The organism is Haloferax sp. AB510 (assembly GCF_024136985.1).
Classification (GTDB): Archaea; Halobacteriota; Halobacteria; order Halobacteriales; family Haloferacaceae; genus Haloferax.
Map to the genome: position 1 here is coordinate 1 of NZ_JAMYJY010000002.1, position 93,297 is coordinate 93,297.

At 62.5% G+C, this 93,297-nt stretch carries 83 protein-coding genes and 1 pseudogene; 32 read left to right on the forward strand and 52 right to left on the reverse strand.

Annotated features, from left to right (window positions below):
• Positions 1–2,026 (reverse strand): hypothetical protein (locus tag NKF06_RS00430; RefSeq protein ID WP_253244219.1); only part of this gene is annotated, 2,026 nt, incomplete at its 3' end.
• A gap of 258 nt (positions 2,027–2,284) precedes the next feature.
• Between NKF06_RS00430 and NKF06_RS21110 the strand changes: the two are divergent.
• The 3 genes and pseudogenes from NKF06_RS21110 (at position 2,285) to NKF06_RS00445 (ending at position 5,278) form a co-directional block, all read left to right on the forward strand.
• A pseudogene (locus tag NKF06_RS21110) lies at positions 2,285–3,707 on the forward strand (DUF58 domain-containing protein).
• Positions 3,708–3,725: 18 nt separating this feature from the next.
• Positions 3,726–4,226 carry a hypothetical protein gene (locus tag NKF06_RS00440; protein ID WP_058826092.1) on the forward strand — a complete coding sequence of 167 codons (501 nt, stop codon included), beginning with the start codon at positions 3,726–3,728 and terminating at the stop codon, positions 4,224–4,226.
• On the forward strand, positions 4,223–5,278 hold the full coding sequence (locus NKF06_RS00445; protein ID WP_253244154.1) for a hypothetical protein: 1,056 nt from the start codon (positions 4,223–4,225) through the stop codon (positions 5,276–5,278). The genes NKF06_RS00440 and NKF06_RS00445 overlap by 4 nt, the downstream gene beginning before the upstream one ends.
• A 9-nt stretch (positions 5,279–5,287) precedes the next feature.
• Here the strand turns inward: NKF06_RS00445 and NKF06_RS00450 are convergent, their stop codons facing one another.
• The 4 genes from NKF06_RS00450 to NKF06_RS00465 all read right to left on the reverse strand — a co-directional run bounded on the left by NKF06_RS00450 (position 5,288) and on the right by NKF06_RS00465 (position 8,527).
• A complete protein-coding gene (locus NKF06_RS00450) occupies positions 5,288–6,277 on the reverse strand; it encodes a MoxR family ATPase (protein WP_253244155.1) in 990 nt (329 codons plus the stop codon).
• A 108-nt stretch (positions 6,278–6,385) separates the two neighbouring features.
• Positions 6,386–7,291 (reverse strand): DUF4350 domain-containing protein, encoded by a 906-nt coding sequence (locus NKF06_RS00455; RefSeq protein ID WP_253244156.1) that lies wholly within the window; start codon positions 7,289–7,291, stop codon positions 6,386–6,388.
• The gene (locus tag NKF06_RS00460; RefSeq protein ID WP_004042058.1) at positions 7,292–7,567 is read right to left on the reverse strand and encodes a hypothetical protein; all 276 of its coding nucleotides are present in this window, start codon (positions 7,565–7,567) and stop codon (positions 7,292–7,294) included.
• A 117-nt stretch (positions 7,568–7,684) separates the two neighbouring features.
• Positions 7,685–8,527, reverse strand: coding sequence for a hypothetical protein (locus tag NKF06_RS00465; protein WP_253244157.1), 843 nt, complete (start codon positions 8,525–8,527; stop codon positions 7,685–7,687).
• Between the two features lie 239 nt (positions 8,528–8,766).
• Between NKF06_RS00465 and NKF06_RS00470 the strand changes: the two genes are divergently transcribed.
• Positions 8,767–10,983: a S8 family serine peptidase gene (locus tag NKF06_RS00470; RefSeq protein WP_253244158.1), complete on the forward strand. Its 2,217-nt coding sequence runs from the start codon at positions 8,767–8,769 to the stop codon at positions 10,981–10,983.
• A gap of 9 nt (positions 10,984–10,992) precedes the next feature.
• Here NKF06_RS00470 and NKF06_RS00475 read toward each other — a convergent pair whose 3' ends face one another.
• Both NKF06_RS00475 and NKF06_RS00480 read right to left on the reverse strand, forming a co-directional pair.
• Complete coding sequence (locus tag NKF06_RS00475; protein WP_253244159.1) at positions 10,993–12,015, reverse strand: DUF1616 domain-containing protein; 1,023 nt, start codon at positions 12,013–12,015, stop codon at positions 10,993–10,995.
• A gap of 41 nt (positions 12,016–12,056) precedes the next feature.
• Positions 12,057–12,542, reverse strand: coding sequence for a hypothetical protein (locus NKF06_RS00480; RefSeq protein WP_253244160.1), 486 nt, complete (start codon positions 12,540–12,542; stop codon positions 12,057–12,059).
• Between the two features lie 351 nt (positions 12,543–12,893).
• On the opposite strand from NKF06_RS00480, the gene NKF06_RS21115 reads away from it, so the two are divergent.
• Genes NKF06_RS21115 through NKF06_RS00500 form a run of 4 tightly spaced genes read left to right on the forward strand, consistent with a single transcriptional unit; the run spans position 12,894 to position 20,749 of the window.
• A complete protein-coding gene (locus NKF06_RS21115) occupies positions 12,894–17,444 on the forward strand; it encodes a CARDB domain-containing protein (RefSeq protein WP_253244161.1) in 4,551 nt (1,516 codons plus the stop codon).
• Positions 17,420–18,328, forward strand: coding sequence for a prenyltransferase/squalene oxidase repeat-containing protein (locus NKF06_RS00490; protein WP_253244162.1), 909 nt, complete (start codon positions 17,420–17,422; stop codon positions 18,326–18,328). The genes NKF06_RS21115 and NKF06_RS00490 overlap by 25 nt, the downstream gene beginning before the upstream one ends.
• Positions 18,329–18,379: 51 nt before the next feature.
• Positions 18,380–19,537, forward strand: coding sequence for a dockerin type I domain-containing protein (locus NKF06_RS00495; protein WP_253244163.1), 1,158 nt, complete (start codon positions 18,380–18,382; stop codon positions 19,535–19,537).
• A 3-nt stretch (positions 19,538–19,540) separates the two neighbouring features.
• Entirely contained in the window at positions 19,541–20,749 is a 1,209-nt protein-coding gene (locus NKF06_RS00500; RefSeq protein WP_253244164.1) for a PGF-pre-PGF domain-containing protein, read from the forward strand.
• A 372-nt stretch (positions 20,750–21,121) separates the two neighbouring features.
• Here the strand turns inward: NKF06_RS00500 and NKF06_RS00505 are convergent, their stop codons facing one another.
• From NKF06_RS00505 to NKF06_RS00565, 13 genes are all read right to left on the reverse strand, one after another.
• The gene (locus NKF06_RS00505) at positions 21,122–22,219 is read right to left on the reverse strand and encodes a hypothetical protein (RefSeq protein ID WP_253244165.1); all 1,098 of its coding nucleotides are present in this window, start codon (positions 22,217–22,219) and stop codon (positions 21,122–21,124) included.
• A gap of 55 nt (positions 22,220–22,274) precedes the next feature.
• Positions 22,275–25,268 carry an FtsX-like permease family protein gene (locus NKF06_RS00510; protein WP_253244166.1) on the reverse strand — a complete coding sequence of 998 codons (2,994 nt, stop codon included), beginning with the start codon at positions 25,266–25,268 and terminating at the stop codon, positions 22,275–22,277.
• Positions 25,269–25,283: 15 nt separating this feature from the next.
• A complete protein-coding gene (locus NKF06_RS00515; RefSeq protein ID WP_042666319.1) occupies positions 25,284–25,964 on the reverse strand; it encodes an ABC transporter ATP-binding protein in 681 nt (226 codons plus the stop codon).
• Positions 25,965–26,013: 49 nt separating this feature from the next.
• Positions 26,014–27,678 carry a hypothetical protein gene (locus tag NKF06_RS00520; RefSeq protein ID WP_253244167.1) on the reverse strand — a complete coding sequence of 555 codons (1,665 nt, stop codon included), beginning with the start codon at positions 27,676–27,678 and terminating at the stop codon, positions 26,014–26,016.
• A complete protein-coding gene (locus NKF06_RS00525; RefSeq protein ID WP_253244168.1) occupies positions 27,671–30,637 on the reverse strand; it encodes an FtsX-like permease family protein in 2,967 nt (988 codons plus the stop codon). Before NKF06_RS00525 ends, NKF06_RS00520 begins: the two co-directional genes overlap by 8 nt.
• Positions 30,638–30,829: 192 nt before the next feature.
• Positions 30,830–31,813 carry a CARDB domain-containing protein gene (locus NKF06_RS00530; RefSeq protein WP_058826108.1) on the reverse strand — a complete coding sequence of 328 codons (984 nt, stop codon included), beginning with the start codon at positions 31,811–31,813 and terminating at the stop codon, positions 30,830–30,832.
• A 330-nt stretch (positions 31,814–32,143) separates the two neighbouring features.
• Positions 32,144–32,437: a hypothetical protein gene (locus NKF06_RS00535; RefSeq protein ID WP_058826125.1), complete on the reverse strand. Its 294-nt coding sequence runs from the start codon at positions 32,435–32,437 to the stop codon at positions 32,144–32,146.
• A 202-nt stretch (positions 32,438–32,639) separates the two neighbouring features.
• Positions 32,640–33,443, reverse strand: a complete 804-nt coding sequence (locus NKF06_RS00540; RefSeq protein ID WP_253244220.1) for a DUF502 domain-containing protein — start codon at positions 33,441–33,443, stop codon at positions 32,640–32,642.
• Between the two features lie 258 nt (positions 33,444–33,701).
• A complete protein-coding gene (locus NKF06_RS00545; protein ID WP_004975735.1) occupies positions 33,702–33,902 on the reverse strand; it encodes a hypothetical protein in 201 nt (66 codons plus the stop codon).
• Positions 33,903–34,184: 282 nt separating this feature from the next.
• Positions 34,185–34,790, reverse strand: a complete 606-nt coding sequence (locus tag NKF06_RS00550; RefSeq protein WP_253244169.1) for an acetyltransferase — start codon at positions 34,788–34,790, stop codon at positions 34,185–34,187.
• 64 nt (positions 34,791–34,854) lie between these two features.
• Positions 34,855–35,409, reverse strand: a complete 555-nt coding sequence (locus NKF06_RS00555) for a hypothetical protein (protein WP_253244170.1) — start codon at positions 35,407–35,409, stop codon at positions 34,855–34,857.
• Between the two features lie 281 nt (positions 35,410–35,690).
• Positions 35,691–38,954: a 5'-nucleotidase C-terminal domain-containing protein gene (locus NKF06_RS00560; RefSeq protein WP_253244171.1), complete on the reverse strand. Its 3,264-nt coding sequence runs from the start codon at positions 38,952–38,954 to the stop codon at positions 35,691–35,693.
• 588 nt (positions 38,955–39,542) lie between these two features.
• Positions 39,543–40,880 carry a hypothetical protein gene (locus tag NKF06_RS00565; protein WP_253244172.1) on the reverse strand — a complete coding sequence of 446 codons (1,338 nt, stop codon included), beginning with the start codon at positions 40,878–40,880 and terminating at the stop codon, positions 39,543–39,545.
• A gap of 191 nt (positions 40,881–41,071) precedes the next feature.
• Here NKF06_RS00565 and NKF06_RS00570 point away from each other — a divergent pair, with 191 nt between their 5' ends.
• Positions 41,072–42,247 carry a PAS domain-containing protein gene (locus tag NKF06_RS00570; RefSeq protein ID WP_253244173.1) on the forward strand — a complete coding sequence of 392 codons (1,176 nt, stop codon included), beginning with the start codon at positions 41,072–41,074 and terminating at the stop codon, positions 42,245–42,247.
• 175 nt (positions 42,248–42,422) lie between these two features.
• Positions 42,423–43,694 (forward strand): transposase, encoded by a 1,272-nt coding sequence (locus NKF06_RS00575; protein WP_253244174.1) that lies wholly within the window; start codon positions 42,423–42,425, stop codon positions 43,692–43,694.
• A 55-nt stretch (positions 43,695–43,749) separates the two neighbouring features.
• On the opposite strand, the gene NKF06_RS00580 is transcribed toward NKF06_RS00575, so the two are convergent.
• Entirely contained in the window at positions 43,750–44,142 is a 393-nt protein-coding gene (locus NKF06_RS00580; RefSeq protein ID WP_253244175.1) for a DoxX family membrane protein, read from the reverse strand.
• Positions 44,143–44,307: 165 nt separating this feature from the next.
• Between NKF06_RS00580 and NKF06_RS00585 the strand changes: the two genes are divergently transcribed.
• From NKF06_RS00585 to NKF06_RS00595, 3 genes are all read left to right on the forward strand, one after another.
• Positions 44,308–44,487 (forward strand): hypothetical protein, encoded by a 180-nt coding sequence (locus tag NKF06_RS00585; RefSeq protein ID WP_253244176.1) that lies wholly within the window; start codon positions 44,308–44,310, stop codon positions 44,485–44,487.
• 291 nt (positions 44,488–44,778) lie between these two features.
• Positions 44,779–45,453, forward strand: coding sequence for a hypothetical protein (locus NKF06_RS00590; protein WP_253244177.1), 675 nt, complete (start codon positions 44,779–44,781; stop codon positions 45,451–45,453).
• Between the two features lie 75 nt (positions 45,454–45,528).
• Complete coding sequence (locus NKF06_RS00595) at positions 45,529–47,682, forward strand: PAS domain S-box protein (RefSeq protein ID WP_253244178.1); 2,154 nt, start codon at positions 45,529–45,531, stop codon at positions 47,680–47,682.
• 2 nt (positions 47,683–47,684) lie between these two features.
• Here the strand turns inward: NKF06_RS00595 and lrp are convergent, their stop codons facing one another.
• Complete coding sequence (lrp, locus tag NKF06_RS00600; protein ID WP_042664639.1) at positions 47,685–48,146, reverse strand: HTH-type transcriptional regulator Lrp; 462 nt, start codon at positions 48,144–48,146, stop codon at positions 47,685–47,687.
• 98 nt (positions 48,147–48,244) lie between these two features.
• Positions 48,245–48,523 (reverse strand): hypothetical protein, encoded by a 279-nt coding sequence (locus NKF06_RS00605; RefSeq protein ID WP_253244179.1) that lies wholly within the window; start codon positions 48,521–48,523, stop codon positions 48,245–48,247.
• 404 nt (positions 48,524–48,927) lie between these two features.
• On the opposite strand from NKF06_RS00605, the gene NKF06_RS00610 reads away from it, so the two are divergent.
• Entirely contained in the window at positions 48,928–49,251 is a 324-nt protein-coding gene (locus tag NKF06_RS00610; protein WP_253244180.1) for a hypothetical protein, read from the forward strand.
• 27 nt (positions 49,252–49,278) lie between these two features.
• Here NKF06_RS00610 and NKF06_RS00615 read toward each other — a convergent pair whose 3' ends face one another.
• The 7 genes from NKF06_RS00615 to NKF06_RS00645 all read right to left on the reverse strand — a co-directional run bounded on the left by NKF06_RS00615 (position 49,279) and on the right by NKF06_RS00645 (position 55,039).
• Complete coding sequence (locus NKF06_RS00615; protein ID WP_253244181.1) at positions 49,279–49,656, reverse strand: hypothetical protein; 378 nt, start codon at positions 49,654–49,656, stop codon at positions 49,279–49,281.
• Between the two features lie 211 nt (positions 49,657–49,867).
• Positions 49,868–51,577, reverse strand: coding sequence for a tryptophan 7-halogenase (locus tag NKF06_RS00620; RefSeq protein WP_253244182.1), 1,710 nt, complete (start codon positions 51,575–51,577; stop codon positions 49,868–49,870).
• Between the two features lie 111 nt (positions 51,578–51,688).
• Positions 51,689–52,474, reverse strand: coding sequence for a transcriptional regulator FilR1 domain-containing protein (locus tag NKF06_RS00625; RefSeq protein WP_253244183.1), 786 nt, complete (start codon positions 52,472–52,474; stop codon positions 51,689–51,691).
• Positions 52,475–52,595: 121 nt separating this feature from the next.
• Positions 52,596–52,976 carry a hypothetical protein gene (locus NKF06_RS00630; RefSeq protein ID WP_253244184.1) on the reverse strand — a complete coding sequence of 127 codons (381 nt, stop codon included), beginning with the start codon at positions 52,974–52,976 and terminating at the stop codon, positions 52,596–52,598.
• Positions 52,977–53,035: 59 nt separating this feature from the next.
• Positions 53,036–53,176 (reverse strand): hypothetical protein, encoded by a 141-nt coding sequence (locus NKF06_RS00635; protein WP_157837750.1) that lies wholly within the window; start codon positions 53,174–53,176, stop codon positions 53,036–53,038.
• 1,002 nt (positions 53,177–54,178) lie between these two features.
• The gene (locus NKF06_RS00640) at positions 54,179–54,604 is read right to left on the reverse strand and encodes a DUF86 domain-containing protein (protein ID WP_253244185.1); all 426 of its coding nucleotides are present in this window, start codon (positions 54,602–54,604) and stop codon (positions 54,179–54,181) included.
• Complete coding sequence (locus NKF06_RS00645) at positions 54,605–55,039, reverse strand: nucleotidyltransferase domain-containing protein (RefSeq protein ID WP_253244186.1); 435 nt, start codon at positions 55,037–55,039, stop codon at positions 54,605–54,607. It abuts the gene before it with no gap.
• Between the two features lie 411 nt (positions 55,040–55,450).
• Between NKF06_RS00645 and NKF06_RS00650 the strand changes: the two genes are divergently transcribed.
• The 3 genes from NKF06_RS00650 (at position 55,451) to NKF06_RS00660 (ending at position 59,761) form a co-directional block, all read left to right on the forward strand.
• Positions 55,451–57,295: a choice-of-anchor I family protein gene (locus NKF06_RS00650; RefSeq protein ID WP_253244187.1), complete on the forward strand. Its 1,845-nt coding sequence runs from the start codon at positions 55,451–55,453 to the stop codon at positions 57,293–57,295.
• Positions 57,296–58,123: 828 nt separating this feature from the next.
• Complete coding sequence (locus tag NKF06_RS00655; protein ID WP_253244221.1) at positions 58,124–59,353, forward strand: orc1/cdc6 family replication initiation protein; 1,230 nt, start codon at positions 58,124–58,126, stop codon at positions 59,351–59,353.
• Between the two features lie 219 nt (positions 59,354–59,572).
• Positions 59,573–59,761, forward strand: a complete 189-nt coding sequence (locus NKF06_RS00660) for a hypothetical protein (RefSeq protein WP_253244188.1) — start codon at positions 59,573–59,575, stop codon at positions 59,759–59,761.
• 38 nt (positions 59,762–59,799) lie between these two features.
• On the opposite strand, the gene NKF06_RS00665 is transcribed toward NKF06_RS00660, so the two are convergent.
• The 3 genes from NKF06_RS00665 to NKF06_RS00675 form a co-directional block, all read right to left on the reverse strand.
• Positions 59,800–59,982, reverse strand: coding sequence for a hypothetical protein (locus tag NKF06_RS00665; protein WP_253244189.1), 183 nt, complete (start codon positions 59,980–59,982; stop codon positions 59,800–59,802).
• A 77-nt stretch (positions 59,983–60,059) separates the two neighbouring features.
• Entirely contained in the window at positions 60,060–60,251 is a 192-nt protein-coding gene (locus NKF06_RS00670) for a hypothetical protein (protein WP_042665900.1), read from the reverse strand.
• A 264-nt stretch (positions 60,252–60,515) separates the two neighbouring features.
• A complete protein-coding gene (locus tag NKF06_RS00675) occupies positions 60,516–60,860 on the reverse strand; it encodes a hypothetical protein (RefSeq protein ID WP_253244190.1) in 345 nt (114 codons plus the stop codon).
• Positions 60,861–60,962: 102 nt separating this feature from the next.
• Between NKF06_RS00675 and NKF06_RS00680 the strand changes: the two genes are divergently transcribed.
• Entirely contained in the window at positions 60,963–61,622 is a 660-nt protein-coding gene (locus NKF06_RS00680) for a bacterio-opsin activator domain-containing protein (protein WP_253244191.1), read from the forward strand.
• A gap of 47 nt (positions 61,623–61,669) precedes the next feature.
• Here NKF06_RS00680 and NKF06_RS00685 read toward each other — a convergent pair whose 3' ends face one another.
• The 3 genes from NKF06_RS00685 to NKF06_RS00695 all read right to left on the reverse strand — a co-directional run bounded on the left by NKF06_RS00685 (position 61,670) and on the right by NKF06_RS00695 (position 63,674).
• A complete protein-coding gene (locus tag NKF06_RS00685; RefSeq protein ID WP_198526139.1) occupies positions 61,670–61,846 on the reverse strand; it encodes a hypothetical protein in 177 nt (58 codons plus the stop codon).
• 137 nt (positions 61,847–61,983) lie between these two features.
• Positions 61,984–62,427, reverse strand: a complete 444-nt coding sequence (locus NKF06_RS00690; protein WP_253244192.1) for a hypothetical protein — start codon at positions 62,425–62,427, stop codon at positions 61,984–61,986.
• The gene (locus tag NKF06_RS00695) at positions 62,424–63,674 is read right to left on the reverse strand and encodes a PQQ-binding-like beta-propeller repeat protein (protein ID WP_253244193.1); all 1,251 of its coding nucleotides are present in this window, start codon (positions 63,672–63,674) and stop codon (positions 62,424–62,426) included. The genes NKF06_RS00690 and NKF06_RS00695 overlap by 4 nt, the downstream gene beginning before the upstream one ends.
• Positions 63,675–64,062: 388 nt before the next feature.
• Between NKF06_RS00695 and NKF06_RS20955 the strand changes: the two genes are divergently transcribed.
• The 3 genes from NKF06_RS20955 to NKF06_RS00705 are packed head-to-tail and all read left to right on the forward strand — an operon-like array spanning position 64,063 to position 65,625.
• Positions 64,063–64,185, forward strand: coding sequence for a hypothetical protein (locus tag NKF06_RS20955; protein WP_256477161.1), 123 nt, complete (start codon positions 64,063–64,065; stop codon positions 64,183–64,185).
• Entirely contained in the window at positions 64,186–65,409 is a 1,224-nt protein-coding gene (locus tag NKF06_RS00700) for a transposase (protein ID WP_253244194.1), read from the forward strand.
• A gap of 42 nt (positions 65,410–65,451) precedes the next feature.
• Entirely contained in the window at positions 65,452–65,625 is a 174-nt protein-coding gene (locus NKF06_RS00705) for a hypothetical protein (RefSeq protein ID WP_157575490.1), read from the forward strand.
• Positions 65,626–65,968: 343 nt separating this feature from the next.
• Here NKF06_RS00705 and NKF06_RS00710 read toward each other — a convergent pair whose 3' ends face one another.
• Together NKF06_RS00710 and NKF06_RS00715 are read right to left on the reverse strand one after the other, a co-directional pair.
• The gene (locus tag NKF06_RS00710; RefSeq protein ID WP_253244195.1) at positions 65,969–66,487 is read right to left on the reverse strand and encodes a DUF21 domain-containing protein; all 519 of its coding nucleotides are present in this window, start codon (positions 66,485–66,487) and stop codon (positions 65,969–65,971) included.
• A gap of 294 nt (positions 66,488–66,781) precedes the next feature.
• Complete coding sequence (locus NKF06_RS00715) at positions 66,782–68,098, reverse strand: hemolysin family protein (RefSeq protein WP_253244196.1); 1,317 nt, start codon at positions 68,096–68,098, stop codon at positions 66,782–66,784.
• Positions 68,099–68,795: 697 nt separating this feature from the next.
• Between NKF06_RS00715 and tnpA the strand changes: the two genes are divergently transcribed.
• On the forward strand, positions 68,796–69,200 hold the full coding sequence (gene tnpA / locus NKF06_RS00720; RefSeq protein ID WP_253244197.1) for an IS200/IS605 family transposase: 405 nt from the start codon (positions 68,796–68,798) through the stop codon (positions 69,198–69,200).
• A 1-nt stretch (position 69,201) separates the two neighbouring features.
• The gene (locus tag NKF06_RS00725) at positions 69,202–70,500 is read left to right on the forward strand and encodes a transposase (protein WP_253244198.1); all 1,299 of its coding nucleotides are present in this window, start codon (positions 69,202–69,204) and stop codon (positions 70,498–70,500) included.
• Between the two features lie 190 nt (positions 70,501–70,690).
• Here the strand turns inward: NKF06_RS00725 and NKF06_RS00730 are convergent, their stop codons facing one another.
• Both NKF06_RS00730 and NKF06_RS00735 read right to left on the reverse strand, forming a co-directional pair.
• Positions 70,691–72,106 (reverse strand): ATP-binding protein, encoded by a 1,416-nt coding sequence (locus NKF06_RS00730; RefSeq protein WP_253244199.1) that lies wholly within the window; start codon positions 72,104–72,106, stop codon positions 70,691–70,693.
• 396 nt (positions 72,107–72,502) lie between these two features.
• Positions 72,503–73,111, reverse strand: coding sequence for an isoprenylcysteine carboxylmethyltransferase family protein (locus tag NKF06_RS00735; RefSeq protein WP_253244200.1), 609 nt, complete (start codon positions 73,109–73,111; stop codon positions 72,503–72,505).
• A 137-nt stretch (positions 73,112–73,248) separates the two neighbouring features.
• On the opposite strand from NKF06_RS00735, the gene NKF06_RS00740 reads away from it, so the two are divergent.
• A complete protein-coding gene (locus NKF06_RS00740) occupies positions 73,249–73,869 on the forward strand; it encodes a helix-turn-helix domain-containing protein (RefSeq protein WP_082677777.1) in 621 nt (206 codons plus the stop codon).
• Positions 73,870–73,988: 119 nt separating this feature from the next.
• Here the strand turns inward: NKF06_RS00740 and NKF06_RS00745 are convergent, their stop codons facing one another.
• Entirely contained in the window at positions 73,989–75,011 is a 1,023-nt protein-coding gene (locus tag NKF06_RS00745) for a phosphotransferase (protein WP_253244201.1), read from the reverse strand.
• 413 nt (positions 75,012–75,424) lie between these two features.
• On the opposite strand from NKF06_RS00745, the gene NKF06_RS00750 reads away from it, so the two are divergent.
• Both NKF06_RS00750 and NKF06_RS00755 read left to right on the forward strand, forming a co-directional pair.
• On the forward strand, positions 75,425–76,399 hold the full coding sequence (locus NKF06_RS00750; protein ID WP_253244202.1) for an ArsR family transcriptional regulator: 975 nt from the start codon (positions 75,425–75,427) through the stop codon (positions 76,397–76,399).
• A gap of 99 nt (positions 76,400–76,498) precedes the next feature.
• Complete coding sequence (locus NKF06_RS00755) at positions 76,499–77,098, forward strand: cupin domain-containing protein (protein WP_253244203.1); 600 nt, start codon at positions 76,499–76,501, stop codon at positions 77,096–77,098.
• Between the two features lie 203 nt (positions 77,099–77,301).
• On the opposite strand, the gene NKF06_RS00760 is transcribed toward NKF06_RS00755, so the two are convergent.
• From NKF06_RS00760 to NKF06_RS00770, 3 genes are all read right to left on the reverse strand, one after another.
• A complete protein-coding gene (locus NKF06_RS00760) occupies positions 77,302–77,910 on the reverse strand; it encodes a hypothetical protein (RefSeq protein WP_253244204.1) in 609 nt (202 codons plus the stop codon).
• Positions 77,911–77,913: 3 nt separating this feature from the next.
• Complete coding sequence (locus tag NKF06_RS00765) at positions 77,914–78,225, reverse strand: hypothetical protein (RefSeq protein WP_253244205.1); 312 nt, start codon at positions 78,223–78,225, stop codon at positions 77,914–77,916.
• A gap of 382 nt (positions 78,226–78,607) precedes the next feature.
• Entirely contained in the window at positions 78,608–80,218 is a 1,611-nt protein-coding gene (locus NKF06_RS00770) for a BCCT family transporter (RefSeq protein ID WP_253244206.1), read from the reverse strand.
• Positions 80,219–80,530: 312 nt separating this feature from the next.
• Here NKF06_RS00770 and NKF06_RS00775 point away from each other — a divergent pair, with 312 nt between their 5' ends.
• The gene (locus NKF06_RS00775; RefSeq protein WP_253244207.1) at positions 80,531–80,980 is read left to right on the forward strand and encodes a hypothetical protein; all 450 of its coding nucleotides are present in this window, start codon (positions 80,531–80,533) and stop codon (positions 80,978–80,980) included.
• Positions 80,981–81,035: 55 nt separating this feature from the next.
• Here NKF06_RS00775 and NKF06_RS00780 read toward each other — a convergent pair whose 3' ends face one another.
• Positions 81,036–81,572: a hypothetical protein gene (locus NKF06_RS00780; RefSeq protein WP_253244208.1), complete on the reverse strand. Its 537-nt coding sequence runs from the start codon at positions 81,570–81,572 to the stop codon at positions 81,036–81,038.
• Between the two features lie 141 nt (positions 81,573–81,713).
• Here NKF06_RS00780 and NKF06_RS00785 point away from each other — a divergent pair, with 141 nt between their 5' ends.
• Positions 81,714–82,631, forward strand: a complete 918-nt coding sequence (locus tag NKF06_RS00785) for an NAD-dependent epimerase/dehydratase family protein (protein WP_253244209.1) — start codon at positions 81,714–81,716, stop codon at positions 82,629–82,631.
• Between the two features lie 650 nt (positions 82,632–83,281).
• Here NKF06_RS00785 and NKF06_RS00790 read toward each other — a convergent pair.
• The gene (locus NKF06_RS00790) at positions 83,282–83,686 is read right to left on the reverse strand and encodes a MarR family transcriptional regulator (protein ID WP_253244210.1); all 405 of its coding nucleotides are present in this window, start codon (positions 83,684–83,686) and stop codon (positions 83,282–83,284) included.
• A 137-nt stretch (positions 83,687–83,823) separates the two neighbouring features.
• Between NKF06_RS00790 and NKF06_RS00795 the strand changes: the two genes are divergently transcribed.
• Entirely contained in the window at positions 83,824–84,405 is a 582-nt protein-coding gene (locus tag NKF06_RS00795; RefSeq protein ID WP_081909164.1) for a hypothetical protein, read from the forward strand.
• Positions 84,406–84,481: 76 nt separating this feature from the next.
• Here the strand turns inward: NKF06_RS00795 and NKF06_RS00800 are convergent, their stop codons facing one another.
• Both NKF06_RS00800 and NKF06_RS00805 read right to left on the reverse strand, forming a co-directional pair.
• Positions 84,482–84,892, reverse strand: coding sequence for a hypothetical protein (locus NKF06_RS00800; protein WP_253244211.1), 411 nt, complete (start codon positions 84,890–84,892; stop codon positions 84,482–84,484).
• 318 nt (positions 84,893–85,210) lie between these two features.
• Positions 85,211–85,855: a hypothetical protein gene (locus NKF06_RS00805; RefSeq protein ID WP_253244212.1), complete on the reverse strand. Its 645-nt coding sequence runs from the start codon at positions 85,853–85,855 to the stop codon at positions 85,211–85,213.
• Between the two features lie 296 nt (positions 85,856–86,151).
• Here NKF06_RS00805 and NKF06_RS00810 point away from each other — a divergent pair, with 296 nt between their 5' ends.
• Positions 86,152–86,403: a winged-helix domain-containing protein gene (locus NKF06_RS00810; RefSeq protein ID WP_253244213.1), complete on the forward strand. Its 252-nt coding sequence runs from the start codon at positions 86,152–86,154 to the stop codon at positions 86,401–86,403.
• Between the two features lie 1,745 nt (positions 86,404–88,148).
• On the opposite strand, the gene NKF06_RS00815 is transcribed toward NKF06_RS00810, so the two are convergent.
• From NKF06_RS00815 to NKF06_RS00830, 4 genes are all read right to left on the reverse strand, one after another.
• Positions 88,149–89,342 carry an orc1/cdc6 family replication initiation protein gene (locus NKF06_RS00815; RefSeq protein WP_253244222.1) on the reverse strand — a complete coding sequence of 398 codons (1,194 nt, stop codon included), beginning with the start codon at positions 89,340–89,342 and terminating at the stop codon, positions 88,149–88,151.
• Positions 89,343–89,744: 402 nt separating this feature from the next.
• Complete coding sequence (locus NKF06_RS00820; protein WP_253244214.1) at positions 89,745–90,245, reverse strand: metal-dependent hydrolase; 501 nt, start codon at positions 90,243–90,245, stop codon at positions 89,745–89,747.
• On the reverse strand, positions 90,238–90,768 hold the full coding sequence (locus NKF06_RS00825) for a hypothetical protein (protein ID WP_253244215.1): 531 nt from the start codon (positions 90,766–90,768) through the stop codon (positions 90,238–90,240). Before NKF06_RS00825 ends, NKF06_RS00820 begins: the two co-directional genes overlap by 8 nt.
• A 261-nt stretch (positions 90,769–91,029) precedes the next feature.
• A complete protein-coding gene (locus tag NKF06_RS00830) occupies positions 91,030–91,995 on the reverse strand; it encodes an endonuclease I (RefSeq protein WP_253244216.1) in 966 nt (321 codons plus the stop codon).
• 278 nt (positions 91,996–92,273) lie between these two features.
• On the opposite strand from NKF06_RS00830, the gene NKF06_RS00835 reads away from it, so the two are divergent.
• Both NKF06_RS00835 and NKF06_RS00840 read left to right on the forward strand, forming a co-directional pair.
• Positions 92,274–92,516: a MarR family transcriptional regulator gene (locus NKF06_RS00835; RefSeq protein ID WP_253244217.1), complete on the forward strand. Its 243-nt coding sequence runs from the start codon at positions 92,274–92,276 to the stop codon at positions 92,514–92,516.
• Between the two features lie 159 nt (positions 92,517–92,675).
• A partial coding sequence (locus NKF06_RS00840; RefSeq protein WP_253244218.1) for a sulfatase-like hydrolase/transferase occupies positions 92,676–93,297 on the forward strand: 622 nt, incomplete at its 3' end.

Sequence of the window (93,297 nt, forward strand, 5' to 3'; positions counted from 1 at the left end):
GCCGTGTCGAGGTCGGCGGCCTGTTCGGCCTGCTCGGAGACGCTCTCGGAGATACCGGTCTATCTCGGCGGTCACCTCGTCCGACCTGCGTCGCGGCGTCGTCGACGTCGGCGGCGGCCCCGAGCGATTGTCGAACGCCCGCGTAGGCCACGACCACCGCGTCGTTCGGCCGCCCCGCGTCAAGTGCGTCGGCCGCCGAATCCAGCGCCGAAGCCTCGGTCGTCGCCTGCTCTGGCTCGGCCGGTTCGTCGCTCTCCGTCGCGGCCGATTCGGCGACGGTCGCCGCTCCAGCGTCGTCGGCGCCGTTCCGCCGGAGGAGCACGGCGGCGACAAGACCGACAACTGCGGTCCCGGCGACGACCCACGCGAGGTCGAGCGGGTCGAACGGGAGCCCGCCGGAAGCGCCGTTTCCGGCCTCGTCCCCGGTGGCACCGTTCGAGAGCCGGATGCTCGCCATCGCGTCGGACGATTCGAGGTTCGTCCCCTCGCCGTCGAAGGCGACCGAGACGGTCGCGTTCTCGGCGGTCACACCGCTCGGAAGGTCGATAGTCGTCCGGTACGCGCCCGATTCGCCGGTCGTCGTCACGGCGACCTCGCGCTCGTTGACGCTGACGGCGACCGACTGGCCGCTCACGGCCTCGCCCTCGTCGGTTTCGAGGCGACCTTCGACGACCGTTCGGTCGGCGGTCTCGCGGGCGCGCACGTCGAGCGTCGTCCCTTCGGTTTCGAGCGGGACCGCAATCGTCGCCGGGGCGAACGCGACCGCCCTGCCGTCGCCGTCGGGTGCGATGCGAATCGACGCCGTGTCTGTCGCGGTCGCGGGGACGGTCGCCGAGACGGCCGATGCGCCGCTTTCGTTCGTCGCCGGCGCGGTCGCCGATGACCCGGCGAAGCTCGCCGAGACCGGGTAGTTCGACACCGGCGTCCCGTTCACGCTGACCGTCGCGCGAACCGAGACGGCGTCGGCGTAGCCGTAGGCCGGCGCAGACGGCTCCGACAGCCTCGCGGTCGCGTTCACCCGCGAGACGGCGACGGGAACGACCCGCTCTGTCGCCTGATACATCGACGCGTCGTCCGGGAGGTACCGGACCGTCAGCGACTCGGTGCTGACCGGAATCCGCGTCGGCCGGTAGGTCAGTTCGAACGAGCCGTCGGGGGCGACCGCCGACTGGACCGTCTGCCCGCCGACCGCGAAGCGGGCGGTCGCCGTTTCGACCGGCGTGCCGTTGTCGGCGACGAGCGACCCGGAGAGCACGAGCGGGTCGGTAAAGGAGATGTTCCGGTCGTAGTCGGCGACGGTGAGGCTGGTGGCGACGAACTCGCGTGAGACGATTTCGTCGCGCTGCTCGGAGACGTTCGCCTGTACGTCCGCGATTTGGGCGCTACTCTCCGCGAGGTCGCCGTCGGTCCGGTTCGAGATGACGTCGAACGCCTCCAACAGCCGGTCTGACTGCGTCTCGCCGTCCTCGGCGAGCCGCGTCAGTTCGCGGGCGAGTTCGCGGGCGCGTTCGTCGTTACCGGTCCGCCTCGCCGCCTCGTACTCGCGGCGCGTCTCGCGGAACTCGCTGACCGTGTCGACGTACTCCCGCTGGGTCTCGCTGACGGTCTGGTACTCCCCGCCGGCGCCGTCGCCGCCGACCTCGCCCTCGACGTCGATGTACTTGCCGAGCGAGTCGTCGTAGTCGTCGCCGAGCGCCGCCTTCGCGGCGGCGTACTCCCCCTGACTGAGCTGCAGGGTGCTCGCCCCGATGTCGCCGTTGAGTTCGCCCGAGAGGTACGACAGCAATCGGTCGAGTTCGTTCTCGTCGTCGACCTCGTCGGGGTTCTCGTGGAGGACACCAGTGCTGTTGTTCGTCGCGTTCGCGGTCTGCTGCAGCGGACCTGGGGTCGGTCCAAACGCCGATACTCGGTCAACCGTCCCGAGAGACGCCGGCGCGTCCGCGCTCGGGGCGGGCGCGTCGGCGGCCGCTCCCGCAGAGACCGCCGCTACCGGCGCTGTCGCGACGAGACAGCCGACGACCAACATCGTCCAGAGCAACCGCACCGGGCCGCCCGATTCACCACGCACTACCCGTAGCCAGACGGGGGGACCTAATGGGTTTTGGCATTCGCCGACTCGCCCCGGCGCCCCCGGGCGCGTGATTCGCAGACTGCGATGCGTTAACGCCGGGTTTAACGACCCGATCTGACCCGGGAACGCGCGGCAAATCCTCGGGTCCGCGCGGCCGGCTGCGGCCCGCTCCAACACAAACATTCAACTTGGGCGGCACGAATCGAATCCACGATGCTTCCGACCCGCCGGTGGGCCGCGCTCGCAGGCGTCGCCTGCTTCCTCGCCGTCTACGCGGTCGTCCTCGACGAGCCGACGCCGCTTTTCGCAGCCTGCGGTCTCGCCGCGTGCTCGTCGTCGCGCAGGTCGACGCCGTCGGGACGATGCGCGCGGTCGACCGCGACCTCTCGGCGAGCGTCTCGGTCGAGCCACGTCGGTGTACGTCGACGACCGCGCCGCGGTGACGCTGACGGCGTCGCTGTCCGAGGCCGTCGACGCGCCCGTCGAGGTCGAACTCGTCGCGCCGCCGAGTGTGAACGCGCCCGGGCGGGCGCGCCGGACGGTCGCGTTCGACCCCGGAGAGACCGCCGGGTCGGTCACGTGCAGTGTCGAGTTCCCCGTCGCCGGGCGAATCGCGTTCGACGAGGTCGAAGTCGACATCGAGGACCGTGCCGGCTTCTTCACCGAGACGCTGACGCTCGACGCCGACGCCCGCTGCCTGGTCGAACCGCCGGCCCCCGACGGCATCCACGTCGGTCGCGGCGGCGAACTGGTCGGCGCGTCTTTCGGCGACCACTCCAGTGACCAGACCGGACCGGGACTCGTCCCCCACGAGACGCGGCAGTACCTCCCCGGCGACACGCTGTCGCAGATCGACTGGAAAACCACCGCGCGCATGGACCACCCGTACATCCGCGAGTTCGAGTCCGAGTCGGATTATCTGTTGTCGCTCGTGGTCGACTGCGGTTCGAACATGAACCGCGGTCCGACCGGGCGAACGATGCTTTCGTACGCGCGCGAGGTCGCGCTCGGCCTCATCGACGCCGCCGACTCCCACAGCGACCCCGTCTCGGCGCAGTTCGTCGGCGACGCCGGGACGACGTGGGAGTTCGGCCCCTCGTCATCCTCGAACGCCTACCAGACGATTCGACGGCGACTGCTCTCGATCGAGCCGACCGCGCGCTCGCGTCGCCCGGTCGGCACGTCCCGGCCGGTCGCCCCCGAAGACGCCCGCGAGCGGGGTCGCCTCCTCGATGGTGACGACTCGGCGTTCGCGACGACGCTTCGCCCGTACCTCCGCGACGGCGAGAGCTACGTCTCGCGGGTCAGCGACCGACCGATTTTCGACGCGGTGAAGTCCGCGTGCTCGCGGTCCGACCGGCAGGACCACCTCGTGCTCGTCACCGACGACTCGGCGAGAGTCGAGACCTACGAGGCGGTCGTCGTCGCGTCCAAGCGGAGCAGCCAGACGAGCGTCTTCCTCACGCCGACGACGTTCTTCGACGACGCCGCCGGGAGCGCGGGCGACACCGACGGTCTCGTCGCCTTCGAGGAGTTCCGAAAGCGACTCGAACGACTGCCGAACGTCACCGCCTACGAAGTCGCCCCGAAGAGCGCGATGAACCTGGCAACGGACCGCGCCACCACAGCGGAGTGAACACCGATGGAGACACCTGTGAACCAGAGCGAACGGACGATTCGAACCGTGTTGGACGCGAACGAACTCACCCCGATGGACGTGGTCGGCGTCCTCTGTGTCACGCTCGTGGCGGGACTGACGAGCGGGCTGTGGGGCGTCGCCGCCGGCGTCCTCGTCCTCGCCGTCGCGGCAATGACGACGGGGCCGCTCGCGTTCGTCGTCGCCCAACTGACCGCCGTCTCGCTTTTCGGGGACGCGAGCCTCGTCGCACTCGGTAGCGCGCAGCTCGCGGCGTTCCCGCTCCTCGCGAGCGCGGCGTGCGCGTGGCCGCCGGACCGGTCGCGACTCGCTCGGCTGGCGGCTGGATACGTCGTCGCGCTCGGGATGGCGTGGGCGCTCTGGACGTCGCTCCGGTGGGCGTGGCAGGCCGCGCTGGTGGCCGTCGTCCTCGCGGCACTCGCCGCCTACGGGCTCCACCGCTACGAACGTGTCGCGCTCGGCTTCGTGAGTGCGTCGGACACGGGGGCTGGGCGATGAGCGCGGACAGCCCCGCGGACCGACCCGACCGCGAGTTGGCGAACGGCGAGACCCGCGCCGTCGTTTCGGCCGCGACCCGAGGCGACGGCGATGCCGGTCGGGGTGACACCGACGAGTCAGCGCCCGACCGCGCCAAAGCCGCCGACCTCCGGCGCGAAAACGCCCGACTCAGACAGCGCTACGAGGCGCTCCGACGGGGACGATACCGACAGACTGCCGTCGCGCTGGCCGCGCTCGGCGTCGCCGGTCTGCTCGGGGGCGCGCTGTTTCCGCCCGTCAGGGAGACGCTCGTCGTCCTCGGCGCGATCGGGCTGTTCGCCGCGGCGGTGACGCGGTATCTCAGCCCCGAGCGGTTCATCCCCGTCGGCGTCGGCTCGTCGGTGTTCGGCGCGCACGCGAGCAACCACGCCGCCGTCGTCGATGAACTCGGCCTCCAGGACACGATGGTCTACGTCCCCGACGCCGACCGCGACGCCGTTCGGCTGTTCGTCCCGGAGCACCGCGGCTACGCGCTTCCCGACGCCGAGGCGCTCCGCGACACCTTCGTCGTCACCGACGACGAACTGGCGCGCGGCGTCGCCTTCAACCCCAGCGGCGGCGGCCTGTTCGACGAATTCGAGCGGAGCCTCGACGGCCCGCTCGGCGACGACCCCGAGACGCTCGCCCGACAGGCGACCGACGCCCTCGTGGAACTGTTCGAACTCGCCGAAACCGCGGCCGCCGAGACGGACGCCGCGGACGGTCGCCTGACGGTCCGCGTGGAGGACTGCCGGTTCGGGTCGGTCGAGACGTTCGACACGCCCGTCGCGTCGTTCATCGCCGTGGCCGTCGCCCGCGGTCTCGACGCACCGGTCGTCGCCGAGGTCGCCGCCGGCGAGGAGATGGACTTCGCCGTCACCTGTCGGTGGGACGTCGAAGACGACGAGGAAAGCGAGCCGTCCGCGGCCGCGGCGTCGGAGGCTGAGGGTGAGGCCGACGCAGGGGCGGTCGAGTCCGAAGGAACAGAAGTCGAAGCAGAAACACAAACAGAAGCAGAAGCCGACGAGCGATAGCCGACGCCCTCAGTCGTCGTCGCCGGCGACGGACGGCGTCGCCGACTCGTTGAGGTCGACTTCGGGCGTCGGAACGGTGTCGACGACCTCCTCGACGACCTCTCGGGGGTCGCGTCCGCTGATGTCCGCCTCGGTCCCGAGGACGAGGCGGTGCGACATGATGATGGGCGCGAGCCGCTTCACGTCGTCCGGAATCACGTAGTCGCGGCCGTGAATCGCCGCGGCGGCCTTGCCGGCCCGGAGGAACGCAAGCGACGCGCGGGGCGACGCGCCGAAGTCGACCGCGGCGTGCGTCCGCGTCGCGCCGACGAGGTCGAGGATGTAATCGAACACCTTGTCGTCGACGTGCACGTCCGTGACGACCTGCCGGGCCTTCCCGATGTCGGCGTCGTTGATGACGTTCGAGATGTCCGAGGGTTTGAGCGACGGCGAGCGATCGAAGCGTTCGAGAATCTCGCGCTCGTCGGCCCGCTCCGGGATTTCGACGACGACCTTGAACTGGAAGCGGTCGCGCTGGGCCTCCGGGAGGTTGAACGTCCCCTCGTACTCGATGGGGTTCTGGGTGGCGACGACCATGAACGGGTAGGGGAGTTTGAGCGTCTCGCCCTCGATGGTCACCTGCCCCTCCTCCATCGCTTCGAGGAGCGCGGACTGCGTCTTCGGCGTCGCCCGGTTTATCTCGTCGGCGAGGACGACGTTCGAGAAGACCGGCCCCCGCTGGAGGTCGAACTCGCCGAGGTTCTCGCGGTAGATGTGGGTGCCCGTGATGTCTGCCGGCAGCACGTCGGGCGTCATCTGAATCCGCTGGTAGTCGAGGTTCGCGGCGTGGGCGAACAGGTTGGCGATCGTCGTCTTGGCCACGCCAGGGACCCCTTCGAGGAGGACGTGCCCGTTCGTCAGCAACGCGATGGTGAGCGCCTCTATCGCGTCCTCGTTCCCGACGAGGAGTTGCGATGTCTCGTCAAGGATGGCCTCGTAGACCTCTTCGGGAGCACTCATATACGAGACACTCGGGACGGCGACCACATATAACTGCGGTCTCGGTGCCCCGGCGAGCGAGCGGGCCGAACGAGCGAGCCGACAGAGCCGGACGGCCCCGGCAACAGACTACGAGAACCGCCCGCGCCGGGCGACGAGCGCGACCGCGCCGACGACGACCCCGCCGAACAGGAGTTGGAGCCCACCGGAGCCCCGGAGCGCCCGGAGCGCGACCTGCAACGGCGGGCGCTCTTCGGCGTGCGAGAAGTCCAACACGACGGCCGTCCGGTCGGCGACGAGCGCCTCGGCGAACGCCCGGTTGTCCGGCCGTTCGAGCATCGCGTTGATGAACACGCTCGGGTCGCTCACGACGACGACGTCGCCCTCGCCGAGGCGCTCTGTGGTCGCGACCGGGTACGAACGGAGCGCCTCGCTCTCGTCGAGTTCGCCGTCGTCGTCGCGGTCGAGATACGAGAAGTTCGACGAGCGGACGAGGACGGTGCTTTCGTTTTCGGTCACCGTCGCCGGGTGGTTCAGCGTGAGTTGCGACACGTCGCGGGTCAGCGGGTCCGCAGCGACTCGCGTCGCCACCGGGAGCGCACCGGATTTGTACTGATGCCGGTCGTCGCGGAGCGGGGTCTGATTGATTCGCGCCGACGCGCCCAGTCGGGCGAGCAAGTCGTTGCCGTGCGGCCTGAAGTCGTCGGCGACGACGACGGTCCCGCCGGCCCGGACGAACGCTTCGATGCGGTCGGCCTCGGCGTCGGTGTAGCCCCGCTCAGGCGAGATGACGAACGCGACGGTGCCCGCCGGGTCGACCTCGCTGTACTCGGTGGTGTTGTAGACGACCTCGGTCTCGGCACCCGCGTCGGACGCGACCCCGCGAATTCCGGAGCCGCCGTCCCACGCGGCGTTGAACGCGCCGTAGGTTGACGACGAGGTGCCCGCGCCGACGCCGACGCCGAGGAGCATCGTGACGAGGAGCGCCGCGGCCAAGAGGTGCGGGTAGCCGACCTCGCGCGAGCCGACGCGCACTCAGAACACCCCCGGCGGGAGGATGTCGAGGATGCGTCTGACCACGATGTAGCCGAAGGCGACGAGGCCGCCGCCGATGAGCCACAGGAGCCGTCGCCGCCACGCGGGCGTCACCGCGACCGGCGCGGTGAGTTCGACGACGACGAGGAAGCCGATGAGGGACACGACGAAGACCAGCTCGTACGAAAGCGAGTCGAGGAGGACCAAGACGAGCGTCGCGCCGAGCATCCAAGCGAGCTGGGCGCGGATGAATCGCTCGCGTCGTGCCGTTGCCATGTACGGTCGTGGACGGTGCGGGATAACTAAACTATCGCTTGCGCGAACGGCTCGCGAGCGGTGTCGGGTCCGACGCGTCGGCGGCGTGATGCGTCGTGAGCGTCTCCCCGCCGCGGTTCAGCGGGACGCGACCACGAAGTACGCGACGACGGCGAGGAGGGAACAGACGGTGAGGAGTACCGACAGACCGGGGACGCTCGTCTCCGTCTGCGACGGTGAGGACTGAGTCGCGGTCTCGCTCGCGGCTGCGGTCGCGGTTCCCGCGGTCCCGGTCTGTCCGTCCGTCGCGTTCTCCGCCGACGAGGAGGGCGAGGAAGGAGAGCTCGCGGTAACGCCGTCCGTCCCGTTTTCGCCCATCGCGGAGACGGTCAACTCGCCGGAGGTCTCTTCGGAGGGAGACCCCGAGTCGTCGTCCTGCGACGACCCGTCCTCGGAGGCGCGTTCGGTGGTGTTCGAACCCGCCTCGCCGACGGCGAGACTCCCGTTCTCGACGGCGTCGATTCGATAGCTGACGCCACCTTCGCTCCCGATGTCGGTGACGTTCACGGCGATTGGTGACGTTCCGTTCGCGGTCCCCTCGACCGTGACCGTCGCGATAGTGACGGACCCGGACTGCGACGTATCGATGAGTGCCGCGTAGAGGCGAACTCGCGACCGACCGTCGCCGTACGTGACCTCGCTCAGCCCGGGGTCGGGGACGAACGACGCGTTCGAGACGGTCGCGACGGAACCGTCAACTCGGAGAGTCACGTCGACGGCGCCGACGCCACCGCCGCTGACGTCGTCGACGACGAGGTCGTACGTCGTCGTCGAGCCGACGTCCGTCTCTTGCGAGGCGGGCGTCACGATGACCGAGACGCCGTCTTGTGCTGCGTTCGCCTCGGTGGGAACCGCGGCGAGACCGCAGCCGACGAGAACGAACAGTCCGAGAGAGACGACCAGAGCCTGTCGAATTGACATGCGAGTCGGTACCGACGTGTTGAGAGTCGGACTACTTTTCTGTTCCGGGACCGGCGGACGGCGGAACGCAGACCGTTACTCGTCGGTATAGGTGTAACGCTAATATGTGTGTTTCACCAGGCAGTCTTCCGTCGGCGCGACCGGTGGATGTTTTAGGTCTGTAGTTGCGATGGACACTACCTCTCGAGTAAGATGCTCGCCGTCACAGCCGCGCGCTTGCGAAGACGACTCCCGAAGAGATGATTCGAACGCAACGAAGGACGCGGGCCGCCGTCGCCGGCATCGTGTTCTGTCTGCTCCTGAGCGCGACGCTCGCACCGGTCTCCGAAGCGGCGCGCCCGCCCGATTCCAAGTTGGGAGGGCCCGAGCGGGGCGCACCCACAGCGACCGCCGCCGGCCTCGCGACGACCAACAACACGACTGCACCTGACAACGAGACGACCGGGAGCGGCGTTCTCTCGGGCACGGCGGCGTATCAACTGTCGCACGCGGCGGCGGACGAACTGGTTCCGGTCATCCTCGTCTTCGACGACCACTCGCGCGGGTCGAACAACGCGTCCAACGAATCCGACGCGGGGACGCGCGCCCGACGCAGAGCGGCGACCAACCGAACGCAGTCCGACGTGCGCGACTTCCTCGACGCCCGGCGGGCGAACGGGACCGCGGCCGACGTGAAACCGTTCTGGACGCGGAACGCGCTGGCCGTCGAGGCGACGCCCGCGGTCGTGCGAACCCTCGGCGGGATGCCGAACGTGTCCGCGATTCACTACGACCGGCCGATTTACGCGACGGGGTCGGTGTCGCCGAGCGTCGCGGCGTACCTCGACGCGCTGTCTGCGTACGGTGACACGGTCCGAGCGGACCGCGTCAAGCGCGCGACAAGCGGCACGAGCGGGACGGAATCGTGGAACCTCGAATCGATTGGTGCCGACGACGTACAGGACCGTGGAATCACCGGCGCGGGCGTGAACGTCAGCGTCATCGACAGCGGCATCGACGACAGCCACCCGGCGCTCCGCGGGCAGGTCGTCCGGTGGAAGGACTTCGTCGGCAACTCCTCCCAGCCGTTCGATCCGTGGGGTCACGGTACCCACGTCGCAGGGACCGTCGCCGGGCGGGCAGACGCGAACAAATCGGTCGGCGTCGCACCCGAGACACGACTGTTCGGCGCGCGCGCCCTCGACGAGGACGGTCAGGGCAGTATGTCGGACGTGATGGCGGCGATGGAGTGGAGCGCCGAGAACCGCGCGGACGTGGTCTCCGCGAGCCTCGGAGCCAGTCCGTTCCCGCTCGAATACCGCGGCGAACGGGCGGTCCGGCCGAACGGGACCGGAGCGAGCGACATCGAACTCTACGCGAACGGCTCCGGCGTGTACCAAGCCAGCGCGCGGTACGACGGGTTCAAACCGGCGTACGTCTACGTGCTCGTCGAACCGACGCAGGTCGGCGGCGAGCAGATTCAAAGCGACGAGCGACGGGCCGAGGTCATGCGGAACCTCTCGGTGACGCTTCGAGACCCCGCGGGCGACACCCCGCTCAGGGGCGTCGACGCGGGCTGGTGGTTCGAGGACGGCCGCGTGCCGGACGCAATCGCGTACCAGAGGTTCAGCCCTCGGAACGAGACGGCAATCGAACCCCCCGGGAACTGGTCGCTCGCCGTCGAGAGCGACCACCCGGAGTCGGTGTCGTATCGGTACCGGGCGACGGCGTACTACCCGTCGAACGGGAGCGACCAGTTCTCCCGGTACGTCGACTCGCTCGTGACGACGACGGACACGGTCGCGGTCATCTCGGCCGGCAACGCCGGGTTGCTCGGGAACCGCTCGGTCGCGAGTCCCGGCGCGTCGGCGGGCGCGATTACGGTCGGTGCGGCGCGGCAGACGGCGTCCGGCGTGACCTCGTTTTCGAGTCGCGGCCCGGTCGGGTTCGGCGACGACCGGCGGCCCGGCATCGCCCTCATCGCCCCGGGCGAGAACGTCACGTCGGCGTACTCGACGTCACAGCGCGACGAGGCCGAACCGTACGTCACGCTCGACGGGACGTCGATGGCCGCCCCGCACGTGAGCGGCACGGTCGCGCTCCTTCTCGACGCGAACCCGAACGCGACCCGCGCCGACGTGACGCGAGTGCTCCGGTCGACGGCGCGACCGCTCCCACAGACGGAACCAGCCGTCGGCGCGGGGATGCTCGACACGTGGAGTGCGGTCAACGAAACGGCCGCGCTCCCTCGCGCCGTGACGAACGAGACGGCGCCGCCGACCGACCCCGACGGCGACGGCGTCTACGAGGACATCAACGGCGACAGAAACGTGACGCTCGCGGACGTACAGGCGCTGTTCGCCCACCGCGACGCCGAGGCGGTCGAGAGCACTCCGGAGGCGTTCGACTTCTCCGGAAACGGTCGCGTCAACGTCGTGGACGTGCAGGCGCTGTTCGCCGAAGTGCGGGCGGGGTAACGGCGTCGCTCAGGACGAGTCGGCGTCCGGGTCCGTCACGTTCACCCAGAGGTGGACCGACTGATAGGCGTTTTCAGCCGTCGGCTCCGAGGGTGCCGATCCCTCGTACAGGAGGTAGGTGAGTCGAAGCCGGTCGCCGGTCATCGTCGGCGTGACCGCGTGTTCGGTCCGCCACGTCGCGTTGGCCTCGACCGACGGTCGGTACCGCGTGAGTGCCTCGCGTTCGAGGACCGTCGTCGTGTTATTGGCGACCCGGACGCGCTGGAGTTGCGAGACGACGACGTAGTCGGTGGCCGTCCCCTCGTGGTTGCCGACGGCGACGGTGAGCGACGTGGGCTCCCCCGCAGTGAGTTCCGTCGGATAGTCTTCCGCGGCGAGATCCCCTTGGTTCCCCGTCAGCACGTATATCTCGGAGAAGGACTCCCCGGACCCGGGAGCGGCGACCATGTATCCGCCCACCCCGACGGCGAGCGCGAGGCAGAGCACCAACACGACGGCGAACGCCGCGTCGGTCCGCGAACCGGATGAGAAGGGGTTCGGGTCATCCGGGAGACTGGACCGGACCGGGACGCCGAACCGTTCGCCCTCGGGGAGGGCGGCCCGCCGACGCGCCCCGACGACCGCGGCCGCGACCGTGAGTAGGCCGATGGCGACGACGATCGGAACGAGTCGAAGCCCCCACGGCGTGAAGTTGAGGAGCAGTCCGAGCGCCGAGACGAGGGCGATGCTCGTCCCGAACGAGAGCGCGACCCGCTCGATGCCGTCGATTCCCGTCCGGTCGGCCGCGTCGGCGTCTCCGCTCGCGGCGACCGAGGGGCCTGACTCCGGGAACAGCGCGGCGATAACTGCGTAGCCGGGGACGAAAAGCACGCACGGGAGGCCGAGCACGACCCGAAGCGGGGTGTCGCGGACGCCAGGGAGGGTGACTGCACCGCAAGTAAGGACGGCCACCACCACGACCGCGAGCAGGTCCGCAGGGGCGGTGCGAACCGAGTGCGGGACGAGCGATAGCCAGTCCGTGTCGGAGGTCATCGGCTATGGGTGCGACAAGGATTCACTAAAAGCGGTCGGTCTCACGCGTCTTCCGCGCGCGAGAGTGTGTTCAACACTTTGAGTGAGAGTTCGTTCGAAGAGATCTCTCCGTCTCGGTATTCGGCGAACCACGACGACTTCGCGTACCACGTCCCGAAGCGGGACTCGGGGCTGTCCATGACCACCGCGTTCAGGCGCTCGGCTTCCCAGCCGTTTGCGACTCGATTGAAGAAGCCGCCGGCAATCGTGCCGATTTCCCCGCCGACCTCCTCGTACTGCTCTTCGTTCGAGACGTACGTGAGTTCCACCGCATTCACCGGCGGTTGCGGGAGGAGTTCGACGATGGAAATCTCCTCTTGTTGGAGGAACGACCGAAACTCGTCCGCCTGCTCGACGTACGGGGAGGGCGTTCTCGTCGGGAGCGGTGTTTGTGTTTGGGTCGACGTCTCCGTCTCGGACTCCTGTGCACAGCCGGCAGTTCCGACGACCATCGCAGAGAGCGCAGTAAGGAACCGGCGTCTTCGCATATGCTACTCACATGACTACCCGCCTTCTTTAATGTGACCACGGCTACGAAACGGCCGAAGTGTTGTCGGTTTGAATGAGTGTCAATACAGCCGGACAGTATTATTCAGACGTACAGCTCTGAATAAATCCATGGGTGATACAGAAGTATTTTATCGCTCGTATCAGATGAACATACCATGAGGCCTACGACCAGCAACAGGACTAAACTCTTGAGTTTAGTTCTGACGGGGGTTGTGGTTCTATCGATGGTGGTAGGACCCGTTAGCGCGAGCACCCTCGCCTCAGCAGACGCATCGGCCTCACTCAGCGGAGGGGGTTCCGCTCCGATCGACGGAGCGACAACACCTGCGGTGAGTGACGAGTTGAAAATAGACGCCGGAGAGAACGTCTCCGTGTGGCAGTATTCACTACTGACACTCCGGCCGAATAACCCGGCGGCGTCGAGCGAGTTTGTCACGCTCGACGACGTTCCGTACATCAGCCACGAGATACGGAACACGAACATTTTCGTCGGGACGAGTGACCTGGAGACCAGCTTGGACAAAAACCGAATCTACGTCTTCAACAAGACGGAGATCACCGCGACGTTCAATCCGGGGAAAGCCGGAAAGAGCAGCGTGGTCGACGGGGAGAAAGTCCAACTGGTCGCTGTCCGCCTGAAAGAGGGCGCGAAGCAACCGGGTGGCATCAGTGACATCGGCAAGCTGCTCACGACGAGCGAAGACACGAACGCCGAAATCGTTCGCGAGTTCACGGGGGAGAGCGGAGAGCAGAACTTCAAATTCACCCCCGACAAGTCCGGGCAGTACCTCTTCGCGACGGTCCTCGTCGACAACAGCACCGACCCGGGACTGGTGCAGGGCTCGTCGCCAGGTAACCTCACCGCCGAAGGGAACGTGACGGTTGTCGGGTTCGACCACTTCCTCGTTCAGGACGGTCGGTCGACCGTGACGCCGCCAGATGTCGCTGCGGTCGGCAACGACGTGGACGTGGACGTGGACGCGTCGAACCTGGGCACGGACGACGTTTCGCACACGACGATTCTCCTGAACGAGTCGGTCCTCGGCGACCAACAGCAGACGATTCAGCTCAACGGGAGCGAAATCGAGGAGATTCAGTCGTCCATCGACCGAATCGAAGGGGCGACCGACGTGAAGCCCGGAACGAACTTCGCCGGGAGCACGCTTCCCGCGAGCCGCTACAACGGGAACACGAACATCGTCTCGCTGCTCTCGCGGTTAGCCGGTGAAGACAGCGTGACGCAGACCGACGACACGGTCATCTACACGAGTATCAACGGAACCGTCGGCGGACCACAGGAAACTGTCACGCTCCGCACGACGGAGAACTTCACGCCCGGCGAGTACTCGGTCATTCACTTCGCGACCGCACAGAACGGGACGGCGACGCTGAGCAACAAAGCGAGCGTCGACCTCGTCGACGGCGTCCAGCTCAACATCGAGCCGAGCGCGGTCGAAATCCAGCAGGGAGAGAGCGTCACGCTCAACGTCACCCGGGCAGACACCGGCGACCGCGTCGCTGGTGCGAACGTGACGTACAACGGCAAGACGTTCACGACCGATTCGAACGGTCAGGTGACGTTCACGCCCGTCGAGTCCGGAACCGCGACGGTCACGAAAGACCCGTCTAACGGAACCGCGTACATCTCGTCGAGCGTCGACCTGTACGTCATCACGCCGAACATCGAACTCACCGACTACAACGTCTCGTCGACGTCGGTGACGACCGATGAGACGGTGACGGTCAACGCGACCGTCGAGAACGCCGATGACTTCGGCGGGAACTTCACGGTCGACCTCAAGCGCGACGGCCAGACCGTCGAGTCGAAGACGGTGTTCGTCGGTGCAGGCCAGACCGTCGTCGAGCAGTTCGAACTGAGCTTCGACACGCCGGGCACGTACGATGTCACGGTCAACGACGCGACGCCGACGGCCATCGAGGTCAGCGGCGTCCCGGACATCGTCTACTCGAACCTCACGGTTCCGAGCCAGGTCTCGCCCGGTGACACGACCGTCGTCAGCGCCGACATCCGTAACAACGGGACCGGCACCGGCGAGTACAACGCGTCGCTCGTCATCGACGGGACGGCCGTCGAGTGGATGAACGGGACGCTCGCACCCGACGCGTCCACGACGGTCACCTTCGAGAAGGACCTCGGACCCGGCACGTACCAGATCGCGGTCGACGGGCTTCCCGCCCAGACCGTGACGGTCGACACGCCGCCGAACCTCGAGTACTCGAACCAGCAGGTCAACACGACCGAAATCGGACTCGAAGACGCGGTCAACGTGAGCGCGACGGTCACGAACACCGGCGACGTGTCGGGCAATTTCACCGCGACGCTCTCGGTCGACGATGAGATTACGCAGACGAAGTCCGTGATGCTCGGAGCGGGCGAATCGAAGACGGTTTCGTTCGTCGTCTCCGGTCTTTCGCTCGGTGAGCACACGGTCCGCGTCGGCGACCTCTCACCGGAGACCGTGACCGTGAAAGCGCCGGACATCGCGCCGACGCTCTCGGTCGAAACGGACGTCACGAAAGGCGTCGTGCCGGTCAACGCGACGGTCGAAAACCTCGGTAACGTCGATGCGACGGGCGTTGACGCCATCGTCGAGGCGAAAGCCGACAACGGCGGGTCCTGGAAAGAACTCGCCAGTCGGACGGTCGACCTCGACGCCGGCGAGTCGGTCGCTATCAATACCACGCTCGCACGCGTGGACGCGCGGAACTACTCCGTTCGCGTCATCGCCGACCCGGCTGACGAAATCGCCGAGGCGAGCGAGACGAACAACGAGGTCGACGCGCGCGTCACCGGCGGCCCGCTCGCGAAGGGCTACGTCAAGATGCCCGACGGGAGCCCCGCCGTGGACGACCTCGTCTACACGAGCCGCACGAACCCCGGCGACGAGCCGTGGTCCGTCGGCCAGACGTTCACCGACGAGAACGGTCGCTTCCTCGTGCCGGTCGTCAACGGAACCACGCAGACGATTGCGTACGTGCAGGACGGAGCGAGCGGCTGGAGCGGTGACCACCCGCGCGACGGGTCACCCGACATCTTCTCGCTCTACACGACGCAGGGAACCGAGCGGATTCTGAACGTCGGGAACACGACGCTTCCCGACGCCGGCCTGCTCAACGTCACCGTCGTCGACCAGGACGGTGACCCGGTGGAGAACGCGACGATTGCGGTCCACCACAACAACAACGGCACGCGTTCGGGTGTCGCGTACAAGTCCAACGCCGAGGGACTCTTCCCGGCCGGTGAAGGCGACAAGACCGGCATCGAGGTCCGCGGCGACATGGAAGTCCGCGTCACGCCGCCGGAGAACGACCGGTTCGTCAACCGGACGTACTGGCAGAACCTCACGGTCGACACGAGCGGCGCGAACCTCACCTTCCGCCTCGCGGAGGGTGCTGACCTCTCGCCCGAACTCGATGTCGAACAGCGACAGCGGTTCAACGACGGCGTGAACGCCTCCGTGACCGTCTCGAACGACGGTCTCGTCAACGTCTCGAACGCGACGGTCAACCTGACCGTCGAGGCCGCAAACGGTGCCACGGAGACGTACACGAAGTACACCGGCAACCTCTCCGACAGCACCGACGCGCCGAACAACGAGACGACGCTCAGCTACGACCTGACCGAGTTCGCCAGCGAGGAACTCCTCGGAACCCTCGCACAGGGTAACGCGCGGGTGACCGCGACGGTCGACCCGGCGAACGAGATTCCCGAGACGGACGAGACGAACAACCAGGTCGTCAACTCCACGCGCGTGGTCTACGCCGACCCGGCGGTCCGCATCCAGGGACAGAGCACGGCGCTCCAGAGCCAGAAGGCGACGTTCGTCGTGTTCACGAAGAACAACGGTACCGCAAAGACCGGTGAGTTCAACGTGACCGTCGATTACGACGACGGGACGACGGAGAACATCACCATCGCGAACCTCGGCGTCAAACAGCCCAACACGACGCGCGTCACCCACCGCTTCGCGACGGGTGGCGACAAAGTCGTGAGTGCGAGCGTCTCCGACGGCGTCCCGTTCGACAACAACGTGTCGACGAAGGACGTCAGGGTGAAGCCGTACTCGCTGAGCATCGAAAACGACGACGTCTCGGTGCCCTCGACGGTCGTGAACAACTCGACCGTCACCGTTCTCGCGGAGTTCAACGCGAACCACCCGTCCGACGTCAACGCGACGGTCTCGCTCCCCGCGGGGCTCGAACTCGCCGCCGGACAGAGCGCTGAGAAACAGGTCCGGTCGTCGGCAAAGGGCGGCTCGGTCGCCTGGAAGGTCCGCGGCAACACGACCGCGGACATCGAAGACGCGCAGGTAGACGTCACCGTCGAAGCGTTCGGTGAGAGCGACACGGCGTCCGCGACGACGAACGTCACGGTGCCGAAGGTTCGCTACACCACGACGAACGCGACGACGCTCAAGAGCGCGGGCGAGACGCAGTCGCTCGCACTCAACGTCTCGGACGCGACGACCTACGAACACACGCTCAACGTGACCGTGCAGTCCGGGACGGACGGGCGGACGCTACAGGGTCTCGAATACCTGTTCTCCTACCCCTACTGGTGTGTTGAACAGACGACGACCCAGATGATGTCCGCGCTCCGGACCGACCAGTACTACCGTAACGGCGACATCCCGAGCAACTACAACCGCGACCGTGCGAACAGCACGATCAGCGCGGGGATCAGCAAGCTCGCCGACGAGCCCACGCCCGGTGCGTACTTCAACATCTCTCAGCACGACAACGGCGCGTGGAGCATGTACGGCAACAACCCGCGCGGTGACCTGTTCTACACCATCTACGCCCTGCAGGCGCGAGCGCCGTCTCCGACGACACGGTGCAGAGCAACCGCACGGACGTGAACAAGAGTCTGCAGAACATCAACCAGAGCGGTGCGGTGCTCTGGCTGGCAGACAAACAGCGCAACGACGGAAGTGTCCGCCCGAGCGGCTACTTCCTCCGCGACGACGCCTCCGCGACCGCCTACACGACGGTCGCAATCGACCGCGCTGGCGACGACCTCAACGCGACCGCACAGACGGCCGCCAACGAGTTCAGCGTCGACGCCGCGGTCTACCTCATCGAACAGCAGAACAGCGACGGAAGCTGGGAAGCCGGTACGAAAGAAGCGCAGGCGACCGCCTACGCGGTGCAGGCGCTCGCAGCGGTCAACGACAGCGACACCCTCCGGAATCAGGTCAACAACGAGCTGAGTTCCGGTAACGTGTCGATGGCCCTCGACAGCGGTGTCGAGTGGCTCGTGGCCAACCAGCAAGCGGACGGGTCGTGGGCCGGTTACACGAACTCTCCGTACTGGAGCAACGTCGGCGAGAAGGCCCGCGCGACGGGTAACGCAATCATCGCGTTGAACGACGCGGCAGGGTACACGGCGACGAGCAACGGAACCGTGTCCGACGGTGTCGGCTACCTCGTTGGCATCTACCAGCAGGGCGGCTCCTTCGGGAACACGCGTGCGACCGGCGTCGCCATCGACGCCCTCACCACGGCGGACCAGCGGAACGCCGGTTCGCAGACGGTGACGATCGAGATCAACTCAAGCGTCACGAAGGAAGTCAGCGTCGACGGTAACACGCCGACTGCGACGGTGACGTTCACCACTGACGAGCTCGACACGCTTCGTGAGACCGGTAACATCACGCTCACCGTCGAGAACGAGACTCGCGTTGTCGTTGGTGCCGAATCCGAGCAACTCGTCAACGAACAAGAGTACGAGGACACCAACTAAGGAGAAACGATGACACGAAAACTTTCAACGACACTGGCTGCCCTCCTGGTCGTGGCATCGATATCGTTCGGTGTCGGCCCGGGTGTTGTCTCTGCTGCGGACCCGTTTAGCGTCGCCATCGACGCGCCGGACGACCTCAGCACGGACGGGAACCAGACGATTGCAGTAACGGTTACGAACAACGACGACACCGCGCTCCTCAACCCGCTCGTGGAGGTTCCGATCAGCAGCCCGGTCGCGCTCCCGAACGGTGCCGAAGACGCGGTCTACGTGAATAACACGGCGGATCTCCGGGACGCGGTCGTCCAGGAGAGTACGATTTCGACCGGCGACTCTCTGCTCATCACGGGCGAGGTAGTGCCGGCCGGCGAGTCACGGACCTACCACTTCAACGTGACCGTCTCGTCGGCGGGGACCACGTCGCTGACCGCTGACGTGCGCCCGCTGTACAACGAGCCGAACAACGTTCGCACGAGCGAACAACTCGACGTGAGCGGCGTCGGGACGGTCAACGCGAGCGTCGTGGACAACGACGGCAACGCCGTAACTGGCGCGTCCGTCGTCCTCGACGGTCAGAACCAAGCCGACTCGGTCAGCGAGACCGTGCTCGAAGGCGACCACACCGTCGGCTCGAGCCTGACGGACGCCCCCGAGTTCACCGTCGGTGTCGGCATCTCCGAGACGGCGTCTGTCACCTTCGTCGACGGTGACGACAGCATCCAGCCGGTCGCGTACGTCGGCGAGGAACCGGCGCTCATCGGCGACTCGACCTCTGAGTCCGACGGCAACGCGAAGACGCCCGTCAACACGACGGTGTCCGTGACCATCTCGAAGAGTGACGGCACGGTCGTGTACGATATCGCACCACCGAGCGACAAACCGCTCCGTGGCGACGGCACAGCGACGACGGACGCGAACCTCGTCGAGCAGACGACGGTTGACGGCGAGACGCGGGTCCAACTCAACCAGACCGGCGTCGGAACGCAGGTCTCCGTGGAGTTCGAAGGCTACGAACTCGGTAACGTCGACCTCGACGGCGACGTCGACGCGGACGACGCGTCCGACATCGCACAAGCCGCTTCGAGCGGTTCCGACGCCGCCTACGGCGACGTCAACGGCGACGGGCAGGTCAACGCGGTCGACGCGATGCTCGTCCAGCAGTACAGCGAGAACAACCGTGATGCCGACTACACCATCGGGGGTGCATAACTCATGAACACGAAACAGCTACTCGCGGTCGTGATGTGCACCGCCATGCTCGTCAGCACGGTCGCCGTCGGCGCTGCCGGTGCCGCGACTGCGAAGACCGTCTCGGTCGACGCCGTCGGCTCGCTCGACGAGCGCTCCGCGGACTCGACGGCGACGCTCACCGCGTACAACGTCGAAGACGCGGACGGGATCGGCTCGTACGAACTGAACATCAGCTACGACGACAGCGTGGTCGACGTCTCGGTCGCCGGGAACTCCCGGTTCAACGTTGAGACGACCGACCACGGCAACGGAAAGCTCACCGTCGTCGGGTACACGGGAGAGACCTCCGGCTCGACCGGAAACATCTCGCTCGCGGACCTGACGGTGAACGCGCAGTCCGTCGGGAGCGACACCTCCGCGTCCATCGACGTCACCGTCGAATCGATTACGGACACGAGAGGGAACCTCCTGTCGCACAGCGGTGACACGACGACCGTTGACGTGAACAACATCGACGGCAGTACGCCAACGCCGTCCACGCCGACCACCGATGTCCCGTCGAGCGGCGGTGGCGGTGGCGGCGGCGGATCCGTTCCGAACAGCGGGACGTACGACAGCGTCCGGCTCTTCTACGGTTCACAGGTCAGCGCGTCGCTTCCGGACGGCGCGACGGTGACGAACGTCGACGTGGCGTTCGGGAGCCAGGGAACCGGTGAGGTCATCGTCCGCGAACGGTCGAGCCTCCCGGGAACCGTCGGTCAACCGGCGAATCCCGCAGTCGGGTTCGTCCAGATCGACGTCCCGAGCTCACTCAAAGATTCACCGTCGACGGTGACGATGACTGTTCGGCAGAGTCGACTGGACGACCTGGGCATCACCGCACAGGACCTCCAAGTCGAACGCTACAACGACGAGACCGGTGAATGGGAAGTGCTCGACACGCGCGTCGTGAGTCAGGGCGACGGGCAGGTCGTGCTCGAAGCTGACACGCCCGGCTTCTCGTACTTCGCCGTGACCTCGAAGCAGGCCGTGACGACGACAACCACGGCCGACGACGGCGAAACGACGACCGCTGACGACGGCGAAACAACGACCGGAACGTCCGGCTTCGACGACGAGACGACGACCGGAGAGCCGACGACGACTGACTCGGTCATCCCCGGCTTCGGCGTCACCGCCGCGCTGATTGCGCTCGTCGCAATCGCGCTCATCGCGGTGCGACGCGACTAACTCGCGTCACTCGTCACCGCTGTCGGAGTTCTTTTTTGTAATCGGCTACGCAGACGACGAGCTTCGAGTTAGACAGTCGTACGCGGCGTCGGCCACGCCACGAGTGACCGTTCAGTCCGCCGCCGTGGCACGCCACGTGAGTTTGCCGCCGCGCTGTGGAACGCACACTCGGTGGAGAGGCTGCCGTAGCGCGGTGTGATCCGCTGACATCAGAGAGCTGTCGCCTCGTCTGGACGCCCGATCAGTCATCGAGCCGTGGCTGGGGCAGTTCGGACGACGTGGCGTGAGACGACACAAGAGAGACACGGCCTATCGGGTGCCGAACGAGCGATGCGGAGCAGGAAGACGAGAACGGAGAAACGCGTCGGCCGCTCAGGAGCGGCGACGGAGCAGACCGATGCCGACGAGACCGACCACACCGATCAGCGCGATGCCGAACGGCCCCCAGAGGGGAGCCGCCGTTTCGGTCGTGGTCGGCGTCGTCGACTGCATCGTCGAAGTCTCGGTGGGCGTCGTCGTCTCCGTTCCGTTCGAGTCAGTGGCCGCGGTCTCCGTCGTCGTCGAAGGCGACTGTTCGTCTTCGCTCGCGTCGTCCCCGTCGTCCGTGGGCGTCGGCGAGTCAGTCGTCGTCGCCGTCGCGTTCTCTCCCGCGGCCGCCGTGGTCGTCGTCGATGCGGTGGATTCGGTCGTCTCCGTGGTCGTCGTCTCGTCGGAGTCGCCTGTCGAGTCCGAGTCTTCGAGCGACCCCGCTTCGACGACGCTCACGGACTGCGTGCCGCTCACCGCGACGAGTTCGGGTTCACCGAACACTTCCTCGTCGGTCTGGGCGGCCGAATAGAGGCGGTAGTCGCCCGTCGAGAGCGACGCGACGTCGACGGTCGCCGTGTAGTTCAGCCCCGTCTGTTGGGTCGCAGTCGTACGGACAGACGTCGATTCGTTCCCGAGAACGACCTCGACGCCGGCCGGCGGCGATTCGACGTCGGAACTGGCGTCCGAGAGGTTCACTTCCACGAGGAGTTCGTCGTCCGCCTCGACGCGGTCCGCCGCGGTCTGTTCGACGTCGAACCCGTTGATGACGAACGGTTCGACCGCGTAGACGGTGTCAGTCCCGTTCATGAGCGCGACTGCGTACGTGCCGGGACTGTAGCCGTCGAGCGAGAATGTCTCGGAGGCGGAGCCGCCGCCAATGACAGATTGGCTGGCATAGGACCGCTGTTGACTGTCGACGACACGGATGGAGTACGAGGGGCCGGACGGTCCATCGGCCGAAACGGAGACCGTTCCATCCTCGGACGCGCTGCCGATGGCTTCGATGGTCTGGTCTCCCCACTGAGTCGAAATCGTTCGGTCCGGGATGTCGAGGTCGCCGTCGATGTCGACGTCGTAGTCGGCGCTCTGTGCCGCCGTCAACGGGGCGACCGCCGAACACACCAACACGAGCGCCAAGAGGAGGGCACGGGACGAGTGCATGTGCCAGCCTCTACAGTCGTCTGGGGTAAGTGCATTGTCATGGCGAGTCGAACAGTCAGCGGTGGAGCAACCGCCCGACGTCGAACCGAACGAAGGGCGTCGCCGCGATGACGGCGCTACAGACCGCGAGACAGACCGCGCCGAGAGCGGACGCGGCGACCAGCCCCGGGGTGAACGGGACGGCGAGTCGAATCCCGAAGACCACGAGCACGTCCGCCTGTTCGAGCAGCCACAAGAGCGCCGCCGCAAACCCGAACGAGAGCGCCGCCGCGGGAATCGCGAGGCGGACGGCGTCGGCCGCGAGCAGGGCGAGAATCCGCCGTCTACTCGCGCCGGTCGCGCGGTAGATGCCGATGACGCGACGGTTCGCGTGGACCGCCTGCGCGAACGTCGCGGTCGTGCCGCCGATGGTGCTCAACCCGGCGAGCGAGACGAGCACGACGAACAGCAACTGCACGTTGCCGAAGACGTTCTCGATGGCCCGGCCGATGCCGGTGCCCTCGGTGTACTCGCCGCGGCTGCTGAGCGTCGCCGCGACGCGTTCGTCGCCGGTGACGCGGTAGGTCGCCGTCGAGATGACCGACCCGTCGACGACCAGTCGGAGGTCGTAGGTGCCCGGCGGCGGGTCGTCACCGAGTCCGACCTCGGACGCCGCCAGTTCGATTTCCGAGACGTTCCCGCCGGTCAGTTCGACGGTCTGGGTCTGCGTGCCGCCCGGCGAGACGAGGGTGAGGTTGCGGACGAGGAACCGACCCCACGGGTTGGCGACGCGTGCGGTCACCGTCGGATTCGTGAGTCGCGACCCGGTCGACGGCGAGACCGTCAGCCGCCCGCCGAGTCGCTGCGGCGCGTCGCGTTCCACGGTGAGCGTGTGTTCCTCCGCGACGTAGCCGTCTTTCGAGAGCCGCAGCGTGTACGTGCCCGGCTCGTCGGGAACCCGCATCGGGACGCCGCCCCGGGCGTCCGTCGTCGCACTCCGGCCGTCGAGCGTGACGGTCACGCCGGAGACCACGGACTCGTTCGGCGTCGTCGCCGGTACGACGAGCGTGGAGCCCGGCGGCGCGCGGGTCGGGTACTCGGACGGAAGCTGGAGGGTGTTCGGCCGGTACACCGTTACCGAGCGAGTGACGCCGTCGGTGGCGAGTTCGTACGTCCCAGCGGTCCGAAAGCTCGTCTCGAACGACAGCCGTGTCGATTCGTCGCTCCCGAGCGTCACGTCTCGTTCGAGCGTTCGGTTCCCCACGCGGACCGCGACCGTCTCTGTCGCCGCGGCGAACCCGAGGTTCCGAACCGTCGCGCTGAATCGATACGTCGCGTTCGTCTGGACCTCGGACGGGCCGGAGAGGCTCGTCACGAGCAGTCCCGACGAGCGGTTCTGCAGGGACGCGAGCCTCGAAGACGCGTTTTTCGTCCGAATCAAGTGCACCGTTCCGGGACCTGTCGCCAGCGGCTGCGTCGTTTCGAGCGGAACGACGAGCTGGTCGTTCGTCACGCCGCTTCCGGTGAACGTCCCGACGATTGTGACGCGTCTGACCCCGGGCGTGACGCTCCCGCCGAGCGTCACCGTCTCGCCGACTTCGAGCCCGAGCGTCCGCGCGAGGTCGGTTCCGACGACGGCTTCGTCGGCACGCTGCGGGGCCGTGCCCGCGACTAACGACGCGTCGGTGACCGAGCTGAACGCGGTGTAGTTCGCCCCGCGGACGAGGTACGGCGTCCGGCCTCGGGTCTGGGCGTAGATAACCTCCGGGCTGGCCGTGATACCGTACGACCGGAGGACGGTCGCGTAGTTCTCGTCGATGCGGCTGTTGAGGGGGTGTGCGGCACCGCTCTCGACGACCGTCCCGCTCGACGTGGTTGCGAGGGGGGCGAGCGCGCCGCCGATAGAGCCCGTCAAGAGGATGATGAGCATGAAGACGGCGAGCGTCGCCGCCGTGGGGGTAAACGCCCGCCAATCGACGAGTGTCGGCGAGGCGGCCGCTTGGAAGCGGCGAATCGGCTGTGGCCATCGGCCGGCGGCCCGGTGCGGTTGGTCGAAGCTCGGGTCACCGCGGACGACCGGAAGCGCCGCGAGAACCCCGGCGAAGAGGCCCATCACGAGGAGGAACCCGGCGATGGTGAGGAGCGAAACCGCGATGTCGGCGGTCACGGTCGTCTGAAGCGACACCGGGAGGCCCGCGTACGTCGCGGCGTTGACGGCGCCGTTGGTCACGACCACGCCGAGCGCGTAGCCCAACGCGACGCCGACGAACGTGAGCGACAGCACGCGGCCGAGGAGAATCGCGAGGATACGCCACGGCGACGCCCCGGTCGCGCGAGCGACGCCGATGAGACGGGTTCGGTCCCGAATCGACATCTTCGTCACGTTGTACACGACGACGAGAATCAGGAGTCCACCGGCGAACGCGGCGACCGACAGCGTCCGGACGACCTGCGTGATGCCGCCCGCCAGAAACGGGAGCGCCGCGATGAGCGGGACGCTCGTCGCCGACGCCGGGCGTCCGGACTCGCCGGTGTCGAACACGAGCGCGCCGCTCGTTCCCAGCCGCTGGACGGTGTCGGTGCCCGCGACGTACCACGAGTCGGGAAACAGCGTCTCGTCGATGCGATGCGGCGAGACAGTCGTCGAAACCGCGTTGTCAGGGCCGACGATCTCGACCTGCTGTACCGTCGATACCGGCCCCGAGACGCCGTCTGTCGGTGGCCTCGGCAGTTCCGCCGCTTGCCACGCGACCGACGCGCCCGAAATCGTCTGCGGCGCGTCGGGGGGTATCCCGACGACGCGGCGAGTCTCGCCGTTGGGGAGCGTGACGGTGGTGACCGCGATGACTACCTCACCGTCGTCGGCGGCGGCGACCGCGTCGTCGTACGACTGCTCGTACGACACCGTCGCCGAACTCGACAGGTCGGAACTGAGCGTTCCGGTGTAGGTGGCCGCGGTGAGCAACAGCAACGCGGAGCCGAGGAGGAACGCCGTCGTGACGGCGACGACCGCGATGCTCAGCCACTCGCGGCGCGACCACCTCGAGAGGAGCGCTGTCGCATAGCGCATGTTATCCGAGGCGACTCATTGACGGATGCGCTCGTCCGGTTTCCGGCGGAGCGAGCCGTCTATCAGCACATGCGTCTCTTCGAACTGGTCGGACAGCGTGGGGTCGTGGCTGATGACGACGAGCGCGGTGTCCGTCTGGTCCTTCACACGGAACAGGAGGTCGAGAACGCGCTCTGCGGTTTCGGGGTCAAGTTGCCCCGTCGGCTCGTCGGCGAAGACGACGTCCGGCCGGTTCGCGAGGGCGCGGGCGATGGCGACGCGCTGTTTCTCTCCGCCGCTGAGCGTCGCCGGATACTGGTCTTTGAGGTCTAAAATGTCGAGGGCGTCGAACAGCGTGTCCAGCCACGCCTCGTCTCGGCTCCGGGTGTGGTCCTGCGGGAGCGCGGCGTTGTCCCACGCGGTCAGATCCGGGATGAGCTGGAAGTCCTGAAAGACGAATCCGATTGCGTCCCGCCGGAGGACGGCGCGCTTCCGCTCGGGGAGCGCGCTCGTGTCGTCGCCGTGGACGTACAGCGAGCCGCTGGTCGGAGTGCTAAGCAGTCCGAGGACGTTGAACAGCGTCGTCTTCCCGGCACCGCTCGGGCCTTGAATGAGGAGGGACGTGTCAGGCTCGACGGTGATGGAGACGTCCGCGAGAATGGTGGAGTCACCGCGTTCGACGGTGAGCGAATCGCCGCGCAGTACGGGGCCCGTCATCGATATGCTCCCTTCATGCTTCACCTATGTATAGTGTACGGCTACTCGGTCAGACCGTCCGGTTCGTCGCGGCCGCGCACGCCGCGTTCCCGACCGGCCGGGACACCGAGACGGGGTCGTTCCCGGTGTTGGCGTAGACGACGTTCCGCGTCGCGGTCCAGTTGGCGTACACGGACGGCGAGATGGTCTCCGGCGCGTTCGGGAAGAGGTGCGCACCGGTCGTCGTCCACGACCGCTGCGAGATGACCAGACAGTCCGGGCTCGGGCCGCCGGAGAGCCAGTTCGCGACGGCGCTGTAGCCGACCTGCGCGTTGAAGTAATGCGTCCCGACCCGCGTCAGCGAGTGGTCGCTCAGCCACGGCGAGTCGGTGTGCGTGGACGCGAACTGGACGCCTTCGAACTCGGACTCGTAGGTCGTAGAGGGGACGGTCGCGGTGTCCATCGTGAGGTACGCGAGCGGTGCGGTCGCGAGCGTCGACACGAGCACGACCGCGACGAGCGCGAGACGGAGCGCGCGTCCCGAGGTCGAACGCGAGACGCCCTGCAGGAGGCGAACGAGGACGAGTCCGACGAGCATCGCCGCCGGGACGTGCAGGAACGTCTGTGCGCGCATGACCGTATCGTAGTACTCGGGGGTGAGCGACGCGGTGAGGCCGAACCCGATGATGGTGACCGGTGCGAGGAACATCGCCGTCGGTATCGCGCCGCCGCGGTACGACTCGAACAGGTCGAGCCCGAAGGCGGCGGTCACCGCGAACACGCCGAGAATCGCGACGAGCCCCAAGATGAGCGGCGGCGTCTGGGTCGTGCCCGGGAATATCGGCGAGACGGCGTTGAGCCCGACGATGCCGAAAAACGACCCGACGACGGCGAGATACGAGACCTGTTTGACCCGGCGACCGGTCCGTTGCACCCACACGATACCGATGGCGAGGAGGATGAGCCACGCGAGAAAGAGCCCGGGATAGGCCATGACCCGGTTCACGTACGGGACGCTGAGCGTCGTCGACGACTCGGCGAAGCGGTAGTACGCGAACATGTACGCCCAGAAGGCGACCGCGAGCGCGCCCGGCCCGAGCACCGACCGGAGCGAGAGCCGCACGGAGACGTGGCGCACGACGAGCGCGGTCACGACGAGCGCGGCGATGAACGTCGAAAACGTGTGCGTCATCGGGAACACGGCGAGGAGAAGCCCGACGACGAGCCACCAGCGGAGGCGTTGACTGCGGAGCGCGAGATGCAGACAGAACGCGAGCGTAATCACGAGGAGGATGCCGAGAATCTCCTCGTCGGGAACGGAGGTGCGACGGAGGAACAGCCCCTGGACGGCGAGCAGCGTCGCCGTCACCGCGCCGACCGCGGTGGCGGTTCCGTCGCGTGACCCGCTGTCGAGGAGGACGCGCCGCGCGACGACCCCGCCGACGAAGCAGATGAGTCCGCCGATGGCCGTCGCGAGCGGCTGAATCGCTCGGAGGGGAACGGCGTCGGTGACGAGCGACACGACGCTCAGGTAGGTGCTGAAAACGAGATTATCCGCCCGCTGCGTGAGGGGGAGCGCACCCGTCTCCGTGGTCGTCTTCGCGAGCCACGCGTAGTCGAATCCGTCGAGCGTCGATGGATAGCCGCTCCAATAAAGCGGGAGGGCGCGGAGGGCGAACGCGAGGGCGACGCCCGCGATGAGAATCGCGAATCCGCGGCGACGTCCGTTACTCATTGGTGATACTTCCCTCTCCCTCGGGCGTCGGTATATGTCTATCCACTAAGAGTGCGCCGGGGTCCCGAAGCAACAGATAGCCCGTCGCGAGACAGGCGCTCGCGACCGCGAGGCCGAGGCCCGCGAGAACCATCCCGGCGACGACGCCGGGCGAGAACACCGGCGTGAGCGCGACGCCGAACACGCGGAGTTCGCCGAGCGACAGGAGCGCCGTCACGGCCGCGGTGGCGATGGCGAACGCGGCGACCGACGCGAGGAGTCCGATTTTGAGCGTGTCGAAGAGGACGAGCCGGAGGATGTCGGTCCGGCGCGCCCCGGTCGCGCGGTACACGCCGATGGTCTTCCGAACGCCGTAGGTGCTCCGCGTGAACGCCGCGGTCGTGCTCCCGACGGTCATGAGGCTCACGAGCGCGACGACCGCGGCGAGGAGCACTTCGAGGTTTCCGAAGACGAGCTGAATCGCCTGCGCGATGCCGCCGCCGCTGGTGTAGCGACCGCTCCCCGCGAGCGCGGTCGCCAACCGCTCGTCGCCGCGGACGCGATAGGTGAGCGTGGCCGGTTCGCTCGCGCCGACCTGCGACGAGACGGTGTACTCTCCGGCCGGCCGCTGCGGGAGGGTCACAGCGACGCGACTGCTCCCGCCGGGTGCGAGCGAGACGGCGCGTTCGACGTCCGTCCCCGGTCCGCGGACGGCCACCGTCGCGTTCAGTTGCCGCGTCCACGGGTTGGCGAGCCGCGTCGTCACCGTCGGCGACGTGAACAGCGTCGGCGTCTGCGGCGAGAGCGAAAGCGTCTGGACCGGCTGTCGAGTCGCGTCTGCGGAGACGGTGACCGTCGTGTTACGCTGTTGCGAGCCGGCGCGAGCCGAGACGACGTACGTCCCCGTCTCGTTGAACCGGATTCGGGTCGTCCCGTCGGCGTCCGTCGTTCGGCTCCGCTCGCCGACGGAGACCGTGGCGTTCGCGACCGGTTCGCCCCCCCGCGAGACGCTGATTCGCGGCGCACCGCCGACGGGTATTGACGTCGGGACAGTCACGCTGAGCGGGTCGACGACGCGGCCTCGCTCGTCGACCGTCACCGACTTGGTCACGTCGGCCACCGAGAGGGAGACAGTGCCTGCCCCCGGCGGCTCGAACGCGACGAAGGTCGTCGTCGACCGGCGACTGGGCACCGACAGCGGAGTCTCCGCCGTCGCGTCCCCGAGCGTGACCGAGACGGGCCGCGAGGCGTCGCTCAGGCCGAGGTTCGTCGCCTCAACGGCGACGCCGAAGCTCCCGTCGCGACGAGTGACCGTCGCGTCGGTGACCACGATTGTCGAAGCGCTCGCGTCGTCGCTCGCGAGCCCGCGGGTTCTGATGAACTGAACCCCGTTTCGGCCCGTCGTCGTGAGGTGACGCGCCGTATCGAGTGAGACGAGAAGTTGGTCGTCCTGCACTCCTGTTCCGGCGAACCGGCCGACGATTTCGACGCGCGTGATGCCGGGCGTCGTACTCCCGCCGAGAACCAGCGTCTCGCCGACCGCGAGGCCGGTCGCCTCCGAGAGGCTCGCGCCGACGAGCGCCTCGTTGTCTGCCTCGGGCGCTCGGCCCTCGGTCAGCCGCGTGTGGCTGAACGACTCGTACGCGGAGTAGTTCACCCCCCGCGCGACGAACGGCGTACTGCGATGCACCTCGAAGAGGAGAATCTCCGGACTGACCGCGACGCCCTGACTGCGGAGCGCGGACGCGTACGATTCCGGGACGTTACTGGCGATGGGGTGCGGTGCGTCCGGTTCCGTAATCGTCTGCTGGCCGACGCCCGACAGCGGACCGACCGCGCCGATGACGGCCGACAGCAACAGCACGACGCCCATGAACACGCTCAGCGTCGCCACGGTGGGGACGGCCGCTTCCCATCCGAGTAACCGCGTCTCGAAGAGCCGTCTGAACGGCGACCGGGACCCCTCGGCGGTTGGCTGTCCCGGTGATGTCAGCTGGTCGAGCGGCTTCGTCGCTTCGGGGTACGACGCGGTCAGGCCGGCGACGACGCCCGCGACGAGGAGCACCGCCGACGCCAGTCCGAGCAGGCCGACGACCGTCGGCGTGAGTGCGAGCGCGAGCGAGGTCGGGAGGCCGGCGTAAATCGCCGCGTTCAGGACCGCACGAACGAGGATGACGCCGATGCTGTATCCGAGTGCCAGTCCGACAGTCGCCAGCACGACCGCACGGAGCGTGTAGACGCCGACGATTTGCCGCGGCGTCGCCCCGGTCGAGCGGAGCACGGCGATGTCCGGCCGCCGCTCTTTGACCGTGAGTCGGATGACGCTGTAGGTCGTCACGCCGACGAGGATGCCGCTCGCCAGCGTCGCGAGTTGGAGCAACCGAACCAGTTGGCCGGTTCCGAGGACGAAAAACTGCAGTGCCGACAACAGCGGCGTCGCTGGTCCGCCGTCCGCCCGTTCGATACGGACGACGTCGGTCGCCTCGAGCCCCGAGAGCGTCTCGGTGCGACTGAGATACCAGCCGTCTTGGAGCACCCGGTGACCCGAGCGGTCCGTGAGCGTGACCGTCGTTTCCGTCTCGTCGGTCGTCAGCGAGACGGTCTCGCCGGCCGACGGTCCGCCGACGACGGCGAGCGTCCCGGGGTCCGGGCGGGGAAAGCTAATCGTCTGTCCCCGAACGGAAAGCTCCGGGGCGTCCGCCGGGATGCCGACCACCGTCGCAGGCGCCCCGTCGACGGTCGCACGGACGAAGACGAGTCGGACTCCGGACTCGTCAGCGCCCGCGGCGCTCGCCGGAGACTCCACGTGCTCGACGTGATAGCTGGACCCGAACTCGTCGGAGATAGTCGTCGTCTGCTGTCCGAGCGAGACGCCGAGGACCGCGGCGCCGACGAGAAACGAGACGGTGAGGGCGATGACGAGCACGGCGAGTGTATCGCGCGTCTCCCAACCGAACGAAAGTGCTCGACGGTAGCCCATCAGTGTTCTCTATCGCGAGTCTCACGAGCGCTCACATTAAGTGTATGTGGTTCCGTTGACCTTCACCGAAAGACGGCACATCAGCGGGGACTCGGTGATTCGAGCGACCCCTGGTGCAGTCAAAAAATCGGGTTCGCGTCGATGCCCCAACTCCCGACCGCCCACTCGGGGAGCGAGCGAGTCGAACGCGAGTTAGTGAGCCCGGAGACGCGCCGCACCGACGAGCGCGACCAGCGAGACGAGCGCCGGCAGCACGCCGAACCCGGGCGCTTGGCTCTCCGTCTCCGTCGGCGTCTCAGTCGTCACCGGGTCGGAAGTCGTCGTGGTCGGCTCGGCGACCGTCACCGTCGCCGATTCGCCGCCGACAGAGAGGTTGTACGTCCCCGCCTGCTGGAACGCCGGGAGGAACACGACCGTCGATTCGTTACCGGGTTCGAGGTCGGAGACGGTCTTCATCGTTCGAACGGACCCGTCGACCGTGAGATTGACCGTGGCGTTCGTCGTCACGTCGCCGTCGTTCAACACGGTCGCCGCGACTTCGACGTCCTCGCCGGTTTCGACGCTCGTCGTCGCGAGCGAGAGGTTCGTGATCGTCGTGGACACCGTGTCGCCGCTCCCGCCGTCGCCGGAGCCACCGCCACTGTCGCTATCGTCCCCGCCGTCGCCGTCACCGCCGCCGCCCGACGACGAGGTCGTCACTTCAAGTCGTGCGGACCGTTCCTCACCGACCGTATAGTCGTTGCCGTCCTCGTCGCCGAGGGCGTTGACGTGGGGCGTGACCGTGGTTTCGGCCGTGCTCGTCGTGTTCCCCGCGACCGTGACGGTGGCGACGACGACCGAACCGGTCTGGTTCGTGTCGAGTCCGTAGCCAGTGAGCGTTGCGGAGCTGTTGTCACTCGCGTACGTCGTCGTGACCTCCGCCGCGTTGTGGCTGAACGTGACCTGCGTGATATCCGCGGTCTCGTTGGCGAGCGAGAACGTGATGTTGGCCGCGCCGACGCCGCCGGAGGCGTTCGTCACGACTACGTCAAACGTCGTCGTCTCCCCGTTCGCAACGGTCTGGTCAGTCGGGTCGAGTGCGACGTCCGTCGACCCGGCCGCGGCACCGATTCCCGGCGCGACCGCGAGCGCGAGGACCGAAAACACCACCAGACAGTGGCGCGCGTTCGGTGTCATTCGGCATCCCCCACGGGGTCGGACGCCATCCGGACGACTCGCGTTGAACTGGGCGTGTGCGAAGAACTCATAGTTGGTGTCGGTTTTGATTCGTCGACCCATCACGAGTCATGCACGGCGTTGGGTGAGCGAAACCGCATCACTAGTGGCGGTCGGCAGCAGCCCCTCACAGTTCGTACTGCCGCGAATCGCCGCACGAGCGCGTGATTACTACGACGTGTATGCTACGACAAGAAGCAGCAAGCATTCTAATTGTTACGGTCAGTCGGAGAGTTACCGCCGGCTCGCCGATTCGCACTCGTGGACGGCGAGACTCGCCGCGGCGATGAGTCAGACGTATGCGGCGAGGCCGGCACCGACTTTGTCGACAACGTCGAACAACGCCTCCGGAAGCGGTTCGTCGTCCGGGAGTCCGACGGTTTTTACGAGGTCCGAATCGACCGTCTCGAGCGCGGGCGAACGAGACGTTTCCCAGCCGGTGACGACGAGCGGTTGGCTATCGTCTACGTTCCGCGTGACGCGCGCGGCGACTCCTCCACGATAGGACGGCGGCGCGTGGAGGCAGACGACGACCGTCGGGTCCTTCGATGAGACGAGTCGGCGAAGGGGCGCGGTCTCGGTCACGTATCGGACTTCGACGTCGCCTTGCGGATGCCAGGCTCGCTCTGGGGGCGGTCCGTAGACGAGAACTCGCGGTAGCGACTCCATGGCCCTTGAGAACACACTTCGTTGAGCAGACATATAAGTATTAGTTCCACTGACAATTCAGAGAGCGTGAACGGCTGAAACGAACCTCGGAGAGAGCGACGGCGCGCGAGACGACGGGCTAGTCCTGCTTTCGCTCTCGCTCTCTCGTAATCATCGACTCGCGGATGTCCTGTAACCGCTCTGTACCGCGGAGTTCGGACATGTTCACGCCGAGCGCGTCAGCGTCCTCGTCGGTGGCGACACCGCTCGTGAGGATGCTCCGGACGCCCTCCTCGACGGTCATGTCGATGTCGTACACATCGTCGGCGGGGATGTAGGTGAGCAGGCCGCCGGTGACCGGGTTGGGCGCGAGCGGAAGGAACATCGAGACCATCTCCTTGTGGCCGGTCGACTGTTCGATGGTCGCGGGGGAGCCACCCGTCTGGAAGCCCAGTACGTACACGTCGTCGTCGAAACACTGGACGAGTTTCACGTCCTGAAACTCGTCGGCCCCCTCGTCGAGGACCACGTCGCCCATGCGGCGGAAGCTCTTGTACACCGTGCCGACGCCGGGAATCGACGAGATGACGAGGTCGAACACGCCGATGATTTTCTCGCCGTACTGGTTGCGGCCGACGGTCCCCACGACCGCGACGATGGCGAAGAGGACGAGCAGGGCGACCAGTTCGGTGAAGAAGTCGACGACGAACGAGTAGATACCGAGGTCGATGAGGAGGCTGATGAATTCGACGCTCTCGAAGCGGCTGATGATTCCTGCCCAGCGCAGGAGTTCGATGAACGGTTCGAGGGCGTTTCTGACGAAGTCGATGCCGACGCGCAGGACGTACAGCGTGATGACGATGGGGATCATGATCGCCACGCCCGTCAGCAGGGTGTTGTACGCCCGTTCGTACAGCGATTGACCGGTCTCTTTGGCGCTCACGGCGAGCGTGCCCGGCGAGCGCGGAGGGTCTGCGGAGGACACGGCCGGTGATTCATGTGGGTCGTGAAAATAGTGTCGGCAGTCGAACCGTCTAGATTTTCGAGACGTACTGCGGCGGGGCCGCTTGCAGGCGTCCGGTGACGAACGAGTCAGTCGAGAGCGGAGAAAACGGGGACCGAAGCGGGCCGGATGGATTCGCGGGAGCCGTGAGCGACGACGGAAGCCGAGACGGTGGCCCGTGCCGTCCCGAAGGCGGGATCAGGAGACGACTTCGAACCGACCGACTGAGAGGTCGACCGCGAGCTGCTCGCGCGGGTAGACGAACTCCTCGTCGTCGTACATCGTCCGGACGGTCTCGTCTTCGATTTCCACCACCGTCTGTTCCGTACACAGCGTCGAATGCCGGATGGTCGAACCCTCCGTGATTACGTGCGGGGCGACCTCGAGTGTTTGCGCCATCGTTTCATTAACAGGCGGCATCGGGTATAATCCTTTCGCAATTCTCAGCGATTGTCATCCAAATGTAGCTATATAGTGGTATTGTCGAGTAGATTGTACACTTTCTGTTGTGGTCGCCTTCACACCCATAGGAGTCACTCTGACGGACCCGGACGTCGAGCAAAGACAGCAGTCGGAGGCATCGGACGCGCTCCTCTCGGGAACGTCACCACTCTCGGTCAGTACTCGCGCAATTCGATTCGATGCGATGCGGCCCGCGAGTCGGCGGTTCGCCTCGGCGCGTCAGTCGCGCTCGAACGGGTCGCGCTCGGGGAGTTCGTCGTCGAGGACGGCCGCCGCGGCGTCGACGAACGGACCGTGCGCCGACAGCGTCTCGCGGAGCGCCTCGTAGTAGGCGACGGTGTCGCCCGCGAGGAAGTGCGAATCAACCCGCCAGAGCGTCCGTCCGGTGCCGACCTCGCCGGCCGGGATGTCGTCGTGTTCGTCGCGCGCCTCGTCTAACGCCGTGACGAGTCGCTCGCGAAGCGCCGCGTACGGCGAGTCGCCCGAGAAGTCGGCGTCGCCGTGGATACCGTCTTCGAGGTGGAGTTCGAGTCGGAACTGCCCGCGCTGGAGGGCGCGCGGCGTCGGGTAGTGTTCGAAGTGGAGGTCGTAGCCGCGGTCGCGGCCGCGCTCCCACGCCGTAGGGGTGACGCGGCCCCACGGCTTCCCCGAGTCGAGGGCGTGCCACGTGTGGGGACCCTCCGGGGGCGAGGCGCGGAGGTAGTCGGCCCACTCGTACTGGAGGACCTCCCGAGCGAGCTTCGCTACGGCGTCACGGGTCGCATCGACCTGTAGCTCGTAGTCCAAATAGAAGCTCGTTTCATCCGCGGAGTCCGGGCCGTTCATACCTCCTTGCTAGACGCCCACACGGATAAAGATTCGACACAGGCTCCGGAGGGCCCGTGTTCGCTCAGTCCTCGCGCCGCGCCCGGCGTCCGAACCCGAACAGGAGCGCCGCGATGGCGGTGACCGCGGGAGCGACGCCGAAGCCGGGGACGCCGGTCCCCGTGGTCCGGCGCTCGGTCGTCTCGGTCGCGGTCGCGGACTGCGTGTCTGTCGTGCTGGCGGTCGTCGAACCGCTATCGGCCGTCGTCGGACTCGCGGGCGACGCGGTTGACGTTGGCGACTCCGCCGCCGACTCGGTTGTCGCGGGCTGGTCGGTCGCATCGCCCGACTCGTCGTCCGAGTCACCGGTGTCGTCGTCGGTGTCCCCGTCACCGCCACCGCTGGAACCCCCGCCGCCGGCCGATTCCGAGACCGAGAGGTCGAGTCCCGACGTGTCGGTGACGGTGTAGGCGTTGCCGTCCTCGTCGCCGAGGGCGGTCACGGATACGTCGAGCGCGCCGCCACCGGTGGCGTCGGCGGTTTCGACGGTGACGGTCGCGATGGCCACCGAACCGGTGTCGTCGGTGTCGAGGCCGACGACGCGAACCGAGGCGACCGTGTGCTCGGTGTCGTACGACACGTCCCGCAGTCGCGGGTCGGTGCCGTCAGGGGTGGCGACCTCGGCGATGCGACCAACCGACGGGTCGTCGAGTTCGACCGTCAGGTTGTACGCGCCGACGCCGGCGTCGACGCTGTCGACGACGATGTCGAACGTCCGCGTCGAGTCGGGTTCGACGGTCGCCGCGTCGGTGTCGAAGCCGACGGTCGTGTCGGTCGCGGCGAGGCGCGGGCGGCGCGACGGCGCTCAGACAGACGAGCGCCGCGAGCACCGCGAGCGCGGCTCGGTCGGTCGTCGCCGCGCTACGCATCCGTCGAGGCGAACAGCCGCTGCACGTCGCCCACGTCGACGCGACCATCGTCGTTGAGGTCGAACGCGGGGCTGCTCGACTGGACCGGCTCGGCGTCGCGGTTCACGAACAGCGCCTGCGCGTCTACGACGTCCACGCTGCCGTCGCCGTTCACGTCCTCGAAGGTGCCGTCGCCGTCGTGGTCGGCCATCGCGCGGCCGTTGCCGGTGAGGTCGCCGGGTTCGACACTGACGGGTCGGTTGTCGATGTTCGACACCGCGTAGGCCGTGCCGTCGGGGTCGTAGGTCGCCGTCGGGGTCAGTTCGAGCGCCGTCGAACCGCCGAGCGCGACGCCCTCGACCGTCACGGTCGCCAGAACCTGCGAGTCGTTCGCGTCGGCGGCGTCGATGCCGGCGGCCTCGATGTGGACCGTCCTCCCGTCGTCGCTGACGTTGACCGCCGAGAAGCCGGGCTCGTCGGGGAACTGGACGCCTGTGATGCGGGCCACGCTCGAATCGCCGACCGTGAGCGTCAGTTCGTACGCGCCGACGCCGCTGGCGGCGTCACTCGCGGTGATGTCGAACGTCCGGGTGTCGCCGAGGGGGACGGGCTGGCCGTCCGAGCCGACCCCGAGCGCGACGCCGTCGGCCGGTTCAGGCGTCGGGTCGGGCGTCGTCGCCTCGCCGTCGAGGTCGGCGTTTAGCACGGCCGAACCGAAGTTCTCGTACTGGCTCGAATACGCGCTGTCGGTGTAGTCGACGTAGAGGTCGACGCCCGAGCCCGGCGCGGTCACCGACGACTCGAAGGCGTCGAGGTCGCTCGTCGGCACCGAGACGGTGACGGTGCCGCTCGCGTCGTCGTAGGCGACGTTCGTCGTCTCGACGTAGCCGCCGTTGCGGTCGGCGAAGGCGGCGGTCCCACTCACGCCGGTCACGCGCGAGGGTGCGTCGATAGTGACCGTCGTCTGGCTGTCGCCGCTCGTCACGTCGACCGCGTCGGCGTCGACCGCCGTGTCGACCCGGCGCATCCGGTCGTCGGACTCGGTGTCGACTTCGGCGGCCGCGATGGTCGAGCGGTTCTGCAGGGAGCCGATGACGCCATCGGCCATCGTCGTCTCGTTCAGGACTGCGACGCGTGGCTTGTCTGCGAGCGGGTAGCCGCTGCCGCCGTCGGCGATGTAGGAATTGGTCGCCAGTGTGTACGTCGCCGAGTCGTTGACGGGTTCGCCGTTTACCGTCAGGTCGCGAATCGTCGCGTCGCCCTCGCCGGGCGACGAGCTATCGCTGTGGGGCACCCACTCGAAGGTGACGCCGCTGACCTGCTGTTGGGTCTGGGTGCCGTACTGGTTGTCCATCTCCAGCGGTGTGATTTGGCTCTTGACGACCTCGCGGAGCTCCGCGCCGGTCACCTCGACCACGACGATGTGGTTGCCGAACGAGAGCGTCGAGGTGACCATCCCGCGGGTGATGTTGAACTCCTCGCCCGCGCCGTACTCGCTTGGGTAGAGCGTGTCGCGGATGCCGCCGGCGTTCGTCACGGCCACGTCGGCACCGGTGTAGCCGCGGACGCCGTCGGTGACGAGGTGACCTGTCGCGGAGTCGTCGGTGTAGCTGGAGCCGACGCCCGTGTGCTCGGGCATGACCGCCGTCGCGAGTTCCGTGTTGAGATAGTCCTCGCGGAGCGGGTTGATGTACGTCTGCCACGAGTCGTTTCGCGGGATGTCGGTCGTCACGTCGACGAGTTCGCCGGAGGCGTCGGTGACGCTCCCGTTATCGACGGTCAGTTCCATCCGCATGATGGCGTTGGCCTTCCCGGTGGTCTCGCCGATGAGGACACCGTTGGTGGTCTGCGGCGGGTAGCGCTGTTGGTCGTCGCCGGAGACGAGCGCGTCGATGCCGTCGACGTTCCGCGCGAGGTCCTTCGAGTCTGGAATGCCGACCGGGGCCAGCGCGACGACCACGTCCACGTCCTCCTCGTTTCGGAGCGTGTCGACGGTCCGCTGGGCGGCGGTCGTCGGGTCGACGACGGTGTAGCCGTTGCGCTCGATGACGCCGTCGGTCTTGGCGTTGATGGCCTCGTCGGTCAGGCCGAAGAAGCCGACTGTCACGCCGCCGCGCTCGACGACGGTGTAGTTCTGCGTCCCGGGGAGGTTCTCACCCGTCTCCTCGTCGACGACGTTGGCGAGGAGCCACGGGTAGGTCGACTCGTTGGCTATGGCCTCGAAGACGGCGAAGTCGTTCGTGCCCGCGTCCTCGTCGTAGTCGAGTTCGTGGTTCTGGACGACTTCGGCGTCGGGGTCGATGAGGTTCATCGCCGTCACCGGCGGCTCATAGCCGTGCGCTAAGCCGTCGTAGTTGCGGAGGGCGTGCGGGCTGAGTTCGTCGCCGCCGCCGGCCACGAAGACGGGGCCGGAGGCGTTGGCGCGCTCGCGGTTGATGAGCGTGATCATCCGGCCAAGCTTGTCGTCGCCGGAGCCGGCGGCCGCCTTGCCGATGTCGTTGAAGCCGACGAGCGAGATGGTCGTCGCGTTCGCGCCGGCGGTGTCGTTGCCGGCGTCGCCGTCGTCACCGCCCGCGGGGGCGGTCAGGTTCGTCACCGATGTGGGCTGAACCTTGTACTCCTCGAAGCTGTAGAACACCGGTCCCTCGATGGCGTCGGCGGTGCTGCCGACCTCCGAGGGCGTGGTGTCGTCGCCCGTCGTCACGTCGTCGATGGCGACCGGCCCGGAGCCGTCGGTGACGGCCCACTCGCCGTACTGGCCGGGCGTCGCCGTGACTTCCACGTCGCGCACGCTGACGAGCACGCTCTCGTAGGCCTCTCGGGAGACGTTTTCCGTCGCGAGGGCGGTCGCCTCGGGAACCGACCCGCTTCCGGTCGTCGACAACGAGGCGCTGTCGTTCGTCAGGTCGAGTTGGGTCAGCCCGTAGTACTCGGTGACGGGCGCATCGACGCGCACCTCGTCGCCAGGGGTCGCATCTGACGACCCGCCCGCGTAGACGTAGACCGCGCTGTGGCGTACGTCTGCCGCGGAGGCGTTCTGCAGGAAGAAGCCGTCGGCGTTCGTCGCGGTCACCGTCCCGGTGACGTTGACGAACTGTCCCGCGTAGGCCGAGGCGTCGCCGTCGGACGTGTTCGATTGAAGTTCGGTGATGGTCACGGCCGCCGGCGCGGACGCGTTCATCGCCGACTGGACGTTCGAATCGAGTGCGCTCGCGTCCTCCCCCGCCGCGACGCCCGCCGCACCGGCGGGGAACGTCGCGGTCGTGAGTACTAACACCAGTAGCACCGTTACAGTACGACTGAGAGTTGTCTGTGGTGGTGTGTGCGGAGGCACATCAGTCCGCACCGAGGCGGGTGTGATAACCGCTGGTAAGTGTGTTATATAGGTGACAGAACTGCGATAGAGAGGTTCGTATGCCGTGGTTCGGTTCGGCTCCGCCTCGGTGGACACAACCCGACGTCATCGCGCGGCGACCCCAGTGCGAGTCGCTGGGCACTCACGGAGTGTTGGTGGTACGTACTTCCGGTAGCTCCGATAGGTATATTTAAATCCACTGGCCGATTGTGTACCGGTTGAGAACGGTTTCCACCTTCTCGATTCGGTGGTCGTTCCATCGCAAAATCGTTCTCCATTCCCCTTCAGTAAGGATATACTACCAGTAGCTTCGAGTGGTACCTACTATCCAAATCTATATCACTCTCGACTAACACAACGAGTACGAGGGCGAGAAAGTCACCACCTGTGACTGGTTACTTGATTCTCGTTCTCGTTCCATCCTCCCCCTATCTGGGGGGCCCCACCACCGCTTGACAACTCGGCGACACGACAACACGAACGAGGTAGCGCCGGCGCTCGTCCGCAAGTTCACTCAGTCCCTTCGACGAGCGCGGCATGTACTCGCGTTCGAACGTCGTCGGCGCTCGCCGCCGACGCGTCGCGCCGCGCCATCCGTCCGGTGACGAGATCGAGAAGGTCGAGCGCAGTCAGCACCTCGCGAACGTCGGCGCGGTCGAGGCCGAGACGGCGCTCGACTTCGTACAGCGTCTTCGCGCCCGTGACGGCCGCACACACGTCTTCGGTCGAGCAGTCGAGCGAGGACACCGACGCGGGAAGCGGCGGGAGGGCGGTCACGGTCGACGCGCCCTCGGTCGTCGGCGGCTTGTCGGTCTCGTCGTCTGGCTCCGTATCCGTGGCCGGATCCGTTTCAGACTGCGGCTCCGACTCCGACCCCGGCTTCGACACCGACTTCGACTCGTCGTTCGTGTCGGCCTCGTCGTTACCTGGCGTGTCACGTTCCGCCGCCGTGTTGCCGGCCTCTTCACCACCCGACCCGGGAGACAGTGCCGTCTCGCTCGCGCGGTCCCCGTCGGAGCTGCTCGGGTCGGGGTGCTGTGGCTCGTCGCCCGACTCGCTCGCGTCAGTCGTCGACGCCGGTTCGGTCGACGGACCGTACGACTCCGGTTCGTGAATCCCATGTTGAATCATCTGGTTGCGGACGGTCTGGGGAGTCACGTCGACGCCGAGCGCGTCGGTCATCTCCTTGAACGTCTCGCAAGCCTCGTACGCCTCGCGAAGCCGAACGGGGTCGTGATGCGCCGGCACCGAGTCGGCGTCTGCCTTGGCGTCCGCGTCTGGCTCCGTGTCCGTGCTGGTGTCCGGGGCCATGTCCGTATCCGTATCCGGACTCGTCTCTGTATCCGCCTCAACGGAGCCGTCCGTCGATGCCGGTGTAGACTGGTCGTCCTCCGACAGCTCGTCTCTTCCCGTCGAGATCGCAAACTCCATCGTCGGTGGCGACACGACCGATGCGACAGGGGCGCTGCCCCCCGAGCCACGCGCCCCGGAGCCGTCGGCTCGGGCGACCGGCGCGTCCGCCGGCTCGGGATCGCCGTCAGTGGCGCCGTGCTCAGCCGGTGCCGATTCCTTTCCGGCATCTTCGGTCGCTGGGGGAGCGAGCGCCACGTCGAGGTCGAGTCGAAGCCGGCCGTCGGTCATCGACGCCGCCGGCGACGACACGGAGAGTCGGTCCGGGTCGACCGTGCACTCCGACGCGAGATCGTACTCGACGGTGACCGAAGCCACGACCTCTCCGTCGGTCGAGTCACCTTCGCTCGTCAGCTCAAGCCCGCGAACCGTTCCCGTCGTCTCCGAAAACTGTTCGAGAACCGCCGTGAGTTCTCGGACGTTTCTCACCACTTCCATATGAGAGTGTCAACTTCGTCACATGGCATATAATTTATTGCCGCCGACGTTATCTAGTAATATATATTCTATACATACCTCAGTTGTCTTGCTCCCGACGCTGAGCGACCGGAACGGTCCCCGGCGCACGGTCGCTGAGTGCAACTGTCGCCGTAGCTGTTTTTATCACTTTGTGGCAACATCACAGACGCATGGACGTGTCTCCGCTCCACGATGTCGCTCCGTTTAGCACCGAGCGGCGTGCGATGCGAATTCTGTTGGTCGACGATAACGAGTCCATGGTGGAGCTGTCCGCGACCTTTCTCGCACGCGAACTCGACGACGTCGAGACGGAGACGTACACCGACCCGGTGTCGGCGCTCGACGAACTCACTGACGGCGCGTACGACTGCGTCGTGAGCGACTACGACATGCCGGTGATGGATGGGCTCGAACTCCTCACGGCGGCGCGCGAACGGGGCATCGAGATTCCCTTCGTCCTCTTTACCGGGAAGGGAAGCGAAGAGATCGCGAGTCGCGCGATCTCCGCCGGCGTCGACGAGTACCTCCAGAAGGGCGGTCCCGAGGAGTATCCCGTGTTGGCGAACAAGGTCTCGAACCTCGTCAAGAAACACCGGGCCGAGCGATACATGCGACGCGGCTTTCTCGCAATCGAATCCGCCGAGGAGGGTATCGGTATCATCGACGGCGACGGCGTCTACCAGTACATGAACGAGGCGTACGCCGCACTCTACGACCGCGACCGGACCGAACTCATCGGCGAGCATTGGGACATCCTCTACCCGGACCAGGAGGCGCAGCGCTTCTACGACGAAATCCTCCCGCAACTCGAAGCCGAGGGGTCGTGGCGGGGCTTTTCGACCGGCGTCACCAAAGACGGCGAAGCGATTCCCGAGCGCCTCGTGTTGACGCAGATGGACGACGGCGGACACGTCTGTATCGTCCAGGAACTCACCGAGGTCGACGCGCTCCGGGCGGAGGTCGAACTGAAAGACCGCGTGCTCGACACCATCGGTGTCGGCATCGTCGTCATCGACCCTTCGCAGGCCGACAACCCCATCGTCTACTGCAACGAGGCGTTCGAGGCACTCACGGGCTACGACGCCGAGTCGGTGACGGGTCGCAACTGTCGGTTCCTCCAAGGTCCCGAGACGGACCCCGAAACGGTTGCCGAGATTCAGGCGGCCGTCGACGCCGGCGAGCCGATTTCGACCGAGATTCGCAGCTACGACGCCGACGGCGAGCCCTTCTGGAACCGCCTCGACATCCGCCCGATTCGGGACGACGACGGCGCACTTGAGTTCCTCGTCGGCTTCCACCGTGCAGCCGACCGCGACGGCGACGCGGACAACGCGGACTCGCCCTGACGCGAACGTCGCCGCAGTCGCCGACGATTTACGGAGAGTCAAGGAGAAAGCCCCACCCTTTAGGGCGGGGATGAATCCGGCATAATCCTCCACAAACCACCGTTCAAACACTCGGATGGATATTCCACGCTGCGTAATCCATACCTTCAAGTAATATTCTCGACATAGGTTACGTATGGCGAAACAGGTTGTCACCCGCACCTACACTGCTTCCATCAGGAACCAGCAACAGGTGTCCGACGACCTTGATTCGCTCGGGTTCTCAGCCTCGAAACTCTGGAACGTCGGACGGTGGGTTTGCGACCGAGTGTGGACAGAAATAGGACACATTCCCGGCCACAACGAACTCACCACCTACCTCAAGTCGCACGAACGCTACGATGACCTCCATTCTCAGTCAAGTCAGCGAGTCCTTCAAGAACTCGCTGAAGCGTTCACCGGCTGGTACGGCAAACGACGCAACGGAGACACGAAAGCGAACCCACCGAAGTACCGCAAACACGGCGACGAACACCCGCGAAGCACGGTCACGTTCAAAGCCGCTGGCTTCAAACTCGACACCAAGTACGAACGAGTCCGACTCTCGAAAGGGTCGAATCTCAAAGAGTATTGGTCGGACTTCATCCTCTGCGAGTACCAGACGCGACCCGACGTTGGCCTCTCCACCGTCGAGAGCGTCCAACAAGTTCGGGCCGTCTGGACAGGTGACGAGTGGGAGCTACACTTCGTGTGCAAGGTCGAAATAGAGGTTGCTGAAGCCCCCGGTGAGAAGACCGTAGGTGTTGACCTCGGCATCAACAACTTCGCCACACTCGCCTACGAAGGCAGTCACAGCGAACTGTATCCACTCAACTGTCTGAAGCAGGACGACTACTACTTCAGTAAACGGATCGCTCGGTGTGACGATTCAGACTCCGACCAAGCGACACGGTTGAATCAGAAGAAGTCGGCTCGCCGCACCCACTACTTCCACACTCTCTCCAAACACATCGTCCAGCGATGTGTGGACGAAGAAGTTGGAACGATTGTGGTGGGCAACCTTTCTGGCATCCGAGAAGATGAGGGGAACGGTGAGTCGAAGAACTGGGGTAAGCACGGCAACCTTGACCTGCACTCGTGGGCGTTTGACCGCTTCATCAACCTCGTTGAATACAAGGCCAAGATGGAGGGCATCACGTTCGAACGAGTGTCTGAGCGAGATACGTCGAAGTCGTGTTCGTGCTGTGGTCGTAACCGTAACTCGAACCGTGTTGAGCGTGGGTTGTACGTGTGTGATGACTGCGGTGTGGTGGCGAATGCAGATGTGAACGGTGCTGAGAACATTCGACAGAAAGTATCTCCGAGTCCTTCCGAGGATAGGAGTAACGGCTGGTTGGCACAGCCTTCGACGTTCTTGTTTGACAAGGAAACTGGTGCGTTCGCACCTCAAGAACAGGTCACGTCGTAAACCACAATATCCCAACGACGGTGGGGAATCCTCGCGCTTCAGCGCGGGGAGGATGTCAATCGTTCGACGCGCGCTTGAAGAACGCGACCGCCGCGCCGAACAGCGTCAGGTTCTGCAGGAACGAGGTGAGTTCCTCGTCGCGGGCGTCGTCGTCGACGGCCCAGAAGTCGTGCATCGTCGGCGTGACGCCGGCGAAGAACGCCGCGACGCTCGCGGCGGCGAGTTTGGGGAGCTTCCAGAGGCCGATACCGATACTCCCGCCGAGGAGCAGGCCGCTCGCCGCGGGGACGAGTCGGTCCGCCTCGGGGACGCCTTTCGCCTCAGCGTAGGCGATGCGGCCGTCGAGGTCGGTCAGGTTGCGAATCGCGAGGACGGCGAGACCGCTCGCGAAGAGGGCGCGGGCGAGCCGCGATGGCGCGCTGCGTTCGGATTTGTCGGGGGCTGTCATCACCTTTCGAAAATAGTGTTCTAATTATAAGCGCTGTGTTTACAAACCGGCCAGTACGTTTTAGTAGTCGAGACGGACCGTCTCCGCATTGACGTTCGTGCATCTGGTTCGTGTCTTCAGACACGAGGTTCGACACCGCGAGCGCACACGGCTGGCAAGTTCTGGGTGGTCACGCTGTTCCACGCGACGATGAACCAACCGCCGTTCATCGTGACCGTCGACATCCCCGCGGACCTGCATCTTGCCGCCGGCGTGGTCGAATATGCGGGGATGCTCACCGTCGTGGTGCTCGCAGTTCGGCTGACCGGCTTCGGTGAGAGGTTCCCCGTGTGGGCCCGCGAGTAGTACTAACAGCTCGAAAACGACCGGTACAGCCGATAACTGCTGGATTCTCACCCACATCCTGAGCATAGAGGTCCGTACTGCGTTCCCTTTTCTATCGACTGCTGTCCGCCGAAAACGCCGCGGTCGCCGTCTCACAGACTCTCCGACTGCGCTCCGATTGGGGTCGATATGCGTCGCGTTCCAAACTCGGCAATTGTGTGAACTAGTTGAACATTCATAACAATTAACCAGTCGCGAGTTGATATCAGTTTGTGGTGCGTTGACATGGCAAACCCAAAGCACTATGTCGTGATGGAAGGCCTTGGAGCCGGCAAATCCGACTACACGATTCAGGCGACTGGTGACATCGAAAAAGCAGGCGGCAGGCTCGGCGGACTCCCCGTCACCACGGGCCCGGGAGATCAGGTGTCCGGGAGTACGGCGAACGGAACCGTCTGGGGGAAATCCGACGGCTTCCGAATTTACGGCGGCATCAAGTCCATCAGCCTCGAAAATCCCGACCACGTGCAGGTTCACATGGGAACAATCGCCGGAGCGCAGAACGACGACCACGGCGACCTGTGTGAGGTTGTCGTCCGCGCGGAGAAAGTCGAGTTCATCAGCGGACAAGGGCCGGGCGAAGGCGCGCTCGAACTGGATATCGAACACGACATCCGCGGCGGGCAGTCCGAACACACGTCGCTCAGGCTCCCAACAGGGGCGACGCGAAACATCGGCGTGGCGATTGACAACTTCAAAGTCCCACGCAACGGATCGGAACCGAAGACCATCGTGACGAAAATCACGGAACGAGAGGTACCTTCGGACTGGTTTACCGGGGCACCGGACGAGGGGAGCGAGCCGGTCGATATCACGCTCGCGTGCGACAACCCACAGCAGGTGACCAACACGGTCCCCATCGACTCCGACCGCGGGAACCCCGGTAAGGTGAAGGTGTACTACACCATCGACGACCTCGACGACTGAGGGGGCTCGTCCCCCGTTCGGTCCTCCCACGAGCAACAACCATTATGATGCGGTACGGTCACGTTTATCTCACAAATGGACTCGCCTCGCGACACGTCGCGTTCACTCTCGGAGTCGTCGCCTATCGACGTGTTGCACGTCGACGACGACCCCGAGTTCTCGGCGCTCGTCGCGGCGGCGCTGGAACGCGAGCGCGAGCATATCACCGTCCATACCGAGACGGACCCGCAGGTCGCGCTCGACCGGATTCAGCGGAACGGCCTGGCATTCGACTGCATCGTCTGTGACTGCAATATGCCCGGTCTCGACGGCCTCGATGTGCTGCGGCACGTCCGCGCCGAGTGCCCGGACCTCCCAGTTATTCTCTTCACCGGAAAGGCGAGAGACGAGATCGCGTCAGCGGCGCTCGACGCGGGCGCGACCGATTACCTGCAGAAGGGCGACGACACCAGCCAGTACCGACTGCTCGCCACTCGCATCGAGAACGCCGTCGAGCGCACCCGAGCCTCACGAGACCGCACCCGTGGACTCGCAGCCATCGAAACCGCGACCGACGCGATGTGCATCCTCGGGACGGACGGCACAATCGAGTACGCGAACACGGCCTGTGCGACGCTGTTCGGCACCGACCGCGAGGAGCTCCTCGGTCGCCACGTGGAGTCGTTCTATCCCGACGACGAGGCGCAGGCAGTATACGATTCGGTACTGCCCACCGCCCGCGAGAGCCGGTGGACGGGCCGGTCGTCGCTCGTGCGCGAGGACGGCGGACTGGTCGACGTAGAACACACGCTCACGTCCGCGCGAGACGGGTCGCTCATCTGGACGCTGTCGCGGGTCTCCCGAAGCGAGGCGCTCGAAACGCGGCTGTCGGTCAGGGAACAAGCGATGGACGAAGCGCCGATTGGCATCGTCCTCACCGACCCCCACGCGGCGGACAACCCCATCGTCTACGCCAACGAGCGGTTTACTGACCTCACCGGGTACAGCCGTGACGAAGCCCTCGGACGGAACTGTCGGTTCCTCCAAGGCGAGCGGACGGACGAGGCGGCCGTCGACGAACTTCGGACGGCTGTCGAGGAACGCGAGTCCGTGACGACCGAGCTCCTGAACTACCGCAAGGACGGCACCGAGTTCTGGAATCGCGTGCGTGTCGCGCCCCTGTTCGACGACGACGGCGTCATCGACTTCTTCGTCGGCTTCCAAGACGACATCACGCCGCGGAAGACCTACGAGGAACTCCTCCGATCGAACACCGCGCGGCTCGAAGCGCTGTTCGAACACTCGCCGGACCTCGTCGTCGTTCACAAAGCCGACGGCACCATCCAAGACGTGAACCAGCGGATGTGTGAGGAACTGGGCTACAGTGAGGCGGATCTCGCCGGCAAGACCGTCTGGGACCTCGACCCCTCCTCAAAACCCGACCGCTCGAAGTCGTTCTGGGCGGACCTGCCAACGAACGAACCACGCCGGTTCGAAGGCGCGCTCGAACGCCGCGACGGCACGACGTTCCCCACCGAAGTGCACCTCATCCAGCTCAACCTCGACGGGGAGGACCTGTTCGTCGCGATGATTCGCGACATCAGCGAACAGAAGGACCGCGAGGCCGAACTCGTCGAACAGAACGAGCGCCTCGACCGCTTTACGAGCGTCGTGAGCCACGACCTCCGCAACCCGCTGCAGGTCGCCATGGGCCGGCTCGAACTGCTGCAAGACGACTGCGACAGCGACCACATCGACGCTATCGACCGCGCGCTGGCCCGCATGGACGACCTCATCAGCGACCTGCTCGTCCTCGCCCACGACGGTGACGACGCCATGGATATCAAACCCGTCGCGCTGGCCGACCTCGCGCGGGCGTGCTGGCAGAACGTAGTGACCGGTGACGCGACGCTGACCGTCGAGACCGACGCCGTCGTCAACGCCGACCGCGACCAACTCCAGCAACTCCTCGAGAACCTGTTCCGGAATGCGGTCGAACACGGCTCCGACGACGGCGGCGTGACCGTCACCGTCGTCGAGACCGACCGCGGGTTCGCCGTCGAAGACACCGGCCGGGGAATTCCGCCAGCTGACCGCGAGACGGTGTTCGAAGCTGGCTACACCACGTCTCCCGAGGGCACTGGCTTCGGCCTAAATATCGTCTCGCAGGTCGCCGCCGCGCACGGCTGGGAGGTGGCGGTTTCAGAAGGGGCCGCAGGCGGTGCGCGGTTCGAGTTCCGCGTCGACTGAGCCTACGCGTCGCCGGCGTCGAGGTCGAACTGCTCGTTTTCGGAGACCGCGTTGAGGACGACGCTCGTGTTCGACTCGCGAATCGGCGCTTCGTTCAGAAGCGCCTTGATCTGGCGGTTCATGTCGTCTGTGTTTTTGAACTTGCCGACCGCGAGAACGTCGTAGTCGCCGGTGACCTCGTACACAGAGACCATCTGCGGTTCGGCGGCGAGGAGTTCGGTCACGTCCGTGAGCGCGCTCCCTTCGACTTTGAGGTGCATGACCGCGGTCACGTCGTAGCCGAGCGCGTCGTAATCGAGACGCGGCGTGTAGCCCTCGATGATGCCCTCGTCTTCGAGGTCTCGCAGGTGGTTCGAGACGGTCGTTACCGACACGTCGAGTTCTTCGGCGAGGCTCCGCAGACTGCGCCGTCCGTCTTTCAACAGGGCGTTGATCAGGTCGGAATCCAGGTTTTCGTAGGTCATACCCGGTTGGTTTGCAGGTGATTGTGATGAATCTCTCGGTCGAAGTTGACAATGTCGAGAAATGAATCTAGTTCGTCGTCGCCCGAGAGATCGCTGTTTCAGTCCCGCTTCAGGCCGAGAATCCACTCGCACTTCCCGCAGGGCGTCTTGCCCGTTCGCTTGGCCTCGGCGCGTGTGACCTCGACGAACCGGCCGTCGCTGTGGCCGCCGCAGACGATCTCGCCGTCGTCGTCGAGTTCGTGGTACGCGTAGCCGCCGGTGTACGCGCCGTTGGGTGTCGTTGCGACGCGGTCGTCGTCGTCGCGGGTGTCCTGCGCAGCGAGTTCGCTTCGCTGCTCGCTCGTGGGCTTCTGGTCGATGTGCTCTCGCGTCGGCATCCGTGCTAGTACACTTGCCCGACCGCATATGTTTATTTCGGCCGCGACAGGCCGTGAAAAACCATCAAAGATAGTCGCGGCGCGCACTAGTTGCGCCTCACTCGGCGAATGCGTCGCACGTCTGTCGCTTTCGTTCGACGACGCACTAGCACGCGATCAGTATGTACAGAAACTGGCCACCAGTTATCATAAGTCGTTGCGCAGAATCAGATCGTGTCCGACAACACGAAACAGCGTATAAATATCTGCCTTCCCGTCACACTCGGTGACGACACGACGATAGTCAGGCTCCACGCGGCCGACGACGTGCTTCGATTGCTCGTCGACGGCGACCCGTCGGAGTTCACACGAACCACCTATTTCAGGCGAAATCCTTTGTCGGAGTGGGTCGATGCAGCCGACAGATGGGTCGGACGCTCGAACTCACTGGGACGTGGCTCAGTTACCTGCTGTACGCATTCCAGCTGACCGCGCTCGCGTTGGTCCTCGCGTTCGTCGTGCCCGCACTCGACTACCCAGTCAACATCTTCTTGGGCGGGCTGTTCGCCGTGGTCATGCTCGCGTCGGTGGTCGCCCTCTGGCGGCGTGCGGCCGGACGAGACGGGGGAAACCAGCTCGGAACCGCGGACGACATCACGTATGACCCATTCGCAGACCCCGGGCAGGCAGCCCGCGACAGGTGGGAGAAGGCCGTTCGACGGCTTCCCGGGTCTGACGACGAGAAGTGAGTAGCTGAAGTGGGGGAGACTGGTAGCTCACGGAGACGTTGTATCGGGCCGCCGAATCTCCGAGGCGACGACGTAGCACCCGACTGCGCCCACACTGAACACCAGTCCAGTTCCGAGATTCACCACGAGAAGCTCGTACGGCGTGACGGCGATCGGGCGGGGTTTGAGCACCTCGAAGTACAGGTACTGCACCGAGTCGGCGAACAGGTGCGGAACGAGGAAGCCGACGACGCTTACACCGCCGACGAGGAACGCCCAGCGTCGACGGTGTCGAGACGGTCGACCGCGACGGCCGGCGTGGAATGCGACGGCGGCCGCACAGAGCGGTGCGACGAGGCACGCGGCACCGAGTAGCAAGAGCAGCATCAGTCGCGATTGGGTCGCTCGCGGCGGTTGTGTGGGCATTCGCGTCCCCGCAGACGCTTATCGCTTGCTTCGTCGAGCGAACGCATTCTCGGTGGCATGCTGGGACCTAGTACTGTGTGCAGCGTTGAATTTGTTCGGTCGTTCCGAACACGAACAACCCGCTCGCTGACCGGGTTGGCCGTCGTCGACGCCGAGCGTCCGTCCGAACAAACGTCGTTATCTCAGTCTGCGAATACGAAGTGGTCACTCGTTAGGCCATCTCGGGGACGGGGAAATCGAACAGTTCCGCGCGAAGCTGTTCGGGTGACTCGGTCTTTCCCCACTGAATGAGTTTTCCCACGAGCTCGGGGTCGGAGAAGTCGACGTGTCGCGCCCGCTCGTCGCCCCAGTCGTAGACGTGCTTCGGGAGCCAGTCCGCCCGCCGCAGTTCCGCGAACAGCAGGCCAGCGGCCTCGTCAACGCTCGCGTCGCCCGCCCGATAGGCGTCCAGTATCTCGCCCATCCGTCGGTGTATCTCGGCTTTCTGCGGCACGAACGGCGCGCCATCGCCCGGCGTCGGTTCTTCGAGAAGCGAGTCGAACTCGGTGGGCTGTCCCGACGCGAGGTAGGTGAAGCAATGCCGCTGGATGTACAGGTCGTGAAACAGGACCTGCCCCAGCCACATCTGCGTCCACGCGTTCCACAACCGGAAGTCACCCATCGACTTGTACGCGTTGCTGATGACCCGGTCGTTGGTCGCGAGTTGACGGCGGTGCATCTCGTCGATGGGCACAAAGCGCGTCGCCGAGAAGTCGCCGTCGTCGAACGCGTCCAGCAGCAGGTTGGTCGACACGAAGACGGATTCGAGAGTGTTCACGAGCCCGACCGCGTACAGCGGGTCGACGAAGCCGTAGGTGTTGTTCGTCAGGTAGTGGCGGTGCCCCGCGGACTGGTTGGCGGTCCGCTGGAGTCTCCCCGTCCGGACCCATGGTCGCACCGGCGTCGCCGACTCGAGATGGCGCTCGATGTCGGGGAACTCAGCGATGATTCGGCGAGCCTCTCGCTCGGCGCTGACCGACTCGTCTGTGGGGTACTGCGTCCGGTCGAGCACCAACCCGACGCTCGCTTTGTTCGTCTCGGAGCGCTCGAAGTTGTCGAAGGGGATAATCCACATCCACCCCCCGTCGAACACGTGGTGGAGCGTTCCATCGTGGAGGCGATTGGACTGTTCGGGGCGGGCAGCCTCGTCGAGTAACTCGTCGAACGGGGCGAGCCCCTCGACGTGCGTGAAGATGGCGCGCGAATCCGTCTCCAGTTTCGGCGCGTCCTCGCGATACCCCATCTCGTCGGCGAGGACGGAGTTCCCGCCGGTGCCGTCGACGTAGAACGCCGCCTCGAGACGACCGCGGTCGGTCGTCACGGCCACCTCGTCTTGCCCGATGTCCACGCCGGTGATTTCGGTCTCGTCGAGGTACTCCACGCCGTACCGCTGGGCGGTCTCGACCAGATACTGGTCGACCTCCGAGCGCAGGAGGTGACTCTCGCTGTAGAACGGGAGGCTCGGCGGTATCAACTGGTGGCTGTGGTCCGTCGCGACCGACTGGCCTGGCTCGTGGTACGCGAAGCCGATGGAGTGTTTGATACCGCACGACGACGTGACGTTGTCGACGATGTCGTTCGTGTCGCTGAGATACTGAATCTCCGGGATACCGTGGTACTCCCCGAGAATCCACATCCACATCGAACTCTGCGGGAGCATCGCTTCGCCGACGGCGAACCGTGGATGCGACCCGGCTTCGAGCATCACCACGTCGAGACCGCGTTTTCCCAGAATCATCGCGGTGAGCGACGCCGACATCCCGGAGCCGCCGACGACGACGTCGTAGGTGTCGGTCGGCGGTGATTCTCCAGCGGCCCAGTTGCCTCGTCGCCCGTGCTGTCGTTCCCCGTTGCCCGGTTCGGTCTGCCCTGTCCGTTCCATATCTCGTTCGACGGACAGATCAGGATTATAGTCATTGCCTGAGACGGCGTCTCAGCCCGTGAGACGCAGTTCACGCGGGATACAGATTTACAGATTTCGCACGGGGAGTGGCTACTGCCCGGTGCTCATCTGCGTCACGTCGAGCCTGTCCGCATCGCGCTTGTAGCGCCGATAGAGGTCCACGGCCCACTCGCGAGCCTCGGGGTCGTCGGTCGTGACGGAGGCAATCGGGAGGGCTGTCTCGTCGTCGAAGCCGCCGACGATGACCACGTCGTCGATGATGCCCATCGTGAACGGTAGTCCGGGGTGGGTGTACAACGCGGGCGCGTCAGCCGACGCGATGGTGTCGAACGCGTTCTTCGAGGCGTTTCGGTCCGCTTCGAGCGCCAACGGCGTGCAGATAGCCTCGAAATCCACGTCGTTTCGGGCGTGTTCGATGCCCTGTTCTGTGACCTTCGGCGGGCATCCCGCGACGACCAGACTCCGCGAGCGGTCGAACGACGCGAAATGTTCGAGCCACGGTTCGATGGGCGCGTTCGGGTTCTGCGGCGTGGCGACGTGGAGGTCGGCGTCGGCGAACAGATGGACGTGACGCGTGAACTCCGGCGCTGAAATCTGCGCGAGCAGAGGTTCTAATCGGTCGGCCGCCGCGATAGTGCGCTCGAATCGAGAGACAGCATCGGCGACGGCGCATCCCGCGCCCGTCGTCTGGTAGCCCGCCGCCGTCTGTTCGAGTAACTGCTCGTCCGTGAGCGCGGACGTCCACCGATAGGCCGTGGCACGCGAGATGTCGAGTTCATCCTGGAGCGTGGACCTATCGAGCGGCCCATCTCGGGTTGCATCCAACAGCGGTGCCTGGTCCAGTAACTGGTGTGAGTCCGGTCCGTGGTGAGCCATGTTCTCGGCACGGCCCTGCGAACTGTAAGTATATCTCTCAGAGACTGTCGTGGAGTCGAGGATGACTGAAACTCGTCTGTCGACGACGCTCCCGTCGCGACGCGCCGACCGGGCGAACGGCTCACCGAATCCGGTCGTGAATCTCGAGGAAGCCGAGCGACCACACGAGTGCCCCGGCGAGTCCGGGAAACGCCACTGCGTTCCCCAGGAGGCCGAGCCATTCCCCGTACAGGACGCCCGCATTGAGGCCGAGGAAGAACCCGTCGAACGACGCGAGGGTCTTCGCACGGACTCCGGCGTAGCGTTCGAGGACGACGAGTCCACACAGGAGGACGACAGACCCGGCGACGAGTGCGCCGCCGATGTGCACGAAAGAGGTCTGCCGACCCAGCGTCGATTCGACGTACCAAAACGGACCGAAGGGCGCGCCGAGGACGACGGCGATGAGGGCGTACGTCCCAAGGCGTTTGCTCGTCTCGGCAAGCGCGTGGGTATCGGGCATTCCGTACTCGTGTGTCGGTTCGGGGAGTAAAATAAGTCCGCGCCGTCTCGTCGGGGGTACTACTGGAGTCCCCGACCGGGTGGGTCACCGAGGAGTCCCTCGCTCCGGACCAGGATGTACAGGAGGATAGGGCCGGCGACCAGGAACAACACAAACAGCAGGCCGATGAGTCCCTTGAGTATCGACTGTACGGGAACCATATTCTCCGTCTTCAGTTCGAGTCGGAAAAATCCACTCCCGTTGGTGGGGCGGTTCTACACCCACACATTCTCCCGCAACAACGTGTCCTCTGCGGTCGTCGTCGCGTCGACTCCACTTCGGCCGGCAATCGCTACCCAACGAGGCCCTGTTCGACGAACCCCCATTTCAGGTCGAGCGACCCCCAAACGAGCGTTCACACGGCGATAGACGAGCGTGTGTGGACTGTCGTCGACGCGCGTCGCGTCTGCATCGAAACGCCACTTCGAGGCGGAATTCCGAGTTCGAAATCGGGCGGTACACCCCACGTTCACGAGGGTGTACCGGGGAATCGACGAATTTCGACCCTGTCAAAGCGACGACGACTGGCCGTCGAGACGGCATTTGTCGGGGGATTGTAAAACGGCGAACCCGCCCGAAACACGGCGAGAGACGACTGCAGACCGGAATCGGGTGGGACGACGAATGCCACACAGCCGGCGTCAATGGCGGCCACGACAGGTCACGAATCGACGCGAATCGAGTACACCCTTGCGGAGAATCGGCGTCCATGTACACCCCTGCATTCCGGGGGTGTAGCGCGTCTGTCCCGGTTCACCCTCGGTATCAGGGGTGTAGAATCGGCCGGTGGTTTCGGCAAGGGTGTATCGCGGTGGGTGGATCGGTGACGTCGGCGTGGTTATGGATGGCTGGTTGTGGAGTACGTCCTCGTTCGGTCTGTCGTCGTGTTAGCCTCTCCACACGAATCGGATGCCTCGGGCTGTCGCAGGCGCGGCATCGCTCCGGCGTGTGTCCGCAACTGAGCGGTGGGACCAGCGCGCCACAGATGGGCGAACGACGCCAAGTGGATCAGTCGGGGAACGACCGCCCGCTTTGAAACGCCTGCTGAAACCCCGTTACCTTTGGCGAGTTGCTGCCGGATGAAGTACCAACAGTAGCCGGGACAGAGTGACTCACCACAGTTCAACGGTGGCGGATCTCAAGAGCGCCGGGTTGTTGATCGATTAGTTCCGTTGCTGAAACCACTGTGCGGTTTCCTGCTGGAATTGGTCGAACCAGTGGAGGTCGTCATGTAACACATCATAAACGACATCGTGGTTCACATCACCGTACCGATGGGCGAGAACATTCCGGAACCCGACTGCTTCTTCCATCTGTTCTTGGACGTCGGGTGAGAGTATGCCTGCATTCCCAAGCGACGCAATCTCGTTTTTTGCAGTCCCACTCGGAGAGAGGTCCTCTGAAGCACGGATATGCTGAGCGAGATCGATACAGGACTGAATGAGGTTCATAAACGTCCGCTCAACCGCTCGTTGAACGATGAGATCGTCAACGTATTCAGCTTTGGACATGCCCCGCATCTGCTTCAGATCGTTGGTGTACTCGTTGATGTACCGAAGCTTGTCAACGACAATCTCCGCATCGACCATCTAGACGTCACCACGAGCGAGTCGATCGATGAATTCTCGCCGTTCTTGGTCTCGTTCGCTCGCGCTTGCGTCATACTCGGCTGCAACGTCCTGCTTGTACGTGTCAACGTCCTTCTGGTCACCAACAAGACGAACTCCATCTCGGAGCGCAGCGTGCGCAACGTGTGTTGGCAGCGACTCAATATCGCTTACGTCGACGAATCCGTCTGCGTATGCCTGTAGGTCGGCGTCGATACGGTTGCGCCGGCGGAATCGCTCGGCTTCGGACAGTCCGTCTGGAAACAGAAGTGCGATATCAACGTCCGATGACTCGTCTGCTGTTCCGCTTGCATGTGACCCAAACAGTACTGCGAAGATGACCTCGGTTTGATCGAGGTAGTCTTTGATCTCCTCGAATTCGATTGTTTCGACAGAGGAGTCATCCGGTTTGGGCATGCTGGTACTTCGCGTTCCTGCTTAATATAGTTCCGTGGGTCCCCTGGTAATCGTCACGGTCGCCCCACTCGCCGTCCGCCAGTGAACAACGCACACCGCCATCCTGTTCATGCCGTTCGCAAGACCTCCGTGTTGCTCGCGAACGACCACCCTCAGCGTGTGGTTCGAAGCGTTGACGGTTCTGTTGGAACCCCCGATATGTCTGGCGAGTTGCTGCCGGATGGAGTGCCAAAGCGACCGCGAAAGCCCGGGACACAGCGACTCCCAACGATTCAACGGTGACGGCTGTCAGGAGAGCCGTCTCGATAGGTTGGGATCCGATGAACTATACACCCATCGTCAACAGTTCACTACGGAGCACTCGTGTCAACTATTATAAGTTCTTAACGTGCTCACCCGAGGGGATTGCGTGTGGAACGATCACACCAGACGAGCGAACTCGGGCGTCGAGCTGTACTCGGACTCACCGGCGGAACCGTCCTTGGACTCCTCGCAGGGACGGCTGTCGCGGGTGACGATACGGCGGGTGGCTCCGAGGCTGCGGGTGGATTTTCGGGCGTCGAAAACGTCGCGTTAGAACAGATCGGCCGGTACGAGTCGGGGCTGTTCGACGAAGGTGGGGCCGAAATCATCGCCTACCACGCCCCCACCCAGCGGCTGTTCGTGATCAACGCCGACCTCGGCGGCGTCGACGTGCTGGACGTGTCGGACCCGACTGCGCCCCAGAAGGTTGGGACGATCGACGCCGCGAGCGAGCTCGACGACGTGAGCTCCGCGAACAGCGTCGCGACGTCCGCCGACGTTGTCGCCGTCGCGCTCGAAGCCGAGGTCGCACAGGACCCCGGACAGGTCGGACTTTACGACCCCGAGACGCTCGACCGCCTGGGGACGGCTCCGGTCGGTCCGCTGCCGGACAAAGTCACCGTCACGCCCGACGGGACGCGAGTGCTCGTCGCGAACGAGGGCGAGCCGACCGACGACTACGCGTACGACCCCCGCGGCTCGGTCAGCATCGTCGACGTGTCCGACGGCGCGGCTGCACCGACGGTCAGTACCGCCGACTTCACTGCCTTCGACGGCAAGGAAGACCAGCTCCGAAAGCAAGGCATCCGCATCTTCGGGCCGAACGCGAGCGCGTCGCAGGACTTCGAGCCGGAGTACGTGACCGTGAGCGACGACTCGAAGACGGCGTGGGTCTCGCTGCAGGAAAACAACGCGATCGCGGAGTTCGACATCCACACGGCGACGATCACGGACCTCATGCCGCTGGGCTTCAAGGACTACAGTCTGGCGGGGAACGGACTCGACGCGAGCAACGAGGACGGCGGGGTCAACATCCGGAACTGGCCGATCAACGGCATCCTCCAGCCCGACGCGATCGGCGCGTACAGCCCCGACGGCAAGACCTACCTCGTGACGGCCAACGAGGGCGACAGCCGCGACTACGACTCGTTCAGCGAGGAGGCGGAGGTCTCGGACCTTTGGCTCGACCCCGAGGCGTTCGACTTCGACGAGATCGAAGGCATCGACAGCGTCGAGGAACTCCAGCAGCCCGAGCACCTCGGCGCCAAAGGCGTGACAACGACGCTCGGCGATGTCGACGGCGACGGGCGCTACGAAGAACTCTACGTCTTCGGTGGCCGGTCGCTCAGCATCTTCACGACGAACGGCACGCGGGTGTTCGACAGCGGGAGCGACTTCGAAACCATCACCGCCGAGCGATTCGGCGACCAGTTCAACAACGACAACAACGAACACGACCCTGACGGTCGCAGCGACAACAAAGGCCCCGAGCCCGAGGGGCTGACGATCGGGCAGGTCGGCGACCGATACTACGCGTTCATCGGCCTCGAACGCATCGGCGGCGTCATGGTGTACGACATCACCGACCCCGAGTGTGCCACGTTCGTCGAGTACGTCAACAACCGTGACTTCTCGGTCGACATCGAGGCGGCCATCGAAGACGGTGACGCGCCCGCTGGCGCTGCCGGCGACCTCGGCCCGGAGGGGCTGGACTTCGCGACCGCCGAAGAGAGCCCGATTGACGACCCGCTCGTCTTCGTCGGCCACGAAATCAGCGGCACGACGGCGATATTCCGCGTGACGAGTGACACGAGCGCGGACGCCGCGGTGGGGTCGTGCAGCGCCGACTCCGACGCACCGGGGAACGGACGCAAGAAGGGACACGATAAGGGCCGTGGCAATGGGCGCAAGAATGGACACGACACGGACCGTGGCAACGGCCGCGGGTCGTGAGCTAACGGCGTCGACTGCGGGTCAGTAGCGAGCGGCCCAGTACCAGAGACGCACGGCGAGTGTCTCGGGGTGGACAGCACTCAACGCTGTCCGCAGTCAAGCAGGGCGTTAACAGATGAAGTCGTGGGGTGGGGTGGTGTCACGAATGTCGAAACGGATGGAGTACCGGTTCGAGTGTATCGTTCCACTCACGGCCGCGAGACACTCGGTAGTCGTCGTTCAGCTTCGCGTGGTCTCTTCCGTTCGATATTGGAACAGTCGATTCGAGGCGTGTTAGCGCTTGAACCCTGCCGAAACAGATGAAGTCGTGGGGGTGAATTACTGACTCACATCGCCAGAACGAGTTCTGTAGCGTCTCCGAATCCTCGGTGTGGACGTTCAATACGGTCTGCTCTCTCCCCCCACAACTTCATCTGTTCTTGCGGAACGCCCACAGACTCAGCAGGACTACATCACGAACGAACCCTTCGCTTCGGATGGGCTGTGAGTATTGGAAATCGGAGGGGAGAAGCCATGAGAAGCAGCTAAACAGATGAAGTGATGGGGGTCGGGAGACGAACGAACATCTGTGACCAACTGACGACGATGCACAATGTGGTGACCCCCACCCCCCACGACTTCATCTGTTCTCCGATTCTTTGCAGCGTTTGTAGTGCAGTCAGACGGACAGTCTGTGTTACCGTAGGCTGGGAGATGCGTCTCCGCAATTGCAGACGGGTCGAACAATCCAGAACAGATGAAGTGGTGGTGTTCGATGTTTATATGCTCAAGGAACAGATGAAACAGATGAACCAAGGCATATATGTGGTATACCTGTCTGCATCACGTATGGGATCTTTCGAGTTCTCGCAATCAAATCAAATCTTCAAAAGCCGGGACGTGCTACGCGAAGATTATACCCCGGAAGAACTCGTCGGTCGAGACGAGGAATTAAGCGAGTACCACTCTGCTCTCCAGCCGGTAATCAACAACGAGCTCCCGTCGAATATCTTTCTGTACGGCAAGTCCGGTGTCGGGAAAACTGCTGCAACGCGGTTCTTATTAGACCGACTCCAAGACGCGGCGCAGTCAATTCCCGACCTTGACTTGCACGCGGTACGCGTCAACTGCGACGGACTCAACACGAGCTATCAAGTCGCGGTGACGATTATTAACCGTCTTCGTGGGCCAGAAGACCAGATCCCAATGACTGGCTACCCACAGTCGAAAGTGTACCAGTTCCTATGGGAAGAACTCGATCAGTACGGCACCATACTCATCATCCTCGACGAGGTTGACCACGTCAACGACGATTCGCTTCTGTATCAGATTCCACGCGCACGGGACAACGGCTACGTCACGTCAGCGAAGATTGGACTAATCGGCATCTCGAACGACCTTTCGTACCGAGAAGGGCTATCGGCCAAGGTCCAGTCAAGTCTCTGTGAAAAGGAGGTGTACTTCCCACCGTACGATGCGGGAGAACTCCGCAAAGTGCTCGAACAACGGACCCAAGTTGCCTTCCACGACGATGCACTCTCGGAGGACGTCATCCCACTCTGTGCCGCCTATGGTGCGAAAGATTCGGGTGACGCGCGACAGGCGATTAACCTCCTCTTAGAAGCGGGAGACATCGCACGGAACGAGAACGCACCACAAGTGACGAAGACACACGTCGAGCAAGCCAAACGAAAACTCGAGTCCGACCAAATCACGACTGGTGTGTCGAAGCTCACAGAACACGCCCGACTGACCCTCTACGCGCTCACGACGTTTGCTGCGGATGGAGAGACGCCAGTTACCTCCCCAACAGTTCGTGAACGCTATCTGGCACTCTGCAATTCGAGTGGCATTGACCCGCTGTCACACCGGCAGATGCAGAGTCACCTCTCCGAGTTGAAGATGATGGGTGTAATCACCGGTCAAGAACGGAATCTGGGACGGCGTGGCGGGAAGAAGGTACTCTACGGACTCAACTACGATCTCGGACTGATTGCAGAAACGCTCGCCGATACGATCGACGAAATCGGCGTCCACCGCTCAATTCAATCGTTCGTCAAGAACCACTCGGAGCGGTGACCCATAGAACAGATGAAGTCGTGGGGGGAGGGAGTGCGTTCTGTATCTCGAAACAACAGATGAAGTCGTGGGGTGGGGTGGTGTCCATGGATAACGCGGAGTGCCCACGCCAGCGCGTGGTTACCCCGATTGGCCGGCGCTGTGGAATCTGTTTGGCTCGACACGGCCCGTCGAGAACTCGTGGGCCGAATTTACATCCGCGGGCGCTGAACAACGACTATGACCGGTGAGCGAGGCCTGAGTACCGAGACGAAGACGACGCTCGTGTTCATGGTTCTCGGGCTCACCGCCTGGTATCTGGCACAGCAGTACCTCGAAAACCAGCTTGTCGAACTCGTCGCGCTGTTCGGTGTAGGGATCGTTCTCCCGACGTTGCTCAACGAGGTCCGTCGGCAGTCCGAAGAGTGAGGTCGAGGCGTTCGCGGATGGGTGGTTGGCTTAGGGTGCTACCACACGTCTAACTCGTACGTCAAGAGGTAGCCGAGCGCCAGCGCGGTGAGCACACTCAGGAGAACGATTACTTGTCCGCTCCGGTACGAGACGGACCGAGCGACCGCACCCATCGGCACGAGGACGACCAGTAGGATGGCCAACGATGTGGTGAGCCACTGCAATTTTCGGAGATACACGGCGCTGTGTTCCCGGTTCGGCGCGATTGCCGATAAGTGGTTTCGCGTACTCTTCGGCGAGGCCCCGTGACTGGGAGTTAGCGAGCAGTGGCGTTGAACTCCATGCCGAGTTCGTCGATCACCTCCTCGATTCCCGTCGTCATCTTTCGGAGGACCTTCTGTTCCGAGCCGAACGTCAAATTGAAAATCCCGCTTGCGCCGCCACCGACGATGACCTTGAGGAAACACGTCGTCTCAGTCTGTTCTTCGAGGATAATCGTCGCCTGCATATTCGAGTTGGTCCGCCAAAATTCGTATTTCTCAATCAGCAACACCGTGAACCCATCACCCGTGTGGGCTTCCGTCGGAGAAAATCGCTCAGTTAGCGCGTCTGTGAGTTCCGCATAGTGGCGACCCGTGACAGTATAACTCGCGACTTTCATACCGGATCATCTCAATGAGTATACAAAATTGGTGGACTTCGTCAACCTCGGCTGCGACCAGTCCAGCGGACACAAAGAAGAGCCGCCGTCTGTCCGACCGGTCGTGGGGCCTCAGGAGTCGCGGGGTTCGAGTGCCGACACCTGTTCCAGCAGTTGTTCGAGCTGTGGGGATGGCCGATACCGGACACACCCACTCCGGCGGTCGTGTTCGATGACGCCCGCGTTGACGAGTTTCGGCAGCGAGACGTGGTGCAGACGCTGTTCGACTCGTGCGCGGCCGTTGTCGCCCGCCCGCTCGACGAGCGACTGGACGAGTCGTTCCACAGTCACAGTCGCGTCGTCCGCGTCACGGAGAGCGTACAGGACGTGGCGACGACGTTTCTTTGCGATGACCCTGCACAGCTCCCCGAGGCGATCAGGTTCCTGCTGCGACGACGGCACGTCGAAGGTTGACATCGACTGGTTGTTCTATCGAGGATGGAATGAGTCCCCTGCCTGAGCCTCCCGGGTGTTTATACGTAACCGTCACATTTTATCATATAGTGAGGGGCGCTAGCAATGCTCATAGCAGAATTCACGATCGACCATCCGGTCTTGCTCACGCCGTTACGAGAGATACCCGACATTGAGGTCGAATGGGAAGAGACGTATCGTGGTGCAGACGACCGGACGCAGATGCTTTTTTCGGTGCGGAGCGACGACTTCGCGGCGGTCGAGCGGGCGCTCGCTGACGACCGCTCAGTCACGAATCCAACCGTCTTGGACGATACCGGAGACCGTCGATTCTACCGGGTGGACTTCACTCCGGTCGGAGACGAGACGAATCTCATGCCCGAGTTCATCTCGGTCGGGGGCGTCCTCCAGCGTGCGGTCGGGACCAACAACGGCTGGCGGTGTCACGCCCAGTTCCCGAGTCGAGACGCGTTCAGACACATCATGCAGTTCTGTCGTGACCACGAGATCGACATCTCCGTCAAGCGACTCTACGAGGAGACATACCAGGACGGACCCAGTGTGTCGTTGACGGACGCCCAACGAGAGCTGCTGGTCGAAGCGGCTGCGTGTGGATATCTGGAGATTCCGCGGACGTGTTCGCTGGCCGACCTGGGAGACCGGCTTGACATCTCGGATAGCTCCGCGTCCGAACGGTTTCGTAGAGGCGTGAAGCAACTCGTCCAGCAGACGGTGGTCAACGAGTCGGCATCTGCACAGGGGTAGGTCGTTGGCTCCCGCTGTGATTCACGTGCCTCCCCGTGTGCGCCGGATCAGCTGTCGACGACGTTCTCGAAGACGACTGCCCCAACGAGGTACACCGGCCCCAGATACAGAATCGCCATCACGGGGAGTACGATGAATATCGGTGTGTGACCATCTCCAGTCTCGTATACCTGTGCAGCCAACAGGACGACGATCAAGCCGAGGAAGAAGTCCGTCCGGTCCATGGGCTGGCTTAGAGCGGGCCTTCTGTTAGGTGTGGTGTGTTCGAGTCGGCCGGGACATCGCGACGCAGCGCTGTGGTCAGCCTCGGCGTCGCGTCGGCGGTTCGCCGCCCGACGTGCTCGGCGGCGGGGGAGCAGTACTACGCTCTCGGACGCGTGAGCAGCACCTCGACGACGCGGCTCCACTCGACTTCGAACGCGACGGCGTACGCAATGCAGAACGCGCCCAGCCAGGAGAGCCCGGTCTGCAGCGTCGGATACAGCGCACCGACGTGTCCGTCTCCACCCCCAACGAGGGTGGTGACTGCGGTCCCGATCACAAACGCAACCACGGTGAAGCCCGTCAGCTGTCGGTAGCTGGGTTGGTGGGCGCTGTTGACGAGGACTGCAACGACGAGCGCCACGACGACAGTCGAGACGATTGTGGGGCGCACAATCGGGGTCGGACCGAACGCGTGCTGGACCGTCGCACTCACACCGATGCCGAGCGAGTACTGAAGGATAAGCAGGAAGACGACGCCGCGTCCCACTTGCTGGGCGTACGTCGACACCGCAGTCTCGGCGGGCGACGCGGCGTCGCTCACGAGTCTCCCTCCTCGGGGGCGACGTAGCCACGGACCGACTGATGGGTTCTGACGTAGAGGTTGCCGTCGGCGCTCGCCATGCCGTCGGGCGTCGACGCCGGGAGCGCGTGCCGAAACCGCGTCGAGCCGTCGGTCGTGTCGAGCGCGATGATGGCGTCGTCGCCGGGGACGTACAGCGTCTCACCAGCGATGACCGGCGGGACGAACGGGGTGACGTCGCCGACCGACACCGACCACTGTCGCGTGCCGGTCGCCGCGTCAACTGCCATGGCGACGCCGCCACCGACGCCGTACACCCGCTCGCCGTCGGTGACCGGCGAGATCGATTCGGCACGGTCCACGATCGGCGTCTGCCACTCGACGCTCCCGTCGGTGGCCGCGAACGCAGTCAGCCGCGACCCACCGGCGTAGACGCGCCCCCGGCTAATCGCGGGAAGCGCGAACGCCTCGAACGTCGGTGCGTCGGCGGTCGTTCGCCAGTCGACGGAGCCATCGACCGGGTCGCGGCCGACCAACTGCCGGTTGTCGCCCTGTGCTGTGGTTCCGGTGAGTAACAGCGGGGCGTCCACGTGGCCCTCCGTGCCCGACGCGAACGCGAGTGGGACCTCGGCAGTCGCCTGTGTCCAACGCTCGAAACTCGTCGACTGATCGAGGGCGACGAGGTGGTCCTCGGACCCGCGAGAGACACCGACGACGACGAGGTTGCCGACCGGGAGGACGTGCTCGAAACTACTCGTCGTCCGAAACGCCCACGTCGACTGCCCGCTTGTGGCGTCGAGTCCGTACAGCGTCACCCCACCGACGACGTACAACTGGTCGCCGCTGACGGTCGGTCCCGTCTGGAGGAACTCGAACGGGGCGCGGCTGGTGAGGACGCTCGGCGCGTTCTCCCGGGGACGCACCCAGTCGGGTCGGCCGTCCGTACTCGCGAGCGCCCGCACCGCATAGCGACCGACGATGTACACCCGGTCGTTCGTCGCCACCAGTCCGGGAGAGACGACGTTCGCGGACTCGACGGGCTGTCGCCACGCCTCGACGAGACCGTCTTGGGGGCCGGGCTGTGGTTGAAAGCCGGTGCGTCGGGGCGTCCGCTTCGCCATCGGCCACTCGCCTGCGGGGACTCGGTGTTCGAGACTGAGCGGGGGACGGGCGGCGTCCGTCCCGAACACCGCCCCGAGGCCGATCGAGGCAGCCCCGCCCAGTATGGCCAGCAGGCCGCGGCGTGAGACGAGCGATTCGGAGGGCATACTCGTCGGTTCTCTCTGTCGGGGTATAGGGTCTGTCGTTGTTGTTGACATGACTGCGGCTCCATGGTGTTCGCTCGGAGTCCGTGCGGTGCTGTTCAGATAGGTGTAGCAGTTATGTGAGACCGATTCGGTTCTCGTGGCGGTCGCTCAGCCACGCTGGGACTTCGATACCGACCACCTGAGGAGGACCACACTCGTGCTGTCGGTCGTCGAACAAGAGTCAAATTTACCTGAATTGAGGCGCTAAGGCCCCTTCCTCAAGGAGCAACCGAAGGGAGCGAGTAGGGAGGGGATACAGCGCCGCACAGTTCTCATACACGATTCGGTGGCAGGCCCACAGGCCCACGCAATCGCAACGCTTATTTGTGTACTTTGTGTATATTGTGGCGTGGCAACACGCAAGAACATCTCTATCCGTGACGACCAAGCCGAGTGGATTGAGGAGAACCATCTTAACCTCTCGTCGTTCGTCCAAGAGAAACTTGACGAACTCATCGAAGAACGCTCGTAGATGAACTACAACTACAGGTATCGGCTGCGACCGTCCGACGCTCTCGAACAACAGTTAGCGTGGACTGTCGATACCTGTAGGCAGGTCTACAACCACTTCCTCCACCGACTCAACCGAACCGACAACACTTCGGCATACAGCGAACAGAAGCTCCTTCCGAATCTTAAGAAGTGGTGGAACGACCTGAAACAAGTTCACTCGAAGGTTCTCCAGAAAGTCGTTCAGCGATTGTACGACAACCTCTCAACACTTCGCGGTCGCAAAGAGAACGGCTACCACGTCGGCACTCTCAACTGGAAGGCACCGGGCGAGTACCGCAGTTTCACCTACAGTCAATCCGGCTTCAAGCTCAAAAACACGAGCGGTCGGACCAAACTGTGGCTCTCGAAACTCGGGGAAATCCCGCTCACCTTCCACCGCGACCTGCCCGACGACGCCGAAATCAAGACGGTCACAATCAAGCAGGAACCAACCGGGAAGTGGTACGCCATTCTTGGTGTCGAAACGCCTGAGTCCCCACCAGCGAAGCCTGAAAACCCCGAGAAGTGCGTCGGCATCGACGTTGGAATTTGCAAGTATGCTCACGACACGGACGGAACGGCGGTCGAATCCCCCGACCTTTCCGACGAGCGCGAACGCTTGGAACGGGCACAACGTGCCCTCTCACGGAAGGAACACGGCTCTGCAAATTGGGAGAAACAACGCCGGGTCGTAGCCGAGCGTCACGCCGACCTCAAGCGAAAGCGGCGGGATTTCCTCCACAAGTTGTCGAACTACTACGCCACCGAGTACGATTTGGTAGCCGTGGAGGACTTGGACGCACAGGGGTTGGTGGAACTGCCGGGCAACTCACGGAACCGAGCAGGCGCGGCGTGGGGAACGTTCCTGCGGATGCTCGAATACAAGTGTGCACGCGAAGGCACACATTTCGTTGCCGTAGACCCGAGCGGGACGACCAAGGAGTGTGCGTCGTGCGGCGGTTCGACCGAGAAACCGCTGTGGGTGCGCGAACACTCGTGTCCAGCGTGTGGATTTGAGGCGGACAGGGACGCGAACGCGGCGTGGAATATCCTTTCTCGCGGTCTTGAAGATGTAGGAGAGGGACGCTCCGAATCAACGCCTGTGGAGACTGCGCTTCCTGTGGACACCGATTCGGTGTCTGCAAAGCGCGTCGTAGAAGCAGGAAGCCCCACCCTCAAGCGCGAGCCGTCAGGCGAGCGGTAGGGTGGGGTAGTTCACAATAACTCCGCCGACGATAGTGGATCCATGGATTCGGCCCTCCGCAGACACCTGCTGTTGATCGAGTTCTACCTGCTCGTCCTGATCGTCATCGGCGTGTTCAGCTACGGGCAGTTGGTCCCGCAATCTGGATACCTTGGCCTTGGACTCATCGGCCTCGTTGGAATACTGTATCTGGCTGTCTACGACTCGACCGGCTGACCCAGTCAGCGATTCGTGCGGTGGAGATACACACCACCGAACAGGCAGCCCGTTGCCACCAGCAACAGCCCACCGCTCAGGATGTCGCGAAGGCCGCCAGAGACACCCGGGTTCGCCACCAGTCCGAAGGTCCCTTCGAACACGACCGACTGAGTCACCAGTGCCAATCCCCCAATCGAGATCAGTAGTTCTGGAACGCGTGTGCTCATGGGGTGCTCATGTCTGGTGGTTCACAGGGCTTGTTGATGAACGCTGTGTGTTCCTGAACTGTGCGTATACGCTTTTCGTCCGTGGCGGTTAGAACGGGAGTCGATGCTGAATGCCACGCCCTTCGGGGTGGTGGTTAGTCCTCGTCGAGATATGGTTTCTCGATCTGTTGGTCGCCGCCGATAAGTGTCGTCAGCCATCGGGTGACGATGTCGAACAACACGACGAGTGGCCTCAGTACGCGTTCGACGTACGAGATTGGGCGGGCGACACGGAGACTCCACGACTCGGCGTGGCCGAGGCCGTAGGATTTCGGCACGATTTCCCCGAAGACGAGGACGAGCACACTCACACAGAGTGTTGCGATCACGACGGTGTATCCGGGGGGAACGAACCGTGCAACCAGCAGCGTGACGATGCTGGTGATGGCGATGTTGACGAGGTTATTGCCGACCAGCAGCGTGACGAGGAGTCGATGTGGGTTCGCACGGAGTTGTTGGAGTGTACGGCTGTCTTTCGTACTGTCTTCGGTCGCGGGCTGCATGTCATCCGAGAGCGAAAAGATCGCTGACTCACTGCTGGAAAAGAACGCACTCAGCGACAACAAGATCACGACCGCGACGAGTGACGGTCCTAAAATCGAATACGTACTCATACCAGGATGGTACGCTGGGAGGTGTATGAATCTCGGTGGTTGGGGTGGAGTGGGTGACGTTGTCGGTTCGCTGCCTGGAGCCGCCGCGACTGCGGGCGTGCCAGTGCACGCACAGAGACAGCCTGCGTTGGTCTCGAAACTCCGTCACGTCACCCAGACGACTCCGACCGTGGTCTCCGTGGGTCGGTTGCCCACCCTCGACCGGCGACATCCCGTGTGTGAGTACGGGGAGATGCCACGAAACAGCAGGTGGCTGATTCGCTTCGGTCGTTCCTTGCGGAAGGGGACTCCACGCTACTCCGTTGGTTGGATTACCAATCGTTCGATTCGAGTATCGTCGACAGACTCCACTTGAATAACGTATCCGTCCGCATCGATCTGATCGCCCACGACAGGAACTCTGCCGAGGCGACTGAAGACCAGTCCACCGATCGTCTCGACGTCATCACTCTCGAATCGAGTGTCGAGTCGGTCGTTTACGTCCTGAATCGGGACCCCGCCGTCGACGACGTACGCGCCGTCGTCGCGCCGCTCGATAGACGGTTCTTGCGTCGCGGTATCGAACTCGTCTTGGATGTCGCCCACGATCTCTTCGAGGATATCTTCGATGGTCACGATCCCCTCGAAGACGCCCCATTCGTCGACGACGACGGCCATCTGGCCCTCCCCACGCGTCTGAAAGTCGGCGAGGATCGTGTCGATCCGTCGCGTTTCCGGGATGGTGAGGACTGGCCGGGCAAGGTCTCGCGCGGTCATCGATTCATCCAACTCTGGCTCGGTTTCACTCACTCGCAGGATATCTTTCGCGTGAACGAAGCCGAGCGGCTGATCGCCGTCCTCGTCGAGCACGAGATAGCGCGTGTAAGTTCCCGTCGCGACAACCGACCGAAGGTCCGGAAACGACATCGAGGCGGGGATAGTCTCGACGTCCGGACGCGGAATCATGATCTCGCGAGCGATCGTGTCGCCGAGTTCGAAGACGCTCTCGATCATTTCGACCTCATCGACGTCGATGTGCCCCGTCTCCTCGGATCGCGAGAGAATCATCCGAATTTCCTCTTCCGTATGGGATTCCTCGCTTTCGGATGCCGGTGAGACCCCAGCGAGGCGGGTGAAGTAGTTGGCAGTCCCGTTGAAGACGATGATGCCGGGCACGAACACGTAGTAGAAGAACTTCATGAGCGGGGCGACGAGAAGCGCGATACGCGGGGCCTCTTGAATCGCGAACGTCTTCGGCGCGAGTTCGCCGAACACCACGTGGAGGAACGTGATGAACCCGAAGCCGAGAACGAACGCGACGAGATGAACCGACCCCGCAGGAAGCACCTGGCCGAGGACCGGTTCGATGAGCGCTGCGACGGCTGGTTCGCCAATCCAGCCGAGACCGAGCGAGGAGAGCGTAATCCCGAGTTGACTGACCGCCAGATAGTCGTCGAGATTCTGGATGACGTCCTGTACCAGTGCTGCCCCCGGTTTGCCGCGTTCGACGAGCGAGTTCACCTGCGTGGGCCGGACTTTGACGAACGCGAACTCCGCAGCCACGAAGACGCCGTTCATGATGACGAGAAAGAACGCAAGAAGCAGTCCCCCGAGGGAGAATAAATCCACCATACTCAGTTACCGATGTAGAGTCACTTGTAGGACGTGGATACGCACACAACAGTTCTCGCTTGTCGAGGGCATGCCGAATACAGCACGCGAACGTACTCCTAGGGGCTGGATACGGTGCGGATCTGCTGATTACGGAGTGCAGAAACGACTCCGACGATCCATGCGAGGATGACAAAGCGATGTCCGCGTTCGGCATCGCTGACGCCCAGAGACACGCAGCGCGACTGTACGACGACCGGCGAACGGTCGCCGAACAACTCGGATCCCTCGCGAAATGCGGTCGCTGCTCGTGTTGGGTTGACTCGTCTGTGGTCTAGCTTCGGGGTGTGGCGGGTGTGTGGCTGTGAGACCTGTCCTGGTCACGGTGGCCGGTCGAAGAGCGTCTTGGGTTTCCGTTCCGAACCACTATCTCGTCTCGTTGCGATTGCGCTCGTATGAGTGGGGACGACGGCGGCGGGATGGATTCGGCGACGATGGGCACCTGGATTGCGATTGGAACCGGCTTCGGCGTCGCACTCGGCTTAGCTGAATTGAGGCGCTAAGCCCCCTTCCTCAGCGAGCGCCGACCGAACGGGAGGCGCGAGCAGGGAGGGGATACAGCGCCTCCCGGTTCTCATACATTCCACGGTTGCAGGCCCACAGGCCCACGCAGTCGTGACGTTTTTGCAGTAGGGTAGCATAGTATTGGCCGAACCCAATGGAATACGACCTCGACACGGGAGCGCACTCGACGTTTTCCCTGCACTACCACCTGATACTCACCACGAAGTATCGGCGCGGAGTGCTAACCGAGGAACGAACCCAATTCATACACGATGTCATCAGCGGGTTCACGGACAACTACGGTGTCGAACTGACGAACCTCGACGGCGAGGACGACCACGTACACATCCTGTTCCGAGCGAAACCAACCACAGACCTCGTGAAGTTCATCAACACGGTCAAGGGCGCGACCGCCCGCCGTATCCGCAATGAGTACGCGGACGAACTGAAGACCGAACTGTGGGGTGACTCGTTCTGGAACGACTCGTACTGCCTCCTCTCGACGGGGCAGGTGTCGCTGGATGTGCTGAAACAGTACGTCGAGAACCAACGCGAGTAGAATGTACTACGCCTACAAGTACCGTCTCAAGCCGTCCGACGCCCACCGTGAGGAGTTGGACCGCCACCGAGACATTTGTAGGCAACTGTACAACCACACGCTCTACCGCCTCAACGAGTACCAAGACGAACACGGCGAACTGCCGTCCATGACCACCCTACGGTCGGAACTGCCCGACCTGAAGAAGTGGTGGGACGGCCTCTCCGACGTGTACTCGAAGGTTCTCCAAACCGTCGTGGAACGTCTGTTCGACAACCTCAAAGGACTCTCGGCGCTCAAGAAGAACGGCTACGGCGTCGGCCAACTCAAGTGGAAGCCGCCACGGGAGTTCCGCAGTTTCACCTACAGTCAGTCTGGCTTCAAGCTCGACAAGAAGGGCGGTCAGACTGTCCTGTCACTCTCGAAGCTCGCGGATATACCGATTCGGCTCCACCGCGCCATCCCCGACGTTCACAAGAGCGACAGCTCTTGTGCAGCCCATCAGAAATCTCTGATTTCTGAGGACGACGCCAAACTCAAGCAGGTCACGGTCAAGAAGGAACCGACGGGCGAGTGGTTCGCCACGTTCGGCGTCGAAATGGACCGTGAGCCGCCCGAACTGCCTGAGAATCCCGAGAAGTGCGTCGGTATCGACGTGGGGATTCTCAAGTACGCTCACGACACGGAGGGTACGGCGGTCGGGTCGCTTGACCTCTCCGACGAGCGCGAACGCTTGGAGCGTGAGCAACGGAAACTCTCGCGGAAGCAACACGGGTCGAACAACTACGAGAAGCAACGGTGGCGAGTTGCGGAGTGTCACGCCGACCTCCGTCGGAAGCGCCGCGACTTCTTGCACAAACTCTCGAACTACTACGCTCGAGAGTACGACCTCGTGGCAGTCGAAGACCTGAACGTGAAGGGGATGATGGAGTCGCCGTCGAACAGCCGCAACACGGCGTCTGCCGCGTGGGGAACGTTCCTCTCGTTGCTTGAATACAAGTGCGAGCGAGAGGGGACGCATTTCGTCGCGGTGAATCCGCGTGGTACGACCAAAGAGTGCGCGTCGTGTGGTGTCTCGACGGAGAAGCCGTTGTGGGTCCGTGAACACTCCTGTCCTGCCTGCGGGTTTGAGGCGGACAGGGACGCGAACGCGGCGTGGAATATTCTTTCTCGCGGTCTCGAAGATGTAGGAGTGGGATACTCCGAATCAACGCCTGTGGAGACTGCGCTTCCTGTGGATACTTTGGTGTCTGCAAAGCGCGTCGTTGAAACAGGAAGCCCAACCCTCAAGGAGCGAACGGCGTCAGCCGTGAGCGAGTAGGGTAGGGTAGTTCACTGCTGGACAACCTCGCGCTCGGAATCGCAATCGGCGTGGCGCTCGGGACGGGGCTGGGTGCTGGGTTGTCGATGCGGTAGGGTGGCGGAGTTAATTTCCGAATTGTCGTGGAGTAGTGGCAACTGCTCGTGCTGACAGTCTCGGCCGAGTCTCGGTGCCCGCTTTTCGAGTCGCGTTACTGGGTGGTTCCACGCTCGAGAGCAGCAACGACGTCAGAGAGATCGAAGAGGCGGAGGTCATCACGCTCGGCTGCTGCTTCCTCGACGGAGCGTTTGAACCCAGAACGACTGAACAAGGCGAATTCATACGTCGGCTCACCACCGCCGGTGGGTGTCCAATCGATTTGCTCCACGTCGTCTTCGAGGTCCGCGAGCACGTCATACCCGAGGGGAGCGTTGGTGAATTTCGCTTCGCCAGCGATCAGCGTTGACTCGTCGGTTGGTGCAACGACATCTATCTCCTGGCCCTTGTACCACCACTGGCTTGGCACTCGTGTGAGCTGGTAATCTACATAGAGCGCCGGCACTGCCTGGTGACAGAGCGATTCAAACGTTTCACTAACGAAGTCGGGTAATTCCGGTTCGATGAGATCCGCGTAGGCGTTCTCGCCGTAGAGTTCGTACTGTCCCTCGCGGCCGTAGAGATACCGAAAGTAAAACCGAAATACGGGATCTCGAAGCCGGTACCGAGTCCGCTTGCTGCGCGCCGGATCGGCGAGTGCCGGATGATGTTTCTCGATGATCTGGAGGGTTTCCAGCCGGTCGAAGTAGTACGACGTGTTGGTGCTCTCGATACCGGCACCCTGAGCGATCTCGTTTCGACTGCGGTTCCCGCTGGCCATCGACTCCAGAACCGAGAAATACGTGTTCACATCGTTGAGCTCCATCTGGAGGACGGTTTCGGGTTCGTCGTGGAGTGGGCCATCCGGGTCGCACAGCAGCCGCGTGATGTTCTCTCCGAGGCTCTGTGATGGATCGAGCGGGCTGAGATATCGGGGTGTGCCGCCGAAGACGCCATAGACGAACACCCGTGCTTCGGGATCGTACGTCGGCACGAACTCTTGGATGGAGCGAAACGGCAGCTGGGTGAGTTCGAGGCGGCCATTCGGTGTCTGAGAGACCCGGCCGTAGAGTGGCGCACCACCATCGAGGACGTGGGTGTGAATCATGCCGATTGCAGAGCCTGTGAGTACGAGTGTTGCCTGACTCTCACCGACAGCTGTATCCCACAGATGTTGAATGACCGAGGGAAGCCCCTCGTTCGATTCGATGAGGTACGGGAATTCGTCGATGACGATGACTGCGTCTTTGTCGGTGAGGTATGTTACGAGCGGTTCCCATTCCTCTTTGACGGCCGTGATGTCTGGGTAGGTCGACGCTGCTGCCTCGACGAATCGCCTGAGCTGTGTCGTCGCTGTTCCTTGGACTGCCTGATAGTACACAGCATCGTCGCGGTCGGCAATCGATTGGCGGACGAGTTCGCTCTTGCCGATCTGGCGGCGACCATAGATGATTGCAAGCTCTGCAGCACCACTCTCATAGAGGGCTTGCAACCGATCGAGTTCCTCGAGACGATTGACGAACTGGTCCATACCACCATGTGGTGGCGGATGGTACATATGTGCTCCGAAGTTAGTAATTGAACTATAATAGTTTGAGCTATAATAGTTCAACCACTAACTCTACGGGTCAATCACAAAGGCGGACCCCCACGACCGGAGGTCTCGTCACACACCGTGTTCGAATTGAATTCACCGCTTGAAACCCGTTTCAACGGGGGTCTGAGCCGATATTACGTGGGTTATCCTTTGAGTCAGATTTCATTTCGAACAGGGTGGGAGGCTGTGCAGTCGGTCATGGACTCGGTACCGCACTCGATTGGCGACACGAGGATACCGTCTGCAACCGTGGGAGGCCCACACACCTCGCACCGAGTGACAGACTGGCAAGTGTAGTCAGCAACCCACCTTCGGTCGTCTGCTGGTTTGTCACGTGTTGTCCGTGGGGCCACGTTCTTGCTCTACGAACAGCTGAACTGTCCGAAGGCCAATGAACCTCGGGACGCGACCCATATACTGCGTGTAGTCTTCTCCGAACTGTGCGTGCAGCCATGGCTCTTCAGCAAGCGGAAAGCTGAGCCACCACGCGAGGTAGAGACAACAAAGTAGCACGACAAACGGTGAGCCGGTGATGAACACGTATCCGACTGTTGCGAGAATGTATCCAACATACTGCGGGTTTCGAGAGTATCGATAGAGACCATCGGTCCGTAACTCACCCTCGAGTCCCTGTGTCTGTTCCACACCGAGATCAGACGTCGAGACGAGGACGATACCAAATCCAATACTCATAGCCATGACGCCAAGATACAACACCCAACGTGGGAGCCCAAGCATCCCAAACTGAAGGATACCAAGACCGAGAAGCACCAGATTCAACGTGTACGACAGTCCCCAAAAGAGGTAGAATTGGTAGTTCCGTTCACCGAGTGGATAGTATGAATTGTACCCGAGTATACTCGCCCAAACGCCTGCAAGATTTCCCAGCCCCACCACGAGTCCAAGGCCAAGTAGTCCCTTGCTAGGTGTCAGTATCATCAACTCGATGTACTCCGAAGAACGGCTTCGGGATTATGGCTGCACACTTAGAAAGTTTAAATACCGAATCTTGTTTCGCCGCAGACATGAAATATCTGCGTGCGTCGCTCAGTCAACCGGACTGGATGTTACATCCCATGCAGCAATTCATTCGCAACAACGACGTGGTTCAGTATGAGGAGTTGTTGTCGTGGAATATCGAATCTAGCAATGATATTGAGTACGAACTGTTTTACGTCGAGGCAGCTCGCGAGCCGTACGAAGAGGCGATTTCAGCCGTCGAGTCGATTCAGTGGTACGAAATCACTCCAATTGACGACTGCTCATTCTACGTCTATCTCTGTCAAGAGACCCGACCCGAAGACCGAACGTGGCGCCAAGCGTATACTGAGTTAGATCTCGTCGTCCTTCCGCCGATCATCTACTATGCTGATGCAACATTTACGATGACGCTCGTCGGCGCAGGAAGCGATCTCAGCTCGCTTCTCGAACGGTTACCACCGAGTATCGATGTCACGGTCCACGCAATCGGGACGTTTGACCGCCGCCACGAGACTGTCGCGACAGACTGTACTGAGCGTCAGTTCAAGGCAGTTCAAGCGGCAGTCAGAATCGGCTACTACGATGTCCCACGGCAAGGGTCGTTGAGTGATGTCGCATCTGCGCTCAACTGTACAGAGAGTACCGCATCGACCTTGCTCCGGAACGCTGAGTCGTCGATTATGAAGCGAATCGTCACTCGGTATCGTGACCGTTGATGCGGACGCGGCCGCCCCACGGATGGTATCCAGCTGTGGATTGGACGACGTACCGGTGTAGGAGTCCTCCAACAGCGTGTAGTAGAGACTGAATCTACAGCAGCGTGCTACAGTTCCAGTTAGAGATACTGCTCAACGAACGCTCGATGCTCGCGCGCCCGTTTGTCCCGCGTTGCTGCAGATTCATCCTGATACCAGAGTGGGAGGCAGGCCATCGCTCCCAATCGGCAGACGAGGTGGTACACAGCCATCCGTTCACGGGTTGCCGCATCAAATTCCCACGCCGTTCGAGCCGAACTGTAAGACTCTCGGAAGAGTTCACGGAGGCGTGCAGTCTGTCGAGCGCCGTCTGCTTCGGGATTCAACAGATAGAACTCCGTCTGTGCGAGGTTATTCGCGGGTTCTGCTGCCGAAAGGTTTGCCCAGTCAAGAACTGCCTGTGTCGCCCCAGATTCTGGGTCGACCAGCAGGTTCCCAATTCGGTAGTCCCAATGGCAGTACGTCGGCGGATCAGGTGCCTGTAGCGACGGAACAACCTCGTGGAGATACTCTCGGAGGTCCGGGACGAGGTCAGCAAAGCGTGTTGGGTCGTCTGCAAGCTCTGGAAAAGACCCCCCAGAGGCGAGACTGTCGAGCGTGTCGTTACCGGTGGCCAGTATCATGTCGCGGAAGTCGTCGAACCGGGGGTGTTCGTCTGTGTCCACCACGGTCAGCTGCTTGTCCTGAACACCGACTTTCCCCGATGCGGGGAGCGGTCCAAGTTCGTGGAGTGCTGCGAGATTCTCGCCTGCCTCTCGGATAATCGTCTTCCGGACACGCAATGGGAGGTCGTCGTCCGCTCCCTCATAATTCACGCCATCGATGAACTCCATGAGATAGAATGGAGCCGCAAATCGCTCGTGGTCGTCGCAGTAGCCGAAGACGGTTGGCACAGGGATGGACGTTTCCCGACCGACCAACGTGAGGAGCCGCGGCTCTGATTTCGCGATGAGTGGATCAACAAAGTCCGCTGTCGTTGCCTTGAGTACAACGGCGCGGCTCCCGTTCGGCGTTTGCACAGTAAGCTTCGCAACAAAATCGGTCCCGTGCGGGCTCCGTTCGATTTCGTGAACCACCCAGTCCGGTTTGAGTGCGTCGACCATGCCGCGCACCGCCGACTCTGAGACGTCGTGAGAGCGTGGGTCAGAAACTTCGTTAGTCATACACGGACTCTCAACTACGTCCCGAGAAATGTTTTGGTGCCAACTGTGTGACTGATTTGCGGCCTGTATTCAGTACGGTCTCGTGAACCGTTGACCTCCTGTGGGGCCCTCACCCATCCGTTCTGTAGTTCGTTCGAGGACACTCCTGTTGGTGGCCACCGAATCGGTCGCGTGAGTTGACCACACACTCGGAACGATGCTGGTGCGTTCCGTGCATCCTGGTGTTGAGAACGTCCATGGACTCTTCTCGTGTGTTCGAAGGCGACCGATGCACTCCCAAACGAGCCCGAAAACTCGTGCATGGGGCTTGTTAACAATCGTTAACCATCGCTGGCACCTATTAGGATGCCAGCATGACCGCCGACGAAGCGTCGGAATACGGACCGACACCGGAGCAAGCGTTTGCCGTGCTCGGCCACGAGACGCGACTCGCGATCCTCTTTGTGCTCTGGGAACAGCGGCGTCTCGACGAACACGTGCCACAGCACCCGATGACGTTCTCAGCGTTACGGAAGGCGCTCGGAATGCGGGACGGCTCGCAGTTCAACTACCACCTCAAGCCCCTCCTCGGTCGGTTCGTCCACCACGGGGCGGACGGGTACATGCTCCGACGGGAGGGCGAGCGTGTGGTCAGCGCTATCCTCGCCGGTGCGTTCACCGACGAACTCGTGTTCGACGCCGTCCCGAACGACAAGCCGTGCGAACTCTGTGGGGGTCAAACCGTCTTCGAGTGCAACACGGAGTTGACCCGTGGGTACTTCGCGATTAGGTGTACCGAGTGCGACGGAGCGTTCGGTGGCACCGGCTTCGATGGGGCATTGAGCCTGACCGAATCGCTCTCACCGATCGGGACTCGCAGTCGAGACCCGACGGAGTTCTACCGAGCGCTCGATGTCATGGTGAAACACCAGATCATGTCCGCAATCGAAGGCGTCTGTCCCGACTGTACCGGAACCACGAGCGTGACGCCCCTCGTGTGTCGGGACCACCACGTGGAACCGGGCCACCGCTGTGAGTCGTGTGACACCATCTTCGAGGTGCAGTACGACATCGTCTGCGACGTCTGTCACCAGCGGTTCAGTATTCCGAGCAACCGCTGTTTGCTCACCGAGCCGCGAGTGCTCGTCTTCCTCGAAGACCACGGCTACGACCCCTGGTACGACTGGCTGTTGATCGAACTGGAACTGGTCCACCGCCAGACCGTTCGCTCGGAGGTCCCGTTCGAACTGGAGATCGTCCTCGAGGCCGACGGGGACCGACTGGTCGGGACCCTGGACGACCGGGGGGCGGTCACAACCCTCCAGAGACTCCCGCGAGCGCAGTCATGACAGATGGCTCAGGCTAACGAATTTCAGTCCGTTTCTGGATAGAAATATAATTCAGCTTACATATATGTCCTGAGCGGCCGTCACTACGCACGAGGGAAGATGACCAGACTCGAATCGGTTGGACGACGTGAGATTGAACAGACCGACGGTGTGTTGCGCCGGACGGTGTTGAAAGCCAGCGGACTGACCGTCGCCGCGCTCGGGATGAGCGTTCCCGTTGCCGCCGACCCGATAGATCACGATGGAGAATCGAGTGCTGACCGCGACGTCGACAGCCCCGCGGGGTTCACCGTCGAACTCCTCGCCGGGCACGCCACGTTCCCCGACGAGGTTGCCGCGACGTTCCGGCTGAAGTACGACGACGGAGACAGAACTATCGTCTCCAATTTGCCACGGGACGCGTCGACGACCATCTTCGCCAAGGTGACGTGGGACCCGGCGGGAACTTCGGGCTGGCACACCCACCCCGGGCCGGTCATCGTCAGCGTCGTCGAAGGCGAACTCGAACTCACCAACGAGCGTGACTGCATCACCCGGACTTACTCGGCCGGCGAAGCCTTCATCGACCCCGGGCAGGGAAACATCCACATCGCGTCAAATCCGAGCCAGCACGACACCGCCGTGGCCTACGCGACGTTCCTCGGTGTGCCAGCCGGCGCGCCGGCGACGGTGCTGGTGCCGCCGGTGTCGTGTGATTAAGACGCTGGGTGCTGAGTATCCAGCGTCGGGTGTTTCATGCTCGGCAGGCGTCGTGACGTATCATACTGCTCTTAAGCTAATTTGGATAGTGGAGCTTTCCGGGCCACTCAGTCAAATTTGGAACGGGTTTACCAGCATGGCGAGTGCTGTCTTCAGCTACTTGTTCTGTGTTGCAAGTGGCGTCGATTCTGCTGGTTCACTTGTCAGGGCAATAGGTTTCTATCTACGTACGAACTGCAGTCAATGGGGATTTCCTGCCAAATTGCTTGTATCGCACTGTAACTCGTCCACCCCTCCCCCTCCAGAAGCTCTCCACACGCCTCACAGAATTCTTGCTTCGAACAGTTGCCGTTCTTGTGAAGTAAGTAAAGGAGATAGGAGGGAGCGACTGCGACACCGTCTGCGTCTCGTTTCTCGAAGATTCGGTTTATCGATTCTCGACCCCTCTGGTCCATGAGAACGACGAAGGTGTAGCTTTCTGGGTGCTGTTCGAGTTCTTGTTCTAACGACTGTTCTCCAGCGTCTGGTCCGTGCGGCCGGGGAACGCTATTGATCGTGGTGAACGCCGTGTTTGAGTCGTCTTCAAACGGTTCGAGTGCCGCGACACTCCCATCATAAATCCACTTTCGACGGCTTCCATCAGGCGCAAATTCAGACTTGTCGCGGATGTGTCGCTTCAACTCATGGATGCAGACGTTCGTCGTCGTTAGGTTGAGATTGCCGACAACTGTCGGCCACAGAGCTGTATTTGCGACAGAGATGAGTGCGTCAGTATCCACAAGAACAGGATGCCGTATTTCGTCTGCACCCATTCGTTACTGGTTCTGGAAGACGCCATCGGTACCGAGCGCCTCTGCCTTCTCGACTGCCTCGCGCTCACGCTCAATATCCTCGAGTAAATCGCCAATGAGAACCTTTGCAACGCCTTCGTCCAGTTCTCCGTCGAGGTACTGTTGGTGCAACTCGACTCGCTCTTCATTCGAGAGCACTTCTCGGAGCTTCTCCTTAAGACCCTCTCGAGCGAGTTCACTGATGTTTACCCCTCCCAGACGCATCTCACTAAGGCGCTGGCTTGCACGCTTCTCGTCAGCCCCCCTAAACTGGATTTTGTCGTTGTTCGTTGCCATGGTACCCGGAGCTAATCGTTCCACGAATATATCTGTTGTGACCCGCCATCCGTGTCATGACAGACTGCTCTGGTGGCAGTCTCAAACCCACGATGAAAAAGAGAGTCTCTGTATAGTCACGCCACACGATTCAGGGTCTGGGGACCTCAACAGAGCCGTTTGAAGGCGCTGGTACGACAGGGGTTATGGACGCACGTGAACAGGCAGTCGTTCTGAACGCGCATCAGTTGACGACGACGGTCTCGATGATGACTGTTCCAGCGAGAGGCACTAGACACAGGTACAGACTCGCCATCACGGGAAGTACGACGAATCGTACGGCTTCGGGTGACATCCGCCCCGGTCTACACGCCATGGGCGTCCCACGCATGGGGAACGCCAGTTAGTCGTCGTCGTCGATGCTCGACCCTGCCCGGTTCGGCGAACTCGGTCGCTCGGCACCCGTCGAGTCGCTCGTGCCGGAGAGGAGTGGCTCAACCTGATTGAATTCCAGAAGCATGCCAGCGATGGCGATGACAGAGATGAGTGCAAATGGGAACCCAGTGATGATTGCCGACGAGCGGAGCGCGTTGATACCGCCACCGACGATGAGTAGCGACGCAAGCCCTCCCATGAGAGCACCCCAGATGACGCGGTTGACAGTCGAGGGGTGTTGCTTCCCACCTGTCGTGAGCATCCCGAGTGCGAGTGTCGAGGAGTCTGCAGACGTGATGAAGAATGTAACAACGAGGAACAGAAACACGGTCGAAAGCACGCCACCGAATGGCAACGAGCCGAACAACGGGAAGCCGGAGACGGCAACACCGTGTTCGGAAACCATCTCGAGCATCGGTGCGATGTCCTGCCGTTCGAAGAAAATCGCACTCCCGCCCATCGTGAGGAACCACGGCGTGGTCGCAACGGTTGAGCCCACGAGTGCCGTCGCGACGACTTGCCTGATCGTCCGGCCGCGTGAGATCCGGGCTACGAACAGCCCACCAAATGGTGCCCACGAGAATACCCATGCCCAGTAAAAGACAGTCCAGTTGCCGACCCACTCGCCAGATCCCGTCGCGTTGGTGTACAACGACATCTCGAGGAATCCAACGAAGTAGCGTCCCATCGCCTGGAGCCCCGTATTCATGATGTAGTTGGTTGGCCCCAAAAGGAACGTCATGGCCGTCAGGACGGCGAAGACGCCCATATTGAATCGTGAAATTCGGGCAATACCCTTCTTGACGCCGAGTGCAACCGAGGCGGTGAACGCAACCGTCAGCCCAGTGATTACCAACACGGTCCCGGTATCACCGATCGAGACGCCGAAGTTGTACGCCAGCCCAGTGAGGAACTGCTCTCCGACGAATCCGAGCGTGGTTGCGATCCCACCAATCGTCGCGAACACCGCCAGGATATCGATTCCCTTCGCTAGAACGCCGTCAAGCTTGTCGACGCCGACGAATGGCGCGATAAGCGTCGACACCCGCATCGGGGCATCCTTACGGAACGCGTAATACGCAATCGGGAGTGCGACGATGAGGTACGGAACCCAGTACGAGATCCCCCAATGAAAGAGGGTGTACTGAATTGCCCCGACCGCCGCGGTCGCCGATTGGGATTCACCCCCGATGAGTGGTGGCACCGTCTGGTAGTGACTCAACGCCTCTGCAGGGCCCCAGAAAACGATCCCTGCTGCAATGCCTGCCGAGAACATCATCGAAAAGTACGACAGCAACCCGAACTCGGGCTCTTCGTCTGGCTTGCCGAGTTTGATTCGTCCCCACGGGCCAACCATCAGCCAGAGGCTGAACATAACCATCAGGAACATCGTTCCGATGTAGACCCACATATACTCCGTCCAGAGGAACGTATTGATCTGCCCCATCGCGTTTGCAGAGGCAGTCGGGTTGCTGAAGAACACGATAATCGCGAGCAGCGACACCGAGAATCCAATCCCGAAGATGGTGAAGTCCAGTTCGTCGACGAACCGTTTTATTGGGGTGTTATTTTCTACCATTCGGAATGATGTCTTCTGTCATGGTGTCTCTAATTTCGGGTTGAATATGGCTCCTGTTTAAGTCAACGCTGTTCTCGGCGGTGCCGGTCTTCCAACGAATTGCGGGAATTGACGACGGATTTACAGTAACGCTCCGAAAAACGTGTCACTCGGACAATGTGATGGGTGTCTCGGCAGTCTGTCACTTGGTGCGAGGGGTGGGGGTGAACTCGTCGACGTCGGTGCTGATCTTGTTAGAGCGGTGCTGCATACAGGTCGCGTCTCGGTCCAGCCGATAGAACAATTCACACTCAGTAGATATGGTCGAACAGTATGAACCGCCGCGCCTTCCTTGGAGCTGCTTCCGCAGTCGGGATCCCATCGCTTGCTGGGTGTAGCACTCTCGAGAAGGTCGAAGAACCGTTCGTCACATACCGACTCGACGGGATCTTCACAGACAACGCCGTCGACGAAGCAATCGAGTTTACAGTAGAGGTACTGGATGGAACTGACCCGATAGACGACACATCCGTGACACTCAGTGCACTCGACGCTGACGACGGCGACTCCTCCATGGTGCTTGAAGAACCGTGGATGGACGAGAACGCACGATACGGGATTCGAGTGACATCGACAGACGGTGAACAGGTGACGCTGACGTTAGCGGACGTGTTAACCAGCAGAACAGCGGCGGTCCATGACAAGCCCTACATCGAATACACAGTCATCTATACCGGGTTTTTCAGGCTCTCTGTGAATTTCTACGACGAACCTCGAACCTGACACCGATAGCGGAGCGCGGACATGAGAGATCCGGCTCAGTGCAGCCGACGCTCGGTCATCCTGTCGGCGTCCGCTTTTCAATCGCAACGAGCGATTCATCGAGTGCTTCGAGAACGTCGCGGGTGGTTGGTTCACCGCCCCAGGAGTAACGAGACGTCGTGGTTCTGAGGCCGACTTTTGCACCAACGACTAGGGATGGAGCTGGTTCGCTCTCGCTGTATCCCTGCGTGTCGAACACGTCGTTGAACGCGTCGCTTTGAACCCACGAAAGCCACGTTGCTTCAGCCTTTTCGCCGAGGAGTGCAAGCACTCGGTCATCGACCAGCCACTCGACCGCCTGCTCGGCGTCGGTGTCCGTCTCGTCGGGGAGGACGAGCAGGTCGGCGTTGTGGGGTGCGTTCACCGTCTCGATTGCGGCAGGCATCGAGAGGTCGACTTCTTCGGCGACGTACACCGGCGTCACGTCGAGTCGCTCGTATGTTGACTGCGCTGTGTCTTGGTCGTCCGTTTGGAGAGCCGAACACCCAGCGAGTGAACTGAGCGCGGCGATGCCGCACGCACGGAGGGCGTCCCGGCGAGTGTAGTGTTGCATGGAACTGGGTCAGTCGGAGGGGTTGAAATTGTGTCGATTGGTTAAGGTGTCTCGATGGACAGTCTGTGGAGTTCGATCGAGCCACTCAGCGAAACACCACATTGACGATAGGTTCTTGTCACTTGGTGAAAGCCATGAGGTATGGACGGCAAACGAGTCCTCGTTACTGGCGGTGCCGGTTTTATCGGCTCGAACCTCGCGAATCATCTTGCGGAGGATAACGACGTCATTGCAATCGACGACCTCTACCTCGGAACGCCCGAGAATCTGGATGATGACGTGGAGTTCCACGACATGACGGTCCTCGACGACGACCTCCCGACCGAGGGCGTCGACGTGGTGTTCCACCTCGCGGCGCTGTCGTCGTACAAGATGCACGAGGAGAACCCGACGAAGGGTGCCCGTGTGAACATCGAAGGCTTCGTCAACACGGTCGAGCAGGCCCGGAAGGACGGCTGTGATACCGTCGTGTACGCGACGACCTCCTCGATTTATGGCTCGCGGACGGAACCCTCGCCGGAAGATATGCCCGTGGAGTCACGGACGGGCTACGAAGCGTCGAAGTTAGGCCGTGAGCGCTACGCGGAGTACTTCCACCACCACTACGATATGCAACTCGCAGGCATGCGTTTCTTCTCGGTGTACCAGGGCTTCGGCGGCGCGGAAGAACACAAAGGCGAGTTCGCGAATACGGTCGCGCAGTTCACCGACAAGATCGCGAACGGCGAATCGCCCGAACTGTTCGGTGATGGGTCCCAAACGCGTGACTTCACGCACGTGGATGATATCGTTCGAGGGATCGAACTCGCCGCAGAGGAGCGACTCCAGGGCATCTACAATCTCGGGACTGCCGAGAGCTACTCGTTCAACGAGATGGTCGAGATGATCAACGAGGTGCTCGGGACGGATGTGGAGCCTGTGTATGTGGAAAACCCCTTCGAGGTGTACGTCCACGACACGAAAGCAGACTACTCGAAGATCCACGAGGCGACCGGGTGGGAGCCCCAGGTGTCGTTCGAAGCGGGTGTCGAGCGGGTTTGTCAGCCGTATCTCGACTGACGACGACACTCGCGGTTGTGTTTCAACCGGGCGTTTCGAATTCACTCGTCAGTTCGGGCGTCGTGTACGAGTTGAGTAATCTCGTCCATCGAGCATTCGCGTTCGTTGGTACGTCTTTCTACACGCCGCTGGAACTCCGTGACTGACGGCAACCCGATTTTCATCAGTACGAGTCCGAATTCGGTCAGTACGACCATCAAATTCCGTCCTCTCTCAAGATCGAACTGCTCGCGGGGACGGCTTGGAATCGTAATCTGTCCGTTCGACGCTACCGTGGCCACCGCGGGATCGTCTGTGTTTATGTGGGGTCTATCAGCTACGGGATAAGCGAAATTAGTGATTTTTTCACCAGTCTTCGTCCGTCTTCTGTGAGTTCACCTTTGGTTTTTCCGTTCATGATCGACGCTGGTGCGACCGTGTAGAGCGCCCACGGCATCAGGTACGATGTGTTGTTGAACGAAATACCGGTGAGGTGCTCATCTTTGAGTTCGGGTGTCGTTTGTTGGTACTTTCCAGCGCTTGTCCCAACGCACATCACAGTACAATCAGTAGCACTGAACGGATGCGTATCGTGAGCTAATACGATAATTGGTCTCTGAGGATGCGCACCTGTTGGGTCTTGTGCCCAGCAAACATCGCCTGCAGATAGCTTACTCATTTAATTCGGCTTCAAGCTCTGCGAGTTCTGCATCGAGTTCCTCGTCAGTGCGACCGCCTCCGATTTGTTTGTCGGGTTCTTCGGGAGTGGCGTCCGCATCGCGGTGGTGACCGAACAGTCGATCGACTTGGTTGAGACTGGAGACGTACCGCCGGATGTCGTCTCGTTCGCTCAGCGCGTAGTAGTAGCCGTCATCCGTTTTTCCGATGTAGTCGTCGTCGTAGAGACGCTTGAGTGTGGTCGTAGCGGTCCCTCGAGGGATGTCAAGGGCTTCCTTGAGCTCTTGCGGGGAGTATCCCCACTCAGAATTTTGGTACAGGTATGCCACGAGATCTGATTTCGTGGTCCCTGGCCGAAGACTGAGTTCAGCGTCGTGATGTTTGAGGAGCACTGGCATGGTGTACCCGAATGTAGTCGATTGTGTCATAAAGACGTTTCGGTCAGTTCTCTGGTTGTATCCATCTCCGTCTTAGCGTACTGTCCTCGACAAAAGTGGTTCAATACTGTTACCTGATTGGGACATCATTACGTTCCATGGCTTCTGGGCGCTACCCCCGAATCACCGTTACTGAAGACGTTCAGCCCAGTAACATACCATTCCAACTCGGGGTAGAGAAGATACGTGACTTCTCACCCGATGCACCCGCTCGGATTCGAGGTTCATTTGAGAATCGTTCCTCGGAAGAGCAAACGGTTGGCTTCGGCGCAATCCAACCGTACTCCAGTATCTGGAGCGAAGATGAGGGGTGGCTTGTTCTCATCCCGAGTGACCGTGAGATTCAGAAGCACGTCTTTGGAACGGACGAGGAGATTGTTCCGGGCCGTCCTGTCGAGGGGTGCTGGCAGACGAATCTTGTTCACTTCGTTCTTCCTGGCGTGCTTAGGTGGCAGACACTTGCCCCTGGTGAGTGCATTCAGTCCGAATACACGGTCCTACATTACCCAGAGCGCGAGATACTGGACGCCACGATGGACACGTGGGTGAGTACTCGGTCCACAGATACCAGTTGTCTTCCCGCAGGGAAACATCGCTTCGTCGAATCATTTATGCCGGGGATTAGAACGGACGCATCGTGGGAATTCGAGTGGGGTTATACACTCTCAATTGAAGATTGATATCCTCTACATTGAGCGATTCAGACGGTCAGACTGGGCGTCCCGATGTGGTGTCTTGGCCCGTGGCTTCAGCTGCTCACCTCACCCCACGTCGGTCCGTGGAGTACGCATAGAGATAGGTACACACGAGAATCGCCGCGCCAAGGCCGACCATATTCTGGAGTAGGTCTGTGACCGTCACGACGAACATGAGCGAGAACACACCGTAACACCCGAGGCCGGCAAAGAGACACATGGTGAAGCGCTTTCGAACCCAGTACAGCTCGTGTTCGCGTTTCTGTGGGAGACCATCGACCACCGGCCAGTACGAGCCTGCGATGAAGCCGACCGCAATTGCACACACGAACAGCAACAACAGGGCTTGCGCATTCCCACCCAGTAGCTCACTTGGCGTCCAGTGGGTGACGGCACTCACGGCGAGGATCGACGCGCTCCCGACCGTTGGAGATGCGATGGCGGCAATCCCAGCACCCTGGCAGGCGGCCATGAATCGAGTCAGCGGGTCGGGACGAGTGGGACCGTACGATTCGACCGACATCGTGAGCGAATCCACTCGCGGCTCGTAGTTGGCTATTACGGCCGGGGGGACTCCTCACCGTGGGTTGGCCAACACCGATACTCATCACACCCGTTGTGATTTGTCTCGATGGACTCACCACCACAAACTCGTTTTATTCACTCACACTACCCGTGTCCACAGAGGAGCTTTCTCGGGTGCTGCTGCTAGCTTGGGGGGCTGTCCCCGCGGTGGGTGTCGACCGCGCGGCGGCGTGCGGCCGACTATCGACCGTTGATCACACGCTCATCAGCGCCACCTCATCACAACGTCTGTGATCCCACTTCCACCCTCGGACTTCGGTGCCGTCTTTGCGAGTTCCGAGACAGCGTGCTCGGTGAAGATGACGCGTTTGGTCCCGCGGCGTTTCACGATCTTCACGCCCTCTCTGCCGAGGTCATCCAGAAAGTCCATGACACGACTGGCGGTTTGGGTGTGTGGCGTTCGGCCTTCCTTTGCGTGGAGGACGGTGCGAATGGTACTTGCGTCGAGTGCGAAGCCTGCAGGGACGTTCGTGGCGTACTCTCTGATGTCCTTGGCGATGAAGCGAGCGCGTTCTTGGTTGGCGGTGAGTTTCGAGAGTGCTTGGGAGGGGAGCCGGATGAGTTGTTGGAGGGGGGAGCGACGGGTGTTGGACTCGTCGTTGGGGGTGTTCTCGGATTCGACAGCGTAGAGGCGCTGTTGGAGATGCTTGCGGTGGTCCGATGCGGCGTCGAGTTTGCTTTCGAGTTCCTGTGTGCGGGTTTCGTATTGAGAGAGCTGGTCGCGTTGGGACGCGATTGTCTGTGCCTGGGCGTCGACTGTGTTCTCGAGTTGTTCGTTGTCGGCTTCGAGTTTGTCGACACGCTCTTCGAGTTCGTCGATCCGGGCGGCGAGGTCCTCAATGGAGGTCATTCGTGGCCCTCCATGCGGGGAGGCTGTACGACGAGACCTTTTTGCGTGGGTGGTGTGTTCGGAGACATGCGGTTTGGTCCAACCAACCGCCTAGGGTCCGTGTCTTCAGCACGGGTCCTTTCTACAAGGACAGTATCCCGAGAGCGATTGTTATCCGCGAATAGACTCTCAGGTATTATAATGCTTAGCATATTTAAGCTAAGTTATTGTCTTAGATAAGCTACTCTAGACACTCATCGGCCGTACTATTGTAACAGAACAATCTGCTAGGGAAAATGCGACCCCGCCCAGAATGGATGTCACTGAAGGATGGGCTCATACTCGAGTTTCTCGCGGAGCATAATTTAGAACTACCACCAAAGCCGCTCTACCGAAATCTCAATCGGCATGGACATGAGATTGGATATTCGACAGTACGTCTTCGAATAAGCGAACTCGAGAAACATGGATTAGTGAGCGAAGTCGGTACTGGTGGCTATTATGAAGTCTCTGAGGTTGGGCAGAAATACTTACAGGGAGATGTAGAGCCAGCGGAGATCGAAGACTAGCTACTCCTCTTTCCACCACACGACTGCACGGCACCGACGCTCATCTTTCCTACGTCGCCGGCTTCGTGAAGTGCCTGCAACTTCTGCCGGGCTGCCTCACTCAGATGCACCTCGCCCAAGCGTTGACGCGAACGACCGAGCCCGAAGTGCAAGCGCATCTGTACGCTGCGCTGGAGTCCTGCCAGGAGTTACCGACGACGCTCGCGACGTGTCCCGCGTGTGGGGTGGTAGGGTTGCCAGAACGGATCGAGATTCATGACTGTCGGCGTCGATAAATCGAGTCTCAAATACTCTCAGCGCAAAACTGTATTGTAACGCGGAGTTACTATCTCCGTGACTATTTAATATGCTTGATAGTTAAATTGGCTCTGTCGAAATCACGTTCCTCAGACGGGGTCTCAATAAACAGCCAATAGTCGACTTCTGCGAATGCACGAATCGGCATTGAAGCCGTCTGTGACGCTTTAATTGGGATCGAAATCAACCCGAAGGACTCTCGATGAAGCGCGTCCCAAACCATGAAAAGTATATTCAGTCAACAGACAAAAATAGTATCAAAACTGACTGTTACCATTTTCAGATAGCTATCACTCATTTTTGGATCGAGCCGAAGATCCACACAACACGCTATTATGACCATCACTGTTCCACAAGCGACGCTGTAGGCGGTGTGCTTTGAACAAGACCTCTAGACTGTGTCCGGCTCGTGGTGTCCCATTGCGTGTTGGAAACTGCGTGCAGGTGTACCGAACATATGGATGTTATACCACTCGGCCCCTACTGCCGTCCACGCTGCCTCGTTACTGCTCGGCGTAACCCGTTCGACGACGTGGCCACACCGATGCGACGGACACAATCTCTAACTAAATGGACGTTCGACACCGCTAGTAGTGTTCTCAGTCCCTCGACTGTGGTCCGGCGTGTCCCTCCAAACACCTCCCTTTCCCGTCGGTGTGCGTGAAACGCATGTGACCGGGCTCGTGATGCTCATCGGCCTCATCTTCGGCGGGATGTATCTGTACACTCGTTGGCGTCAGTTTCTTCGGTAGACACAGCTACGGACTGCGTTGCACCCTCTCGACGAACAATACTCACGTTGAGCTGACGGCCGAGTCAGAGAGTACAGTTCGTATGCTCTCCTCTCTGCTGTCTTGCGCTTTCAACGGCGAACGAAAGCATGCGAAATGCACTCTATCCGGTCCCACTTCGGCCATCGCGTTCTGAGTGAGAGAGTACATTTCGTATGCTTTTCACGTCGGTTCCTGCCGTTTTTGGATGCAAATTCGAGCATACGAAATGGACTCTGCGCTTCTCGTGATGACGGCTACGTCTGGATTTTGTCTGTCGTCGAACTGAAAACCGAGTAAGAGAGTGTATTTCGTATGCTATCGTCTGTACTGTCTTGCGGTTTCAACCAAGAAACGAAGCATACGAAACGTACTCTATCTCAGCTGACTTCGGACGTCATCTTCTGAGTGAGACAGTACATTTCGTATGCTTTTCGTGGGTACGTCGTGCGTTTTGGCGTACAATAGTAGCAGACGAACTGTACTGGTGAAGTCGTGTTCAGTTTGCGGTCGTTGTGAGACAGTACATTTCGTATGCTTTTCGCCATATAGCGTCGCCCCTCAATCTCACCACTGAGCACGCAGACACAACTTGGGGATGACGAAGACGAGGGCCGGTGACTCCATTCCGATCCAAACGAGAGTACGTTTCGTATGCTTCGGCTCTCCGCTCTCAGGTCACTCGTCGTGTTCGATTTGCTCGCGGGTCTCCAAGACGAGGTCGGAATCGAGATCGAGTTCGTACTCGTAGTACTGTCCACCACTCAATCCCTCGTTTCGATCGTATCGCTTGGCGAAGCCGAGCATGTGGAGATCCGAGAGGTGGTCCTGAATACTCTTGAGCGTCGTCAACGGTTCAACGCCCCAAGACCGTGCGACTGTTTTGTAGTGGGATTGAATTTCCTTCGAGCGCACGGGGCAGTGCCCCTGTTCTTCGAGTCGAGCAATCGTCTCCAAGACGAGTTGTGCCTGTTCGGTTTGGTCGCGGATGCGGTTGCTCAATCGACCACGTTGGACAAGCCGTCGAGCCTCCTCCACATGCTCGTCAGTCACGCAGTACTCGCCTCGTTTTTCAGCCACCTCCGCGCCGACACGAAGTAGGTCGATCGCTTGACGTGCATTGCCCATGTCTCGGGCCGCAATCGCGGCCGTCATGGTTATCGCCGACATGTCGTAGCCATCCTCGATGAACGCACGCTCCGCCCTATCGAGGAGGATGGTCTTCAGTTCGGTCGCATCGTACGGAGAAAACGAGATTTCGGTCTCCATCAGCGTGTCTTTGACCTTCGGTGAGAGGTCATCTCTGAACGTGTAGTTGTTGCTGATGCCGATAATTCCAATTCGAGCCTCGTCGAGGTGTCCGTTGGACCGCGCGCGGGGAAGTTCGTAGAGGAGCGAGTTCGCACCAGAGAGGTGGTCGATTTCGTCGAACGCGAAGATGTGTGTCCCACCAATTCGATCGAGTTGTGTGTAGAGTTCGTCAAAGGCGTCGCCCGTTCCCAATCCTCGCTTGGGGAAGTCACTCGCGTGTGGTGGGAGCAGTTCGTTTACCAAGCGACGAACGACCATGAAGAGCGTCTTGCCATTGCAGTTCACCTCGTGGATGTGGAGGTCATCTGCTTGCTCTCGCGTCTCGACTTCTGTCGACAATGCATCCAGCATGTAGGTCGTGACTGCGGTCTTCCCAAGTCCTGCCTTTCCGTACAGCATGACGTTTTTCGGATCCCGGCCAAAGAGGACGTCTTGGAGTGCATATCGGTATTCTTCGATTTCTTGGTCACGTTCGAGAATCTCTTCGGGCTGGTACTCTTCGCTGAGTACACTTTTGTCAGCGAAGATTGTCTCCGTCATGTCGCTGAACGGTCCTGCCATGTCCTTACAGAAACCAGGACGATGTACTATATAAAACCACACTTCGTCTGTTTCGTATGCTTTCTCATCTCGAACGACGATTGGTTCTACCCGACGATACTGGCGTTTCGAGGGCGTTTTCGTGAGACAGAGCATACGAAATGTACTCTCTCACTACGTGCGGAGACTACCACGTGTACTGTGACTCTGGAACCGAGCGATGGTGTGTGGACTCCCCTCCGGTCCGAGCACTCACAGGGTGTCTTATTCTAGAGAAAGCATACGAAATGTACTCTCACACTCGATGGTGTCGTGTGTATCAACCCAATTCGTGGGTCGGAGTGGGTGATATAGGCTGTCCGGGTACCTGGGTGTGGAGGTTAGCTGTAGGGCTATACACCTGGGGTAGACGAAGGGACTGAATTACGAAGACGCTCGGTCTGTCTGCAATCGAGTGATAACATAGACGGTGAGTGCGATTGCACCGAAGACGATGGACGGTTCGAAATCCGTACTCAGGTACAACCCGGGTGTTGGTGGGTGAAGTCGCGTGAGCGGCCAGAGGAGTGGATACGATAACCCAGTCGGTTTCAATAGGAACGCGTCCGCGATGAGGTGCGACGCAGCACCGACTGAGAGAAGCGCAAACACACGGCTGCGCTCCGACTCGGAGACGAGAAGAACACCAATAAGGACCGAACACAGGGCTGCACCTGCGGTGTGAAGGCCAATCCAATCAAACGGTATCCCGAGCAATTGTTCGACTCGAGCGCTTGGAATCAGTAACCTGACCTTGGTCATATCGGGGATGAACGCCCCAGCCATCGCGACGGTGACGTACGGACGCGTGATCCACTCGTAGCGCCACGAGGCGACCGTGGCAATCGTGTATGCGAGCAGGACGTGTGAGAGCAGGTCAGGCATCGTGGTCCTCCGACTGCGTAGATTGGGTGGTGAAGTCACCGATCCCGAGTGGAGTCTCCCGCGGCACGAGCGACCACGTCTCGTCGAGACGCCACGACCGGATAATTCTCCCAAGCACCCACAGGCCAGCGAGGAACGAAACTGCGTACATGTACAGGTAGTTCCCCGGCGGGACGGTGTAGGCGTTCAACGAACGAATCGTCCGATCTGGTTCGACGACACCGTATACTGAGAGACTGTCACCCTGCTGCGCATCGACAGCGGCGTCGGTAACGCGAAGACGGACCTGTTCACCAGCCCCATACTCAGCGCTGATCGTGAGCGGGTCAGTATCGATGACCGTGCCCGTGAGACTCACCTGGTCGCCCACCCACGCGTCGTAGTCTGTACCCAACTCTTCGGACCCGGGATATGCGCCTACCCCTGGTGCAGGTGCAAGTGATCCAAACCAGACCATGAGTCCGAACAAACACCCCAGTAAGACGAGGATGCCGAGGACACGTCGACGCGGGTGTTGGGTCATTGGTGTTCAGTTTAGAGGTTGGCCGATAAGTGTTCACGACTGTGGTGTGTCTCCCGGTTCACCTCGACAACTACCAGCTACCGTTAACTGCCCGACGATACGCCGCCTCGGCTTGGTCGGCGACGCTGTCCCAATCGTACTTCTCGGCGCGTGTGGTCGGTTCGGTCGGCGGTGTCTCTCCCGCGAGTGCTTGGGCTAACGACTCTGCGACTGAGTCTGGGTGGTGAAGAAAGAGGTCGAGGTGTACTATGGACTACTCAGTCATTCGTTCTTCACAGGAACCGGGAATTTGTAGTCGTACGCCATGAGCGTATTCGAACGCCGTAAGTCGTCGAGGAACGTCCGTGCATCGTAGTCACGAAGGCGAATGTACAATCCGGACCCGTCCTCGATGCCCTTCTGTCTGACTGCGTAGTTGTCGTAGCCCAGGCGGTCGACCTCTGACTGGAGGTGTTCGACGCACGACTCGGGAAAGCCGTGGGTCGCAAAGGAAACGCGCGGCGCGCCGCTGTCGCGAATGGAACAGTTCCCGTCACCCCAGTACCAATGCAGGAGTGCTGTCTTGTCGAGGTGGAAGTCCTCCGGGACGATTTTTCGGTTGTTCTTCTCGTCCCTGATTTCGTACCACTCCTCGTACATTCGTTGGAGGCGTGGTTGCGGTCGTGACGTGACTATCCAGGACGTGTAGTCTTCGTCAGTAAACTGATTCAGCCGGGTGAACGAGTTCGGCTGGGACTCCGGGAAGAACCCATCGGGAAGCTTCTCAATCAGCCGACGTGCGTGTCCTTCCGTCGTCGTCGAGAGTTGGAAGAAACACGACCCATCGTATCGAGAGTGTAAGCACCCGTCACCGAGTAATTCTCCCTGGATAACCGACACCTGAGATGGATTCAGTCCGTGGTCAGTCGTCTTCGGGAGTGAGATGGGATCGGCACCCGCCTTTTCAAGATGGAACCGAATTGCGACCGGGGACGTGTCGTACTGGTCCGCAAGCGACTGGAGGGAACGCCGACGCTCGTACGCTTCGACCAGCTCGTCCCTTCGGCTCGCTAACTGTGCGTACGCTGGACCACCATTTCGCATTGCGACATCGGAGTCGTGCAGCCGACTCTGAATTGGTCTCGTGGACACATCGAACACGTCCGCAATCTCTCGGAGCGACTGTCCCGCTTCATAGCGTTCGATAATCTCGTCGACTCGCTCGTCGAGCCATTCGTATCGCTGCATCCGTCAGACCCCCACCGGGAACGTTTGGTAGTCGTGATACTGTTCAACAGACTCTTGTCTATCTCTATCTGAGTTGCTCATGCTTCGTCTTGGGCGAAGCACGGGGCGGTGTCTCCAGCACCGTCCTCTCCTTTGAGGCGACCCGTGCTTATCGATAGCTGCTACGGACGGTGGCTATTTAGGAGTTTTGCTTAGCAAAATGCTTGGCAAACAGTTCGATTACATGCTTGGTGAATTGCTGAGTATTATGCATACGGAGTCAGAACTGCGCGCCATACATGGTCAACGAACGCTACGAACCGAACGAACGGGAGGAAGTCGTCCTCGAGTTATTCAAGCAGGGGCGGCGTTCTGGTTCACCGTGGGGTCGTGTTAATCCGCTGTATCTGCGTGAGCATTCGGATCTGGAGAAAGGCCAGGTCGAGTACGCGCTTCGAAATCTGACGAATGCTGGCTGGATTACGCAGTTAAATCGAGGTGGGTTGTATGAGTTTGTGGAAGATCCGCGATCGACTAAGTGATGCGTGAAGGAGTAGTGATTGTCTCTCCCAGCATTTGATTTCCCATCCTAATTACTAAACTATGATGAAGGTTTTTCAGTACATTACCAAGATATTATTCTCGGCACTGTCTTAATGAAAAATCATATGTCATGTGAGGGGATAATGAGGCATAGCCAAATGCCAGACAACGTATTGCTCTTAACTGTTGACTCCGTCAGAAAAGACCATTTGCCACTCTCAACTGGCAACCAGTCCCAAACACCGGCTATTGATGAGCTTATCGAAGATGGTGTTTCGTTTGATTCTGCCTTTGCGACTGGACCTGCAACTGCAGTCTCATTCCCGGGAATACTTACTGGGACCTTACCGCTGTCATGTGGTGGCCTTGGTCCCCTCGATGAGTCCAGGCCTAGACTCTCTGTACAGATGAATAAAGCAGGCTTTGAGACAGGTGGTTTCCAATCGAATCCGTTCCTTTCCCATCACTTTAACTATGATGTCGGATTTGACGAATTCAAAGACTACCAAAACCCACTCATGGGTGTGGCAACAAAGATTTTTCCTCGTGGGATTGAAGTAAACCATCCAAAGCTTCGGTATCTTGATGAAAAGCTGAATTTCACACAGCATATAAAGTCTGTATATCAATTTGTTCGCGGCAAGCCGCGTCCGTACGTTAGTGCAGAAGTGATCACAGAAGACTGTTTAGAATGGATTGAAGAAGTTGAGTCGAATTTCTTTGCGTGGGCGCATTATATGGATGTTCATCATCCTTGCTACCCACCTAAAAAGTACCGAG

What these genes read in the sequence shown, in the direction of transcription:
- NKF06_RS00445 (WP_253244154.1), top strand. Translation starts at nt 4,223, where the DNA reads ATGAGCGCGGACAGCCCCGCGGACCGACCCGACCGCGAGTTGGCGAAC.
- NKF06_RS00450 (WP_253244155.1), bottom strand. Translation starts at nt 6,277, where the DNA reads ATGAGTGCTCCCGAAGAGGTCTACGAGGCCATCCTTGACGAGACATCG.
- NKF06_RS00460 (WP_004042058.1), bottom strand. Translation starts at nt 7,567, where the DNA reads ATGGCAACGGCACGACGCGAGCGATTCATCCGCGCCCAGCTCGCTTGG.
- NKF06_RS00465 (WP_253244157.1), bottom strand. Translation starts at nt 8,527, where the DNA reads ATGTCAATTCGACAGGCTCTGGTCGTCTCTCTCGGACTGTTCGTTCTC.
- NKF06_RS00470 (WP_253244158.1), top strand. Translation starts at nt 8,767, where the DNA reads ATGATTCGAACGCAACGAAGGACGCGGGCCGCCGTCGCCGGCATCGTG.
- NKF06_RS00475 (WP_253244159.1), bottom strand. Translation starts at nt 12,015, where the DNA reads ATGACCTCCGACACGGACTGGCTATCGCTCGTCCCGCACTCGGTTCGC.
- NKF06_RS00480 (WP_253244160.1), bottom strand. Translation starts at nt 12,542, where the DNA reads ATGCGAAGACGCCGGTTCCTTACTGCGCTCTCTGCGATGGTCGTCGGA.
- NKF06_RS00500 (WP_253244164.1), top strand. Translation starts at nt 19,541, where the DNA reads ATGAACACGAAACAGCTACTCGCGGTCGTGATGTGCACCGCCATGCTC.
- NKF06_RS00505 (WP_253244165.1), bottom strand. Translation starts at nt 22,219, where the DNA reads ATGCACTCGTCCCGTGCCCTCCTCTTGGCGCTCGTGTTGGTGTGTTCG.
- NKF06_RS00510 (WP_253244166.1), bottom strand. Translation starts at nt 25,268, where the DNA reads ATGCGCTATGCGACAGCGCTCCTCTCGAGGTGGTCGCGCCGCGAGTGG.
- NKF06_RS00515 (WP_042666319.1), bottom strand. Translation starts at nt 25,964, where the DNA reads ATGACGGGCCCCGTACTGCGCGGCGATTCGCTCACCGTCGAACGCGGT.
- NKF06_RS00520 (WP_253244167.1), bottom strand. Translation starts at nt 27,678, where the DNA reads ATGAGTAACGGACGTCGCCGCGGATTCGCGATTCTCATCGCGGGCGTC.
- NKF06_RS00525 (WP_253244168.1), bottom strand. Translation starts at nt 30,637, where the DNA reads ATGGGCTACCGTCGAGCACTTTCGTTCGGTTGGGAGACGCGCGATACA.
- NKF06_RS00530 (WP_058826108.1), bottom strand. Translation starts at nt 31,813, where the DNA reads ATGACACCGAACGCGCGCCACTGTCTGGTGGTGTTTTCGGTCCTCGCG.
- NKF06_RS00545 (WP_004975735.1), bottom strand. Translation starts at nt 33,902, where the DNA reads ATGGCGCAAACACTCGAGGTCGCCCCGCACGTAATCACGGAGGGTTCG.
- NKF06_RS00550 (WP_253244169.1), bottom strand. Translation starts at nt 34,790, where the DNA reads ATGAACGGCCCGGACTCCGCGGATGAAACGAGCTTCTATTTGGACTAC.
- NKF06_RS00565 (WP_253244172.1), bottom strand. Translation starts at nt 40,880, where the DNA reads ATGGAAGTGGTGAGAAACGTCCGAGAACTCACGGCGGTTCTCGAACAG.
- NKF06_RS00570 (WP_253244173.1), top strand. Translation starts at nt 41,072, where the DNA reads ATGGACGTGTCTCCGCTCCACGATGTCGCTCCGTTTAGCACCGAGCGG.
- NKF06_RS00575 (WP_253244174.1), top strand. Translation starts at nt 42,423, where the DNA reads ATGGCGAAACAGGTTGTCACCCGCACCTACACTGCTTCCATCAGGAAC.
- NKF06_RS00580 (WP_253244175.1), bottom strand. Translation starts at nt 44,142, where the DNA reads ATGACAGCCCCCGACAAATCCGAACGCAGCGCGCCATCGCGGCTCGCC.
- NKF06_RS00590 (WP_253244177.1), top strand. Translation starts at nt 44,779, where the DNA reads ATGGAAGGCCTTGGAGCCGGCAAATCCGACTACACGATTCAGGCGACT.
- NKF06_RS00595 (WP_253244178.1), top strand. Translation starts at nt 45,529, where the DNA reads ATGGACTCGCCTCGCGACACGTCGCGTTCACTCTCGGAGTCGTCGCCT.
- lrp (WP_042664639.1), bottom strand. Translation starts at nt 48,146, where the DNA reads ATGACCTACGAAAACCTGGATTCCGACCTGATCAACGCCCTGTTGAAA.
- NKF06_RS00605 (WP_253244179.1), bottom strand. Translation starts at nt 48,523, where the DNA reads ATGCCGACGCGAGAGCACATCGACCAGAAGCCCACGAGCGAGCAGCGA.
- NKF06_RS00610 (WP_253244180.1), top strand. Translation starts at nt 48,928, where the DNA reads ATGGGTCGGACGCTCGAACTCACTGGGACGTGGCTCAGTTACCTGCTG.
- NKF06_RS00615 (WP_253244181.1), bottom strand. Translation starts at nt 49,656, where the DNA reads ATGCCCACACAACCGCCGCGAGCGACCCAATCGCGACTGATGCTGCTC.
- NKF06_RS00620 (WP_253244182.1), bottom strand. Translation starts at nt 51,577, where the DNA reads ATGGAACGGACAGGGCAGACCGAACCGGGCAACGGGGAACGACAGCAC.
- NKF06_RS00625 (WP_253244183.1), bottom strand. Translation starts at nt 52,474, where the DNA reads ATGGCTCACCACGGACCGGACTCACACCAGTTACTGGACCAGGCACCG.
- NKF06_RS00630 (WP_253244184.1), bottom strand. Translation starts at nt 52,976, where the DNA reads ATGCCCGATACCCACGCGCTTGCCGAGACGAGCAAACGCCTTGGGACG.
- NKF06_RS00635 (WP_157837750.1), bottom strand. Translation starts at nt 53,176, where the DNA reads ATGGTTCCCGTACAGTCGATACTCAAGGGACTCATCGGCCTGCTGTTT.
- NKF06_RS00640 (WP_253244185.1), bottom strand. Translation starts at nt 54,604, where the DNA reads ATGGTCGATGCGGAGATTGTCGTTGACAAGCTTCGGTACATCAACGAG.
- NKF06_RS00645 (WP_253244186.1), bottom strand. Translation starts at nt 55,039, where the DNA reads ATGCCCAAACCGGATGACTCCTCTGTCGAAACAATCGAATTCGAGGAG.
- NKF06_RS00655 (WP_253244221.1), top strand. Translation starts at nt 58,124, where the DNA reads ATGGGATCTTTCGAGTTCTCGCAATCAAATCAAATCTTCAAAAGCCGG.
- NKF06_RS00660 (WP_253244188.1), top strand. Translation starts at nt 59,573, where the DNA reads ATGACCGGTGAGCGAGGCCTGAGTACCGAGACGAAGACGACGCTCGTG.
- NKF06_RS00670 (WP_042665900.1), bottom strand. Translation starts at nt 60,251, where the DNA reads ATGCAGGCGACGATTATCCTCGAAGAACAGACTGAGACGACGTGTTTC.
- NKF06_RS00675 (WP_253244190.1), bottom strand. Translation starts at nt 60,860, where the DNA reads ATGTCAACCTTCGACGTGCCGTCGTCGCAGCAGGAACCTGATCGCCTC.
- NKF06_RS00680 (WP_253244191.1), top strand. Translation starts at nt 60,963, where the DNA reads ATGCTCATAGCAGAATTCACGATCGACCATCCGGTCTTGCTCACGCCG.
- NKF06_RS00685 (WP_198526139.1), bottom strand. Translation starts at nt 61,846, where the DNA reads ATGGACCGGACGGACTTCTTCCTCGGCTTGATCGTCGTCCTGTTGGCT.
- NKF06_RS00695 (WP_253244193.1), bottom strand. Translation starts at nt 63,674, where the DNA reads ATGCCCTCCGAATCGCTCGTCTCACGCCGCGGCCTGCTGGCCATACTG.
- NKF06_RS00700 (WP_253244194.1), top strand. Translation starts at nt 64,186, where the DNA reads ATGAACTACAACTACAGGTATCGGCTGCGACCGTCCGACGCTCTCGAA.
- NKF06_RS00705 (WP_157575490.1), top strand. Translation starts at nt 65,452, where the DNA reads ATGGATTCGGCCCTCCGCAGACACCTGCTGTTGATCGAGTTCTACCTG.
- NKF06_RS00710 (WP_253244195.1), bottom strand. Translation starts at nt 66,487, where the DNA reads ATGAGTACGTATTCGATTTTAGGACCGTCACTCGTCGCGGTCGTGATC.
- NKF06_RS00715 (WP_253244196.1), bottom strand. Translation starts at nt 68,098, where the DNA reads ATGGTGGATTTATTCTCCCTCGGGGGACTGCTTCTTGCGTTCTTTCTC.
- tnpA (WP_253244197.1), top strand. Translation starts at nt 68,796, where the DNA reads ATGGAATACGACCTCGACACGGGAGCGCACTCGACGTTTTCCCTGCAC.
- NKF06_RS00725 (WP_253244198.1), top strand. Translation starts at nt 69,202, where the DNA reads ATGTACTACGCCTACAAGTACCGTCTCAAGCCGTCCGACGCCCACCGT.
- NKF06_RS00730 (WP_253244199.1), bottom strand. Translation starts at nt 72,106, where the DNA reads ATGGACCAGTTCGTCAATCGTCTCGAGGAACTCGATCGGTTGCAAGCC.
- NKF06_RS00735 (WP_253244200.1), bottom strand. Translation starts at nt 73,111, where the DNA reads ATGATACTGACACCTAGCAAGGGACTACTTGGCCTTGGACTCGTGGTG.
- NKF06_RS00740 (WP_082677777.1), top strand. Translation starts at nt 73,249, where the DNA reads ATGCAGCAATTCATTCGCAACAACGACGTGGTTCAGTATGAGGAGTTG.
- NKF06_RS00745 (WP_253244201.1), bottom strand. Translation starts at nt 75,011, where the DNA reads ATGGTCGACGCACTCAAACCGGACTGGGTGGTTCACGAAATCGAACGG.
- NKF06_RS00750 (WP_253244202.1), top strand. Translation starts at nt 75,425, where the DNA reads ATGACCGCCGACGAAGCGTCGGAATACGGACCGACACCGGAGCAAGCG.
- NKF06_RS00755 (WP_253244203.1), top strand. Translation starts at nt 76,499, where the DNA reads ATGACCAGACTCGAATCGGTTGGACGACGTGAGATTGAACAGACCGAC.
- NKF06_RS00760 (WP_253244204.1), bottom strand. Translation starts at nt 77,910, where the DNA reads ATGGGTGCAGACGAAATACGGCATCCTGTTCTTGTGGATACTGACGCA.
- NKF06_RS00765 (WP_253244205.1), bottom strand. Translation starts at nt 78,225, where the DNA reads ATGGCAACGAACAACGACAAAATCCAGTTTAGGGGGGCTGACGAGAAG.
- NKF06_RS00770 (WP_253244206.1), bottom strand. Translation starts at nt 80,218, where the DNA reads ATGGTAGAAAATAACACCCCAATAAAACGGTTCGTCGACGAACTGGAC.
- NKF06_RS00775 (WP_253244207.1), top strand. Translation starts at nt 80,531, where the DNA reads ATGAACCGCCGCGCCTTCCTTGGAGCTGCTTCCGCAGTCGGGATCCCA.
- NKF06_RS00780 (WP_253244208.1), bottom strand. Translation starts at nt 81,572, where the DNA reads ATGCAACACTACACTCGCCGGGACGCCCTCCGTGCGTGCGGCATCGCC.
- NKF06_RS00785 (WP_253244209.1), top strand. Translation starts at nt 81,714, where the DNA reads ATGGACGGCAAACGAGTCCTCGTTACTGGCGGTGCCGGTTTTATCGGC.
- NKF06_RS00790 (WP_253244210.1), bottom strand. Translation starts at nt 83,686, where the DNA reads ATGCCAGTGCTCCTCAAACATCACGACGCTGAACTCAGTCTTCGGCCA.
- NKF06_RS00795 (WP_081909164.1), top strand. Translation starts at nt 83,824, where the DNA reads ATGGCTTCTGGGCGCTACCCCCGAATCACCGTTACTGAAGACGTTCAG.
- NKF06_RS00800 (WP_253244211.1), bottom strand. Translation starts at nt 84,892, where the DNA reads ATGGCCGCCTGCCAGGGTGCTGGGATTGCCGCCATCGCATCTCCAACG.
- NKF06_RS00805 (WP_253244212.1), bottom strand. Translation starts at nt 85,855, where the DNA reads ATGACCTCCATTGAGGACCTCGCCGCCCGGATCGACGAACTCGAAGAG.
- NKF06_RS00810 (WP_253244213.1), top strand. Translation starts at nt 86,152, where the DNA reads ATGTCACTGAAGGATGGGCTCATACTCGAGTTTCTCGCGGAGCATAAT.
- NKF06_RS00815 (WP_253244222.1), bottom strand. Translation starts at nt 89,342, where the DNA reads ATGGCAGGACCGTTCAGCGACATGACGGAGACAATCTTCGCTGACAAA.
- NKF06_RS00820 (WP_253244214.1), bottom strand. Translation starts at nt 90,245, where the DNA reads ATGCCTGACCTGCTCTCACACGTCCTGCTCGCATACACGATTGCCACG.
- NKF06_RS00825 (WP_253244215.1), bottom strand. Translation starts at nt 90,768, where the DNA reads ATGACCCAACACCCGCGTCGACGTGTCCTCGGCATCCTCGTCTTACTG.
- NKF06_RS00830 (WP_253244216.1), bottom strand. Translation starts at nt 91,995, where the DNA reads ATGCAGCGATACGAATGGCTCGACGAGCGAGTCGACGAGATTATCGAA.
- NKF06_RS00835 (WP_253244217.1), top strand. Translation starts at nt 92,274, where the DNA reads ATGGTCAACGAACGCTACGAACCGAACGAACGGGAGGAAGTCGTCCTC.